This is a genomic window from Streptomyces mesophilus (assembly GCF_040300965.1).
GTDB classification, from domain to species: Bacteria; Actinomycetota; Actinomycetes; order Streptomycetales; family Streptomycetaceae; genus Streptomyces; species Streptomyces mesophilus_A.
The window spans coordinates 1-87,792 of the sequence record NZ_JBEPEW010000018.1; the positions used below are offsets into that span (position 1 = coordinate 1).

An 87,792-nucleotide genomic window follows, 5' to 3' on the forward strand; every position below is an offset into this window, starting at 1 on the left:
AGCGCCGCCACCGCCGCGGCGACCCAGCGCGGCCGGCCGGCAGGGCGGCGGCCCTGCACCTGGACGAGCAGCCGGTCGAGCAGCTGCGCGGGAGGCGCCTGCAGACAGGCGACGGAATCCCGCGAGGACAGCGGTTCCAGAAGCGCCACCACCCGGGAGAATTCCACGAGTTCCAGCGCACAGTGCAGGCAGTCGCCCAGATGTTCCTCGACATACAGACTGTCCGCAGGTTCCAGTACGCCCAGCGCATAGGCGGCGACGTCCTGGTGCTGCGCGCTCATGGGCATTCCTCTTCGTACGGGATTACGGGGTATCGCACCGTGGGGGATACGGCGAGAAGTGTGTCCCCCTGCAATACGGGGCATTCGGTGTTCCTGCTCAACACCCTTGGGAATTCGGTGAACTGTCCCGCACCGGCTGCCGGCCTCCCCGTGTCCACCGGGCACGCCGACGCATACACTCCGCCGCATGCTGCGTGTACTGGCCGTCGACGACGAGAAGCCCGCACTCGAAGAGCTGCTCTTCCTGCTGCGCGCCGACCCGCGGGTGCGCAGCGCCGAGGGCGCCACCGATGCCACCGAGGCGCTGCGGCGGATCAACCGCGCCCTGGACGCGGGCCCGGACGGCGACGACGCCATCGACGTCGTCTTCCTCGACATCCACATGGCGGGGCTCACCGGTCTTGACGTGGCCCGGCTCCTCGCCGGCTTCGCCAAGCCGCCGCTGATCGTGTTCGTCACGGCCCATGAAGGCTTCGCCGTGCAGGCCTTCGACCTCGAGGCGGTCGACTACGTCCTCAAGCCCGTACGCCGCGAGCGCCTCGCCGAAGCGGTACGCCGCGTCAGCGATCTGACGGCCCAGTCCACGGCCCCGGTGCCGGTGCCGGCCGCTCCGGTCGCCGTCGACTCGGCCCCCGACCAGATCCCGGTCGAACTGGGCGGAGTCACCCGCTTCATCCCGATCGACGCCATCGCGTACGTCGAAGCGCACGGCGACTACGCGCGTCTGTACACCGACGAGGGCAGCCACTTGGTGCGCATCCCCCTGTCCACGCTGGAGGAGCGCTGGGCGGCGCGCGGGTTCGTACGGATACACCGGCGCCATCTCGTCGCGCTCGGCCGCATCGACGAACTGCGCCTGGACGCCGGCGCGACCACCGTGCGCGTCGGCGGCGCGGAACTCGCGGTGAGCCGCCGGCACGCCCGTGAGCTGCGCGATCTGCTGATGCGGCATGCGCGGCGCTGAACCGGAGGCGCGGCCGCCGACCGTCCACCGAGGCAGCGGACCGCTCACCGCGCCCAAGGCGCCGTCCGCCGACGCACGGCTGGTTCCGACAAGTGCGCCGCGCCTAGCCTGACCTCCGTCAACGGGGAGGGAAGTCCGCAATGCCCGGTCCATCCGAAGTCGAGGCACTGCTCGCGGAGTTGCGGGCGCTGCCCGCGCCGCCCACGAGTCCCACCGAGGCGACGCGCTATCTCGCCGGCCTCAAGAGCGCCGCGGCCCGCTGGTCCGAGATCCTCGACGAGGCCCATGAGGCCGCCGCCCCGTTCACCGGTCCGCGCGCCGAGGCCGCACTGCGGCTGGCCTTCCGGCGGGCCGAGGAGTCCTACGTCGAGCTCGAAGTCGCCCTCCAGGACTGCGCGACCGGAGTCCACCCCAGGCCCTGACGGAGCTCCGCTCCAGGCCCTGACAGTGTTCCGGCGGAGCTTCGCCTCCGGCCCTTGACCGAGCCCTACCCCAGGTCATCAGCCCTGCGTAGACTCCCGTTCACCCACCCAGGGGCCTGTCGTCAAATTCCCGCCTGCCTGGCGGGCGACGACGGGAATTTGACGACAGGCCCCAGGACGAGAGAGCGCACCGCCCATGCCAGCAGCCCCCGATGGCCCCCGCCGGGAGACCGTGACCGGTGTGCCGCGTCAGGCGCGGCGCCCGCTGGGGCACACCGCCGCACGCTCCGAGATCGACGAGCAGACGACCATCGGCACGACCTATGTACGGTCCCTGATGCGCAGCCAGTTGAGGGCCGGTCTCACCGCGCTCGGCGTCCTCATCCTGTTCGTGGGCACCCTGCCGCTGCTCTTCATGCTCCCCGAGTCCGTGACGGGCTCCGAGGTGTCACCGACCCTGTGGGTCTGGCTGTCCCTCGGCGTCGGCGTCTATCCGGTCATGCTGCTCATAGCCCGCTGGTACGTACGCAGGGCCGAGCGCAACGAGCGGGACTTCACGGGACTCGTCGAAGGACGCTGAGCCCTTGAACGAGATCTGCGCGGTGCGCTCTTGAACCAGACCTACGCGGTGACCGCGGTGACGGTCGTGGTGCTCGCCACGGTCCTCATCGGCGCCCTCGGCCTCAGGATCTCCCGTACGACCTCGGACTTCTACGTCGCGTCCCGCACCGTCCAGCCCGGCCTCAACGCCGCTGCCATCAGCGGCGAATACCTCTCCGCCGCCTCCTTCCTCGGCGTCGCGGGCCTGGTGCTCCTCCAGGGCCCGGACATGCTCTGGTACCCGGTCGGCTACACGGCCGGCTACCTCGTCCTGCTGATCCTGGTCGCGGCCCCGTTGCGCCGCTCCGGCGCGTACACCCTCTCCGACTTCGCCGAGGCCCGTCTCGAATCCCACACCGTGCGCCGCTTCGCCAGCCTCTTCGTCGTGGGCATCGGCTGGCTGTACCTGCTGCCCCAACTCCAGGGCGCCGGGCTCACCCTGGAGATCCTCACCGGCTCGCCCGACTGGGTCGGCAGCCTCGTCGTCGCGCTGGTCGTCACGGGCGCGGTCGCGGCGGGCGGTATGCGCTCGATCACCTTCGTGCAGGCCTTCCAGTACTGGCTCAAGCTCACCGCGCTGCTGGTCCCCGCGCTGTTCCTGATCGTCGCCTGGTTCGGCGACGACACCCCGCGCGCCACCTTCGACGCTCCGGCCGTGTTCCGCGAGCACACCTCGGTACGCATCGACGACACCGTCCGCATCGAACTCGACGCCCCCATCACGCTCACCGTCGACGGAAAGGTCGACGGCACCTCGTACGAGAAGCAGCGCGTCGCACTCGGCGAAGGCACGCACCGCGTCGAGGACGGCACCCAGCTCGGCTTCCCGGCGGGCACCCGCGTCCCGGAGACCCAGGAGCACACCGGCACGGGCACCTCCAACTGGTCACGGCCGCTCGCCGGCGACCGGGACGAGTACCGGCTCTACGCCACGTACGGACTGATCCTCGCGACCTTCCTCGGCACGATGGGCCTGCCGCACGTCGCGGTCCGCTTCTACACCAGCCCCAACGGACGCGCGGCCCGCCGCACCACCCTGGTCGTGCTCGGTCTGGTCGGCGCGTTCTATCTGCTGCCACCGGTCTACGGCGCGCTCGGCCGGATCTACGCCCCCGAACTCGCCCTCACCGGCGACGCCGACGCGGCCGTGCTCGTGCTGCCGGAGCGGCTCATCGGGGGAGTGGGCGGCGATCTGCTCGGGGCGCTGCTCGCGGGCGGCGCGTTCGCCGCGTTCCTTTCGACCGCGTCGGGACTGACGCTCGCGGTGGCCGGAGTGCTGCACCAGGACGTGCTGCCGGCCCGCGGCGTGGGGCACTTCAGGATCGCGGCGGTCATGGCAGTGGCCGCCCCCTTCGGGGTGTCCCTGATCGCCACCAACGTGCCGGTCGCGGACGCGGTCGGGCTCGCCTTCGCCGTATCGGCCTCGTCGTTCTGTCCGCTGCTCGTGCTCGGCATCTGGTGGCGCCGGCTCACCCCGCCCGGCGCCGTGGCGGGCCTGGTCACCGGGGGAGGGGCGGCGCTCACCGCCGTCCTCGCGACCCGCACCGGACTGCCATCGGCGGGCTGGGCGCACACGTTGCTCGCCTGGCCGGCGGTGTGGTCGGTGCCGCTCGGATTCCTCACGATGATCGTCGTCTCGCTCCTGACCCCGTCCCGTATCCCCCCGGGCACCGCGGCCACCCTGGCCCGGCTGCACCTGCCGGAGGACCTCTTCGAGCGGCGGCGCGGGGACGGGCCGCTGCGTGAACTGAGGGCTGCCGACAAGCGTGCAGTGCAGTACGGCGAGCGGCGGGTGGTCCCGCAGGGCGAACAGGACGCGCGGGGCGGGAAGCGGCGCGCGCGTGCGGACGCCGAGCAGCAGGAAGCAGGGGAGCGATGACCGGGATCGGGATTGCGGCGCTGGTCGTGGCGGGCGTCGTCGTCCTCGCGGCCGGGATCCTGCTCGGCCGCTTCACGGCCCGCCGCGGCGAGGTGGACCTGGACCTCGGCACCCCGGTCGAACGGGCCACCTTCCATACGCTGCACACCGCCTCGCTCGCCGCGCCCCCGCTGCGGGCCGGCCTCACCGAGGACACCGCGCGCAAGGCCGCCAAACGCCTGCGCTCCCTGCTGGGCACCGAGGCCCTGTGCCTGACCGACCGCGAGCGCGTGCTCGCCTGGGACGGGCCGGGACACGGTCACCACAACGAACCCGTCATGCGCCGCGTCGGCGAACTTCTCGACTCCGGCCGGAGTCTGAGCGTGCACACCGAGTGCGAACTGCCCGAATGCCCGCTGCGCTGGGCCGTCGTCGCACCCCTCACCGGGGAGGACGGCATACTCGGCGCACTCGTCGCCTACGGCTCACGCGAGTCCGCCGTCCTGGTGCGCGCCGCGACCGAAGTGGCCCGCTGGGTCTCCGTACAGCTGGAGCTCGCCGAACTGGACCGCTCCCGCACCCGCCTCATAGAGGCCGAGATCCGGGCACTGCGCGCCCAGATCTCCCCGCACTTCATCTTCAACTCGCTCGCCGCGATCGCCTCGTTCGTCCGCACCGATCCCGAGCGGGCCCGCGAACTCCTCCTGGAGTTCGCCGACTTCACCCGCTACTCGTTCCGCCGGCACGGCGACTTCACCAACCTCGCCGACGAACTGCGCTCCATAGAGCAGTACCTGGCGCTCGCCGGAGCCCGTTTCGGCGACCGGCTCCAGGTGACGCTGCAGGTCGCGCCCGAGGTGCTGCCGGTCGCGATGCCGTTCCTGTGTCTTCAGCCGCTGGTTGAGAACGCCGTCAAGCACGGCCTCGAGGACTCCCGCGACAAGTGCCGTATCTCCATCTCCGCGCAGGACGAGGGCGCCGAGGCGCTCGTCGTCATCGAGGACGACGGAGTCGGCATGGACCCCGCCCTGCTCCGCCGGATCCTCGCGGGCGAGCAACCGCCGCCGGGCGCCGGGTCGAACGGGGTCGGACTGTCCAATGTCGACGAGCGGCTGCGCCAGGTGTACGGGGACGACTACGGCCTCGTCATCGAGACCGGACTCGGCGCAGGGATGAAGATCACGGTACGGGTGCCCAAGTACCGGGCCGGGGTGCACTCCGGCCGCTGAGGACGGGGCACACACCCGGCGGGCGTCAGAACAGGTGGATCGCCAAGTGCCCGAGCGGCAGCCCCAGTTCCCAGGCCGGCGTCCACACCTGGTCGCCCTCGTCGACCTCGATCCCGGCGCGGTGCCACTGCAGCGACGAGTCCAGGTCGGCCGCGAGCAGCTCGGTGCGCTGCAGCCACTCCCAGGTCTCCGTCGCCAACGCCAGATCGGGCCCGCCGCCTTCGGACACGCGGCGCTCCATCCGCTCGCGCACCCACTCCTGCCAGGGATGGCCGTACGCCGTCAAGGAGAGCCACTCGTCGAGCTGGGAGACCACCCGGATACCGGAGAGCTCGTCCGCCTGGTCGGACAGATAGATCGTGAGCGCGAGGGTCTGCCGGCCGGCCCGGTACTCGAGGGTGCTCGACGGGACGAGGTCCCCGGTGCGCAGCAGTTCGTCGGCGATGTACTCCGCGTACAGCCATGCCATCGGCACGGCCAGCTCGCCGGTACCCCTGCCGTTTCTCCTGTCGGGCAGCAACCGATCCACCTACTCCCTTTCTCTGCCCCCTGTGGGACCCCTTCGAGCCCCGAAGGGCAGCCTTCACCGTCGGGCACGCACGTGGGTCCGGCTTTACTCAACTGGACACAGTGGTTTCGAAATCGACCCCTCCGTCGGCAGACGGAAGGGACGTCACGAGCCCTGTGGTGCGGGCGGTGCACAAGGGGCCTGGCGCACCTGGTCCTCGCCTCACACTAAGGGCGGTGAGGGAGCGGACTCCGCCATGATCTGGAGGTTCAGGGGGTGAGGCTGCTCACGCCCGGGGTGTCAGTGCAGCGGCCCCGTGCCGTATCCGGGCAGGACGTTCTTGAGCCGCCGAAGCGCGTAGTGCGAACGGGACTTGACGGTTCCCGCCGGGATGCCGAGCGCCTGAGCGGCCTCCGTCACCGAGTGCCCTCGGTAGTAGAGCTGCACGAGGACGTCACGGTGTTCGCGGCGCAGTGTCGTGAGCGCCTCGCGGACGTCGAGCGCCGTCACCGACCGCTCCTCGTGCCCGTCGCCTATGACGCCCACGGGCGGTGCGAGCTCGATGCTCTCCGCGCCCACCTCGGTGGGCCGGGCCTTGCGGGCCCTGCGCGCGTCGATCGCCAGGCGCCGGCCGACGGTGAACAGCCACGGCCGCATCGAGTCGTGATCGCTGCGCAGCGCCTCGGGGTGCTGCCACGCGCGCACCAGGGTCTCCTGGACCAGATCCTCCGCGCGCTGCCGGTCGCCGTAGGTCAGGCCGAGCAGAAACCCGAACAGGGCGCGTCCATGGGCTTCCTGCAGTTCGGCCAGTTCCTGTTCGGGGGTGCGGGTGGGGTGCTCCATGGCGGTGGTCACCGTTGACTCCTCCGGTAGGTCGCCGCGTCGCCGTGAACGTAACCGCGACGCGCGAGCGTGCGGAGCGCCCGTGCGGCGGCAGTCGAACGGACGGCCGAGCGGTGCGCCGAACGGTTCCCGTGCAGGTCGAGCGGTGCGACGAGCGGTGCGACGAGCGGTGCGACGAACGGCGCGGCGAACGGTCGCCCTGCGGAGGCCGGGCAGCCGGGTGGAATCCAGTGTTCCGGAATCGGGTGATTAGCTTCCGTTTCCGCCAAGTAGTTCCATATTCGTAATAGGCGCGGCAAAGCTCCTTGACTTCCCGTTACGCCCCGGATGGATTCATGTACGGAGATTGCGCTCGCTCTCCGCCGGCTCGTCCACCACTCAAGGGAAGCCACGGTCGATGACTGAACGCACTGGTTCATTCCGTGCACACACCGCACGCGCGGCGCTGGCCGCGCTGCTGACGGCCGCCGTCGCGGGCTGCGGCACCGAGCAGCCCGCCTCCGCGCCAGGGCCCGAGTCCTCGAGGAAACCGCCCGCCCCGTCCGCCGCCGGCGGTTCCGCTTCCGCCAGGGGATTCACCCTGGCGGCCTCGGGCGACGTCCTGCCGCACGCGTCGATCATCCGCCAGGCGAACGCCGACGCCGGCGGCGACGGGTACGACTTCCGCCCGATGCTGCTCGGCGTGAAGCCGGTGATCTCCAAGGCGGATCTGGCGATCTGCCACATGGAGACCGTGTACGGGGCGGACGGCGACTACACCGGCTACCCGGCGTTCAAGTCCCCGCCCCAGGTCGCCGCAGCGCTCGGCGCGACCGGCTACGACTCCTGCTCGACCGCCTCCAACCACACCCTCGACGCGGGCGCCGCGGGCATCCGCCGCACGCTCGACGCCCTCGACAAGGCGGGGGTCCGGCACGCGGGTTCGGCCCGCAGCGCCGCCGAGGCCAAGCGCCCCACGATCCTGCGGGCCGGCGGCGCGAAGGTCGCCCATCTCGCGTACAGCTACGGCACCAACGGCTATCCGCTCCCCAAGGGGCAGCCCTGGGCGCTCAATCTGATCGACGAGAAGAAGATCATCGCGGACGCCCGCGCCGCACGCAGGGCCGGCGCCGATGTGGTCGTGGTGAGCCCGCACTGGGGCACCGAATGGCAGGACGAGCCCGACGGCCGCCAACTCCGCCTCGCCAAGCGCCTGACCGCCTCGAAGAGCGGCGGCCGCCCGGACATCGACCTGATCATCGGTACGCACGCGCATGTCCCGCAGCCGTACGAGAAGGTCAACGGCACCTGGGTGGTCTACGGCATGGGCGACCAGATCGCCGGCGACATGATCAACTACTCCGGCTCCGCCGACCCGCGCGGCAACCAGGGCACGATCGGCCGCTTCACCTTCGTACCGCCGAAGCAGCCCGGCGGCCGGTGGGAGGTGTCCAGGGCGGAGTTCATCCCGCAGTGGTTCGACACGGGTGACGGCCGGGTGGTGAACCTGAACGCCGCGATCAAGCGCGGCGCCGACTACACGGACCTACGGGACCGCATCCGCCGCGTCACGCTCAGCCGGGGCGCCGCCAAGCAGGGCTTGACGATGGGCAGTTGAGCAACGCACCGCCGAAAGGCCGAGGGCCGTATCCGTCGCGACGGATACGGCCCTCGGCGCTTCACGCGGTACCTGCAAACTGCCACGGCGTCACTTGTCGAGTTGCCCGGAGGACTTGGCCAGCTCCGAGCGGCGGTACGAGTACCCGAAGTAGATGAGCAGTCCGATCACCAGCCAGACCCCGAACCGCACCCACGTCTGCCACTGCAGATACGTGATCAGCCAGATCGAGAAGCCCACACCGAGCAGCGGCACGACCGGCATCCCGGGGCAGCGGAAGGTGCGCGGGAGTTCGGGCTGCCGGTAGCGCAGCACGATCACCGCGACGCACACCACCACGAACGCCAACAGGATCCCGATATTGGTGAGTTCGGCCGCCTCGCCGATCGGCAGGAACCCCGCGATGACCGCGGACGCGACCCCGACGATCCAGGTCACGCGCACCGGCACATGCCGGGTCGCGTGCGTCTTGGCGAACCACTTGGGCAGGAGCCCGTCACGGGACATGCTGAACCAGACCCGGGTGACTCCCAACATGAACGTGAACATGACCGTCAGGATCCCGATGATCGCCCCGATCGCGATCACATCCGCGAGCCCGCCCAGGCCCACCGACTTGAAGGCCGTGGAGAACCCGCTCTCCGGGTCGACCTCCTTGTAGTTCTGCATGCCGGTCAGGACAAGGCAGGCCAGCACGTACAGGACCATCGAGATTGCCAGCGAGTACATGATCGCCTTCGGCATGTGGCGCTGCGCGTCCTTCGACTCCTCGGCAGCGGTCGACATCGCGTCGTAGCCGAACACGGCGAAGAACACGGTCGCCGCGCCCGTGAACGCGCCGCCCACCCCGAAGGGGAAGAACGGGTTGTAATTCCCGGTGTCGATGTGGAAGACCCCGACCCCGATCACAAGCAGGACGACAAGGACCTTCAGACCCACGACCACGGTCTCGAAACGGGCCGCGTTCTTGATGCCGAGGGTCAGCAGATATGCGACGAACAGGCACAGGATCGCGGCGAAGAGATCCACCTTGTGCCCGTCACCGGTCCCCGGTGCTCCCAGCATCCAGGCCGGCAGCTCGGCGCCCATCTCCTCGACGAGAAAGCCGAAGTAGCCGGAGATCCCGATCGCGACCACGGCGACGATCGCCGTGTATTCGAGCAGCAGATCCCAGCCGATGAACCACCCGGCGAGTTCACCGAGCACCGCGTAGCCGTAGGTGTATGCGGAGCCCGCCTTGGGGATCAGGCCCGCGAACTCCGCGTACGAGAAGGCCGCCGCGGCACTGGCGACCCCTGCGATCAGGAAGGAGATCAGAACGGCGGGACCGGCCGTGCCACTGGCCACGGCACCCGCGAGGCTGAAGATTCCGGCACCGATGATGCCGCCGACACCGATCGCGGTGAGCTGCCACAGACCCAGCGATCTGCTGAGCCGGCCCTCCCCGCTCTCGGTCTCTTCGATCTGTTCGATCGGCTTACGGCGCAGTACGCCGTGTCCGCTCCGGAGTGGGGCCATGAGCGTCACCTCGTCGTGGGGGATTCCCTGACGGCCGATGATGATGGCGCACGAGACCAGGGCACGGAAGACGGCGTGCCCGGCGAGTTGCAGGGTTACGGCAGTCCGGTGACGGTGACGCCGCCGGGGAGACTTACGGGACCACGGTGACGGGCCAGCGCCCCGCCTTGACCAGCCGTACCGCCACCGACCCGACGATCCGGTGCCCGGCCTGCTCGGATGCGCCCACGATCACGGCGTCCGCCTTGAGCTCATCGGCGGCGTTGACCAGGCCGTTGTAGGGGTCCCCACGGAACGTGTGGAACTCCCACCGCACCGAGAAGATGTCCTTCACCCGCTCGGTGGCGTCCTTGATCTCTGCGATCAGCCCTTCGGCGATCTCGTCCGTGACCTCTCCGACGGGCGCGCCGAGCGCGGCCCCGGCCGCCATCACGGGCTGTACGTACACCACGGCGAGCAGCGCGTTCTGCCGCCGTGCGAGGCCGCCCGCATAGGCGGCGGCGCGCAGTGAGGTATCGGAGCCGTCGACCCCGACCATGATCACCTTGGGGCCGTCCGTACCGCGTTCGAACTGGGTCGCCTGCTCTTCGCTCACAGCCGTGAGGCTAGCTCAGCCTGCGCGGGGTGTGACCCGCCGGGCCCTTCTCGACGGGCGGGCGCGCGTGGCTCTTCTTAGAGTCGGTCCATGAGCGCCAGCGTGGAAGCCGCGATACCCAAGGGCCAGACGCACGATGCGGACCGGCTCGGACCAGGCACCTCACCGTTCCTGAGCAAGGTCCCGGATATTTTCGCGACCTTCTTCGGCCTGCTCGGCCTCTACTGCGGCGTCCTCGCGATCATCGCCCCGTTGCGCCGTCTGGCCCACCCCGTCACCAAGGCTCTCGATCACGCCACGGTCCCGGTCAGCCCGAACCTCGCGTACGCCCTGTTCCTGACGCTGCTCGCCGCCGCGTGCGCCTCCCGAAAGACCATCGCGTGGCGGCTGGTCGTGGCGTATCTGGGGCTGCTCCTGATCGCGGACGGCATCTGGATCGCGCAGGGGGAGTGGAAGGACGTCCTCCCCTCGGCGATCGTCTGCGGGATCGCGCTGGTGATCCTGGTCCTCGCCCACCGGGAGTTCTACGCCCAGACCCGGCGCGGTCAGTTCCTGCGCGCTCTCGGTGTGCTGGCCGGCGGACTCGCGGTGGCGATCCTGGTGGGCTGGGGACTGGTCGAGCTGTTCCCCGGCACGCTGGAGCGCGGCCACCGGCTGCCGTGGGCGGCCAACCGGGTGCTCGGCGGTCTGGTCTCCGGCCAGCAGTTCAACGGCATGCCCCCGCGGCAGCTCAGCTTCTTCCTCGGTCTGTTCGGCGCATTGGCGCTCCTGAACGCCGCCTTCACCCTGTTCCGTTCCCAGCGGCTCGAAGCGGCGCTGCACGGGGACGAGGAGGCTCGGATCAGGGCGCTGCTCGGCGCGTACGGCGAGAACGACTCGCTCGGCTACTTCGCCACCCGCCGCGACAAGGCCGTCGTCTTCGCCCCGAGCGGCAAGGCGGCCGTCACCTACCGCGTCGAGGCCGGTGTCTGCCTGGCCAGCGGTGATCCCGTCGGCGACCCGGGCGCCTGGGACCAGGCGATCGAGGCCTGGCTGGAGATCGCCAGGCGCTACGCCTGGGCGCCCGCCGTCATGGGCGCGTCCGAGGAGGGTGCGAAGGCCTTCGCCCGGCACGGGATGGGCGCGCTGCAGCTCGGTGACGAGGCGATCCTGTACGTGCAGAAGTTCGACCTCGACGGCCGCGACATGCGCGTCACGCGGCAGGCCGTCAACCGCGTCCGGCGCACCGGCGCCACCTGCCGTATCCGCCGCCACTCCATGCTCACCGACGCGGAGATGAAGCAGATCATCAACCGCGCCGACGCCTGGCGCGACACCGAGACCGAACGCGGCTTCTCCATGGCACTCGACCGGCTCGGCGATCCGCAGGACGGCGACTGCCTCCTGGTGCAGTGCATGGACGCCGACGGCAAACTCCTCGCGCTGCTGTCCTTCGTGCCCTGGGGCAAGGACGGCATCTCGCTCGACCTGATGCGCCGCGACCGCAGCGCTCCCAACGGCGTCATGGAGTTCATGGTCGCCGAACTCTGCGCCACCGTCGGCAAGCTGGGCGTGCGCCGTATCTCCCTGAACTTCGCGGTCTTCCGCTCCGTGTTCGAGGAAGGCGCCCGGATCGGCGCGGGCCCCGTCCTGCGGCTCTGGCGCAAGCTGCTGCTGTTCTTCTCCAAGTGGTTCCAGCTCGAGGCGCTCTACCGTTCCAACGCCAAGTACGACCCCGACTGGTACCCACGCTTCATCTGTTACGGGGACGCCGGATCGCTGGCCCGGGTCTCCCTGGCCTCGGGTATCGCCGAGGGCTTCGTCGCCGTACCGAGTCTGGGCACCTTGTGGGGCAAGGGCCGCACCCCCGCCAAGTTCGACCGTCCCGCGACCACCGCGGGCCTGCCCGCCATCGACGAACTCGGCCTGGGCGCCGGCGCGTCGGGGACCGCCGATCCGCTGGCGGGCATGCCCGAACAGGTCCGGATCCGCCACCGCAAACTCGAGCGGCTGCAGGACGAGGGCATCGACCCGTACCCCGTCGGTATCGCCCCGCGCACCCACACCCTGGCCGAGATCCGCACCGCCCACAGCGCACTGGCGCCGGGCGTGCGCACCGGGGAGCGGACCACCGTCGCGGGTCGCGTCATGCTGATCCGCGACTTCGGCGGTGTCGCCTTCGTGGATCTGCGGGACTGGTCAGGTGACCTCCAGCTGGTGTTCACCCGTGAACACCAGGAGGCCCTGGACTCCTTCACGCGCGCCACCGACATCGGCGACCACATCACCGCCTCGGGCGAGATCGGCGTCACGGACAAGGGCGAGCTGTCCGTGTTCGTCACCGGCTGGCAGCTCACCGGCAAGTGCCTGCGCCCGCTGCCGGACAAGCGCCGCGGTCTGTCCGACCCCGAGGCGAAGGTCCGCCGCCGCTATGTCGACCTGGTCGCCAACCCGGAGGCCCGCGACGTCGTACGGGCCCGCTCCACCGCCGTACAGGCCCTGCGCCAGGGTCTTCTGGAGCGCGGCTACCTCGAGGTCGAGACCCCGATGCTGCAGCAGATCCACGGCGGCGCCAACGCCCGCCCGTTCACCACGCACATCAACGCCTACGACCTCGACCTCTACCTCCGCATCGCCCCCGAGCTGTACCTCAAGCGGCTGTGCGTGGGCGGTCTGGAGAAGGTCTTCGAGATGGGCCGCACGTTCCGCAACGAGGGCGTCTCGTACAAGCACAACCCCGAGTTCACGATGCTGGAGGCCTACCAGGCCTTCGCCGACTACGACGTGATGCTCAACCTCACGCGCGAGCTGATCCAGGGTGCCGCGACGGCCGCGTTCGGCTCTCCCGTCGCCCGCAAGGCCGACGGGAGCGGAAAGCTCGTCGAGCACGACATCTCCGGGCTCTGGCCGGTCAAGACGGTGTACGGGGCGATCTCCGAGGCGCTCGGCGAAGAGGTCACCGCCGACACCGAACCGCCCGAGCTGCACCGGCTCTGCGACAAGAGCGGTGTCCCGTACACCGCGGAGATGGGGCGCGGGGACGTGGTCCTGGAGATGTACGAGCGCCTGGTCGAGGAGAGGACCAAGCTGCCCACCTTCTACAAGGACTTCCCGACCGACGTCTCCCCGCTCACCCGCCAGCACCGCACCGACCCCCGGCTCGCGGAACGCTGGGACCTGGTCGCCTTCGGCACCGAACTGGGTACCGCCTACTCGGAGTTGACCGACCCGGTCGAGCAGCGCCGACGGCTCACCGCCCAGTCGCTGCTCGCGGCCGGCGGCGACCCGGAGGCGATGGAGCTCGACGAGGACTTCCTCGACGCCCTCGAATACGCGATGCCGCCGACCGGCGGTCTCGGTATCGGCGTGGACCGGCTCGTCATGTTCCTCACGGGCCTGACCATCCGCGAGACGCTGCCGTTCCCCCTTGTACGCCGCCGCTGAGGTCTCCGCCACTTCTGACAGTCCCAACAGGTGCTTCTCCACGGGCCCCCGTGTTGATGAGGTCCGGGCGCCTTCGGCCGTGCGACGCATTAGTCATGAAAAAGGAAGAACTGCTTCCGGGGCGCCGTGCGCTGCTGCGCGGCGCCGCCCTCGCCACCCTCGCCACGACCGCCGGCTGCTTCAGCAGACCATGGTCCGCGCAGCCCGCACCGTCCGCTCCCGCACCGGCCGGCGGCGCCCCTGCCCTCCGTCGTCCGCAGAAGCCCGCCGCGTACCGGCTCAGGCCCATCGCGGGCTACGGTCCCGCGCGTTCGCTGCCGGCCGCCGCGCCCGTGCGGTCCAAGCCGATCCTCCGCCTGGCCAGCCGCAACCGCACCATGGTGCTCACCTTCGACGACGGTCCCGACCCCCGTTTCACCCCGCACATCCTGCGCACCCTGAGACAGCACCACGTCCGCGCGATGTTCTTCGTCTGCGGCGAGATGGCCGCCGCATCGCCCGATCTGCTGCGCGAGATGGTCGACGACGGACATCTCATCGGCAACCACACCTGGACGCACCCGCAGTTGCTGCGCCTGCGGCGCTCCGGGGTGCTGCGCGAGATCGAGTCCACCAGTGAGGTCGTCCAGCGGACGGTGGGCGAGGCCCCGCTGTGGTTCCGCGCGCCGTACGGGGCGTGGAACCGGGACGCGTTCGAGATCGGCGCGGGGCTCGGCATGGAGCCGCTCGCGTGGACCACCGACTCGCTGGACTGGACCGAGCCCGGTACCCGCAAGGTCGTCGACAATGTGCTGCGCGGCGCCGGTTCCGGGGTGGTCATCCTCAACCACGATGCGGGCGGCAACCGTTGGCAGAGCGTGGAGGCGCTGCGGATCTATCTGCCGCGCCTGCTTGCGGACGGATATCGCTTCGGGCTTCCGCAGCGCAGAATCACGTAATTCCCGAAAGGGCCCGCCTCATCGGGCGGTTCTCTTTCCGGGCTTGCGCCCGCCTGATCGGCGCCGCTGTTGTCAGCGCGTCTCGACCAGGCGGGCGAAAACCACGACATTCCCGTCGTAGCCGTCCTTCTTGGTGAATCCGCCACCGCAGGTGATGACCCTCAGCTCCGGTGAGCCCGTGGCGTTGTACACCTTTCCGCCGGGGAAATTGGCCTTCGAGAAGACCTCGACGCCGTACACCTCGAAAACGGCCGTCTTTCCGTCCCTGCGGCTCACTTCCACGTGGTTTCCCTTTTTCAGGGAACCGAGCCCGTAGAACACCGCGGGCCCCTGATTGTTGTCGACATGGCCGACGAGCACGGACGTGCCGTTCTCGCCGGGCGAGACCGCACCCGTGAACCAGCCCGCCAGGTTGGGGTCCTCGGGCGGCGGGGCGTCCACCCAGCCGTCCGCGTCCAGACCCACCGGCTGGATCGGTGCGTTCACCTGGATCTGGTCGATCCTGATCCGCTCCGCGATCGAGAACGGCAGGGCCTGCACACCGGCGGCCCGCGGTTCCCCCGCCGTCACCCGCTCCGCGGCCGACGCCGGTTGCGGAGGGCCCACGGCGAATTCGCCCGAGCCGTTCCGGATCAGTGCGAGACCGGTGAGCAGAACAAGCGCTATGACACCCCACGGAGCCCGCTTCTTCTGCGGCTCCTCCTCCTGTGCACCATGTGCCGAATCCATTCACAGTCCCCTCTCGACGCGGCAGTTGTCCCACGCCGTTCGCGCATGCAAGAACGCTAAGTGGATTGCGTACGGGCGGCGATCGGTCGGCACCGAACGGGTGGTGATACGGCCGGGCCTGCGCCATCCGAGTCGACTTGCCCAAACCATTTCTGACGGTCTGTGACCTGCGGTGATATCCGGTGTACGGAATTACGCTCGGCGTGTCGCTCACCGGTACGGACCAGCCCCGAAATGCGGGCCTGCGCAGGGCGTTCGAGGGTCTGATCTGAAAGGCGCTCTCGCCGATTGACCGGGGAAGGTTCCCCGGGGCGTCTTTCGCGGAGGTCCACATGCGTACAACTCGTGCCCTGGCGGCCCTGGGCGTCGCCGGTGCGTTTCTCGGGCTCGCAGCACCGACGGCAAGCGCCTGGGACGGGAGTGTCATCAGCGTCAGCCCCACTCACCCGGCCCGTGGTTCCCAGGTAGCGGTGACGGTCAACGCCCATGAATGCGGCAGCGGCGGCACCATCACCTCGACCGCGTTTCCCCAGACGCACCTGAACGGAACGGGTGGCGGCGGTCACGCCAACCCGACGATCTACTCGCACGCCAGCTTCGGCCACCACTCCGTCACCGCCACCTGCGGCGGCCAGTCGGTGACCAAGGACCTGGCACTGACCGTGGTCGGACCCGCCCACGGTGGCACCGGCGGCTCCGTCACCAGCGGCGCCACCTCCACCGACATCGCCATCGGCACCGGCCTGGTGGCGGCCGCGGTGGCCGGCGGCGGGATGTTCTGGCTGCGGCGCCGGGGCGAGTCCAAGGCCTGACGCCCGTACACACGCACTTCGCCCCCGGGATCTCGACGATCCCGGGGGCGAAGTGCTGGGCCGGGCTCAGGAGTTGTGGCGACGCCCGCGCCCGGCGATTGTGGTGCCGGCCTCGCTCAGGTGTGGTCACCCTCGGCCGGGCGGCGGCGGGCGAAGTGCAGGGCGGAGCCGAGCGCGCCCGCGATGAGCAGTCCGCCGAAGGCGATCTCGCCGAAGTCGAGGTCGGCGAGGCTGCCACCGATGCCGGCCTTCACGCCGTGGTGGATCGGCGGGTTGGTGGGCTGATGGGTCCAGCCGCCGCTGCCGGACGCGATGGTGAGCTGCGTCGTGCCCTTCTCGCCGCGGCAGTCGAAGGTCACCGTGTACATCGCACCGGGCTTGGCGTCCCAGTCGACGGTGGCGTTGGCGCTCTGGCCGGAGTTGACGGTGACGGTGTCGAAGACGCCGGACGATGCGGTGGCCTGTCCGTCGCAGCCGTCGACCTTCAAGGTGACCTGGCCGCCGGCGGCGATCGTCGAGGGCGTGACGCTGAAGCCGAACGAGGTGATGTTGTTGTCGCCCTTCACCGCGGCCGGCTTCTCCGCGGCCGGTGAGGCCTGTGCCGGGGGCATGCCGATCGTGAGGGCGCAGATGGTGGCGGGAGCGAGCAGAGCGAGCGCTGGGAAGCTGCGTATCGCGCGCATGGTGAGTCCTCCGGGTCCCCGAGGAGCAGCCGCGGACCTTACCGCTGTTGCCGGAAATGCACCTCGATGACCGAAACGCTAAGGAGGCGCCCGTACGGCCGCGATCGCTGTCGTACGAATGGGGCATGCGCCTGGGCCGTTGGTGGGACATGGGCCGTGGCGCCGCGCGATCGGCGGGGCGTGGTGTGCGAAAGGAGGCCGAGCGGTGTACCGGACGAAGGGAGCTGACGCCGGATCAGGGGATCAGCCGGGTCTGCCGGGCCAGCCACGGGATGTTCTTCTCCAGGCCCGGCCGCCAGACCTGCCAGGTGTGACCGCCCGGGAGCTCCATCAGCTGGACGTGCATCCCGGCCTTGCGGGCCGCGTCGTACACCACCTTGGCCTGTGGCCCGAAAGTGGCGTCGTCCGTGCCCGCGACGAAGACGCCCGCGGTGTCCGGGAACTTCTGCCGGGCCATCACATCCATCGGATTGACCTTGCGGAAGGCCGCCTCGTCACCGCCGAACACGCTCTGCACCGTCTGCTGGTGGCTGCCGATGGAGGGTTCGTCCTCGCCGGAGATGTCGATGAAGGCGCCGTAGCGCTGTGGGGCGTTCACGGCGATCTGCAGCGAGCAGGTGCCACCGTTGGACAGGCCCGAGATGGCCCACTGGGTGCGGTCCTTGGCGGCCTGCAGGTGGGCGGCGACCCAGTTCGGGACGTCCTCGGAGAGATACGTCTGCACCTTGCCGAGCTTGCCGTCCACGCACAGCGGGTTGTTGAACGGGGAGCCCAGGGGGTCCGCCACGACGACGATCGGTGCGAGGCCGCCGTGCTGCGCCGCGAACGCGTCCATCATCATCGGCAGCTGCCCGGAGGTCACCCAGTTCTCGGGGGCGCCGGGCTGCCCCGGCATCAGCACCAGGACGGGAAGCAGAGGGCGCGGCGAGGCGTGGTAGGCGGGCGGCAGATAGACGTACGCGGTCTGCGCCTTGAAGCCGGATTTCGACCCCGGAATCGGGGTCTGCGACAGGGTGCCCTTGGCGGGCAGGTCCTTCGGCGGCTTCCAGACCTCCGCGATCGTCTTGCCCTCGGGCACCTCGAGCACCGGCTCCGTGGTGCCGGTCGCGTCCTTGAGGCTGACCGTGTCCTGCGGGCCGAGAAGGGTCCGTACGGTCGGGTAGTTGTCGAAGTAGATGTTCACCTGGTTCATCGCGTACAAGCTCACGAACAGCGCGGCGAACAGTGCGCCCAGCCGGCCCCGCCAGCGCAGGAAGCGCAGCTTGAAGGCGGCGAGCAGCAGGCCGAGCAGCAGGATGCCGATCCAGAAGAGGACCTCGAAGGGCAGCTCGTCGGGGAACGGCTGCCACCAGTCGTTGACGATGACCTTGACCAGATACGTGAGGAGCGCGGCGAGCACCAGGGCCACCGGCAGCCAGCGGGTCCACCAGCGCCGGTCACGGGTCACGAGCAGAAAGGCCAGCGAGAGCAGGCCGAGCACCCGCAGGGCGAGCGGGAGCGGGCCGTCGACGAGCGACCAGTCGAGCGGCCCCGCGATCACCATGCGTGCGCCCCTGGTCCGCGCCACTCGACCAGATGGGGGTCGTCGAGCGACATGTCGGCATCGCTGAGTCCCGCGCGGCGCAGGAACTCCACGAGGTCCGCGTCGTCGTACGCGGTCCCCAGGGCGACGCCGCGCACCTCGACACGGCGTCCCGGGTGCCCCGCGCGGGGCGGGTGGACCACGATCGGCGCTTGCCAGGGCATGCCCTCAGAGTGCGTCAGGCGATGCAATTCGGCCATTTAGCATCCCCCGGGTTTCCCGGGGCGGGTGGTTCCACCGAAACGCAAGGAAAAAGTGCACTTCACCGGCGTGAGGGAGGTGCGTGGGAAAAGAAATCTTGAAGTGAGTTGAACGCAGCCGCCGTCCGCTTGCGTACCTAGGGCCATGTGCGGCGCATCCAAGCGCCGCACCACAAGCGGACCATGGGAGTTCACGATGAAGACCTGGCGGAGCGCCTCGATCGCGGCAGCAGCAGCGGCCCTGTTGGCGCTGACGACGGCGTGCGGTCAGGAGAAGGGTTCCGACGAGCCGAACGGGCAGTCCGTGGGCAACGCGGCACCGGCCGAGGACGGTTACGGGGACGGATACGGCGGGGCCGGCGACGCCGGGGCGGAGGCTGCCGCGGCGAAGCCCGCAGGCCAGCTCGCCGTCTGGGACAGCAAGGAGCTCGGCAAGGTCGTCACCGACAGCGCGGGATTCACGCTCTACCGCTTCGACGAGGACACGGCGAAACCGCCGAAATCCAATTGTGAGGGGGACTGTGCCAAGGCCTGGCCCGTGGTCTCGGCCGAGGACGCCAAGGCCGCACCGGGCGTCGACGCGGCCCTGATGGGCTCCGTGAAACGGGCCGACGGCACCGAGCAGCTGACCATCGCGGGCTGGCCGATGTACCGCTACGCCCAGGACAAGAAGCCCGGCGACGCCAAGGGCCAGGGCGTGGGCGGCACCTGGTTCGCCTCGGCGCCCGACGGCAAGAAGGCGTCCCCCGCCGCCGAGGAGGGCGGCGGGGAGCAGGCCGATCTCGCGGGTCTGTCCACCCGCAAGGACCCGAAGCTCGGCGAGATCGTGATCGACAAGAACGGGATGACCGTCTACCGCTTCAAGAAGGACTCCGCCTGGCCGATGAAGTCGGCCTGCACCGGCGACTGCCTGGAGAACTGGCCGGTCGTCGAGCCCGTCGAGAAGAACGACACCGAGGGCATCCTCAAGAAGGGCTTCGTCACCTTCGACCGACCCGACGGCATCCAGCAGCAGACCATCGACTGCTGGCCGCTGTACACCTACGCCGGTGACCAGGCGCCTGGCGACACCAACGGGCAGGGCGTGGGCGGCACTTGGTACGCGGTCTCGCCCCAGGGCAAGCTCGTCGGCGCGCCCAAGTAGACGGCGCCCGCTGCGGTACGCCGGCCGGGCCGGTTCCTCCACACCCCTCTGCGGTGGAGGAACCGGCCCGTATTGTTTGCCGGAAGTCCGGGGCAGGGAGTTCAAAATTCCAAAAGGACTTGCGTCACACCGGAGAAGTCCGTTCTGGAAGAGGGGAGTCGAGTTCCATCGCACCGAACTACCCCAAAGGTGACGAGAATTCGGCTGCACGTGCAGCTGCAGATGCACTTGCCGGAGGCAGTGACCGAGAACGGACGAGCAATTTCCGGTTCGACTCGACCCGCCACCTGCCGATCAGTAGCCTCGCCTCGAACACCGGCTCGGTCACAGACCCGAGATGTCGAACAGGGAGAATCTGATGGAGCGACCCGCCTGGGCCCCGCGGGGCATCGATATCTCGGTGCCGAGCGTTTCGCGTATCTATGACTACTACCTGGGTGGTTCGCACAACTTCGAGTCGGATCGTGAAGCGGCCCGCAAGGCCATGGAGTTCATGCCGGGTCTGCCCAAGATCATGCAGGCGAATCGTGCCTTCATGAGACGCGCGGTCGGTTACGCGGTCGAGCGGGGCATCACCCAGTTTCTCGATATCGGCTCCGGCATCCCCACGTTCGGCAACGTCCACGAGGTGGCCCAGGAGCTGCACCCGGGTGCCCGGGTCGCGTACGTCGACCATGACCCGGTGGCCGTCGCGCACAGCGAGGCCGTGCTCGACGGCAACCCCGACGCCGTGGTGCTCGCCGCCGATCTGAGAAAGCCGCAGGAGATCCTGGGCAGCCCTCAGCTGTCCGGGCTGCTCGACCTGGACCGCCCCGTGGCGCTGCTGCTGGTGGCGGTTCTGCATTTCGTCGAGGACTCCGACGACCCGTACGCGGCGGTCGCCGCCCTGCGCGACGCTCTCGCGCCCGGCAGCCTGCTGATCCTCACGCACGCCTCGTTCGACGGGATTCCGCTCACGCAGGAGCGGGCCGGCGGCACGGTCGGGGTCTACAAGGACATCCGCAACCCGCTGATCATGCGCTCGCGTGACGAGATCGGCCGCTTCTTCGAGGGGTACGAGATGGTCGAACCCGGCCTCGTCTCCATGCCGCTGTGGCGTCCCGAGGCACCGCCGGAGCAGGAGGACCCGTTTGCCTTCTCGGGATACGCGGGTGTGGGGCTGCTGACGTGAACGCGGCCGAGGATCGTGACGAGGCGGCCGGGGCGGACGGCCCCGACTCGCGGCTGCGCCGGTTCGTCACGATATGGAGCCGGGCCGTCTTCCCGGTGACGGCGACGTCGCGTACGCGGGTCGAGTTCGAGGGGCAACTGCTCCCGCTGGCCCGGCAGTTGCGGGACGCGCTGACCGCCCGCGCCTTCGACGCGGCGGCCGGGCGGCAGGTGGGTGCCGCGCTGATCGAGGCGCACTGCACCGACCCCGAGGCGCTCACCCGGACCCTGGACGTCGTCGACGCCTATCTGGTCCTGTACTGCGGCACCTCGGACGAGACGGAGCGCGAGGCGCAGCGGGCCCGCTCGGCGCGCCTTCAGCATGCGATGGCCGGCGGTTTCGCCGGAGCCCTGCGCGAGCGCACCCTCGGCGAGCAGGAGGCGATCTCCCGTGCCGCGCTGACGGCACGCCAGGCGGTGGCGGAGGCGCTGCACAGCAGTGAGGCCCGCTTCCGTGCCGTGTTCGAAGGCGCGGCGGTGGGGATCGGGATCGCGGATCTGGACGGCACCATCCTCCAGGTCAACGACACCCTGAAGACGATGTTCGGCGCCGGCGGCATGGATGTGTCGCTGCGCGGCCGCAAGGTCTCCGACTGGACCCATCCCGATGACGCCCCTCAAGTCTGGCGTCTGTACGAGGAGTTGGTGCAGGGCCGGCGTGAGCACTACCGCGTGGAGAAGCCGTACTACCGCGCGGACGGCACGGTCCTGTGGACCAACCTCACTGTCTCCCTGCTGAGGGACGCGGAGGGCCGTCCGCAGTACCAACTGGCCCTCATGGAGGACACCACCGAGCGCCGGCTGCTCAATCTGCGGCTGCGCTACGAGGCGACACACGACGCCCTGACCGGTCTGCCCAACCGCACGCTGTTCTTCGAGCGCCTGGAGAAGGCACTCGCCGCGGGCGAGGGCCGCCGCTTCGGGCTCTGCTACCTCGACCTTGACGGCTTCAAGGCCATCAACGACAGCATGGGGCACGCGGCCGGCGACCGGCTCCTCGTCGAGATCGCGGACCGGCTGCAGTCCTGTGCGACCCGGCCGGGGGAGATGGTGGCCCGGCTCGGCGGCGACGAGTTCGTGGCCCTGACCACGGGGCCCGACACCGAGCGCGAGGTCGACGAGCTGGCCTCGCGGATCCTCAGCATGCTGGCGATCCCGGTCCGTATCGAAGGGCGCGAGCTCACCGTGCGCGGCTCGATCGGCATCGTCGAGGGACCGGCGGGGGAGCGCAGCCCGGCGGAGGTGCTGCGCAGCGCCGACATCACGATGTACCGGGCGAAGTCGGCCGGCGGCAACCGCTACGAACTCGCCGACCCGGAGGCCGACGCGCGCACCATCACGCGCTACGGCCTGACCACCGCCCTGCCCGCGGCCCTCGCCCGCGAGGAGTTCTTCATCGAGTACCAGCCGCTGGTGAACCTGGCGGACGGGAGCGTACGCGGAGCCGAGGCGCTGGTGCGCTGGCTGCACCCGCAGCACGGGGTGCTGAGCCCGGACCGTTTCATCCCGCTCGCCGAGCACACGGGGCTGATCGTGCCGCTCGGGCGCTGGGTGCTTGACCAGGCGGTGCGCCAGGCGCGCGAGTGGCAGGAACGGCACGCGGACGCCGGGCCGCTGCGGATCAACGTCAATCTCTCCCCGCACCAACTCCACTATCCGGGCCTGGTGGCCGACACCGTGGAGATCCTGGAGCGGTCCGGGCTCGCCCCCGGCTCGCTCTGCCTCGAGGTCACGGAGTCGGCGCTGATCGGCGCGGACGACGATCTGCTCAAACCGCTGCGCCGCCTCGCCGAGATGGGCGTGGACATCGCCCTGGACGACTTCGGTACGGGCTACTCGAACCTGGCCAATCTGCGGCGTCTGCCGGTGAGCATCCTGAAGCTGGACCGCTCGTTCACGCAGGGCATGCAGCGTTTCCCGGTCGATCCGGTGGATCTGCGGATCGTCGAGGGCATCGTGGGCCTCGCCCACAGCCTGGACCTGTCGGTGACCGTGGAGGGCGTGGAGACGGGGGCGCAGGCGGAGCAACTGCGGATGCTGGGCTGCGATACGGCTCAGGGCTGGTACTACGCGCGGCCCGGACCGCCCGACCAGCTGCATGAGCTGGCTCTGGTGGACGCGGTGGGGTGAACGGGACGGGTCGCGTGGTCGAGGCGGGTCGCGCGCCGGGGACCTAGCATCGGCGGCATGATCGCCACGCCTCGTACGCCGTCACCGCAAGCCGTGCTGATCACGGGAACCGTCGGCGCCGGCAAGACCTCGGTCGCCGATGCGGTCGGGGACCTGCTGGCCGGGGCCGGGGTCGCGCACGGTGTCGTCGACCTCGACCGGCTGTGCCAGGTGTGGCCCGCGCCGGCCGGTGACCCCTTCAACTCCCGGGTGCTGCTGCGGAATGTGCGGGCGGTGGCCGGCACCTATCTGGAGGCCGGGGCGCAGCGCCTCGTGCTGGCCGGAGTCGCCGAGAGCCGGGATGAGGTGCACGGCCTTGCCGCAGCGGTCGGCGTACCGCTCACGGTCTGCCGGCTCGAAGTCCGACTCGCCGTCGTACGCGAACGGTTGCGCGCCCGGCACGCCGACGACCCCGACGGCCTGCGATGGCACCTCGACCGCTCCGGCGAGCTGGCCGGGATCCTGGACGCGGCCCATGTGGCCGACTGCTCCGTCGACGCCACACGGCGGCCGGTGACCGAGGTGGCGGAGGCGGTGCTGCGGGCGGTGGGGTGGGACGGGCCGGTGGCGCCGTCGGCGTGATGTCCGCCGGGTGCTCCGTGGTGATGCGCGTGGGACACCTCGGTGCGACGCGCGTCCGACGCCCTCGGCGTACTGCCGTCGGGCACCGCCATCGGGACGCCCGTGACAGCGCGAAGTGACGCCCGTCCGGCCACCTCGGTGTGACGCCGGTCGATGTCACAGCTCGGGGGACTGCCTCGTCGCAAGGGAAAGACACCCCCTGCGCACCCCGAGGAGCCCGCCATGAACGTGGCCTACGCCGTCTTCGCCATCGTCACGATCGCGTACAACCTCTTCTCCGCCGGCGCCGACTTCGCGCGCTGGGAACGGATCGCCGAGGGGATGGACCGGGTGGGCGTTCCGCGCCGGATCCTGCCCTGGCTCGGTCTGCCCAAGGCCGCGGCCGTCGTCGGCCTGATCGTGGGGTTCTGGGTCCCGGCCATCGGGATCGCCGCCGCGGTGGGACTCGTCCTCTTCTACGCGCTTGCGATCGCCACCCACGTACGGGCCAAGGACTACTCGTTCGGGCTGCAGTACCCGTTCCTCGTGCTCGCGGCGACGACGCTGGCCCTGGGCGTGGCGGTCGCCTGACGGTGCGGGTGGCGGCCCGGGACCGGCCGCCACCGTCCCGTACCGCTCAGCTCAGATGTCCCGTCAGCATCCGCTGCAACTCCCGTGCCGCCCGCGGCGGAGCCACATCGCTGCGGTGGGCCAGAGCCACCGTCCGGTGCAGACCCGGTCGGGTCAGCGGGGTGACCCGCAGTCCCAGGCCCGCCCGCATGGCGACCATCCGCGGCACCACGGCCACCCCGAGGCCCGCCCGTACAAACCCGAGCACCGCGTCCATCTCGCCGCCCTCCACCGCGAAGTCCGGCTCGAACCCCGCCGCACGGCAGGCCGCGACGGTGAGCTCCCGCAGGTCGTAGCCGTGCCGGAACATCACGAGCGGCTCGTCCTGCAGATCCGCGATCCGCACCGAGCGCCCCGCACGCCCGGGAGCGGGCGCGTCGGGGGCGGAGACCACCACCAGGTCCTCGCGCAGCAGCTCCACGGTCGTCAGGGCGGGGGAGGGCGACGGGAGGGGCAGGACGACCAGGGCCAAGTCGAGCGCTCCACGGGCGAGTTCACGGACGAGGTCGTGCGAGCCGCCCTCCTCGACCAGCAGCTGGACCCCCGGATACTCGTCGCGGAAGGCGCGCAGAATGTCCGGCAGCAGACCCGTGCAGAGGCTGGGCGTCGCACCGAGCCGGACCCGCCCGCGCCGCAGCTGCGCCAGCTCCTGGACCTCCAGGCGGGCGGTGTCCGCGTCGGCGAGGATCCGGCGCGCGAGCGGCAGCAGTGCCTCGCCCGCGTCGGTGAGCGCGATATTGCCGCGTGCCCGGCTGAACAGCTCGGCGCCCAGCTCCCGCTCCAGCGCCTTGATCTGCTGGGAGAGCGAGGGCTGGGCGACATGCAGACTCTCCGCCGCCCGCGTGAAGTGATGTGTCTCCGCGACCGCGACGAAGTACTGGAGCTGTTGGAACTGCATACCCGCCAGCGTACGCGCTCGATAGGCGTCAGCTATCGAAATGAGCTGGATCATGTCTTGGACCGATGAGGTCCTTGGCCCCTACCGTCATCTCCATGGCTCTGGCAACGCGGCCCGTCAAAGGCACCGCCCCGGGTAAACGACCGTCCCCGGCACGCTCCCTGTGGGACTCGACGATCGGCAAGAAGACCGTGATGGCCGTGAGCGGCCTGATCATGCTCGGCTATCTCGTCGCGCACATGATCGGCAATCTCAAGGTCTTCTTCGGTCCCGACGAGATGAACGCCTACGCACGGTTCCTGCGCACCATGGGTGAGCCGGTGCTGCACCACGAGTGGGCGCTGTGGCTCGTCCGTATCGTGCTGGTCGCCGCGGTCGTCGCGCACGCCGTGTCCGCGTACCAGCTGAGCCGGCGCGACATCAAGGCGCGCCCGCAGAAGTACGTGCACAAGAGGAAGCGCGCGAGTTACGCGACCCGCACCATGCGCTGGGGCGGGATCATCCTCGCCCTGTTCATCGTGTGGCACATTCTCGACCTGACCACGGGCACCGTGCACCCGGGCGAGTTCGAGCACCTGCACCCGTACCAGAACCTCATCGACACCTTCTCGACCTGGTACGGCAACGTCATCTACATCGTCGCCGTGAGCGCGGTCGGCCTGCACGTACGGCACGGCTTCTGGAGCGCCGCGCAGACCCTCGGCGTGGGCAACGCCCGCCGTGAACGCCTGCTCAAGCTGATCGCCAACACCCTTGCCCTCGTGCTGACGCTGGGCTTCGTCTCGGTCCCCGTCGCCGTCATGACCGGAGTGGTGAGCTGACATGAACAACTTTGCCGAGTACGTGACCGGCGATCCGGTCGTCGACACCAAGGCGCCCGAGGGACCGGTGGCCGAGCGCTGGGACAAGCGCCGCTTCGAGGCCAAGCTGGTCAACCCGGCCAACCGCCGCAAGCACACCGTGATCGTCGTCGGCACCGGCCTCGCCGGCGGCTCGGCGGGCGCGACGCTCGCCGAACAGGGCTACCACGTCGTCCAGTTCTGCTTCCAGGACTCCCCGCGCCGCGCCCACTCGATCGCCGCCCAGGGCGGTATCAACGCGGCGAAGAACTACCGCAACGACGGCGACTCGATCCACCGGCTCTTCTACGACACCGTCAAGGGCGGTGACTTCCGCGCCCGCGAGTCCAACGTGCACCGTCTCGCGCAGATCTCCGTCGAGATCATCGACCAGTGCGTGGCGCAGGGCGTGCCCTTCGCCCGCGAGTACGGCGGCCTGCTCGACACCCGCTCCTTCGGCGGCGTCCAGGTCTCCCGCACCTTCTACGCCCGCGGCCAGACGGGCCAGCAGCTGCTGCTCGGCGCCTACCAGGCGCTGTCGCGCCAAATCGCCGCGGGGAACGTGGAGTTGCACGCCCGTACGGAGATGCTGGACCTGATCGTCGTGGACGGGCGGGCCCGCGGCATCGTGGCCCGCGACCTGATCACCGGCAGGATCGACACATATTTCGCGGATGCGGTGGTCCTCGCGAGCGGCGGTTACGGCAACGTCTTCTACCTGTCGACGAACGCCATGAACTCCAACGCGACGGCGATCTGGCGGGCCCACCGCCGTGGCGCGTACTTCGCCAACCCCTGTTTCACGCAGATCCACCCGACCTGCATCCCGCGCACCGGCGAGCACCAGTCGAAGCTGACGCTGATGAGCGAGTCGCTGCGCAACGACGGCCGGATCTGGGTGCCCAAGGCACAGGGCGACACCCGCCCCGCCAACGAGATCCCCGAGGACGAGCGCGACTACTACCTGGAGCGCATCTACCCGTCCTTCGGCAACCTGGTGCCGCGCGACATCGCCTCGCGCGCCGCGAAGAACGTATGCGACGAGGGCAGGGGAGTGGGCCCCGGCGGCCAGGGCGTGTACCTGGACTTCGCCGACGCGATCAAGCGGATGGGCCGCGCCAAGGTCGAGGAGAAGTACGGCAACCTCTTCGACATGTACGAGCGGATCACCGCGGAGAACCCGTACGAGGTGCCGATGCGGATCTATCCCGCCGTGCACTACACGATGGGCGGCCTGTGGGTGGACTACGACCTGGCGACCACGGTCCCGGGCCTGTTCGCGATCGGCGAGGCCAACTTCTCCGACCACGGCGCGAACCGCCTCGGCGCCTCCGCGCTGATGCAGGGCCTGGCCGACGGCTACTTCGTGCTGCCGTCCACGATCAACGACTACCTGGCGCGCACCTCGTTCAGCGAGCCGGTGGGACCTGAACACCCGGTGGTCCAGGAGGTCATGGCCGAGACCGAGGACCGCCTCAACCTCCTCCTGTCGGTCGACGGCGACCGCACCCCGGACTCCTTCCACCGTGAACTCGGCGAGCTGATGTGGGAGTTCTGCGGCATGGCCCGCACCGAGACGGGGCTGCGCAAGGCCTTGGAGCGCATCCCGCAGATCCGTGAGGAGTTCTGGCGGCGGATCAAGGTCCCGGGCGCGGGCGAGGAGTTCAACCAGTCCCTGGAGAAGGCCAACCGCATCGTCGACTACCTCGAACTCGCCGAGCTGATGTGCCTCGACGCACTGCACCGCGCCGAGTCCTGCGGCGGCCACTTCCGTGAGGAGTCGCAGACATCGGACGGCGAGGCCGAGCGCAAGGACGAGGAGTTCTCGTACGCGGCGGCCTGGGAGTTCACCGACACGGGCGCTTCCCCCGTACTCCACAAGGAAGAACTGCACTTCGAGTACGTCCACCCCACTCAGCGGAGCTACGCATGAAGCTCACCCTGCGCGTCTGGCGGCAGAAGAACGCCGGCGCCGACGGCGCGATGTCCACCTACGAAGTGGACGGAATCTCCCAGGACATGTCGTTCCTGGAGATGCTCGACACGCTCAACGAGGAGCTCATCCTCAAGGGCGAGGACCCCGTCGCCTTCGACCACGACTGCCGCGAGGGGATCTGCGGCGCCTGCTCGCTGGTGATCAACGGCGATGCGCACGGACCCGAGCGCACCACCACCTGCCAGCTGCACATGCGGTCGTTCAGCGACGGCGACACCATCGACATCGAGCCTTGGCGGGCCTCCGCGTTCCCCGTGGTCAAGGACCTGGTCGTGGACCGCTCGGCCTTCGACCGGATCATCCAGGCCGGCGGCTACATCACCGCACCGACCGGCGCCGCGCCCGAGGCGCACGCCACCCCCGTACCGAAGCCGGACGCGGACTTCGCGTTCGAGCACGCCGAGTGCATCGGCTGCGGCGCCTGTGTCGCGGCCTGCCCCAACGGATCGGCGATGCTGTTCACTTCGGCCAAGGTCAACCACCTCAACGTGCTGCCGCAGGGCTCTCCCGAGCGCGAGACCCGGGTGCTCGACATGGTCGGGCAGATGGACGAGGAGGGCTTCGGCGGCTGCACGCTCACCGGGGAGTGCGCTACGGCCTGCCCGAAGGGGATCCCGCTGCCGTCGATCGCCGCCATGAACAAGGAGTGGCTGCGGGCGAACCGCAAGGCCGCCAAGCGCTGAGCCGGTTCAGTCCCCGACAGCCCGCAAGGTCCCCGGCCGGAGCCCGTTGAGCCGGTCGAGGGCCGTGGAGGTGGTCTCGTCGGCGGGCAGGTGGACGATCATGCGCTGGCCGTCGCCCTCGGGGAGTTCCAGTACCTCGTACGAGAGCCGCAGCTCGCCCGCCTCCGGGTGGACCCACGTCGTGGTGCCGCTGCGGCGGGCGACACGGGCCGGTGCGGAGATGCGGTCGGTGAAGGGGGCACCGACGGTGATCGTCAGCTCCCGCGCGAGCTCCGCCGTCTCCGGATCGCCCTTGGAGATGCCGAAGCGCAGCGTCTCCACCTGCTCGTCGGCGGCCCGCTCCCAGTCGGGGAAGCCGGTCCTGGCGCGGGGGTCGGTCAGGACGTAGCGGGGCATGCTGGGTGTTTCGTTGTCGAGGATGCCGAGCGGTCGCGCCAGGCGCGCGTAACCCACGGTGTACGCGGCGATCTCACCGAGCCAGTTGAGCACGACGGCCGGTGTGGGCTCCATCCGGTCGAGCAACGCCCTTACCGTCGGCCGGACTTCGCGCTGCGGCCGTGGCGCGACCGCGCACAGGAAGTGGCCCTCCTCCGCCTTCAGGAGATTGCGCAGATGCAGCCGCTCCTCCAGTGGCATCCGCAGCGCGTCGCAGAGCGCCCCGAGCACCTGCGGTGACGGATGGCGGTCCCGGCCCTGCTCCAGGCGGGCCAGATACTCCACGCTGATGTCCGCGAGCATCGCCAGCTCGGAGCGGCGCAGCCCGGGCGTGCGGCGGCGCGAGCCTTCGGGCAGCCCGACCTCGGCCGGGGTGACGGCCTCGCGGCGGGCACGCAGGAAGGCGCCGAGTGCGTTGTCGGTCATCCGTCGATCGTACGAGGGGTGGGGCTCCGGAGGGTGGCCCTGTCACTACCCGCCTGCGCCGCAGGGTGGCCCTGCCACTACCAGCCTGGGCTCGGCCTCCCTGTGTCCCTTGCGGACCGGCACGGTGGGGCCATGACTTCAGAGACCACTGCCACCACTGCCCTTCCGCTCACGGCCGGCCGCTGGGCCTTCGACCCGTTCCACTCCGCGGTCGGCTTCACCATCCGCCACCTCGGCATCTCCAAGGTGCGCGGCCGCTTCGACAAGCTCGACGCCTCCCTGGTCGTCGGCGAGACCCTCGCCGACTCCTCCGTCACCGCGACGGTGGAGCTCGCCTCCGTCAACACGGGCAACGCGGACCGTGACGCGCACGTCCGCGCCTCGGATCTCCTCGATGTGGCCAGCCGCCCCACCATGAGCTTCCGCTCGACGCGGCTCGCGGGCGCCGGAGAGGACTGGACGATGGAGGGCGAGCTGACCATCGGCGACGTCACCCGGCCCGTCACCTTCGCCGTGGAGTTCGGCGGGGTCGTGGACGTGCCGATGGACGGCAGCAAGCACGCCGGGTTCGAGGCGACGGGAGAGATCCGGCGCAGCGAGTACGGGCTGACCTTCGCGCCGGGGCTGCTCGGCGAGGTCGTGAAGATTCACCTCGACGTGCAGTTCATCGCCCCCAAGTAGAGCCTGGGGAGGGCGGGTCGGGACCGGAGGGGACGCCGGTCCCGGCCCGCCCGCGTCGTTGTCGGTGGCCGTCGCTACGCTGCGCGGCATGATCTTTTATCACAAGGGGCGGGGGCGGCTGCTCGAAGCCGTATCGGACTTCGAGGCCGCCGTGCGCGGGCAGGATGCCGGCGGTGCGGAGCGGGCGTTCGGCGCCCTGCACGAGCACTTCGGGGGAGCCGGGGAACAGGAAGTCCGGGTGGCGGGCGCCCGCCTGGCCGCCCTGCTCATGGACGTTCCGCCAGGGCCGCGCGGCACGGTGGCCGTGATCGTGGGCGCCTGTGTGGAGCGCGGCGCCGATACCGGGCCGTGCGCGCCCGCCGTCTTCGAGGGGCTCCTCGACGCCGTGCGCGGGGCGGGCGAGTTCTGCGAGCGGTGGGCGGCGACCGGGGGCGGCGAGCTGCCCGACCCGGAGAGCTCCGACGTGGACGACGCCTTGCTCGAACGGGTCGGCCCGCAGGCCGCCATGGCCTGGTGGACGCTGCGGCAGTGGGAGATGGCCTCGGTGGCCATGCTCAACCACTCGGGCGTGCGCACCTCGCTCGACCCGGCCCTGCGCGGCGAGGTGCTCACCTTGCTGCGCCCTGTCGAGAAGGCCTCCGGACACGACTTCAAGTGCCTCACGTACGCACTGACGGTCCTCGACGAGGAACCGCTCGTCGCCTTGGACCGTGCGAGCGGCAGGGGCTATGCGCTGCGCATGAGCGGTATCGGCGACAACTTCCAGCTGCACACGCTGCTCGCCCATGTCCTCGCGGGCGGCGGACATGTGGACGCGTACGTCCCCTCGGCGCAGGAGGCGGCCGTGTGCCGGGACGCGCCCGGACAGGTGCCGACCACCGGCTCCTTCAACCTGGTCGCCGCGGACGGCAGTTGGATCTGGAACGAGGGCGCGCCGGTCGACATACCCGTCGTCGACGGCGCGCGTCTGGTGGTGCTCGATCCGCCGCCGTATCAGCGCGGGTGGCCGGCCGGGCGGTTCTTCCCCGGCATGAAGGGCGATCTGGTCCTGGACCGTGTCCTCACCGGCGAGGAGACGGCCCGCTGGTTCGCCCGGTTGGCGCCGGCGAAGTCGCCCGGAGCTGCGGTCTGACGTCCCCTCGCCGCGGAACGGGGAATCAACTTCCCAGCCGGGCCGCCAGATACGGGGCGGTCCGGCTTCCCGCCGTCCTCGCCACCTCGGCCGGCGGCCCGGCCGCCACGATCCGCCCGCCGTCCGCGCCGCCGCCGGGCCCCAGGTCGATCACCCAGTCCGCACCCGCGACCACATCCATGTCGTGCTCGACCACGACCACGGTGTGCCCGGCCTCAACGAGCCCGTGCAACTGCCGCATCAGCACCTCCACATCGGCCGGGTGCAGTCCGGTCGTCGGCTCGTCCAGGAGGTACAGGGTGTGGCCGCGCCGCGTGCGCTGCAGCTCCGTCGCCAGCTTGATCCGCTGGGCCTCACCGCCGGACAGCTCCGTCGCGGGCTGTCCGAGGCGCAGATGCCCGAGACCCACATCGAGCAGAGTCCGCAGCGACCGTTCGGCGGCGGGGATCTCCGCGAGGAACTCGGCTGCCGCCTCCACGGACAGGTCGAGCACCTCGGCGATGGAACGGCCGCGGTAGGTCACCTGCAGCGTCTCGGGGTTGTAGCGGGCGCCCTGGCAGTCCGGGCAGGGTGAGTACGTACTGGGCAGGAACAGCAGCTCCACCGAGACGAAGCCCTCGCCCTGGCAGGTCTCGCACCGTCCGCCCGGCACATTGAAGGAGAAGCGTCCCGCCTTGTAGCCGCGCGCCCGCGCCTCGTCCGAGTCCGCGAAGACCTTCCGTACGACATCGAAGAGCCCGGTGTACGTGGCCAGGTTGGAACGCGGGGTCCGGCCGATGGGCCGCTGGTCGACCTGTACGACACGGTCCACCGCGCCGTCGATCCGCCCGGGGCCCGGCTCGCCCTCGAGGAGCGGTGCGAGGGCGCCGCCGACCAGGGTGGACTTGCCGGAACCGGAGACCCCGGTGACGGCGGTGAACACCCCGAGCGGGAACTCGGCGTCGACACCGCGCAGATTGTGCCGCTCGACGCCGGTGAGCTTCAACCAGCCCTTGGGGGTACGGAGTTCACGTACCGGAGCGCCTTCGCGGGCGAACAGACAGCGCGCCGTCGCCGACTCGGCGACCCTTTCCAGATCCGCGACCGGTCCGCTGTGCAGCACCCGTCCACCGTGCTCGCCCGCGCCGGGGCCCACGTCGACCAGCCAGTCCGCCTCGCGTACGACATCGAGGTGGTGCTCGACGACGAACACCGAGTTCCCCGCGGCCTTCAGGCGGCGCAGCACCGTGAGCAGCGCCTCGGTGTCCGCGGGGTGCAGCCCCGCCGACGGTTCGTCGAGGACGTAGACGACACCGAACAGGCCCGAGCGCAACTGCGTCGCCAGACGCAGGCGTTGGAGTTCACCGGCGGACAGGGTGGGGGTGGACCGGTCCAGGCTGAGATAGCCGAGGCCGAGTTCGGTGACCACTGCGATCCGGGCCAGCAGGTCCGCGGTGAGCACCTCGACGGTCTCGCCGCCGTGGGCCCCGGCCAGCAGGGTGGCCAGCCGGTCGAGAGGGAGCGCCGCAAGGTCGGCGATCGTGCGGCCGGCGAAGGTCACGGCGAGCGCTTCGGGCCGCAGCCGGCTTCCGCCGCAGCTCTCGCAAGGGGTGCTCTCGAGGAAGCGTTCGGCCTTGGTGCGCAGGGTCTGGCTCTTCGACTCGGCGAAGGTCTTCATCACATAGCGCCGGGCGCTCATGTACGTGCCCTGGTAAGGGCGTTGGATGCGCTCGGCCTCCCGCACCGGATGCACCGTGACGACCGGCTGCTCGTCCGTGAACAGGATCCAGTCGCGGTCCTCCTGCTTCAGTTCCCGCCACGGCCGGTCCACGTCATGGCCGAGCGCGTCCAGGATGTCGCGCAGGTTCTTGCCCTGCCACGCACCCGGCCACGCGGCGATCGCGCCCTCGCGGATCGACAGCGCGGGATCGGGGACGAGCAGCGCCTCGGTGGTGCGGTGGACGCGGCCCAGGCCGTGACACGCGGGGCAGGCGCCGGCGGCGGTGTTCGGCGAGAAGGCGTCGGAGTCGAGCCGTTCGGCGCCCGGCGGGTAGGCGCCCGCGCGCGAGAAGAGCATGCGCAGCGAGTTGGACAGGGTGGTGACGGTGCCCACGCTGGAGCGAGAGGTGGGCGTCGTACGGCGCTGCTGGAGGGAGACCGCCGGGGGCAGGCCGGTGATCTCGCCGACCTTCGGGGCGCCGATCTGGTGGATCAGTCGGCGGGCGTACGGGGCGACCGACTCGAAGTAGCGGCGCTGGGCCTCGGCGTACACGGTGCCGAACGCGAGGGAGGACTTTCCCGAACCGGATACGCCGGTGAAGACGACCAGCCGATCGCGGGGGATGTCGACGTCGACGGCTCGGAGGTTGTGTTCACGGGCGCCGCGGATACGGATGTGGGGGGCCTGCATGCGGGGTGCTCCTGGGGTGGGCTGGCCCTATTGTCCCAGGTCGGGAGGGTGTGGGCGTGCGGTCATGTCGGGAGGGTGTGGGCGTGCGGTCATGTCGGGAGGGTGTGGCCTTGCGGTCATATGCGGGCCGGCGGGTGGGGGCCGGAGATACGCCCCAGCCGGACGAACGAGTCCAGGAGCTCGGCCCTGTCGTACGTCGACGTCGTCACCAGCACCTCGTCCGCGCCCGAAGCCGTGATCACATCCGCCAGCGCCGCCGACACCTCGGGCTCCGTGCCGTACAGCTTCCCCTGCAGCCCCGATTCGAACAGCTCGCGCTCCTTGGCGGTCATGTCCCGCGCGAGGGTCTCCTCGACCGGCTCCAGCGCCGGGAAGATGCCACGGGTACGCGAGTACGCCATCGACCACGCCTCCGGGATCAGCAACCGCCGCGCGGCCTCCGTGGTCTCTGCGACCGCCACCTCGCCCGCGATCACCACATACGGCTCGTCCGCCCACACCGACGGCTTGAATCCGTCCCGGTAGCGCCCGATCGCCTCCGCCATCCGCGAGCGCCCCCGCAGGTCCCCGATCACCAGCGGCAGCCCGGCGTCCGCCGCGATCTGTGCGCCCTCGCCCATGGCCAGGACGAACGGCGGGATCCGCCGGCCCTCCGCCGGATACGCGTGGACCTGGGGGTGGGCGGTCTGCGTACCCGTGAGATAGCCGAGCAGCACCTCCAGCTGCCCGGCGAAGTCCTCCGCGTCGTCCTTGTCGTGCCCCAGCGCCTTGCGCACCCCGCCCGTGAAGCCGACGCTGCGGCCGAGACCCATGTCGATCCGGCCGGGGAACAGCGCGTCCAGGACCCCGAACTGCTCGGCCACGACCAGGGGTTGATGATTCGGCAGCATGACGCCGCCCGTGCCCACCCGGATCGCGGAGGTCGCCGCCGCCACCGCCGCGGCGAGCACGGTCGGTGCCGAACCCGCGACACCGGGCACGCTGTGGTGTTCGGACACCCAGAAACGATGGAACGCGCCGAGCGCCTCCACGTCCTGCGCGAACCGCACCGTGTCCCGCAGCGACCGCGCGGGATCCTGGCCCGTGCGCGTACGGGAGCGGTCGAGCACGGAGAAACGGGTCCGTGCGAGAACTGAGGCTGCGTCGGCGGAAGTCACGTCCCGTACAACACCCGGGAGCGCTCAGGATTCCCTGGTTAGGGTGGGTGCCATGGACGCCGTTCGCCGCCCGGTCGCCGTGTTCGACCTGGACAACACCCTCGCCGACACCGCACACCGGCAGCGCTTCCTGGAGCGCAAGCCCCGCGACTGGACCGGATTCTTCGCCGCGGCGCCCCAGGACCCGCCCCTCGCGCGGGGCATCGAGCTGGTCCTGAAGAGCGCCGAGGAGTGCGAGATCCAGTACCTCACAGGCCGCCCGGAGCGCTGCCGCGCGGACACCGAGGAGTGGCTCGCCCGGCACGGACTGCCCGAGGGGCGGATGCACATGCGGCGCGACAGCGACCGCAGGCCGGCCCGCATCACCAAACTGGAGGTGCTGCGCAGGCTGGCCCGCGGCCGTGAGGTGCGGATGCTCGTGGACGACGACGAGCTCGTGTGCGACGCCGCGGAACGCGCCGGTTTCAGGGTCGTACGGGCCCGCTGGGCCGCTTCCTCGCAGGCACTGAAGGAAGCGCAGGAGACCGAGGGCCGCACGTAGGTCCGAGGGAACCCGCTACTCGCCGTCCTCCAGGCGGAAGCCGACCTTCAGACCCACCTGGAAGTGGGCGATCTCGCCGTTCTCGATATGGCCGCGCACCTGGGTCACCTCGAACCAGTCCAGAGCCCTGAGGGTCTGTCCGGCGCGCGCGATCCCGTTGCGGATGGCCTGGTCGACGCCCTCGGTCGAGGTGCCGACGATCTCCGTGACCCGGTACGTGTGGTCCGACATGGCGGTCGCACTCCTTTCGGGTGGTCACTCGGTCACTCCACGGTGCCGTATGCGGCCCGGCCGCGCGATACGGCGGACGCAGGCCGGGCCGCATACGGCACCGGCGCCGTGTCACGTGCTGAGAACGCGCCGTGTCACGTAGTGAGAATTCGAACGTCAGCCCCTTGACCGACGCATTGGTACACACCAAACTCCAGGGCCACACCCGTACAAGCGTCGAAGCCGCTTACCCCCACGTCGGGCCCTCCTCCATGTCCCTGCACTGAAGGTGAGCCGCGTGAAGCACCGCACCCTCGCTCTGCCCTTGTCCGTCCTGACACTGACCGCGCTCACGGGCTGCGGCAGCATGTCGCTCGGAGGGTCGCAGGAGCGCGAAACGGTCACGGTGTGGCTGATGCAGAACAGCGCCACGAAAGGTTTCCTGAAGAAGTTCGAGCAGGAGTACGAGGCCGAACACGGTGACGTGGACCTGGACATACGGATCCAGGAGTGGACGGGCATCGTCGACAAGGTCAACAAGGCCCTGGAGAGCGACGAGGCGAGCGCACCCGATGTGATCGAGGTCGGCAATACGCAGGTGGCGCAGTACGTCGACCAGGGCGGGGTGCTCGATCTGTCCCTGGAGTCGGCGCGTGACCTGGGGAGGGAGAACTGGCTGGAGGGTCTCGCCGAGCCCGGTTCCGTCGACGGGGCCCAGTTCGGCATCCCCTGGTACGCGGCGAACCGCGTCGTCCTCTACAACAAGGACCTGTTCGCCGCCGCGGGCATCAAGAAGCCGCCCCGGGACCGTGAGGAGTGGCTCAGGCAGACGGAGCAGCTCAACTCGGGCTCCCGGCAGGGGATCTACCTCGCCGGCCAGGACTGGTACACGCTCGCCGGGTTCATCTGGGAGGAGGGCGGCGAGCTCGCGGTGGACGAGGACGGCGTGTGGAGGGGAGCCCTGGACAGCCCCGAGGCGCTGGCCGGAATGGATTTCTACGCGCGTCTCCAGGCGCTCGGCCAGGGGCCGAAGGACGCGGACGAGCAGACGCCGCCGCAGACCGACGTATTCGCCAAGGGGCAGGTCGCGCAGATCGTCACCGTGCCGGGCGCGGCGAAGCTGATCGAGGAGGCCAACCCCGAACTCGCCGGGAAGATCGGCTATTTCCCCGTGCCCGGCAAGCAGGCGGGCCGGCCGGGCCGGGTGTTCACCGGCGGTTCCGACCTCGTCATCCCCGAGCGCACCGACCAGGAGTGGGCGGCGCTGAACGTGGTCAAGGCGCTGGCCGGCGAACGCTGGCAGAAGGAACTCGCCACGACGATGGACTATGTCCCCAACAAGACCACGCTCGCCTCGGTGGTGGACGGGAAGCCGGGCGTCGCCGCGATGGCCGCGGGTGCGGTCCGCGGCCGCGCGACCCCCAACTCCCCGCTCTGGGCGGCCGTGGAGGCCAACAATCCGATCAAGCGCTATATGACGGACGTCCTGACCGGCGCGGATCCGGCGCCGGCGGCGCGCAAGGCTTCCCGGCAGATCACGGAGATGCTGGACGCACGAGGGGAGTAGGGCGGGCGGATACGACGGGCGGATTCGACGGGCGGCGGAAGAAATCCGTTGCCCGGGCGACCGCCGCCCCAGCAGGATGCGGGGGAGGCAACACCGCACCACCACGGGGGATTTCCATCATGAGCGCACGCCTGCGCCAGCTCGCCAAGGCGACCGAGGCCATCGTCGAAGCGGGCAAGTACACCGCATCCGGCGGACGCACGGTCGATCTCGCGGCCCGGATCGCGGCCGCCCGCTCCGGTACGCGGCTGCACGGGCCCGGCCCGGTGGCATGCACGGTCGACGCCACCCACGCGACCGTCTTCGAAGTCACCCCGGAAGGCAGCACGCAGGCGGCCCGCCGACTCGTGGGTGAGGTCCGCGAGCCCGTGGCCGTCCTCAACTTCGCCTCCGCCCGCAATCCCGGCGGCGGCTTCCTCAACGGGGCCCAGGCCCAGGAGGAGGCGCTGTGCCGCGCCTCCGCCCTGTACACCTGTCTGCGCGAGGTCCCCGAGTTCTACGAGCACCACCGCGCCCACCGCGACGCCTTCTACACGGACCGGGTCATCCACGCGCCCGCCGTCCCGGTGTTCCGCGACGACAGCGGCCGGCTGCTCGAAGAGCCGTATGACGTCGGCTTTCTGACCTCACCCGCCCCCAACGCGGGAGTGATACGCCGCAGCCGGCCCGACGAGGCGGACCGCATCGGGCCGGTGCTCGCTGCTCGTGCCGAACGCGTCCTGGAGACGGCCGTCGCGCACGGCTACCGGCACCTGGTCCTCGGGGCCTGGGGCTGCGGTGTGTTCCAGAACGATCCGGCCCAAGTGGCCGGTGCCTTCCACGCGTTGCTCACGGGCGAAGGGCGCTTCGCCGGGCACTTCAGTCGTGTGGTGTTCGGCGTGCTCGACCGCCAGGGCGCGACCCGCGCGGCCTTCGAGCACGCCTTCCCGGCTGCGTAGGCGTCAGCTCCACCCGTACCGCTCGCGCAGTTTCAGCGTCACCAGGTTGAACCGCCCCCGGTCAAGCGCACACGCCTCGCGGCGCATGCCGCGTTCGTGGATGCGCAGGACCCGGTCCAGATCCACCCAGGAGTCACGGCCCGAGCTGTCCCAGGGCCCGCTGCCGAGTGCGACCCACTCGCGGTCGTGGTCGTGCCGCTTGCTGGACAGCTGGATGCCGAGCAAGGTGCCGGCCGCCTCCCGGGCCACGATCAGGACCGGACGGTCCTTGCCGCGGCCGTCGTTCTCCTCGTAGGGCACCCAGGTCCACACGATCTCCCCGGGATCGGGGTCGCCGTCGTGCGCGGGCGCGTACTCCATGTGGACGGCACCCACCTCGTGCGGCTCGGCCTCGGCCGTCGCATGCGGTCCGCCGCGGCCCGGTACCAAGGCCTGCCCGGCCGCCTGCTGCTCCGTCATCCCTGCTCCACCCTCCATACGCTCCGGTGGGGTCACGTTAGGGCCTGTCCGGAGCAGCCCGCAGCGCGGGGACCCGGCAGGAACCGCAGGCTCGCCCCATGTCAGTCCGTAGCGTCATCGTCGCCGCAGCCCTCGCCCTCACCGTCGCCGCCGCACCCCACCCGGACGTCGCCGACCCGTCCGGCGCCGACCAGGAGGCGGCGCCGGCGCCGCGCACCGTCTCCGGCTGGCTGCCGTACTGGGACCAGGAGTCCGCGTACCGCACCGCCCTGCGCCACCGGGACCAGCTGCACACCGTCAGCCCGTTCTGGTACGAGGCGAAGGACGACGGCCGGGTCGCACCCCACATGGGCGCGGGCGACAAACGGGTGATCGACGGACTGCACAAGGCCGGGATCAAGGTGGTGCCCACGGTGCACGAACGCCTCGGCCCCGGCCGGCTCGCCGCCCTCGTCACCGACCCGAAGCGCCGCGCCCGTCATATCGAGGCGCTGATGACGACCGTGCGCAGCCGTGCGTACGACGGGCTCGACATCGACTACGAGACCCACGCGCCCAGCCCGGACGACGCCTACACACAAGTGCGCGCCGGATACGCCGAGTTCATCACGGTCCTGTGCCGGCGGCTGCATGCCGAGCGCAAGCAGTGCATCACCACGGTCTCCCCGCAGGCCCGTGGAAACGGCCGGATCTGGGACTACCGGCGGCTCGGTGCCGCGAGCGACCGGCTGCGGATCATGGCGTACAACCTGCACTGGGCCGGCGGGAAACCCGGGCCGCTCTCCTCGCCCGACTGGTACGAGGACATCCTGAAGCACGCCACACGCCTCGTGCCCCGGGCGAAGATCGAGATGGCCCTGCCCGCGTTCGGCTGGGACTGGGCGGCCACCGGCAAGCGGACCCGCGCCCGCGCCGTCACCTGGCAGTCCGCGGAGGAGTTGCGGCGCAGGAAGGGCGCCCGCTATCACCTGGACCCGGAGTCGAAGACTCCGCACTTCTCGTACACGGAAGGCAAGCAGCGCCGCGTCGTCTGGTACCAGGACGCGCGCGGCACCGCGGCGCATCTGCCGGTGCTGCGCAAGTACGGGGTGCGCCATACGGCGCTGTGGGCGCTGAACTTCGAGGACCCCGCACTGTGGCGGACGCTGGCCCGGGGGTGAGCCCGGGCCAGGCTGTGCCGGTCATTGGCCCCGGGGGTGAGCCCGGGCCAACGGCCGTGCGGGCGGGGTCAGTCCGCCTTCTTCGCCTCCTCGTCCAGGGCGACCGGTTCCGCCGCGGGCTGCTGGGCCGGCACGCTCCCGTTGACGAGGCCGCCGGGACGGCCGTCCCCGTTCACCTGCCCGTTCCCGTTCATCGCGGACATCAGCTGCCGGGCGAGGCCGAGCCCGGTGCCGCCCATGGTGAGCGCCTTCGCGAGCAGGTCGCTCATCCCGTCCGCCCCGTTGAGCACCACCATGTTGTCCACCGAGTCGAAGGCACCCGCACCCGCCCGGACGATCTCCGGCCAGTTCTCGGCGAGTTGCTGGGCGATCACCGCCTCCTGGTTCGTGGCGAGCGCGTCCGCACGCGCCTTGATCGCGTCGGCCTCGGCCAGACCCCTGGCCCGTACGGCCGCGGCCGCCGCGAGACCGCGTGCCTCGGCCGCGGCGGCGTCCGCCTGACCGGTCACACGGGTCGCCGAGGCGTCGGCGGCACTGGCGAGTTCGGTCTCCTTGGCCTGTGCCTCGGCGGCCGAGACCCGGGCGTCGCGCTCGGCCTCGGCGATCGTGCGGGTCTCATAGGCCCTGGCGTCCGCGGGTTTGCGGACGTCCGCCTGGAGCTGCTGCTCCCTGCGCCGTGCCTCCAGCTCGGCGACCCGCGTCTCCTGCACCACGACCTCCTGCCGTGAGGCCGCCTCGGCGAGCGGACCCGCCTGCGCCGACTCGGCGCTCGCCCGGTCCCGTTCGGCCTTGTAGCCGGCCTGCAGGATCTCGCTGTCCCGGGTGGCCTCCGCCATCCGCGCCTGCGCCTGCTGCTCGGCCTCGGTGGCCCGCCGGTTGGCCTCCGCCTGCGCGATCCGCGCGTCCCGCTGGACGGCCGCCGCATGCGGCATCGCGAGGTTCTGGATGTAGCCCGTCGGGTCCTCGATCTCATGGATCTGCAGCGAGTCCACGATCAGACCCAGCTTCTCCATCTCCGTCCCGCACGCGGCCCTGGTCTGCCCCGTCAGCTTGTCCCGGTCGCGGATCATGTCCTCCACCGTCAACCCGCCCACGATGGACCGCAGATGGCCCGCGAACACGTTGTGCACGCGTTCCGCCATCAGCCGCTGCTGGTCGAGGAAACGCCGGGCCGCGTTGGCGATCGACACGAAGTCGTCACCCACCTTGAAGATCACCACGCCGCGGACCTTCAGCGGAATGCCCTGGTGGGTGACGCAGTCCACGGACAGTTCGGTCTCGTTCAGATCGAGCGAGAGCCGTCGTACGGCCTGCACGCCCGGCATGACGAGCGTGCCCCGCCCGGTGACGATCCGGAACCCCATGCCTTCGCCGAGACCCTCGGTACGGTGCTTCGAACCGGAGATGACCAGTGCCTCATTGGGTTCGGCGACCCGCCACATGGCCTTGAACAGACCCACGACGACGATCAGACCGCCGATCGCGAGCCCCACGATGATGCCGACAGCCATCGGCAACCCCCCTTGTCCACGGCGCCGTTCGACGCCGTGTGGGGAGTGTCCTGCCGGTCGAGGCAGGGGTGAAGGCACCCAGGTCTTCTTGTTGCGATCCTGACGAGAGGCCACGCCGGCCCGTCAAGTGCCGTATGCCGCCTGGACATAGACGGTCCGCGGTGGCTGGTACTCGACGACCATCACCACCGTCCCGGTGTCAATCCGGTCCTTCGCCGAGGCGGGATACGCGAGGAAGTGCTCGGCGCCGCCACGGATCCGCACGATCACCTCGCCGACGAGTCCGGGCCCGACCGTGCCGGTCACCCGTCCCGTCAGGCCCACCATCGACACATCGTCCACGCGTTCACTGTACGTCTCAACTGGGCCTTTCCGGAGGGGCGTTCACGCGCCCGCCGCTCCGCCGGTGTTCACGGGCCCGCCCCGCGCCCGGTGGTCAGGCGGTGGTCCCTTCGCCGGGCCACTGCTCGTACCACTTCAGCTCGTGCTCCAGTTGCGCCGCCAGTGAGATCAGCAGCGGTTCGCTGTTCGCCGGTCCGAGCAGCTGCGCCCCGAGCGGCAGACCGTCGGAGCCGAAGCCGGCGGGCACGTTCACCCCCGGCCAGCCGAGGACGTTCCAGGTCCATGCGTACGGGCAGGCCGCGATCATCGCCTGGTCGGTGCGGGGCCCGTTCATCCGCGCGATGGTGTCGATCCTCGGCGGTCCGGTGGCGGTCGTCGGCGCCAGGATCACGTCGTACGTCGAGAAGAGCGCGCCCACCCGCCGGTGCAGCCGGGCCTCCGCCTTGCGCGCGGCCCGCAGCGGCGCCCCGCTCAGCAGCCGCCCGAGCCGGGCCGCCTCGAGAGTGCGCGGATCCAGCAGGGACGGATCCGGCACCCGCTCCACCCACTCGGCGATCCCCGCGGTGCCGCGCGGCACGAAGGTGAGACCGATCCGCCCGTACGAGGGATCCGCGGCCTCGACCGTGTGGCCCAGCCCCGCCAGCCGCTCGGCGAGCGCGGTCACGGCCTTCCGTACGTCCGGGTGCAGCCGCTTGGGTGTGCCCGTGAACGGCATCTTCAGGGACAGCGCGATCCGCAGCCGCCCGGGCTCACGCCCGGCCGCAGCGGCGGCCCGTATCGCGGGCGGCTTGTGCAGGTCGCCCTCGTGGCTGCCGCTCGCGCAGTCGAGCAGCAGCGCCGCGTCCGCGACGGTGCGGGCCAGGGTGCCGTTGACGGTGATGCCCTGGAAGGCCTCGGCGTCCGGCCAGGAGGAGATCCGGCCGCGCTGCGGCTTGATCCCGACGAGATGCGTCCACGCGGCCGGAATCCGCACCGATCCCGCACCGTCCGAGCCGAGCGCGGCCGGCACCAGACCCGCGGCGACGGCGGCCGCGGAACCACCCGACGAACCGCCCGGCGTGCGCCCGGTGTCCCACGGATTGCGGGTGTTGCCGAACGCCGGTCCCTCGGTGAACGGCCACTGACCGAGCTCGCAGGTGTTGGCCTTGCCCACGATCACGGCCCCGGCCGCCCGCAACCGCCGTACCGCCTCCGCGTCCCGCTCCTTGGCGGGAAAGTCACCCCGGCACCCGAACGCGGTCGGCTCCCCGGCCACGTCCATGTCGTCCTTCACCGCGACCGGCACCCCGAGCAACGGCAGCCGCTCACCGTCCGCGAGACGCCGGTCGGCGTCGTGCGCCTCGGCGAGTGCGGCCTCGGCCCGTACCCGGCGGAACGCGTTGAGCGAGGACTGGGTGGCCTCGATCCGGGCGAGACTCTCCTCGACGAGCGTGACGGAAGAGGCCTCGCCGTCGGCCAGCGCCCGTGCGGTCTCGGCCAGGCCTGCGCTGCGGGCGGGTGTCATGGGCCACCTCGGGATCGGCTGCGGGTACGGCGGCACGTTACCGGCTGGTAAGGGTGTGCGGTAAGGGGTGCCGCAAAGCCGTCTGGAAGGATGCGGCACGTCATGGTGCAGATTCCGAAGCAGGCGGGACAGCCGCCCATCGAGAGCGGGGAAGCGCAGGGGCCACGGCCGGTACCGACCAGCGCCGATGTGGCCCGGCTCGCCGGTGTGTCACGTGCGACGGTCTCGTACGTCCTGAACAACACCTCCTCCGTACGCATCAGCGAACCCACCCGCCATCGCGTCCGCGCCGCGGCCGAAGAGCTCGGCTATGTGCCGCACGCCGCCGCGCGCAGTCTGCGCGCCGGGCACTCGCGCATGGTCCTGATGCCCGCGTCGCACGTCCCGGTCGGGCCGCTGTTCAGCCACTTCCAGTACGAGCTGCACTGGGCGCTGCGCCGGCTCGACTACACCGTCGTCCAGTACGGCAGCGTCGGCATGGGCGGCGACGAGGCCGCCCGGGCCTGGGCGGAACTGCGGCCGGTGGCCGTGTTCGTGCCGGGCACGCTGGAGCCGGGGCAGGTCGAGGTCCTCAAGCGGGCCGGCGCCAAGGCCGTGGTCACGCTGGGGCCCGAGCGGGTCGAGGGTGCGCATGCGCTGCTCATGGACCATCGCGAGGTCGGGCACTGCGCGGGTGCGCATCTGGTGGAGCGCGGCCGGCGCCGTATCGGCGTCGTGGTGCCCGAGGAGACCGGGCTGCAGGTGTTCTCCGAACCGCGCCTCGCGGGTGTGCGGGCGGCGGCCGAACCGGCCGGCGCGGAGGTCGTACCGCTGCCGCTCGCCTACACGGAGGAGTCGGCGGCCGAACTGGCCGCGCGCTGGCGGGAGTCGGGCCTGGACGCGGTGTTCGCGTACAACGACGAGTACGCGATGCTCCTGATGCGCGCCTTGCAGGACGCGGGCATCGCCGTACCCGAGGAGACCTCCGTGATCGGCGCGGACGATCTGCTGCTCGGCAAGCTCATCCGCCCGCGGCTCAGCACCGTCCGTCTGGAGATGCCCTCCGGTCAGCTGCTCGCCGAACTGGTCGACCGCGTCGTGCGCGCTCCGGGCGCCGAACCCGAGGTACACGATCTGCTGGCCGCTTCGATGGTGGTGCGGGAGTCGAGCTGAGCGCGCCCGCGCCGCGGCGTGCGGCGGGAGTGGGGCCGAGCGCGCACGGGTGCCGCGCGACCGGATGGTTCCGGTGCCTCGATATTCGATCGCCCCGGCCGAGCCGAACCGTTACCCTCGCCGTCGCCGGCAGGGGGACACCCCGCCGGCCCGAATCCACAACAAAGGGGGCGGGCCATGGAGTTCGCGCACGCGAGGACCGACCGCCTGGGAATGCTGCTCGACCAGTTCGACAAGGCACGGGAGATGGCCGAGGTCCGGCTGACCGGGCTCACGGACGACGAGTACCTCTGGGAACCTGCCGCCGACTGCTGGTCGCTGCGCCCCCGCGCAGAGGCGAAGACGCCGCGGGCGTTCGGGCCGGGGGAGTGGGTCCTCGACCTCGGCAACCCCGACATCCCCGGCGGCGAGTACGCGGAGATCGGCCGGCAGATCGCCTCCGGGATGACGGTCGCGGAGATCGCAGAGGACTGGAGCGTGAGCCACGCCCGGGTCGAGGAGGTCCTCGCGCACACCGGTCCCGTACCGCCCGACGAGACACCGGTCACCACCATCGCCTGGCGCCTGTGCCATCTCCACTACGAGTTCGCGGGCGGCTGGGAGTGGACCTTCGGCGAGCGCAAGCAGGACCCCAAGCTCATGGTCGACTTCACCCCCTCCGCCTCCCTCGCCCTCGAGCGCTTCTGGGAGACGGTCGGCCGCTGGCGCGAAGCCGTGGAGGGCGTGAGCGAGGAGCAGCTGGACCAGGTCGGCTACTCGCAGTACCCGTACGGATCCGACCCCGACGACCCGTACGTCACCGTGGTGTGGGGGACGAACTTCGAATTCATCCACCACATGGCCGAGATCGCGCTCCTGCGTGACCTGTGGCGGACTCGCGCCTGACGCCTCAGGGGAGTGCGGCGGCCGAGTTGCGTACCTGACGCCTCAGGGGAGTGTGGCGGCCGAGTTGCGTACCGGACGCCTCAGGGGAGTGTGGCGCCGAGTCGCGTACCGGACGCCTCAGGGGAGTGTGGCGGCCGAATCGCGCACCGGACGCCTCAGGCAGGCGCGGCCGTCGAATCGCGTACCTGCAGCTGAACGGGGACCGCCTCCGGATCCACCGGGGCGGCCCCCTGCATCTGCCGCACCAGCGCCTCTCCCGCCAGCCGGGCGAGCAGCCCCCGGGGCACGCCCACCGTGGTCAGCGCGGGCGAGGAGTAGCGGGCCATCCCGATGTCGTCGAAACCGGTCACGGAGACCTCCTCGGGCACCCGCACCCCGAGGTCCTTGAACCGGGCCAGCGCCCCGAGCGCCACGAAGTCGTTGTACGCGACCACCGCACGCGTGCCGCCCTCGAGTGCCGCGGGCGCCGCCTCGTATCCGGCCTCCATGGTCGCGCCGCACGGGAGGGCGCGGAACGTGAGTCCGAAGTCCTCGGCGGCGCCGAGCGCGCGCAGCCGTTCGGCATTGGCCCAGGAGGCCTCAGGACCGGCGAGATAGACCACCTCGCGGTGGCCGAGCTGGGCGAGGTGGCCGCAGACGGCGAGCATCCCGCGGAAGAAGTCCGCGGTGATGGTGTGCAGTTCGAGCCCGAGCAGGACGCGGTTGGCGACGACCATCGGATGGCCGCGGCGGGCCAGGTCGGCCAGATCGGCGCGCGGCATCCGCGGCGAGCACAGCAGGATGCCGTCCGAGTGCCGGATCAGATCGTCCGCGAGCTCCCGCTCCTCGTACGGATCCTCGCCCGAGTCCATCACCAGGACCCGGCGCCCGCTGCCGCGCGCCACGTCGGAGAGCGCCTTGAGCATGTCGTGGAAGTACGGGTTGGCGAGATCTGGCACCAGGACGCCGATCGTTCCCGAACGCCCCCGCGCCAGTCCCTGCGCCGCCGCGTTCGGCCGGTAACCGAGCTCCACGATCACCTGTCGCACGCGCTCCGCGAGCGCCGCGTCCACCGAGTCCACCCCGTTCACCACGCGCGAGACCGTCGAGATCGAGGCACCCGCGGCGCGCGCCACATCCCCGATGGTCGTCCGGCGCTGCCGATTGGAAGTCGCCACCCCTGTCACCCCCACCGTTCCCGCTGGGTCGGAGCGGGAAAGCCATTGCACTGCGCGCAAATTAGCAGGTGGGTGCAGTGGGATCGGCGGGAGGTGAGTGACGGGCTCCCGCTCGGCGCCGGCGCTTGGAGCGGATCGGTGAAGAGCAACTCCTCGACACCTACTCACAGTTGTGTATCGAACGTGCGTGGCAGGCCGCCCGATTCCCGTTCGACAGGACTACGATGTTGCACGCTCAACCAGATGGGAGTGCGTTCGAGCAACGGCCGCGGCTTGCCCGGCTGCGCCGGATCGCGGACTCCTCTCATGCGGCCGCCGAACCGGCCGCGCTCACACGGGACTTCCTACAGGGAGCTGACGGCGTGTCCGCCGGCTTCTCGCGTCGCACAGTACGTCGACGCTTCGTCGACAGAACGGAGCCATGGCATGCCCCTGCTCGACCCGAAGATCTGGCAGTCCCGGCCGCTGGGCGGCGGTGAGCACGCGGTCACCGAGCCCGCCACCGGCGAAGAGCTCGCCACGGTGATGCTCGCCTCCCCCGAAGACGTGGCGAGCGCGACGGCCGCCGCGCGGGCCGCACAGTCCGCCTGGGCGGCGACCCCGCACTTCGTGCGCGCGGCGGTGCTGCGCAAGGCGGGCGACCTCTTCTCCGAGCACGCCGAAGAGCTCACCGAATGGCTGGTGCGCGAGTCCGGCTCCATACCCGGCAAGGCCGGTTTCGAGCTGCATGTCGCGGCCCAGGAGTGCTACGAGGCGGCCGCGCTCGCCTCCCGCCCCACCGGCGAGGTACTGCCCAGCGAGGCCCCGCGTCTCTCGTACACCCGACGGGTCCCCGTCGGCGTGACGGGTGTGATCGCCCCGTTCAACGCGCCCCTCATCCTGTCGATACGCTCCGTCGCCCCGGCGCTCGCGCTCGGCAACGCGGTGGTGCTCAAGCCCGATCCGCGTACGGCGGTCTGCGGCGGACTCTTCCTGTCCGCCGTGTTCGCGGAGGCCGGGCTGCCCGAGCACCTCCTGCACGTCCTGCCGGGCGGGCCCGAGGTCGGCCGCGCTCTGGTCGCCGACCCGCTGGTCCCCGTCATCTCCTTCACCGGCTCGACCGCCGCGGGCCGCGCCGTCGGCGAGGCCGCGGGCCGCCACCTCAAGCGCGCGCACCTCGAACTCGGCGGCAACTCCGCCCTGATCGTCCTCGAGGACGCCGACCTCGACGCGGTGATCTCCACCGCGGCCTGGGGCTCCTTCTTCCACCAGGGCCAGATCTGCATGACCACCGGCCGCCACCTGGTGCACTCCTCGCTCTACGAGGAGTACGTGGAGCGCCTCGCCGCCAAGGCCGACTCGCTCGCCGTCGGCGACCCGCACCGCGCCCAGGTCCACCTCGGTCCGCTGATCGACTCCGGGCAGCTCACCAAGGTGCACGGCCTGGTGACCGCGAGCACCGGGCGCGGAGCGCGCCTCGCGGCGGGGGGCACCCACGAGGAGCTGTTCTACCGGCCGACGGTGCTCGCCGACGTCGACGAGTCCTCACCCGCGTACGCCGAAGAGGTCTTCGGGCCGGTCGCGCCGGTGCGGTCCTTCGGCACCCTCGACGAGGCGGCGGCGCTCGCCGCGGACAGCGAGTACGGGCTCTCGCTCGGCATCGTCACCCGCGACACCGACCGCGGACTCGCCCTCGCGGACCGCATCCCGACCGGCATCGTGCACATCAACGACCAGACCGTGAACGACGAGGCGGTCGCCCCCTTCGGCGGCGTCGCGGCCTCCGGGACCGGGGCGCGGTTCGGCGGCGCGGCCAACATCGAGGCGTTCACGGACGTGCGGTGGACGACCGTGCGCGGGGACGTCGCGGGGTACCCGTTCTAGGCGTACGCGAAGGATCCGAGCATGCGCGAAGGGGCGCCGTTTCCGTGGGAAACGGCGCCCCTTGCACGTACTTCTCGGTCCGCGTACTGCCGCTGACCTTTCCGGCTACTGCGGCTGGCCGTTCGCCCCGGCCTGGCCCGCCTGCTTGGCCTGCTCCTCGGCGACCTGCTTGCGGACCTCGTCCATGTCCACCTTGCGGGCCTGCCCGATCACGTCCTCGAGCGCCGACTCCGGCAGCGCACCGGGCTGCGCGAAGATCGCGACCTTGTCGCGGATGATCGCGAGCGTCGGGATCGACTGGATCCCGAAGGCGGCGGCCAGCTCCGGCTGCGCCTCGGTGTCGACCTTGCCGAAGACCAGGTCGTCATGGCGCTCCGAGGCACCCTCGTAGACCGGCCCGAACTGCTTGCACGGGCCGCACCAGTCGGCCCAGAAGTCGATCAGGACGAACTCGTTCTCGGTGACGATCTCGTCGAAGTTTTCCTTGGTGAGTTCCAGGGTGCTCACGGTGTTTCCTACCATTTCGCCGACGGCTGGCTGGCTGCCCCGCACAACTGCGGGAGTCTCCGGTCTATTCCGGGACGGATGTCGCTGACGAATCCGTGCCGGGTCGACTGCCCCTGTGGCCACGGACTACACCTGCCACCAGACTGGCATTCATGGCACAGGGACATGTGGAGACGACCGAATACGACGTAGTGGTACTGGGCGCGGGCCCGGTGGGCGAGAACGTGGCCGATCGCGTACGGGCCGCGGGCCTGAGCTGCGCGGTGGTGGAGAGCGAACTGATCGGCGGCGAGTGCTCCTACTGGGCGTGCATGCCCAGCAAGGCGCTCCTACGACCGGTGATCGCCCGCTCCGACGCGCGCAAGGTGCCGGGCCTGAGCGCGGCGGTGCAGGGACCGCTGGACGCCGCCGCGGTGCTCGCGAACCGGGACGCGTTCACCAGCCACTGGAAGGACGACGGCCAGGCGGCCTGGCTGGACAACATCGGCGCCCGCGTCTACCGCGGTCACGGCAGCCTCGACGGCAGCCGCCGCGTCAAGGTCAAGGGTCCCGAGGGCGAGCGTCATGTGCTCACCGCACGGCACGCCGTCGCCGTCTGCACCGGCACCCGCGCCGCGCTGCCCGATCTGCCGGGCCTGGCCGGCGCCCGCGCCTGGACCAGCCGCGAGGCGACCAGCGCACGGTCCGTGCCGGGGCGGCTGATCGTGGTCGGCGGGGGAGTGGTGGCCACCGAGATGGCCACCGCCTGGCAGGCGCTCGGTGCGCAGGTCACTCTGCTCGTACGGGGATCCGGTCTGCTGCCGAAGATGGAGCCGTTCTGCGGGGAGCTGGTGGCCGAGGCGCTGCGCGAGGCCGGCGCCGACGTCCGTACCGGCACCTCGGTCGCATCCGTCTCGCGCTCCGGCGACACCGTCACGGTGACCCTGGACGACGGCTCGACGCTCGAGGCCGACGAACTGCTCATCGCGACCGGCCGCACGCCGCGCACCGACGACATCGGCCTCGACTCGGTGGGCATCACACCCGGCCGGTACCTCGACGTGGACGAGAGCTGCCGGGTGGTCGGCAGCGACTGGCTGTACGCGGTGGGCGACGCGAACGGGCGGGCGCTCCTCACCCACCAGGGCAAGTACCAGGCACGGATCGCGGGCGCCGCGATCGTGGCCCGCGCGCAGGGCGTACCGCTCCTGGAGACGGACCGCTGGGGCGCGCACGCGGCCACGGCGGACCATGACGCGGTGACCCAGGTGGTCTTCACCGACCCCGAGGTCGCCTCCGTCGGTCCGTCCCTGGCCGAGGCGGAACGCTCCGGGCGCAAGGTCCGCGCCGTCGACTACGACATGGGCTCGGTCGCGGGCGCGTCCCTGTACGCCGAGGGGTACCGGGGCAAAGCACGGATGCTGGTCGATTCCGACCGCGAGGTGGTCATCGGCATGACGTTCGCCGGGCCGGGCGCGGGCGAACTGATCCAGGCGGCGGCGATCGCGGTGGCGGGCGAGGTCCCCGTCGACCGGCTGTGGCACGCGGTGCCCGCGTATCCGACGATCAGCGAGGTGTGGCTGCGGCTCCTGGAGACGTATCGGGGCTGAGGTGGCTCGTGTGGCGCTCCGACCGCCGGTCAGAGCGCCTCGCGCTTCTGCAGCCAGGTAGTGGCGACCCAGCCGGGCGCGATCGGCAGCCAGAACGTCAGGAGCCGGAAGAGGATCACCGCCGAGAACGCCGTCGAGCCGCTGATCCCGGTCGCGGCCGCGAGACCGCCGGAAAGCACCGCCTCCACCGCGCCCAGACCACCGGGCGTCGGGACGAGGGATCCGGCGGTCTTGCCGATCAGGAAGACCACGGCGACGGTCGCGAACTGCACCGGCTTGTCGTCCTCGAACGCGAGCACCGAGGCCCACAGCGCGAGACTGCCCGCCAGCGGCAGCAGGAACGCACCGCCCACGCCGAACGCGAGCCGCGCCGGATCCCGGGCCAGTTCCAGCATTCGCGGACCGACATCGCTGAAGTACGGCTTCACACGGTCGAGTGTGAACTTCCTGAGCCGGGGCACGGTCGCGACCACCACGGCGATCAGCGCCACCGCGAGGAGCACCGTCACGATCACCGACGAGGGCGGCAGCTGCGAGCCCGTGGACGAGCCCGACAGCGAGCCGAAGAGCATCACCAGGAGCAGGAACGCGCCGAACATCGCGATCTGCGAGGCCGCCATGCAGGTCACCGCCAGGCCGGAGGCCACGCCTGCCTTCTGCAGAAACCGCGTGTTGACCGCGAGCCCGCCCACCGCCGCCGGCGTCACCAGGGTGACGAAGGAGGCCGCGAGCTGGGCCAGCAGCAGGCGGACGTAGTTGAGCCTCATGGGCACGAACCCGGCGAGGTTCATGGCGGCCGCCAGATACGTCACCGCCGCCCCGGCCAGCGCCAGCAGCGCCCACGGCCACGAGATGCCCTTGAACACCTCGCCGATCGGCTGCGAGGCGAACTGCCCGATCAGGAAGTACACCGCGACACAGCCGCCGAGCGCGGACAGGATCGTGCGCGGCTGCAGCCGCTCGTAGACCACGGCCTTCGCGGCCGGCGCCTCCGGCTGGAACGCCAGGATCTCCTTGCCCACCTGCTCGAGCACACCCTTGTCGCGGCGCAGCCGTGAACGGGTGGTCAGGCTCAGGCCCGCGGGCCGCAGCAGCGGCAGTACGGCGCCGAGGGTGGCGTCGCCGAGTACAGTGCGCGCCGTGCGCACGGCCCGCTCGGGGTCGGTCAACAGGCCCAGCGTGACGAGGAGTTCCGCGTCGTCTAGCCGGTGCTGCAGCGCGGCCGCGGCGACCCCGCCCGCTTCGAGCCGGGTCAGCCACACCTTGCCGTCGTCGCCGACGATAAAGGCGTCGGCGGACATCCGCCGGTGGCTGATCTGGTGCTGGTGCAGATCCTCGGCGACCTGCCAGACCTTGGTCAGCAGATCGTCGGTGAGTTCCTCGGGCGCGAGGCGGTCGAGGGTCCGGCCCGGCACGTCCTCGTACGCGAAAAGCACGGCGTCGGCGTTGAGTTTGCGTACGGCGGCCAGGCGCGGGGTCCGGATGCCGCTGTGCCGGACGGCGAGGGCGAGCAGAGTGCGCTGCTCCACCAGATGCTGCAGGGACATCAGGCCCTGGCTCTGCGCGGGCCGCCGCAGCCGCAGCCGCTGATACAGCCGGTACGCGAGACCTGCCGTGATCCGGTCGCGGTCGAGCACGGTGACCGTGAACCGTTCGTCGGTGTCGGTGAAGGCCTCGTAGCGCCGTGTGCCGTCCCGTGCGTTGGCGATCCGCCGGCTGGTCACCGGCGGCAGGTCCGTCTCGGCGAGGGCGGCCGCGACGTCCGCGTCCGTCGGCGACGGGTCGGTCGTCCCGCGCAGCCAGCGCACCGCGAACGCGACGAGACGGCCGAGCAGGAACGTGAGGAGCATGCCGGGCAGCGTCGCCGTGTTCCCGACGAGCGCGGCGAGCGCGGTGACCACCAGACCGCCCCAGGCGGCGTTGCGCAGCAGATACCGGTCGGCGAAGCCCACGACGGTGATGAACGCGACGACGGTGGCGATGTACAGATGCAGCGGCGCGATGTTCCCGCCGCCTCCGGGCCGCTGTGCCAGAGCGCGCTGCACGACGTCGGGCCCGGGTCCGAGGACATAGAGGTTGAGTCCGAGCGCCACGAGATACGCGATGAGCGCGGCGAGCACGCCGTTGGTGACCAGCCGTGCCTCACCGCGGAACAGCCGCTCGACGGCCACGAACGCGGGCACCGCGGCCATCACCACACCGGCCGCGAAGACGATCGGCGCGAGCAGCAGATCCGGTACCGCCCGCTGAAGCACCGCGAGCCCGATCACGAGCACGAGCCCGGCCAGGGCGAGGATCATCCGGACCCGGTCCACCGGGCGCCGGGTCGGGCCCCGGCGGGCGGAGGCGGCCTTGGGGCGTGCGGAGTCGACCCCGCGGTCCTTCGCGTTGCCGCTCAGCGTCACCAGTGTCAGCCGTCCGCCATGAACTGTGCTTTCCCGAGGTTCTCCGACCCCATGATCCTGGCACGCGGCCCCCTGGCGGGACCTGTGGTCTTAGCCCGCACGGGGCACGGTCCTCACGACCGTGCCCCGCCTCCGGAACGCCCCGGGCCGGGCTCGCCCCGAGGGTCGCGCAGCCCTTCAGGCCAGGCTCGCCCCGAGCGCCTCGGCGAGCCGCAGGTGCCCGGCGGCCTCCTCGTCGCGGCCCTGCCGCTCCAAGGTGCGGCCGAGCATCAGACGGGCGTAGTGCTCCACCGGGTCCCGCTCGAGCACGGCGCGCAACTCGGTCTCGGCGCGGGTGAGTTGAGCGGAGTGGTAGTACGCGCGGGCCAGGAGCAGCCGCGGAGCGACCTGCTCCGGAACTTCCTCGACCAGCGAGCCGAGCACCCGCGCAGCGGCCGCGTAGTCCTTGGCCTCGAAGAACAGACCGGCGCGGTCCCAGCGCTCGGTGGGGCTTCCCTGGGTGTAGTACGTGTGCGTCACGGGTGACCTCCTTCGGGCGGGTCAACCGCAGCCAGTAGTTGAATATTCCATCAGTTGTGCGTGGGGGTATGCCCTTGCCGTCCATGGGGAGGGCGCCGGCGGCCGGCACGTCCCCGCTCGACTAGCCTGAACCGCACGATGAACCGTCTGACCACGTCATGGGGCGCCTGCGACCTCACACGCCACCCCGTCGACCCCCGCGATCAGCTGCGCGCCTGGGACGCCTCCGACGAGTACCTGCTCGAGCATCTGGAAGGCGTCGGTCTCGACGGCCGCCGGATCGTCGTGCTCGGCGACCGCTGGGGAGCGCTCACCACCGCGCTCGCCTCGTACGCACCGGTCCAGATCACCGACTCCTGGCTCACGCGCCAGGCCACCACGGAGAACCTGGCCCGCGCCGGAGCCACCGCGGGGGACCTGCTGACCACGCAGGACACGCCCCCGGACCGTATCGACGTGCTGCTCGTACGCGTACCCAAGAGCCTCGCGCTCCTGGAGGACCAGCTGCACCGCCTCGCCCCCGCGCTGCACGCGCAAAGCGTGGTGATCGGTACGGGCATGGTCAAGGAGATCCACACCTCGACGCTCCAGCTCTTCGAGCGGATCGTCGGCCCGACGAAGACCTCGCTGGCCAAGAAGAAGGCCCGGCTGATCTTCGCGACGCCCGACCCGGACCTGTCGCGAGAGGCCGACCCCTGGCCGTACCGCTATCAACTGCCCACCGGAATCGGCCCGATGAGCGGCCGCCGCGTGACCAACCACGCGGGCGTCTTCTGCGCGGACCGCCTCGACATCGGCACCCGCTTCTTCCTCGGGCACCTCCCGTCCGCCGCGGGTGCGGCGCGCATCGTGGACCTCGGCTGCGGCAACGGTGTCGTCGGTACGTCGGCGGCGCTCGCGAACCCCGAGGCCGAGCTCGTCTTCACCGACGAGTCGTACCAGGCGGTCGCCTCCGCCGAAGCCACGTATCGGGAGAACGCCGAGGGCAAGGCTGAGTTCCTTGTGGGGGACGGTCTTGCGGAGCTGCCCGACGGGAGCGTCGACCTGGTGCTCAACAACCCGCCGTTCCACAGCCATCAGGCCGTCACCGACTCCACGGCGCGCAGGATGTTCGCCGACGCCCGCCGGGCGCTGCGGCCGGGCGGCGAGCTGTGGGTGGTCGGCAACCGCCACCTCGGCCACCATGTCTCCCTGCGGCGGATCTTCGGCAATTGCAGAACGGTGGCCGGAAACCCGAAGTTCGTGGTGCTGCGGGCGACGAAGCGCTGAGGCCGGGGCGGCTCGGGCCGAGCCCGGCCGTGGGGCCGGACGGAGGGCCAACCTTCGCCCCCTGAGCGACTTTCCCGCACCCAGCGACTACCTTGAGCCGCATGAGCAATCTTGACCGTGAGGCAGCGCTGTCCGTGTGCGGCGGACGCGGATTCGTCGTGGCCGAGCCCGTACGCGAGCTCCTCACCCCGCGTACGGTGCGGCTCGGCGAGTCCACCGAAGTGCGGCGGCTGCTGCCCAACTTGGGGCGCCGCATGGTCGGCGCCTGGTGCTTCGTCGACCACTACGGTCCCGACGACATCGCCGACGAGCCCGGGATGCAGGTGCCGCCGCACCCGCACATGGGTCTGCAGACGGTGAGCTGGCTGCACGACGGCGAGGTGCTGCACCGCGACTCCACCGGATCGCTCGCCACGATCCGCCCGCGCGAACTGGGCCTGCAGACCACGGGATCGGCGATCAGCCACTCCGAGGAGACGCCCAAGTCCCACTCGCGTTTCCTGCACGGCGCCCAGCTGTGGACCGCGCTGCCGGACGGCGCCCGGCACGTGGACGCCCACTTCGAACACCACACGGACCTGCCGCAGCTCACGGCCGCCGGCCTGACGGCGACGGTCATCCTCGGCACGCTCGACACGGCGACCTCGCCGGGCGCCACGTACTCACCCATCGTCGGCGCGGACCTGACGCTGGCCCGCGGCACCGAAACCTCGCTGCCCCTGGAGCCGGACTTCGAGTACGCGGTCCTCTCCATGTCCGGCGAGGTCCACGTGGACGACGTCCCCGTCGTCCCGGGCTCGATGCTCTACCTCGGCTGCGGCCGCACCCAACTCCCGCTGCGCGCCGAGTCGGACGCCTCGATCATGCTCCTGGGCGGCGAGCCGTTCGAGGAGGAGATCATCATGTGGTGGAACTTCATCGGGCGTACGCAGGCGGAGATCGAACAGGCCCGCGCGGACTGGATGACCGGCACCCGCTTCGGCGAGGTGAAGGGATACGACGGCGATCCGCTGCCGGCCCCCGAACTTCCCGCGGTGCCGCTGAAGGCGCGGGGGCGGGTGCGCTGACCGGCGCACCCGCTTGCCCGGCTTGAGATTCGAGCGGTGATCGGCGCGGGGTGGCGAAGCAGGGGCCCCCGGCGCACTGAGACGCGGTGGTCGCGAGCAAGCGTGCGGTCAGGTGCGAGGGCGAGCACCGCGTAGGAACTGTGTGACCGCAGTGCTGATGAGTCCGTCGAGCTGATCCGCGCCGACCGCGCCGCTGTTGACCATGGTGGTGATGCCTTGCACGGTGGCGTAGAGGATGAGCCCGAGCTGTTCAGGGTCGCCCTGTTCGAGTTCACCGAGCGCCTGTCCCTCTTCGATCAGATCGGTCATCTGCCCGAACGCGGTCGCGGCAGCCTGCGTGACCGCAGTCGCTCCTGGGTGGTGCTTGCCGGCGTTCATGAGCTCGCATAGCGCGGCGTTCTCGGTCGCGAAATGGGCATAGGCCGATACGGCGTCCTGCACCCGTGCGGAGAAGTCACCCTCACTTTCGCTCCTGGTCAGCGCGGCGTGCAGGGTAGCGCCCAGGCGGACGAATCCGGCCTCCGCGAGGGCATCCAGCACCGCCTGGCGATCCGCGAAGTGCCGACGCGGCGCAGCGTGACTCACGCCGATCTCCCTGGCCAGATCCCGGAGCGACAGTTGGTCGGCTCCGTGCGCTCTCAGGCTTCGTTCGGCTGCGTCGAGGAGCGCAGCCCGGAGATTTCCGTGGTGGTAGGGCTGATGTTCAGCACGTCCAGGCATGGAAGCAGCATATCGACCCAATGTTGTCATTGACAACACTGTTGCCAGTGTCTACATTGGGGTGATGTCCGATTCCTCCCGCCTTCCCGGAAAGAGACCCCTGCCATGACGCAGCCGCAGAACAAAGAGCTCATGGTCGTTTCCGGGGCTGCAACCGGCATCGGGGCCGCGACAGCGCAGCAGCTCGCCTCAAGGGGATTCCACGTCCTCGCCGGCGTACGCACCGACGAAGAAGCCGAGGCCATTCGCGCGGACGGGGTGGAGCCCGTCATGCTGGACATCACCGTTCCCCGGCACATCGAAGCCCTCGCACAGCGCATCGCGGACGACCCTGAACAGCGCGGACTGCGCGCCCTCATCAACAACGCCGGGATCGAGATCAACGCACCCATCGAGGTGCTGCCACTCGAGCTGTGGCGTGAGCAGTTCGAGGTCAACTTGTTCGGACACATCGCCGTGATCCAGAAGCTCCTGCCGTTCCTGCGGCAGAGCCGAGGCAGGATCGTGAACATCAGCTCCGTGGGCGGGGTGGCCGCACTTCCGATCTTCGGTGCATACGCCGGGACGAAGTTCGCCCTCGAAGCGGCCAGCGATGCCCTCCGCCGCGAAGTCAAGGCACAGGGCATCCAGGTGGTCGTGGTCCAGGCGGGCGGCGTCAAGACCGAGATGGCAGCCCACAGCGGCGAGATCTCTCTCGGGTTCGCCGACAAGATGAGCCCCGAGCACGAGCGCCTCTACGGAAACCTGATCAGGTCGACCGTCGCCTCGAACACCGCCTTCCTCAAGCGGGCCGTACCCGCCGAGAAGGCAGCAGCCAAGATCGCCAACGTGGCGACGAAGGCCCGACCGCGCACCCGGTACACGCTCGGGATGGACGCCGCCTTCACCGTCCCCCTGGCCCGCCACCTCCCCGACCGCCTGATGGACAACGTGCTCGCGGCGAGTCATCGTTCTCAGCGGAACACGCATGCTCGTCGGCTTGACGGGGCGTGAAGGGCCCGCCACCTCATGGCGGGCCCTTTCCGGTGGGCGTTGGGGCAGCGGCGGATTTCTCCGTTGCCCCAACGCCCGATGCCGTGCTCAGTCGGTCATGTTGCCCATCTTCCAGACCGTCATCGACTTGACGACCCCGCCGTCTCCGAAGAGCCGCAGGCCGAGCGAGTCCTGGCGGAACGGGTAGGCGCGCGTGGTGAGGGACTTGTGGCCGTTCGCGTATGCCTCGATCGATGAGCGGTCGACGAACACGTCGAGGGTCAGCTCGCCGTTGGTGAGAGCCAGCGGGCCCTTATGGGTGCCCAGGTCGGCCTCGGTGCTGGAGTTGTTTCCGGACCTGGTGCGGTCCACGCCGAACTGGCCCGCGGGTGCGTCGTAGAAGACGCGGGTGCGTTCCTCGTCCCCGGGGCTGCGGAGCACGTCGAGGCCGAAGGTGTCGGCGCTGCCGCGTTCCATGGTCAGCTTGATGTGCAGCATGTCTCCCTTGATGCCGGCCAGTCGCTCGTTGGCGGTGGCGACGGAGGTCGGCGCGGTGAGGTCGAGGAGCGGGTCGCCGGAGTGCAGGCGGGAAACCTCCGCTACGGGGCGGATGCCCAGGTCTCCGTCGGGCCGCATCGACAGCTCGATGGGGAGCCCGGCGTTGTGCGCCCAGCCGGCGTCGTAGTGGGCACGTTCGGTGCGCCGGTCCTGCGCGATGCTGAAGACGAGGGAACGTCCCTTGTCGTCGACCATGCCGCTCGGGCCGGTGAAGTGCTCTCCGTAGTCGAGGAGTTTGGGCTCGGTGGTGTCCGGCGTCCAGCGGCGCGCCCCTGCGTCCCAGGTTCCCACCCAGTAGTACGTGAATTTGCTGCTGTACTCGCCGGGGCCGGCCGGGAACGCCGGATTGACGAGCAGTGCCCGGCGTTCGCGTCCCTGGGCGTCCTTGCCGATGGGCAGGAAGGTGGGCAGCTCCCAGACCTGGCCGGTCTTGGGGTGGGCCGCCACATCACCGACCATCAAGGGGCCTGAATAGGTCCAGTCGGTGAGGTTCTTGGAGGTGTAGAGGAGCGCCGTACCGCCGACGTCGGTGCCCGAGGTGGTCTGGACGCCCGAGCCCATGAGCTGGAACCAGGTGTCTCCCTGCTTCCACACGAAGGGGTCGCGGAAGTCGCCGAAGCGGACCTTGCGCCCCGCGCCGACGTCCAGGTCGGCCTGCTGGCTGGTGACCAGAGTGGGGTGCATCTTCCATTCGACGAGATCGGGGTCGCCGGGGTCGACGGGGCGTGCGAGACCGGTTGCCTGGTTGGGGCGCTGAGCGTCGTTGCCGGCCGTGAACAGCAGGACGGGGACGCCGTTCTCGTCGAGGGTCGAGGCGCCGGACCAGACGCCGTCGGGTGCCACGCTGTCGGCGGTGGGGGCGAGGGCCACCGGCAGGTCGCGCCAGTGCACGAGGTCCTCGCTGACGGCGTGGCCCCAGGCGATGTTGTGCCAGTACGGGCCGTGCGAGTTGTGCTGGTAGAAGAGGTGGTACTTGCCGCCCACCTGGATCGGGGCGTGGGGCTCGTTCATCCAGTGGTTGGGGGCGGTGAAGTGGTAGCCCGGCCGGTAGCGGTCACCGTCGTAGCGTGAGCGGTCCATGGCCATACGGGCCTGGGGGATGGTGCCCCCGGAGAAGGTCTGCATGTCCTTGGCGTGGCCGGCCGTCACGGCGGCCGGGGCCAGCGGGCTGGTGTGGATCTTCACTTCGTCGATCAGGCCGTTGAACATGTTGACCGCGAAGGTGCCGTTGATGATGGCGGGCTGGTTGTGCCGGCCGATGACGAGGGGGACGTCGGCCTCGGCCAGGCGCGCGGTGGTGGGGACGGCGGTCTCGGCGACCTGCTCGCCGTTGAGGTACAGCCTCATGGCGCCCTGGCCCGGCGCGAATACCGCGCTCAGGTGCGCCCACTTGCCGGCGGCCAGCGCCGCCGTCTTGGGTACCCGCGTCTCGTACCAGGCGTCACCGGTGCCCACGCCGAACTGCCACATGCCGTGCCGGCCCACCCCGAGGGAGAAGCCGCGGCGGGCGTTCTTGTCCTGCTGGTTCACGATGGCGGAGGGCTTGCCCTCATCGCCCCATTCGAAGGCGCGCGGTGCCACCCACGCCTCAAGGGTCATGCCGTCCGTGGGGAGTTGTGTTCCTGACGCGGCGCGCGAGACCCAGGTGGAGTAGCCGTCGAAGAGGAGGGCTCCGGAGAGGACGCCGTCCTCGGGGCGCTTCGCGTTCCACAGCGGGTCGCTGTCCGGCTTGTACACGGCGTCGTTGAACACATAGCTGATGGGATCCGCGCCCTGGCTGATCCGTTCCGCTGTCGTGGTGCCCTGGCCTTCGGCGAAGTCCCAGTGCGCGGCAAGGCCGTCCTCGCCCGGGGCGGGCGGCTTGTCGACGCCGACCCGTACGTCGTCGAGGTTGATATGTCCCCAGCCGCCGGTCGCCCGGTCGACCACGGTGATCCGCAGCTGTTCGCCCAGGTGCTCACGCGCGTCCCAGGTGACGCGGCGGTACGCCTCGTCCTCGGTGCCCGTCGCCTTGTTGAGGACGTCTCCGTCCTGCGTGGTCAGGGCGACGTACAGCTGGGTTTCGTCGCGGCCGCCGGAGACCAGGACGCTGACCATTCCCGTGCCGGTCAGGGTGAAGGGCTCGGACGTGAGGGTTCCGGTGGGGGCGTCACCGCCCGAGGCGAATCCCCACAGGTGGTGGGTGCCCTCGTGGTTGAAGCAACAGCCCCAGCCCCAGCCCGGATCGTCGGTGACCGATCCGTTGAAGGCGGTGCCGGTGGGGGTCCAGCCGCTGAGGTCACCGGTCTCGAACCCGGGGTTGGACAGGGTGCTTTGGGCCGCGTCCGCGGGTTGCGCTGTCAGGGGCGTAAGGAATCCGAGGCATATCGCGAGCGCGAGCATCAGGCGCAGCAGTCCGGGCCTGAGGGCCCTCGCCGGTCTTGCCGGCTTCGCCGGCCTTGCTGGTGAGCGTGGTCGCATTCCGGACCTCCGGTGGGGGTCGAGGTGGGCACTGCGTACCGCCAAATCGGTTTAGGCGATGGCTCGGCATGGTTCAAGTCCCGCTCCCGCTAACGCAAGTGCTAACGCATACGGAATCTCCCTTGCGTAACCCGGAGTCACCGCAAAATGCCGCATAACGGCACTGCTTTGAGGGCGAGATGACGGGAGTGTTGACAGGAGTAGGCCGGTCCAGCACTCTCAACCCACTTGCTAATCCGATTTAACAAGCTGGAGTTGAGTCGTTGATGTCCGAACGGCGCATCACCATGGCCGATGTCGCCCGCAAGGCCGGTGTCTCGTCGACGACCGCGTCGTTCGCCCTGGCCGGCCGGACCGACATGCGGATCTCCGATGCGGCCCGCGCCCGAGTCCTGGAAGCCGCCGAGGAGTTGGGCTACCGGCCGAACGTCACCGCGCGCAGTCTGCGGACGAAGTCCACGCAGACCATCGGTCTGGTGTCGGATCGGATCACCACCACACCGTTCGCGGGCGATGTGATCCGCGGCGCCATGGAGGCCGCACGGGAGCAGGACAACCTGCTCTTCATCACCGAAGCGGGCGGGGATCCCGCCGCCGAGTCGTCCTTGGTCCACGCGTTGCTCGACAGGCAGGTCGACGCGTTGATCTACGCATCCATGTTCACCCGCTATGTGACCCCGCCGAAGGAACTCTTCGGGCGCCGCGTGGTGCTCCTCAACTGCCTGGCCCCCGGATTCGCCGCGCCCTCCGTGGTGCCCGACGAGGTCGAAGCCGGCCGGGACGCGGCCCGTGCGCTGCTCGCGGCCGGTCACACCGAGGGCATCTGGGCGATCGGCGGCCACCAGGCTCTGCCGGCCACGCCCGAGGGGATCATCGCCGGCAATGAGCGCATGCGCGGTCTGGAGGAGGTGCTGCGGGAGGGCGGTGCGCGCCTGGAGGGCGTCGTCGAATGCGACTGGGGGACACCGGACGGCCACCGTGAGGTGACCGCGCTGCTTGCGCAGGGGCACCGGCCCCGCGCGCTGGTGTGCCTGAACGACCGGCTGTCCTTCGGCGCGTACCAGGCGCTCGCCGAGGCAGGCCTGTCGGTGCCCGGGGACGTATCGGTGATCTCGTTCGACGACCAGGACATCGCGTCCGTACTCCGCCCGGCGCTCACCACCCTGAGGCTCCCGCACTACCAACTCGGCCGCCTCGCCGTGGAGTTGACCCTGCGCGGCGGGCCGCTCGAAGCCGTCGTGCACCGTGTGCCGATGCCGCTGCAGGAACGTGCCTCGATCGGCGCGCCCGCCACGGGCTGACAGCGGCACGCGTACAGGCGAAGGAAGACAGAAGTCCCGCCGCTCCGATCCACCGGAGTGACGGGACTCCCCACCCAGAAACAGCGACCGACGCAACCGGTCGCCACGGCGGGTCCGGCAAGACCCGCCTCAGTGAGATGGAGGAACCTCGTGGTGTTCAGAACCAGGCGCCTCGCAATGGCGAGTGTAGCCGTCGCGTCGGCGACCGCGTTGGTCGCCGGCTGCGCATCGGGCAGCGGCGGCAGTACGTCGGGAGCCGACGGCAACACGCTGACCCTGTGGACGCACAATGCCGGCAACTCGGCCGAGCTCGATGTCGTCAAGAAGATCATCAAGGATTTCAACGGCTCGCAGGACACGTACGAGGTCAAGCTGCAGGCGTTCCCGCAGAGCGACTACAACAGCTCGGTCGTGGCCGCGGCCTCGGCCCGCAAGCTGCCCTGTCTGCTCGATGTGGACGGCCCGAACGTGGCGAACTGGGCCTGGGGCGGCTATCTCGATCCGATCGACGTGTCCGACAGCGAGGTGCCGCTGACCGATCAGCTCGAGAGCACGGTCGGCCGCTACAAGGACAAGCTCTACGCGTTCGGCTTCTATGACGTCTCGCTCGCGTTCTTCTCCCGTAAGTCGGTCCTGAAGGCGCACGACATCCGTATCCCCACCATGGACAAACCCTGGACGAAGGCCGAGTTCGACGCCGCGCTCGCCAAGCTGAAGAAGAGCGGCAAGTTCGACCATCCCCTGGAGATGGGTACCGGCGGCACCGGTGAGTGGTGGTCGTACGGGTACTCCCCGCAGCTGCAGAGCTTCGGCGGCGACCTGATCGACCGTGGCGACTACAAGAGCGCCTCGGGCACCCTCGACGGCAAGGACTCCGTGGAGTGGGGCAAGTGGTTCAGCTCCCTGGCCGCCAAGGGCTACATCGCGAAGAAGTCCGGGGCCGATCCCAACAAGGACTTCCTGGCCGGCAAGAGCGCCATCCACTGGGACGGCAGCTGGAACGCCGCCAAGAACGCGGAGAAGTTCGGCGACGATCTGGCGATCCTGCCACCGGTCGACTTCGGCGGCGGACCCAAGATCGGCGGCGCCTCCTGGCAGTGGGCGATGAGCTCCTCCTGCTCCAACAAGGAAGGCGCGCAAGCCTGGTTGAAGTTCTCCCGCCAGAACAAGTACTTCGTCGAATACGCCAAGGCCACAGGCACCCTGCCGGCCACGGAAGCGGCCAGTGAACAGACCGAGGGCTACGAACCCGGCGGCAAGTTCAACATCCTTGTGCGTTTCGCCCGCGAGTACGCGCAGGTGCGTCCGGCCACTCCGGCCTACCCGTACATCTCCACGGAGTTCGAGAAGGCGGCCAAGGACCTCCTGGCCGGCGCCGACCCCGAGGACGCGCTCGGCCAGGCCGCGAAGAACATCGACAACAACCTGAAGACGAACGACTACTACTCAGGCTGATCCGGCCCGGTCCGGTTCGGGCCCGACCACGCCCGCGAGGGCGCCCCCGAACCGGACCGGCCCTCTGGAGAAACGTGACCACCATGCTCGCAGCCCTGGAGCGGCTGCGTCCGGTCCGGCGAACCCGAACGAGAAGCGCCCGTCGCCGCGAAAGCCTCACCGCCTTCGGCATGGCCACCCCGGCCGTCGTGCTGCTGCTCGTCTTCCTCGTCGTACCGGTCGCCCTCGCCTTCGCTCTGGCGTTCACCGACGCGAGGCTCATCTCGCCCACCCCGGCCCGCTTCGTCGGCCTGAGGAACTTCACCCGGCTCTTCGAGGACCCGGTCTTCTACAAGTCCCTGCGCAATACGGCGTACTTCGCGGCCGTCGTCGTCCCGTTGCAGGCCGGGCTCGCGCTCGTCCTGGCGCTCCTTGTCAACGCGAAGGTGCGCGGCGTCAACTTCTTCCGCACCGTCTACTTCCTGCCGGTCGTCACATCGATGGTCGTGGTGTCCCTCCTGTGGACCTTCCTCTACCGGCAGGACGGCCTCGTCAACCGCGTCATCTCCACCCTGACCTTCGGCCACGTCGACGGACCGGACTGGCTGGGCGACCCGGCCACCGCGATGCCCGCCGTCATCCTGATGTCGGTGTGGCAGGGCGTCGGGTTCCACATGGTCATCTGGCTGGCCGGGCTGCAGACCATCCCGGCCGAGTTGTACGAGGCCGCCGACCTCGACGGCGCCACCCGCTGGGACCGGTTCCGCCATGTCACGTGGCCCTGCCTGCGGGAGACCCGCACGTTCGTGCTCGTCACCATCACCATCGCCGCGTTCAGCCTCTTCACCCAGATCCGGGTGATGACCCAGGGCGGTCCGCTCGACTCCACCACCACCGTCGTCCACCAAGCGGTGCACACCGGTTACGACCAGCAGCAGACCGCGTACGCGGCGGCCATCTCGCTGATCTTCTTCGTACTCGTTCTCGCGGTGTCACTCGTCCAGCGATTCCTGACCCGGGAGAGGGACTGACATGGCCGCCTTCCTCAAGCGCCTCGGCGGCCACGGGGTCCGCGTCGCCCTGGCCCTGGTCTTCGCGCTGCCCCTCGTGTTCATGGTCGTCTCGTCCTTCAAACCGGACGACCAGATCTTCGGAGACCTGGGCTCCCTGCGCGCCTTCCTGCCCTTCGGAGACGTGTCCCTGGACAACTACACAGGCGTCTTCGAACGGGTCCCGGCCGCGCGGTTCCTGCTGAACTCCGTGCTGATCTCCACCATCACCGTGGTGCTCGGCATCATCGTCAACAGCCTTGCCGCCTTCGCCCTGTCACGGATGCGCTGGCCCGGCCGCAAGCTGGTCCTGACCGCCGTCATCGCCACGCTCATCGTGCCGTTCGAGACGTTCGCGCTGCCCCTGGTGTGGTGGGTCAACCAGCTGCCGCTGCTGCGCGCCAACGGCTTCCGACTCGAGTGGACCACGGGCTGGATGGACACCTACCAGGTGCAGATCCTGCCGTTCGTGGCCAACGCCTTCTCGATCTTCTTCTTCCACCAGTACTTCCGCAGCATCCCCAAGGAGCTGGACGAAGCGGCGATCGTGGACGGCGCCGGCTGGTTCACGATCTACCGCCGGATCGTCATGCCCCTGTCCGGGCCGGCCGTCGCCACGGTCGCGATCCTCACCTTCCTGCCCGCCTGGAACTCCTATCTGTGGCCGCTGATGGTGGTGCAGAGCGAGGAGCTGCGGCCGGTGATGGTCGGCATCTCCTACTTCTTCCAGCTGAACGTGGGCTGGGGCCAGATCATGGCGTACTCCTCCATGATCACCGTGCCGATCCTGGCGCTCTTCGTGGCGTTCCAGCGGGCCTTCGTCAGCAGCATCGCCTCCACCGGGGTCAAGGGCTGACTTCCTTACGGCGCCCGGCCGTTCAGCCGTGAACGGCCCGGCGCCGGCATCCCGCGCCGGCTCCGAGCTGCCGCGCCGCACCCCTTGTGCCGCCCTTCCCCATGATCTCTGTGTGCTTCGCACGCCCTGAGAAAGGTTCCGTGTGCCCACGTCGCCGCACCGCGCCGCCCACCTGCCCGCCGTCCATCTGCGACCGCCCCGCAACTGGGTCAACGACCCCAACGGGCTGGTCTTCCACGACGGTCACTATCACGTGTTCTTCCAGTACAACCCGTACGGACCTCAGCACAAGCACGTGCACTGGGGCCACTTCCGCAGCCCGGACCTGATCAACTGGGAGCCCCTGCCCGTCGCCCTCGCCCCCACCCCCGGCGGATACGACGCCGACGGCTGCTACTCGGGCAACGCCATCTCCGTCGACGGTCGCTTGGTCGCCTTCTACTCCGCCCATCGCGACGACCGCTGGTGGCAACCGGTGACGACGGCCGAGTCGCACGACAACGGCAGCACCTGGACCAAACGTCCCCACCTGCTCATCCCCGAGCCACCCACCGACACCACCATGTACCGGGACCCGTACGTCTGGCGGCAGGACGGCCGCTGGCGCATGCTCGTCGGTTCCGCGCTCGAGGACGGCCGGGGCGCGGCGCAGCTGTACGAGTCCGCAGACCTGGAGCACTGGGCGTATCGCGGCCCGTTCCACAGCAGCGATGCCGCGGTCGACGGCGGGCCGGTCGGCTGGGAGTGCCCGCAGTACGCGCCGTTCGGCGACCGCGGAGTCCTGATCGTCAGTGACTGGACACCGCAGGGCGGCCCCAGTCACACCACCGTCCACATCGGCCGGGAGCACAACGGCACCTTCACGCCGAGCGCACAGCCCCAACCCCTCGACCACGGACCCGACTTCTACGCCCCCGCGCTCCTGAAGGCACCGGGCGATGTGCCGGGGGAGGACAGATGGCTGATGTGGGGCTGGTCCTGGGAGGCGCGCGACGACGCGTGGGCGCACGAGGACGGCTGGGCAGGCGTCCTGACGCTCCCGCGCGAGGTGAGTCTCAACGCCGACGGCACGCTCGCCCAGCGGCCGGCCCGGGAACTCCTCGCCCTGCGCGGGGCGCGAGTACTGCACCGCGCCGGGCACGCCAAGGCGTCCGAGCCGGTCGAACTCGGGCAGGTCGGCACCGCCTTCGACCTGACTGCTGCCCTGATCCCCGACACGACGGGTACCAGTGGGCTGCGGCTGATCACCTCAGCCGACGGCTCCGAGTACCTCGACATCAGCCTTGACCCGGCGGCGGGTCATCTCGTCGTCGACCGCACCCACGCATCGCACGACCCGCGGGCGCGCGGCGGCTCCTTCACCGCGCCCTGCCCGGCCGCGGCGAACCCCGGCGCCGAGGTGGAACTGCGCGTGATCGTGGACCGCTCCATAGCCGAGGTGTACGTGGCCGACGAGCAGGCGCTCACGCTCCGGTTCTATCCGCGCGCCGACGGGCCGTGGCGACTGGAGGCCCGTACGACCGGTGCCGGGCGCAGTGAATTCGCCGTAGAAGCATGGGACTTGTCCCCCGAAGGTGCCCGTCATGAGGCGCTGTCGGCGGGATCGGGGCAGGGGCAGGAGGCTTGAGTCCCAGGCGTACGAGCAGTGAAGGGCGGCCGATGCGCCGCCCTTCACCGACGTCCGGCCTCGGTCACCCGCATGGGCAGTTCACCTGAACCCCGGACGATCAACCGGGTGGGCACGGTGACGGTACGTGCACGGGAACGGTCGCCGTCGAGCCGGGCCAGGGCGGTGGCCGCCGCCGACCTGCCGATCTCCTCGGGGTCCTGGGCGACGACCGTCAGGGCCGGTTCGAGCACCTCGGCGAGCGAGACGTCGTCGAAGGCGACCACCGCCACGTCCTTGCGCTTGCTGCGGGCGAGTTCGGCGACGATGCCGAGGGCCATGATGTTGTTGCCGGCGAACAGAGCCGTGGGCGGATCGGCCAGGTCGAGCAGACCTGACGTGGCGGCCCCGGCCCCTTGCTGGTCATGTGCGCTGACGACCAGCGACCGGTCGTAAGGGATGTCCGCTTCCTGCAGGGCCGAGCGGTAGCCGGCCAGACGCTCGCGCCGGGTGTAGAGCTTGGTGGGCAGGTCGCCGACGAATCCGATACGGCGGTGACCATGGGCGATCAGGTGGGCGACGCCCTCGTGGGAGCCCTCCCGGTTGGAGCTGACCACGCTGTCCGTGGCCAGTCCCGTACCCGGCCGGTCGAGGAAGACGACCGGCAGCCCTCCCGAGCGGTGACCCTTGAGCGGGGAATGGTCCGCGCCGACGGACGGCACGACCATCAGGATGCTGATACGGCGGCCGAGGAACTTGTCGGTCAGCGCGCGCTCCCGGTCGGGATCGTCCGCCGACGACCCCATGAGCAGGGTCAGTCCGCGCTCGCGTACCGCGTCCTCGATACCGCGGGCCACCGCTCCGAAGAACGGGTTGGACAGGTCGGGGACGACGAGGCCGACGGTGGTGTCGGGGCCGCCGACGCGGATGTTGCGTGCCATGAGGTTCGGCTGGAAGCCCAGCTTGGCCACGGCGGCGAGCACCTGCTCCTTGGTCGCGGCCGAGGCGGGCCCGTCCTCGTTGAGGACGCGGGAGACGGTCTTGGCGCTGACGCCCACTTCTCGGGCGACGTCTGCCAGCGTGGGGCGGCGCTTCGCTGCCATGGCGGAAACAGTCTCCTGTTGCTCGTGGGTCCCGGTCCTGGTGGGTCCCGGCTCCCGTGGGTCCCGGCCGAGGCCGCCGGGACCCGTGACGCGTCAGTTGGCGTGGACTCCCGCGGCCTTCGCCGCCTCGGAATCCGCTACGACAGTATCCCCGGCCTCGTCGATGCTGAGAGCCCCGGTCATGATGGCGACGACCTCCGCCATCGAGTAGTCGCCCGGCTTGATCACAGCGGCGCGCCGGCCGAGGCGGTGGACGTGGATCCGGTCGGCGATCTCGAAGACATGCGGCATGTTGTGGCTGATCAGGACGACGGGCAGGCCCTTGTCCCGGACCCTGCGGATCAGGTCGAGTACCTGACCGGACTCCTTGACGCCGAGGGCGGCCGTGGGTTCGTCCATGACGACCACCGAGCGCGCCCAGGCGACCGCGCGGGCGACCGCGACGGCCTGGCGCTGGCCGCCGGAGAGGGTCTCGACCGACTGTGTGAGCGAGCGCAGCCCGATCTTCAAGTCGGCCATGTGCTCGGCGGCTTCCTGGCGCATACGCTTCTTGTCGAGCATGCGCAGGGTGCTGCCGAGGAGACCGGGGCGGCGCAGTTCGCGGCCGAGGAACATGTTCGATGCGATGTCCATGGAGGCGGCCACCGCGAGGTCCTGGTAGACGGTCTCGATGCCGTGGGCGCGTGCGCTCTGCGGGCCGGAGAAGGTGATGGGTTCGCCGTTGAGCCGTATCTCGCCCTCGTCCGGGGCCACCGCGCCGGTGAGGGCCTTGATGAGGCTGGTCTTGCCGGCTCCGTTGTCGCCGATGACCGCGAGAACCTCGCCGGGCAGCAGATCGAAGTCGGCTCCGTCGATGGCGGTCACATGGCCGTAGCGCTTGACCAGACCGCGGGCCTGGAGGACGGGGGTGGGGGAGGAGATCGCGGCCATCGGGCCTTCCATGGAGGTCATCGTGCCTTCTTCCGGGAGATCTGGTCGACGGTCACCGCGAGGATCACGAGGATTCCGGTGATCAGCGTCTGGTAGATGGAGGCGACCCCCATCAGCTGCAGTCCGTTGCGGAAGACTCCGACGATGAGGACACCGATGAAGGTGCCCAGGACCGAGCCGCGTCCGCCGAACAGGCTGGTGCCGCCGAGGACGACCGCGGTGATGCTGTCGAGGTTGTCCGTCTGGCCGGCCTGCGGATCGCCCACCCCCGTACGGGAGATGAGCAGCAGTGCGGCGATGCCGTACAGCAGACCGGCGGCGGTGTAGACGCCGATGGTCAGGCGGGAGGTGCGGATGCCGTTCAGGCGTGCGGCCTCCGGGCTGTTGCCCAGGGCGTAGACATGGCGACCCCAGCCGGTGCTGCTCAGCGCGTACGCCAGGAGGAGGAAGAGGCCGATGGTGACCAGGGAGCCGTAGGTGATGTCGGTGTTGCCGAGTGGGAAGGTCTCGCCCAACGCCGTGAGGGGCCCGGGCAGGTTGGAGATCGTCTGTTCCTCGGAGTAGATGTGCGTCAGCGCGAACGCCACGTTCAGCATGCCGAGGGTGACGATGAACGGCGGCAGCGGGATCTTCTGCACCAACAGGCCGTTGAGCAGCCCGAATCCACCGCATACGCCGATGCCGAGGGCGATGGCGACGAGCGGCGGCAGAGAGCCCTCGGCCGCCATCTTGGCGATCACGATGCTGCCGAACGCCATGACCGCTCCGCAGGACAGATCGATGCCCGCGGTGAGGATGATCAGCGTCTGGCCGATGGCGAGGGTGCCGACCACCATGACCTGCTGCACGATCAGGGAGAAGTTGCCGCCGGTGAGGAACTGATCGGTCGATACGGAGAAGAAGGCGCAGGCCACCAGGAGGGCGACCAGGGGCCCTGTGGTCGGTGCCGCGAACAGCCTGCGGGCCGTGGACGGCGCTGCGAGCTCGGAGTACGGCGTGGTCGTTGCTGTCATGCCAAGTCCTTGTCGGAATACGGGGGTTGTCGTCCTTGTGGGGCGGCTCAGCCCCAGCAGTTCTCCAGCCCGTAGCCGGTGTCCTCGGACGTGACCCCGTCCTGCGCCTTGTCGGTGACGAGCGTGACCCCGGTGTCGGTGTAGCCGGACGCCTTCTTCTTGTCGTCCTTGGCGTAGTTCACGACAGCCTCGACCCCCTGCGCGGCCATCTTCAGCGGGTACTGCTGCGAAGTGGCGGCGATCTTGCCGTCCTTGACCGCCTGGGTCCCGGTGCAGCCGCCGTCGACCGAGACGATCAGGACGTCCTTCTCCCGGCCCTTGGCCTTGAGCGCGGTGTACGCGCCGAGGGCGGCCGGCTCGTTGATCGTGTAGACGACGTTGATGTCCGGCTCCTTCTGGAGGCAGTTCTCCATCGCCGTCTGCCCCTTGGCCTGGTCGCCGCCGGTGTCCTGGGAGCAGACGACGGAGGGGTCGCCCTCCTTGATGCCGAAGCCCTTCAGGAAGCCGTTGTGCCGCTGGACGCCCACGGAGACACCCGGCGCGAGGTCCAGAGTGGCGATCTTCGCGGACTTTCCGGCCATGGCGGTCTTCGCGTACTGGCCGATCAGCTCACCGGCCTTGAGGTTGTCGGTGGCGAACAGGGCGTCGACCGCGCTCTGCGGCTCCGTCGGGGTGTCCAGGGCGATGACCAGGACACCCTTGGCGCGGGCCTTCTCGATCGCGGGCACGATGGCCTTGGAGTCGCTGGGGGTCAGCAGGATGCCCTTGACGCCCGAGGCGACCATGTTCTCGATCGCCGTGACCTGTCCGGCGTTGTCACCGTCGAACTTGCCCGCCGCAGTGAGCAGTTCGGCTCCATGCTCCTTCGCTGCCTGCTCGGCGCCCTCCTTCATCTTCACGAAGAACGGGTTGGTGTCGGTCTTGGTGATCAGGCCGACCTTGACGCTGTCCGAACTGCCGCCGGCGGGGCCCGATCCGGAGCCGGATCCGCAGGCCGCGAGCGTGAGTGCCGCTGCTGTGGTGAGCGCGGCGGCTGCGAAGGCGGAGCGGGACGTACGAGTCGTGAGGGTGGAGCGGGACGTACGGGTGGTGCGTGACATGGCGACTCCTGTGGGATGGCTGGCGGCGTGGGTCGGGCCGGGTCGGGTCGGGCTCTGAGCACTGCGCGAGTGGCCTCAGGGGTCCGCCCGATGTCATCGTTGACTTATGTCATCGTTGACACTGCCTGGCGAGGATGATGGACTCCGCATCCCGGCAACGTCAATGCCTTCCGCTCGTCACAAATCGGCAACGCACCTTCCGGCCCCGGTGAACCGGCAACGGTCCAGTGCCTCGTGACGCCGTACGGAGTCGAGCGGCGGCGGTGCCGCGCAGGTGCGCCTTTGCCTGCACTTCAGCCTGCACTTCAGCCTGCACTTCAGCCCGCACTTCAGCCCGTACTTCCCGCCCGTACTTCCGAGAGAAGAGCTGCCCATGACTCCACGTCAGATCACCGTCCTCGGTGAGTGCGTCGCCGACGCCTTCACCGAACCGGCAAGCGCCACCGGCGAATTGGCGCTGCGCGTGCTGCCGGGTGGCGGACCTGCGAACACGGCAGTGGCCCTGGCGCGGCTCGGCACCTCGGCCCGCTTCCTGGCCCGCATATCCGGGGATGTGTTCGGCCGTCTGTTCCGCGGCCATCTCGAGGCATCCGGCGTGGATCTGTCATACGCCGTCGAGGCGGCCGAGCCCAGCACGCTGGCTGTGGCCGAGCTGGACGCGCAGGGGCAGGCCACGTTCTCGTTCCATGCGCAGAGCACGTCCGACTGGCAGTGGAGCGCCGAGGAGCTGGCGCGCGTGGACCTGTCCGGGACCGCCTGCGTCCACACCGGATCCCTCGCCCTGGTGCGGCAGCCCGGCGCGCCAGTGGTGGAGGACTTCCTGGCGGCAGCGTCCCCCGGAGCGACGATCAGCATCGACCCCAACGTCCGGCCCCTGCTGGTCCGGCCGGAGGTCTACCGCGACCGGCTGGCGTACTGGTGCACCCTCGCCGACGTGCTGCGGCTGAGCGAGGAGGACTTGGAGATCCTGCTGCCCGGCACCTCGCCCGAGGAGGCGTGCGACATCTGGCATGCGGCGGGTGCGCGGCTCGTCGTGATCACGCGCGGCGCAGGCGGAGTGCTGGCCTCGCTCGACGGTGAACGTCTGCAGATGCCGGCCACCGCGGCGGTCGTCGTCGACACCGTGGGCGCGGGGGACTCCTTCACCGCCGGACTGCTGCACCATCTCGGCACGAGAGGTCTGCTCGGCGGCCGGCTGCCGGACGTGCGCCTCGACGACGTGGCGGGAGCCTGTCGGTTCGCCTCCCGGGTCGCGGCCCTGACCTGCTCGGTTCCCGGCCCCAACCCGCCGTGGCGGAGCGAAGTTGAGCAGCTCGCCACCAGTGGGCGCGGTTGAGGAGCGGTGCGGTGCTCAACTCGCGAGCCGTGCGGCGTTCAGCCTGACGAGCCGTGCGGCGCTCAACGGGGCTTTGTGCGCGAACCGTTGACGCGACGGCCGACTCGACTCCATCATCGGCTCGCCGGTGTCATCGATGACATAAGTCAACGATGACACCGACCCGGCCCTTCACTCCACCTCCCTCCGCACAGGAGAGATCATGAGCTCTGTACGCGAATCCCGGCCCGCCCGCAGACGGCTGATCGCCGCCGTGGCAACCGTCTGCGCCATGTCCGCCGCAACGCTGCCTTCCCAGGCCGCCACGCTGCCGTCCCGAGCCGCGGCGTCCGACACTCCGCCGGACTCCCCGCCGTTCTCGGAGAGGTACCGCCCCCAGTTCCATTTCTCGCCGCAGAAGAACTGGATGAACGACCCCAACGGGCTCGTGTACTACAAGGGCGAGTACCACCTCTTCTACCAGTACAACCCGAACGGCAACTCGTGGGGCGACATGTCCTGGGGGCACGCGGTCAGCAAGGACCTCGTCCGCTGGAAGGAGCTTCCGCTCGCCTTGTCGCACGATGACAAGGAGATGGTGTTCTCCGGCAGTGCGGTCGTCGACTGGGACAACACCACCGGGTTCGGTACGGAGCAGGACCCGGCCATGGTGGCGATCTACACCAGTCTCGACAAGGCCACCGGTGTGCAGGCGCAGGCGCTCGCCTACAGCACCGACCGGGGCCGCAGTTGGACCAAGTACGAGGGCAATCCCGTCCTGGACATCGGGTCCAAGGAATTCCGGGACCCCAAGGTGCAGTGGTACGCGCCGACCAAGAGCTGGCTGATGACGGTCTCGCTCTCCACCGAGCACAAGGTGCGGTTCTACTCGTCGAAGAACCTCAAGGACTGGGAGCTGCTCAGCGAGTTCGGTCCGGCCGGCGCGACCGGTGGGGTCTGGGAATGCCCCGACCTGTTCCCCCTTCCCGTCGACGGCGACAGGAAGAAGACCAAGTGGGTCCTTGTCGTCAACATGAACCCCGGTGGGATCGCGGGAGGTTCGGGGGCCCAGTACTTCGTGGGCGACTTCGACGGCAAGAAGTTCACCGCCGAGGACTCCGGTACGTACACCCCGCCTGCCGGAACCGTCGTGCAGGACTTCGAAGCAGCCGACTTCGGCACCTGGACCGCCACCGGCACCGCGTTCGGCGACGGTCCGGCGGCAGGCGCCTTGGCAGGGCAGTCGGAGGTCACCGGATTCGACGGCGCGCGGCTCGCCAACAGCTTCCACGGCGGCGACGCCACCACCGGCACCCTCACCTCGCCCGAATTCACCGTCGACAGCCGGTACTTGAACTTCAAGGTCGGCGGCGGACGGCACCCGCACAAGCCCGGCACGGTGCCCGGGCCGGCCGATCCGCCCGCGGGCACGGTCCTCGCCGATTTCGAAGGCGGCGACTACGGCGACTGGACGACGACCGGCAACGCCTTCGGTGCGGCACCCGCCGCCGGCACCCTGCCCAACCAGCAGGAAGTCGACGGGTACTTGGGCAAGGGCCTGGTCAACAGCTTCCGGCAGGGCGACTCCACCACGGGCACACTCACCTCGCCGGAGTTCACCGTCGACAAGGACCACATCAACTTCCTCGTCGGCGGCGGCAATCATCCGTCCAGTGCCGAGAACCCCACGGCCGTCGAACTCCTCGTCGACGGCGAAGTCGTCCGCAGCACGACAGGCAAGGACGGTGAGGCACTCAACTGGGCCTCCTGGGACGTCAAGGCGCTGGCCGGCAAGACGGCGCGGATCCGCATCGTCGACGATCACACCGGTGGCTGGGGCCATATCAACGTCGACCACATCATGCTGTCCGACGCCGCGGCCCAGCCCGTCTCCCGCGAGACGGCCGTCAACCTCCTCGTCGACGGCAAGGTGGTCCGCAGCGCCAGCGGTACCCACACCGAGTCCCTCGACTGGGCCTCCTTCGACCTGCGACCGTACGCGGGGAAGAAGGCCCGGATCCAGCTCGTCGACCGGAACACCGGGGGCATGGGGCACATCCTCGCCGACCAGTTCACGACCGCCGACGCGCCGGCCGAATCCACGGTGCAGCGCGCCGCTTGGGCCGATTACGGCAAGGACTACTACGCGGCGGTGTCCTGGGAGAACGCACCGGGCGGCAAGCGCTACATGGTCGGCTGGATGAACAACTGGGAGTACGCGGGCGCCACCCCGACCTCCCCATGGCGCAGCGCCCAGAGCGTGCCCCGGCAGATGGCCCTGCGTACCGTGGACGGCCGGATCCGGCTGACCAGTGAGCCGGTGGGCAGCCTCAAGTCGCTGCGCCAGGAAGACGCGGCGACGGCCACCGGCGTCACGGTCACGAACACCTCGCGGCCGCTGGGCGGACAGTCGGCCACCGGGAAGGCGCTCGACATCGAGGCGACCTTCTCCCTCGAGGACGCCGAGCGCTTCGGCCTGAAGGTGCGCACCGGCGCAGGCGGCGAAGAGACAGTCATCGGCTACGACGCCACCACCCAGGAGTTGTACGTGGACCGCACGCGCTCGGGTGCCGTCGACTTCAGCGACAGCTTCCCCGGCGTCCAACGCGCACCGCTGAAGGCCGAGAACGGCAAGGTCAAGCTGCGGATCCTCGTCGACTGGTCGTCGGTCGAGGTCTTCGGAGGCAAGGGCGAAGCCGTGATCACCGACCAGATCTTCCCCGACCCGGACGCCCGAGGAGTGGAGATCTTCGCCGAGAACGGCTCGGTGAAGCTGGACAAGGCCCGCGTATGGCGCCTCGACTCGTACCGCGACTGATCCGGCCCGACCGCGAAGGACTCGACACAGTGCGCAAGACCAACACCGAGCCCAAGCCCGATGCCAAGCCCAAGCCCGATGCCAAGCCCAAGCCCGATGCCAAGCCCAAGCCCGATGCCAAGCCCAAGACCCTGCTCGCCGAGTTCACCGCACGCGAGGGAGCGGAGGGTGAGGTGTCCCGGCTGATTCGGGAGTACGCCGGCAAGGTGCGTGATGAAGAGGGAAACCTCGCCTTCGAGATCTACACGAAGGCGGCGTTCCCGCGGGCTTTCTGGATCTTCGAGGTGTACGAGGACGAAGCAGCCTTCCAGGCCCACCTGAAAGCTCCGTACGGCGCCCCGTTCAACATGGCACTCGCCCCGCTGATAGAGGAGGACGCCTCGGTGCTGACCTTCCTTGATGCGGTGGAATGACGGTTTGGACGTGGAGCGCCGCGAACTCCGCAGCTCCGTCTGCGGAGTTCGCGGCGCCGACGCGTCGGCAGGGCCGGTTCACTCGCCCGTGGTGCTCTCGGCCTCCCAGCGCAGCAGGTCGCCCGGCTGGCATTCGAGTACCTCGCAGAGGGCGGCGAGCGTCGTGAAGCGCACCGCCTTGGCGCGGCCGTTCTTGAGTACCGCCAGGTTGGCGGGCGTGATCCCCACTCGGTCGGCGAGTTCGCCCACGGACATCTTCCGTCTGGCGAGCATCACGTCGATGTCGACGGTGATCGGCATCAGATCACCTCGTCCAGCTCGGCCTGGAACTGTGCCGCCTCGGCGTCGCGGGCGACGGCCTGGGCGAGCAGCATCCGCAGGACGAGCACGATGAGGGCGACTCCCAGGACGGCTACGCCGATCCCGCCCATGATCACGGTGACGCCCGGGTCGTCCCGCTGGCCGGGCGCGTTGACGGCGGTGACCGTGAACCAAACGAGTGCGGCCGCGACGATCGCGCCGATGATGCCGTCGACGTAGCGGAAGGCGGCGTGGGAGAAGACGGTTCCACGTCGCACCATCGTCACCAGTCGCCATACGCAGACGAGAGCGACCTGGACCGTCCCGATGCCCACGATCGTGATCACGCGCAGCGGTGTCAGCGGGAGCGACCCGTCCTCCGGGTCATTGCCGCTGACCAGAGCCCACAGCATCAATGCCTGTACGAACACGGTGCCGGTGAACACCACCACGAGCACGGCGCGCAGCGCGCGCACGGTGAGCTGTCCCATATGCCATCTCCTCATCGATAAGCGATGGGAATCTATCGAAACTCGATAGGTGGCGCAAGCTCGAGCCGGAACGTCGCCGATCGATGCCCAATGCGCCGGCTCCGGCAGCCGGTCAAAAGGCTGAGCCCGGTCAGGGACCCGTCGGGCCCTTCGGGCCGCGAAGCGAGGACTACCGCCGGACGGAGCGATGCCCCAGGTGCGAGACCCTGGTCGGACGCAAACAGGGGCAAGGCCCCCACCGGGTTCACCGGTGCGTCTTCTGCAAGGGAGCACCATGTCGAGCGCCCGCTCTGTCGTGTCGTCCGCCAAGCGCCTCTGGCGTGGTCTGAACCGTCCCGAAGCCGCGGTGCTGCTGGAATCGGACAGCCTTCTCGTGCAGACGCCCGAGGCCGGTGCGATCTGTCCCAGCGGCAGTGAGCAGAGCGTCACCTGGTGGGTCGTGGGCCAGGCCGGCGACGTGGTGGACATCGAACTCGTCACCTTGGCAGGGACCCAGGTCCGTACCGAAGCCGTCCTCGCCACCGAGATCGGCACGGACGACCGCCGCGCCGTCGTCACCGTGCCCGACCTCGCACCGGGCACCTACCGGGTCTTGGTCACGTCTGCCGCCGGCATGCTCGACGCGTACAGCGGCCCGATCACTGTCACCGCAGCCTGAGTCACGCTGCTCGGCGCATCAGTGCGAGGGGCGTTGCGGATGCCCTGTTCGAGGAGTTCGTCGGCGAGCTGCCGGTCGGTCAGGGCTCGGGAGAGCTGCGCAATGTCCCGGCCAGCATGCCGAGAAGGCCGAGTGCCCGCACACGGGCCGACGGTGGGTCGTCGGGCGCGAGCCGGGCGGCGAAGCCGTCGATGACGGTCAGCAGGCCGTCGGTGTACGCCTGTCTGGTCGCTTCCGTACAGCGCCCGATCCCGTCGAGCAGGGCGGCGTTGGGACACCCGTCGCCGGGGTTGTCCCGGTGAGGGGCTACTTGGGCGGCGACGGCGGGGGCGTCGTCTGCCGGACCTCGTGGTCCAGGGACTCGGAGTAGCCCTCGACGGCGTGCTTCGACGCGACGTAGAGAGCCATGAAGGGCTGGGGTGCGATCCCGAGCACCGACGAGATGTTGATGACGCGTCCGCCGCCCTGGGCGCGCATATGCGGCAGTACGGCCGGCCGGATTCCGTCGGCCGCCGCGGTGTGAGGGGGCCGCTGGTGTCAGGCCGTTGCCGCGAGCGTCCGCTTCGGGTGAGGGCGCAAGGGCATCCATACGCTGACGACCTTGCCGTCCGAGCAGAGCATGACGCTCACGTCGCCGGACAGCCGCTCCACGAGCTTCCATCCGTAGCCGCCCGGCGCCTCCGCATCGGTGGCGTCGGCGCGCGTGGCCGGGAGCCGGAAGGAGTGGTCGGCCACCTCCAGGGCCACGCCGTCCTCTTCGACGTGGATACCGAAGGCGGCGATGCCACCCCCGTGGTTCAGTGCGTTGCTGCACAGTTCGGAGGTCACCAGGAGGATGTCCGCGACGCCGGGATCCCGGGTCAGCTCACGGCCGTTGGCCCCGAACCGCAAGGCGAGCAGGCGCTTGACGCGCGCGCGTGCCTCGGCGGGTGTGCCGGGCGGCGAGTGCCGGTCGGGTGATCCACTGCCGTGGCGGAAGTGCCGGTGCATGGGGAGTGCCTCTCTTCGGGTGGGACGACGGCGATCTGAGTGCACCTCGTCGTGGCGTGTGCCCGACCTCACACCGCTCATGCCCGTCTGCCCGTATCCGTGCAGCCGGTTACCACCTTCGGCCGTACCCGGGCGCGAGCCGTTCGCTGTTCCGGCGCGCGCTGTGCGGGACGTACCGCCGAATGCCCCTCAGTCCGCGCCGGGTTCAGAGGGTGAGGGCCGATCGGGCCGCGTCCAGGGCCTGTTCGGCGTAACCGCGGCCGAACAGGACCGTGTGCACCAGAAGCGGAAAGAGCTGGTGCAGTGCGATGCGGGTGCGCCAGCCTTCGGACAGCGGGGCGATCTCCTCGTAACCCTCGACGACCGAGGGCAGTTGGGGGCAGCCGAAGAGATGGAGCATGGCCAGGTCCGTCTCCCGGTGGCCGCCGTGTGCCGCCGGATCGATCAGATACGGATGGCCGTCAGCGCCCCACAGGACGTTGCCGTTCCACAGATCCCCGTGCAGCCTGGCCGGTGGTTCGGCCGGACCGGCAAGGCCGGGCAGCCGGTCGCAGAGCTCCTCGACGGTCTCGGCCTCCCGCGGCCGGATCGTGCCGTGATCCACGGCGGTGCGCAGATACGGCAGGACACGATGGTCCGCGTACCAACTCGGCCAGCTGTCCTGGGCGTTGTTGACCATCGGCGCCTCTCCGATGTACGCCTCGACGGGGCCGCCCGGCGGCGGGGCGCCGAACGCGGGGGCGCCGGCGCGGTGCATCCGTGCCAAGGAGCGCCCCAGTTGCACGGCCGCGGAGCGACCGGGTGGTCCGGTCACCACCCGCTCGGTGACCAGCCACCGTTCGTCCCACCCGTGGAGCAACGGCACCCGCACGGTTCCTGACGCGGCCAGCCACTCCAGGCCCGTGGCCTCGGCCCGCGTCGCCCCCGGCGCACGGTTCTGCTTCACCATCACCGAGCGCCCGTCGAGCAGTTCCACCTCGGACAGGGCCCCGGAGCGGTCCCGCACCCCGGACACAGTGCCACCGGTGTGGAGTGCGGCTGCTGTCGCGGGATCCGTGGGGGACATCCGGCCAGGGTAGGCCCGCGCCGTCAGACCAGCGGCGGGACCCGCTCGCCGGCCGGCGGGGGCCCCGGCGCGGTGCCGTCGCCGAACGGCCGGCCGCCCAGCTCGTCCCGCCCGTGCTGCGTCAGCCAGCCGCTCGGATCGGGTCCCAGTGGGACGATCCCGGTCGGATTGACCGTGCGATGCACCCCGTAGTAGTGGGTCTTGATCTGCTCGAAGTCGATGGTGTCGCCGAAACCGGGCGTCTGGAAGAGGTCCCGCGCGTACGCCCACAGGGCGGGCAGCTCGCTCAGCTTGTGCCGATTGCACTTGAAGTGACCGTGGTAGACGGCGTCGAAGCGGACCAGCGTGGGGAAGAGCCGCACATCCGCCTCGGTGATCGCGTCGCCGACCAGGTAGCGGCGCGTCGTCAGGCGCTCCTCCAACCAGTCGAGCCTGTCCCACAGTTGGCGGTACGCCTTGTCGTACGCCTCCTGCGAGGTGGCGAAACCGCACTTGTAGACACCGTTGTTGAGGTCCGTGAAGACCTTGGCGGCCACGTCGTCGATCTCGTCGCGCAGTTTCTCCGGATAGAGGTCCGGCGCCCCGTCCCGGTGATGTGCCGCCCACTCGCTCCCGAAGTCGAGCGTGATCTGTGCGAAGTCGTTGGTCACCACCTGCCCCGTCGGAATGTCGACGAGGGCGGGCACGGTGATACCGCGCGGATAGTCGGGATCCCGCTTGAAGAACGCCTCCTGCAGGCGTTCGATGCCGAGCACGGGGTCCCTGCCGCCGGGGTCCAGATCGAACGACCAGCTGCGCTCGTCGTGCAGCGGTCCGGCGATGCCCATCGAAAGCACGTCCTCGAGCCCCAGCAGACGCCGTACGATCGCCGCCCGGTTCGCCCAGGGACAGGCGCGGGCGATGATCAGGCGATAGCGCCCGGGCTCCACGGGGAAGCCGTCGCGGCCGTCGGCCGTGATCCGCGTCGTGATGTAGTTCTGATCCCTTTTGAACTCTCCACCACCAGCCATACACCGAGCCTAGACGCCGATGAGTTCCGGTGGCGCGCGGAGTCATCTCCGATGACCGGAAATGCGGCGCCGTACGACGCCGCCCGCACCAGACACCGCGGAGAACCCATGACGACCGAACTGCCCGGCCGCCCGCCCGTCGCCGACCTCCCCACCTGGCAGGCCGCACGCGACGAGCTGCTGGTACGCGAGAAGGCGCACACACGTGAGGGAGACGCGATCGCGGCGGCGCGGCGGCGGCTGCCGATGGTGGAGTTCGACGGAGGCGTCGAGGTGGTCGGCGCCGACGGGGCCGTGCCGTTCCTCGACCTGTTCCAGGGGCGCGAGGAGCTCGTGGTCTACAAGCACATGTGGTACGACGGCGCGCCCCACCAGGGACAGTGCGAGGGCTGCACCACCACGGCCTGGCACCTCGACGACTCCGTCTATCTCAACGCCCGCAACGTCTCGTTCGCCGTCGTCACCACGGGCGCCTGGGACGAAGTCGCCGCCTACGTCGAGTTCATGGGCTACACCCAGCCCTGGTACTCGGTGCGCGGCGTCGACGAGCCGGCCGGCGGCGAGATGGGCTACCTCACGAGCTATCTGCGCGACGGTGACCGTACGTTCCTCACGTACTCCACGACGGGCCGCGGCAACGAGCGCGCGAACCCGGCCCTCGGTCTGCTCGACATGACACCGTACGGCCGCGGCGAGCAGTGGGAGGACAACCCCGAGGGCTGGCCCAAGGGACTCGACGCGTGCTGGTCCTGGCGCTTCGACGCGGAGGGCAACCCCACCTGGGGCCCGACCGGCCGCCCCACACCGCAGTGGACCCGCCCGGGCGCGACTGCGGTGGAGACACTGGGCCGGATGACCCACTGCCACTGACGCTCAGGCGCGGCACAGACAGAACGGGTGGCCTGCCGGGTCCGCGTAGACGCGGAAGCCGCGGCGGCCGTTGTCGTCGTCGAGGTCCAAGGGCATGGCGCCGAGCGCCAGGGCCTGGGCCTCGGCGTCGGCCATGTCCGTGACCGTCAGATCGAGGTGCAGTTGCTGGGAGTTGGTGTCGGCGCGCGGCCACTGCGGCGGCTGGTGGCCCGGAGCCCGCTGGAACGCCATGCGGTGGCCGCCCGGTGCGTACAGGTCGTACCAGTCCTCGTTGTCCTGTTTGATCTCGCCGCCGAGCAGAGCGGCGTAGAAGCCGGCGAGGGCCGCGGGGTCGGGGCAGTCGACGGCGACCAGGCAGTACGTGGCGACCGGCATGGGGATCAACCTCCTGTGTTCCGGTGTCTTTGCTCGGGTGACTTCGTTCCGGGGACTTCGCTCCGGCGGCTTCTCCCGCGTCACTTCTCGCCGGCGAGTGCCCTGCCAAGACCGTCTGATGCGGCCCGGACGTCGGGCCGAGGCTCCGAATTCGTTCCCTGGCTCACCCATCTCCTGCGGTACGCGGGGTACCCGCGAGGCTCCGGTGCCGTGAAGGGATGGACATGGAGTGGATGAAACGGGCCGAATGCGTGCGGGAGGACCCGGAGTTGTTCTTCCCCGTCGGCACGACAGGCCCTGCGCTGCGGGACCTCCAGGACGCGAAGGCGGTGTGCGGTCGGTGTCCGGTGGCGCGACAGTGCCTGGACCTGGCGCTGCGCAGCGGACAGACGTCCGGCGTCTGGGGCGGTACCTCGGAGGCCGAACGGGTGCCGATGCTGCGGGCCCGGCGCCGCAGGGAGCGGTACGGCACCCGTTTCCGCTGAACCGATGGGAACCCCGTATCCGCCGAGGACGCAGGGGCCTCACTGCTGCGCGAACGGCACCGGTTCACGTCCCTTCGGCTGAGCGGGTGTGCGCGGCGGCGTCAGGTCGGGCAGCGCACGGGTCTCGGTGCGCTCAGGGGCGAGACGCACCTCCTCGCCGTGATGGCGTATGACCAGGGGCTCGCCGCTGAGCAGCGTGTACTCCGCCGCGTCGCGCGTGATGCGCACGGAGATCCGGCGGCCGAACGCGGTGATGCGGAACGCGAGGCGGAAGAGGTGGCCGGGCAGCCGCGGTGAGAAGGAGAGGTCCCCGCCCTGCCGGCGCAGCCCGCCGAAACCCGCGACCAGGGCGATCCAGCTGCCCGCGAGCGAGGCGAGATGCAGGCCGTCGCGGGTGTTCTGCTCCAGGTCGAGCAGATCGATGAGCGAGGTCTCGCCGAGATAGTCGTACGCCAGGTCCAGATGCCCCGTACGCGCGGCGACGACCGCCTGGAAGGCGGCCGACAGGGACGAGTCCCGCACCGTCAGCTCCTCGTAGTACGCGAATGCCCGCGCCTTCTCCTCGTCGGTGAACGCGTCCCCGCGCAGGAAGAGCGCGAGCACCAGATCCGCCTGTTTGATCACCTGGCTGCGGTAGAGGGCGAAGTAGTGGAAGTGGTGCATCAACGGGTACTGGTCGGGGTGCGTGGCGGCGAAGTCCCAGCGGGCGCGGCGAGTGAACCCGGCCGACTGCTCGTGGACCTGGAGTTCTTCGCTGTACGGGACGGCCATGGCGTCGGCGGCCCGGCGCCAGCAGCGCACCTGCCCTTCGTCGACCCCCAGGCGCCGTGCGGCCTCCGGGTGCCGCTCCACCGCTTCGGCGGCGTCGCGGAGATTCTGCTGGGCCATGAGATTCGTGTAGAGGTTGTCGTTGGTCAGGGCGCTGTACTCGTCGGGACCCGTCACCCCGTCGATATGGAACGTGCCCGCATCGTCGTGATGCCCGAGCGAATGCCACAGCCGTGCGCTGTGCACCAGGATGTCCACGCCGATGTGCCGTTCGAACTCCTCGTCGCCCGTGCACTCCACATAGCGCACCGCCGCCGCGGCGATGGCCGCGTTGACGTGGAAGGCGGCGGCACCGGCCGGCCAGTAGCCCGAGCACTCCCGGCCCGCGATGGTGCGCCAAGGGAACGCCGCACCCGCGAGGCCGAGTTGGCTCGCGCGCTCCTGCGCCAGGGGCAGGGTGCTGTGCCGCCACCGCAGGGCCTGGGCCACGGCGTCGGGGTCGGTGTAGGTGAGGATCGGCAGGATGTACGCCTCGGTGTCCCAGAAGCAGTGCCCCTCGTAGCCGGGACCGGTCAGACCCTTGGCGGGGATGGGCTGTTCCTCGGCCCGGTCGCCCGCCTGCAGCACATGGAACAGGGCGAACCGCACGGCCTGCTGGAGCCGCTGGTCGCCGCGCACCTCCACATCCGCACAGTCCCAGAAGGCGTCCAGGCGCCCGCGCTGTTCGTCGGCGAGCCCCTGCCACCCCGTATGCCGGGCGGCGGCCAGTGCGGCGTCCACCTGATCCCGCAGGGCCGGCAGCGAGCGGGTACGCGACCAGCCGTACGCCACCGTCTTGTCCACCCGCAGCCGCTCGCCGGGGGAGAGCCGGCCGACCACGGTGAAGCGCGCGAGATCGGGCTCGGCCTCGGAGGTGCCCTGCCAGCCGTCCGGCCCGTCCACCCGGTGTTCGGCGGCCACGGCGACGCGCAGCCGGCTCTTGTCGGTGGTGTGGATCAGGCCCAGATGCACGTCGGAGGCGTGATGTTCCTCCGAGCGCAGAGGCGACTGCAGCACGGTCGAGCCGCGCGGGTCCCCGTTGTGCGGCGGCAGTTGCTCATTGGCCACGAGCTCGGACTGCACGACGACCCGCGTCTCGTGCGAGACCGGCTCCACCTCGTAGCGGATCGCGGCCACGGCGCGCTGGGTCAGCGAGACGAGCCGGGTCGAGCGCACCCGGACGCGGCGTCCCGCGGGCGAGGTCCAGTCGACGGCGCGGTGCAGTTGTCCCGTACGGAAGTCGAGGGTGCGTTCGTGGTGGTGCAGGGTGCCGTAGCGCAGGTCGAAGGGTTCGTCGTCGACGAGCAGTCGCATCACCTTGCCGTTGGTGACATTGATGACGGATTCGCCGAAGTCCGGATAGCCGTAGCCCGCCTCGGCATACGGCATGGGGTGCAGCTCGTGGACACCGTTGAGGTAGCTGCCGGGCAGCCCGTGCGGCTCGCCCTCGTCGAGGTTGCCGCGCCAGCCGATATGGCCGTTGGAGAGCGCGAACAGCGACTCCGTCTGCGGCAGCACATCCAACTGCAGGGATTCCTCCCGGACTTGCCAGGGCTCGGTGGTGAAACCGGAGTGCGTGATCACGGGCGGCCCTCCGCTCGTCGGACGCCGGCCACGGTGTCGATACGGGTCATCGAGGACGGGTACCGCGCACGCGACGGATCAAGCCCGGGGCCCCTCAGCGGCCGACGGGGGTCTCGTCCGCCATGTGCGAGAGCTTCTCCGGGTTGCGGACGTGGTAGAGGCCGGTGATCAGGCCCTCGTCGATCCGCACGGTCAGCACCCCGTCCAGGTCCCCGCCGATCCGGATGATCAGCGCCGGATGCCCGTTGACCTGGGCCGGTTCGACCGAGCCGGTCTCCTTGAGCCGGGGCAGGGCGAGCCCGAGGAAGGAACCCACCTCCGCGGCACCGGCGAGGGGATGCAGCAGTGCCTGCTTGACCCCGCCGCCGTCCGTCAGCATCACGACATCCGGTGCCAGCTTGTCGAGCAGACCCTGCAGATCACCGGTCTCGACGGCGTGCCGGAACGCGTCGAGCGCGCCCTGCGCCGCGTGCGAGGTGACGGTCTCGCGGGGCCTGCGCGCCGCGACATGGCTGCGGGCGCGGTGCGCGATCTGGCGTACGGCCGCGGGGGACTTGTCGACCGCGGCGGCGATCTCGTCGTATCCGAGGGCGAAGACCTCCCGCAGCACGAACACCGCGCGTTCGGTGGGCGAGAGCGTCTCGAGGACGAGGAGCATCGCCGTCGAGACGCTCTCCGCGAGCTCTACGTTCTCGGCCACGTCCGGGGCGGTGAGCAGGGGTTCGGGCAGCCACGGCCCGACGTAGTCCTCCTTGCGGCGCTTGAGCGAGCGCAGCCGCATCAGCGCCTGCCGGGTGGTGATCCGCACCAGGTACGCCCGCGGCTCACGGACCTCGTCGAGCTCCACACCGGTCCACTTGAGCCACGTCTCCTGCAGCACGTCCTCGGCGTCCGCCGCGGAGCCGAGCATCTCGTACGCGACGGTGAACAGCAGATTGCGGTGCTCGACGAAGGCGGCGGTGGCGGGGTCCGTGGACTGGCTCATCTGCGGCTCCTCGGTGCGGTCGGAAGGCGGTCACCCATGGGATGCCGGACCGTGCGGATCTGTGACAACGCCCCCGAAGGTCGTCTCCTTCCGGACCCCGGGCAGGCCTGTGCCCCACGTCACCCGAGCCCCGTATCCACAGGGGTGAATGGCCGCCGGACGGTGGGGCACCCGGTCGATCAGCACTCTTCCCTTTCCGCCCAGGAGGCCTGTCAGATGACTGCCGTGAACAGCCCGGTCCCCGAGGCCGACATCAAAGCCACCGGGGAAGTCCTGCAGGGCGCGCTCGTCGATCTGCTCGATCTGTCGCTGATCGCCAAGCAGGCGCACTGGAACATTCTCGGGCCGCGGTTCCGCTCGATCCATCTGCAGCTCGACGAGGTCGTCGCGACCGCACGTACCTACGCGGACACCATCGCCGAGCGCTCGTCGACCATCGGGGTCCCGCCCGACGGACGGGCCGCGACCCTTGCCCGGCACTCGGATGTCGCCCAGCCGCCGGACGGCTGGCTGCAGGAGCACGCCGTCGTCGAACTGCTCATCGACGCACTCGCCGGGACGATCCGGCGGATGCACGAACGCATCCGGATCACCGGGGACACCGACCTTGTGAGCCAGGACGTCCTGCTCGGGCTGACCGCTCAGCTGGAGAAGCACCACTGGATGTTCCAGGCCGAACACCCCAAGCCCCAGTAGGGCGCCGTCCGGGCGGCGCCCCACCGGGCCGCCGTCAGGGGCGCTCGCGCTCCGCGTCCACGATGCCGCGCTCCAGGACCGCCGACGCGCCCAGGAACGCTCCCGCGTCGCCGCGGAAGGTGTCCTTCGTCAAAGTGTCGCGCTGCCCCAGGTAGGACAGCGTCTTCCTGTCGAAGACCCAGGTGGTGCGTACGGACGAGAACGGGTCCACACGGGCGATGCCGATTCCGTGCCGGCCCTTCGCGTCCACGGCGTCGGCCACCTCGGTGACGCCGGGCAGCTTGGCGGCGGCCTTGTAGAGAGCCGCGGCGTTCGCCGGCGGGAGCACCGTTTCCGCGATGAGGTTGCCGATCGCCTCGAAGACCGCCTGGTGAGCGTCCGTCACGTCGCTCGGCTCGGTCTGCGCGTACAGGAGATCGAGCAGCGCGTCCGGGTCGGTGGGCAGTCCGGCCAGCCAGGTGTACGTGGGCCGGTGGATGCTCTCCGGAGTGCCCTTGGAGGTCTCGCCGTCCGGTACGCCCTCCTCGATGGGGAAGTAGTCGCCGTCCTGGTGGATCAGCCCGTACCGCAGCGCCGGGCCCGGCCGCTGCGACATCCAGACCTCGCGCGGTGCGGCGGGGGTGACCTCGACCCTGCCGTTGAAGTCGCCCTGGTTGCCAGTCTGCAGGGAACGCACATAGACGAACTGGTCGGCCCGTACCTTCGCCGGTCGGGTCTCCTCGGCGGCCGCGGCGATCCGGTCGAGCAGGACGATCGCGCCCTGCTGGTTCTGTGCCTCGATCCGGTTCCCCTTCGCCGGGCCGGCGCCGGGCTGCCCGTCGGATCCGGTGCCGAGCACGACGACCAGCGCCCCGGCGACCGCGAGCGCGGCCGGTACGAGCAGTGCCGGGCGCACCCGCGGGCGGCGCCGAGGTGCGGATGCGGCCGCCTGGTCGTTGTCGATCAACTGCATGAGCTTGTCCTTGTGATGGCGGTGAACGCCCGCGGGGAGCGCCCTCTCGGGCGGCACCGGAAGCAGTGCGGCGACCTCATCGCGTGCGGCCCGGTCGGGGCCGGATGCCGAATTCATCGGGGCGGTCATCGAGTTGCCTCCTGTACGGGCAGAGCCGCGAACGCGGCGCCACTGTTCTTCTCTCCGCCGTCCCCGGACGGTTCCCGCCGGACCAGGACCTCCTCGTCGGCGATCCGGCGCAGTCGTGCGCGGGCGCGCGACAGCCGCGAACGAACCGTCCCCACCGGGATATCCAGCGCCTGCGCGGCCTGCTCGTAGTCCAGACCGGCCCACACGCACAGGGCCAGAACCTCGCGCTCCGGGCGCTTCAGCCTGCCCAACGCCGCCTGCACGGCGGCGAGTTGGCGTGCGTCGTCGATACGGCCCGCGGTCTCGTCCGCGAAGTCCGCGACCGGAGGCGGCGCCGGGCGCCGGGCCAGGAAGGCGAGGCGCCGGATCCTGCCCCGGTTCGCGTTGTGCGCCTTGTTGGTGGCGATGCCGAGCAGCCAGGGCTTGAGGGAGCCGCCCTCCGGTTCCACCCGCTCCCGGGTCCGCCAGGCGTCCAGGAACGTGTCGGACATGATCTCCTCGGCCGCCGACCAGTCGCCGGTCAGCCGCAGGGCATGGTGGTAGACCGCCCGGGCGTGCTCCTCGTAGAGCTCCGCGAAGGCCTCGCGGTCGCCCGCCCTGATCCGTTCCCGCATCCGTACTCCATGCCGTTGTCGCCGTTCCACCTCACATCACGTCCTCTCCGCGGCTTGCGGCGGGTTCCCGTGTTACGGGTCACAGGGGGTGTGGGGCCGTGCGGAGTGGGACAGCGGGCGTGCCGGAGGACGTGGGAGCTGTGCGAGGGGGTGTGCCTGAGCGGCGGCCGGGCGGGTACTCGCGACGGATGAACGCCATGAACGCCATGAACACCGGGATGAACGTCATGAGTACCGGCTGGACCGAGCAGGCCGCCGCACGGGGCGCCGCGGTCGGTGTCGTGCTGGCCCTGGTGGGGCTCGCCATCGTGGGCATGCTCATCGGGGCGTTCGTGTGGGGCCGCCGCAGGCAGGAC

At 70.3% G+C, this 87,792-nt stretch carries 81 protein-coding genes and 2 pseudogenes; 43 read left to right on the forward strand and 40 right to left on the reverse strand.

Going from position 1 to position 87,792, the window contains the following annotated elements; translation table 11 throughout:
* On the reverse strand, positions 1-281 hold a 281-nt coding region (locus ABT367_RS09430), incomplete at its 3' end, for an anti-sigma factor family protein (protein WP_434975434.1).
* Between the two features lie 187 nt (positions 282-468).
* Between ABT367_RS09430 and ABT367_RS09435 the strand changes: the two genes are divergently transcribed.
* From ABT367_RS09435 to ABT367_RS09455, 5 genes are all read left to right on the forward strand, one after another.
* A complete protein-coding gene (locus ABT367_RS09435; protein ID WP_352251252.1) occupies positions 469-1,245 on the forward strand; it encodes a LytR/AlgR family response regulator transcription factor in 777 nt (258 codons plus the stop codon).
* A 140-nt stretch (positions 1,246-1,385) separates the two neighbouring features.
* Complete coding sequence (locus tag ABT367_RS09440) at positions 1,386-1,667, forward strand: hypothetical protein (RefSeq protein WP_352251254.1); 282 nt, start codon at positions 1,386-1,388, stop codon at positions 1,665-1,667.
* Positions 1,668-1,863: 196 nt separating this feature from the next.
* A complete protein-coding gene (locus ABT367_RS09445; protein WP_352251256.1) occupies positions 1,864-2,247 on the forward strand; it encodes a hypothetical protein in 384 nt (127 codons plus the stop codon).
* 30 nt (positions 2,248-2,277) lie between these two features.
* Complete coding sequence (locus ABT367_RS09450; RefSeq protein WP_352251258.1) at positions 2,278-4,146, forward strand: cation acetate symporter; 1,869 nt, start codon at positions 2,278-2,280, stop codon at positions 4,144-4,146.
* Positions 4,143-5,354 carry a histidine kinase gene (locus ABT367_RS09455; RefSeq protein WP_352251260.1) on the forward strand — a complete coding sequence of 404 codons (1,212 nt, stop codon included), beginning with the start codon at positions 4,143-4,145 and terminating at the stop codon, positions 5,352-5,354. Before ABT367_RS09450 ends, ABT367_RS09455 begins: the two co-directional genes overlap by 4 nt.
* A 25-nt stretch (positions 5,355-5,379) precedes the next feature.
* Here the strand turns inward: ABT367_RS09455 and ABT367_RS09460 are convergent, their stop codons facing one another.
* Complete coding sequence (locus ABT367_RS09460; protein ID WP_352251396.1) at positions 5,380-5,823, reverse strand: hypothetical protein; 444 nt, start codon at positions 5,821-5,823, stop codon at positions 5,380-5,382.
* 339 nt (positions 5,824-6,162) lie between these two features.
* A complete protein-coding gene (locus tag ABT367_RS09465) occupies positions 6,163-6,705 on the reverse strand; it encodes a sigma-70 family RNA polymerase sigma factor (RefSeq protein WP_352251398.1) in 543 nt (180 codons plus the stop codon).
* A 397-nt stretch (positions 6,706-7,102) separates the two neighbouring features.
* On the opposite strand from ABT367_RS09465, the gene ABT367_RS09470 reads away from it, so the two are divergent.
* Positions 7,103-8,302, forward strand: a complete 1,200-nt coding sequence (locus tag ABT367_RS09470; protein ID WP_352251262.1) for a CapA family protein — start codon at positions 7,103-7,105, stop codon at positions 8,300-8,302.
* A 90-nt stretch (positions 8,303-8,392) separates the two neighbouring features.
* Here ABT367_RS09470 and ABT367_RS09475 read toward each other — a convergent pair whose 3' ends face one another.
* A complete protein-coding gene (locus ABT367_RS09475) occupies positions 8,393-9,820 on the reverse strand; it encodes an amino acid permease (protein WP_352251264.1) in 1,428 nt (475 codons plus the stop codon).
* Positions 9,821-9,953: 133 nt separating this feature from the next.
* Positions 9,954-10,358, reverse strand: a complete 405-nt coding sequence (locus ABT367_RS09480; RefSeq protein WP_434975436.1) for a universal stress protein — start codon at positions 10,356-10,358, stop codon at positions 9,954-9,956.
* 147 nt (positions 10,359-10,505) lie between these two features.
* Between ABT367_RS09480 and lysX the strand changes: the two genes are divergently transcribed.
* Together lysX and ABT367_RS09490 are read left to right on the forward strand one after the other, a co-directional pair.
* Complete coding sequence (gene lysX, locus ABT367_RS09485; RefSeq protein ID WP_352251268.1) at positions 10,506-13,838, forward strand: bifunctional lysylphosphatidylglycerol synthetase/lysine--tRNA ligase LysX; 3,333 nt, start codon at positions 10,506-10,508, stop codon at positions 13,836-13,838.
* 95 nt (positions 13,839-13,933) lie between these two features.
* Positions 13,934-14,776 (forward strand): polysaccharide deacetylase family protein, encoded by an 843-nt coding sequence (locus ABT367_RS09490; RefSeq protein ID WP_352251270.1) that lies wholly within the window; start codon positions 13,934-13,936, stop codon positions 14,774-14,776.
* Positions 14,777-14,848: 72 nt separating this feature from the next.
* On the opposite strand, the gene ABT367_RS09495 is transcribed toward ABT367_RS09490, so the two are convergent.
* Positions 14,849-15,505, reverse strand: a complete 657-nt coding sequence (locus ABT367_RS09495; RefSeq protein WP_352251272.1) for a class F sortase — start codon at positions 15,503-15,505, stop codon at positions 14,849-14,851.
* Positions 15,506-15,837: 332 nt separating this feature from the next.
* On the opposite strand from ABT367_RS09495, the gene ABT367_RS09500 reads away from it, so the two are divergent.
* Positions 15,838-16,317, forward strand: a complete 480-nt coding sequence (locus ABT367_RS09500; protein WP_165329802.1) for a hypothetical protein — start codon at positions 15,838-15,840, stop codon at positions 16,315-16,317.
* Between the two features lie 116 nt (positions 16,318-16,433).
* On the opposite strand, the gene ABT367_RS09505 is transcribed toward ABT367_RS09500, so the two are convergent.
* The 3 genes from ABT367_RS09505 to ABT367_RS09515 all read right to left on the reverse strand — a co-directional run bounded on the left by ABT367_RS09505 (position 16,434) and on the right by ABT367_RS09515 (position 18,746).
* Complete coding sequence (locus ABT367_RS09505; RefSeq protein ID WP_352251274.1) at positions 16,434-17,000, reverse strand: hypothetical protein; 567 nt, start codon at positions 16,998-17,000, stop codon at positions 16,434-16,436.
* Between the two features lie 235 nt (positions 17,001-17,235).
* Complete coding sequence (locus ABT367_RS09510; protein WP_352251276.1) at positions 17,236-18,543, reverse strand: alpha/beta hydrolase; 1,308 nt, start codon at positions 18,541-18,543, stop codon at positions 17,236-17,238.
* A complete protein-coding gene (locus ABT367_RS09515; protein ID WP_165329804.1) occupies positions 18,537-18,746 on the reverse strand; it encodes a hypothetical protein in 210 nt (69 codons plus the stop codon). The genes ABT367_RS09510 and ABT367_RS09515 overlap by 7 nt, the downstream gene beginning before the upstream one ends.
* Positions 18,747-18,978: 232 nt before the next feature.
* Here ABT367_RS09515 and ABT367_RS09520 point away from each other — a divergent pair, with 232 nt between their 5' ends.
* The 5 genes from ABT367_RS09520 to ABT367_RS09540 all read left to right on the forward strand — a co-directional run bounded on the left by ABT367_RS09520 (position 18,979) and on the right by ABT367_RS09540 (position 24,456).
* Positions 18,979-19,926, forward strand: a complete 948-nt coding sequence (locus ABT367_RS09520) for an SCO0930 family lipoprotein (RefSeq protein WP_352251278.1) — start codon at positions 18,979-18,981, stop codon at positions 19,924-19,926.
* A 358-nt stretch (positions 19,927-20,284) separates the two neighbouring features.
* Positions 20,285-21,097 (forward strand): SAM-dependent methyltransferase, encoded by an 813-nt coding sequence (locus tag ABT367_RS09525; protein ID WP_352251280.1) that lies wholly within the window; start codon positions 20,285-20,287, stop codon positions 21,095-21,097.
* Positions 21,094-23,265, forward strand: coding sequence for a putative bifunctional diguanylate cyclase/phosphodiesterase (locus tag ABT367_RS09530; protein WP_352251282.1), 2,172 nt, complete (start codon positions 21,094-21,096; stop codon positions 23,263-23,265). Before ABT367_RS09525 ends, ABT367_RS09530 begins: the two co-directional genes overlap by 4 nt.
* Positions 23,266-23,322: 57 nt before the next feature.
* Positions 23,323-23,886 carry a hypothetical protein gene (locus ABT367_RS09535; RefSeq protein ID WP_352251284.1) on the forward strand — a complete coding sequence of 188 codons (564 nt, stop codon included), beginning with the start codon at positions 23,323-23,325 and terminating at the stop codon, positions 23,884-23,886.
* A 222-nt stretch (positions 23,887-24,108) separates the two neighbouring features.
* A complete protein-coding gene (locus ABT367_RS09540; RefSeq protein ID WP_352251286.1) occupies positions 24,109-24,456 on the forward strand; it encodes a DoxX family protein in 348 nt (115 codons plus the stop codon).
* Positions 24,457-24,502: 46 nt separating this feature from the next.
* On the opposite strand, the gene ABT367_RS09545 is transcribed toward ABT367_RS09540, so the two are convergent.
* On the reverse strand, positions 24,503-25,393 hold the full coding sequence (locus ABT367_RS09545; RefSeq protein ID WP_352251288.1) for a LysR family transcriptional regulator: 891 nt from the start codon (positions 25,391-25,393) through the stop codon (positions 24,503-24,505).
* A gap of 95 nt (positions 25,394-25,488) precedes the next feature.
* On the opposite strand from ABT367_RS09545, the gene ABT367_RS09550 reads away from it, so the two are divergent.
* From ABT367_RS09550 to ABT367_RS09560, 3 genes are read left to right on the forward strand one after another with little or no spacing between them, the layout of a single operon-like run.
* The gene (locus ABT367_RS09550) at positions 25,489-26,214 is read left to right on the forward strand and encodes a succinate dehydrogenase (RefSeq protein WP_352251290.1); all 726 of its coding nucleotides are present in this window, start codon (positions 25,489-25,491) and stop codon (positions 26,212-26,214) included.
* A gap of 1 nt (position 26,215) precedes the next feature.
* The gene (locus ABT367_RS09555; RefSeq protein WP_352251292.1) at positions 26,216-28,165 is read left to right on the forward strand and encodes a fumarate reductase/succinate dehydrogenase flavoprotein subunit; all 1,950 of its coding nucleotides are present in this window, start codon (positions 26,216-26,218) and stop codon (positions 28,163-28,165) included.
* Entirely contained in the window at positions 28,162-28,911 is a 750-nt protein-coding gene (locus tag ABT367_RS09560) for a succinate dehydrogenase/fumarate reductase iron-sulfur subunit (protein ID WP_352251294.1), read from the forward strand. Before ABT367_RS09555 ends, ABT367_RS09560 begins: the two co-directional genes overlap by 4 nt.
* Positions 28,912-28,917: 6 nt before the next feature.
* On the opposite strand, the gene ABT367_RS09565 is transcribed toward ABT367_RS09560, so the two are convergent.
* Positions 28,918-29,772, reverse strand: a complete 855-nt coding sequence (locus ABT367_RS09565; protein ID WP_352251296.1) for a helix-turn-helix transcriptional regulator — start codon at positions 29,770-29,772, stop codon at positions 28,918-28,920.
* Between the two features lie 132 nt (positions 29,773-29,904).
* Here ABT367_RS09565 and ABT367_RS09570 point away from each other — a divergent pair, with 132 nt between their 5' ends.
* Positions 29,905-30,453, forward strand: coding sequence for a YceI family protein (locus ABT367_RS09570; RefSeq protein ID WP_352251298.1), 549 nt, complete (start codon positions 29,905-29,907; stop codon positions 30,451-30,453).
* A gap of 88 nt (positions 30,454-30,541) precedes the next feature.
* On the forward strand, positions 30,542-31,585 hold the full coding sequence (locus tag ABT367_RS09575) for a hypothetical protein (RefSeq protein ID WP_352251300.1): 1,044 nt from the start codon (positions 30,542-30,544) through the stop codon (positions 31,583-31,585).
* 25 nt (positions 31,586-31,610) lie between these two features.
* Here the strand turns inward: ABT367_RS09575 and uvrA are convergent, their stop codons facing one another.
* A complete protein-coding gene (gene uvrA / locus ABT367_RS09580; RefSeq protein ID WP_352251302.1) occupies positions 31,611-33,974 on the reverse strand; it encodes an excinuclease ABC subunit UvrA in 2,364 nt (787 codons plus the stop codon).
* A 116-nt stretch (positions 33,975-34,090) separates the two neighbouring features.
* Positions 34,091-35,131, reverse strand: coding sequence for an MsnO8 family LLM class oxidoreductase (locus tag ABT367_RS09585; protein WP_352251304.1), 1,041 nt, complete (start codon positions 35,129-35,131; stop codon positions 34,091-34,093).
* A gap of 52 nt (positions 35,132-35,183) precedes the next feature.
* Here ABT367_RS09585 and ABT367_RS09590 point away from each other — a divergent pair, with 52 nt between their 5' ends.
* On the forward strand, positions 35,184-35,672 hold the full coding sequence (locus tag ABT367_RS09590; RefSeq protein ID WP_352251306.1) for an LNS2 domain-containing protein: 489 nt from the start codon (positions 35,184-35,186) through the stop codon (positions 35,670-35,672).
* 15 nt (positions 35,673-35,687) lie between these two features.
* Here ABT367_RS09590 and ABT367_RS09595 read toward each other — a convergent pair whose 3' ends face one another.
* Positions 35,688-35,903: a dodecin gene (locus ABT367_RS09595; RefSeq protein ID WP_352251308.1), complete on the reverse strand. Its 216-nt coding sequence runs from the start codon at positions 35,901-35,903 to the stop codon at positions 35,688-35,690.
* Between the two features lie 277 nt (positions 35,904-36,180).
* On the opposite strand from ABT367_RS09595, the gene ABT367_RS09600 reads away from it, so the two are divergent.
* Together ABT367_RS09600 and ABT367_RS09605 are read left to right on the forward strand one after the other, a co-directional pair.
* Positions 36,181-37,449, forward strand: a complete 1,269-nt coding sequence (locus ABT367_RS09600; RefSeq protein ID WP_352251310.1) for an extracellular solute-binding protein — start codon at positions 36,181-36,183, stop codon at positions 37,447-37,449.
* Between the two features lie 119 nt (positions 37,450-37,568).
* A complete protein-coding gene (locus ABT367_RS09605) occupies positions 37,569-38,387 on the forward strand; it encodes a TIGR02452 family protein (protein WP_352251312.1) in 819 nt (272 codons plus the stop codon).
* Between the two features lie 3 nt (positions 38,388-38,390).
* Here the strand turns inward: ABT367_RS09605 and ABT367_RS09610 are convergent, their stop codons facing one another.
* A complete protein-coding gene (locus ABT367_RS09610; RefSeq protein ID WP_352251314.1) occupies positions 38,391-38,846 on the reverse strand; it encodes a type II toxin-antitoxin system PemK/MazF family toxin in 456 nt (151 codons plus the stop codon).
* A 98-nt stretch (positions 38,847-38,944) separates the two neighbouring features.
* Here ABT367_RS09610 and ABT367_RS09615 point away from each other — a divergent pair, with 98 nt between their 5' ends.
* Positions 38,945-40,006, forward strand: a complete 1,062-nt coding sequence (locus ABT367_RS09615) for a glycosyl hydrolase family 18 protein (protein WP_352251316.1) — start codon at positions 38,945-38,947, stop codon at positions 40,004-40,006.
* Between the two features lie 68 nt (positions 40,007-40,074).
* Here the strand turns inward: ABT367_RS09615 and ABT367_RS09620 are convergent, their stop codons facing one another.
* The 3 genes from ABT367_RS09620 to ABT367_RS09630 form a co-directional block, all read right to left on the reverse strand.
* Positions 40,075-41,517: a flotillin family protein gene (locus ABT367_RS09620; RefSeq protein WP_352251318.1), complete on the reverse strand. Its 1,443-nt coding sequence runs from the start codon at positions 41,515-41,517 to the stop codon at positions 40,075-40,077.
* Positions 41,518-41,640: 123 nt separating this feature from the next.
* Positions 41,641-41,844 carry a hypothetical protein gene (locus ABT367_RS09625; protein WP_199551131.1) on the reverse strand — a complete coding sequence of 68 codons (204 nt, stop codon included), beginning with the start codon at positions 41,842-41,844 and terminating at the stop codon, positions 41,641-41,643.
* Between the two features lie 109 nt (positions 41,845-41,953).
* Positions 41,954-43,363, reverse strand: a complete 1,410-nt coding sequence (locus ABT367_RS09630; protein WP_352251320.1) for an amidase — start codon at positions 43,361-43,363, stop codon at positions 41,954-41,956.
* Positions 43,364-43,465: 102 nt separating this feature from the next.
* Between ABT367_RS09630 and ABT367_RS09635 the strand changes: the two genes are divergently transcribed.
* Both ABT367_RS09635 and ABT367_RS09640 read left to right on the forward strand, forming a co-directional pair.
* Entirely contained in the window at positions 43,466-44,515 is a 1,050-nt protein-coding gene (locus ABT367_RS09635; protein WP_352251322.1) for a LacI family DNA-binding transcriptional regulator, read from the forward strand.
* 177 nt (positions 44,516-44,692) lie between these two features.
* On the forward strand, positions 44,693-45,400 hold the full coding sequence (locus tag ABT367_RS09640) for a DinB family protein (protein ID WP_352251324.1): 708 nt from the start codon (positions 44,693-44,695) through the stop codon (positions 45,398-45,400).
* 155 nt (positions 45,401-45,555) lie between these two features.
* Here ABT367_RS09640 and ABT367_RS09645 read toward each other — a convergent pair whose 3' ends face one another.
* A complete protein-coding gene (locus ABT367_RS09645) occupies positions 45,556-46,557 on the reverse strand; it encodes a LacI family DNA-binding transcriptional regulator (RefSeq protein ID WP_352251326.1) in 1,002 nt (333 codons plus the stop codon).
* Between the two features lie 426 nt (positions 46,558-46,983).
* On the opposite strand from ABT367_RS09645, the gene ABT367_RS09650 reads away from it, so the two are divergent.
* Positions 46,984-48,420 (forward strand): benzaldehyde dehydrogenase, encoded by a 1,437-nt coding sequence (locus ABT367_RS09650; RefSeq protein ID WP_352251328.1) that lies wholly within the window; start codon positions 46,984-46,986, stop codon positions 48,418-48,420.
* 105 nt (positions 48,421-48,525) lie between these two features.
* Here ABT367_RS09650 and ABT367_RS09655 read toward each other — a convergent pair whose 3' ends face one another.
* A complete protein-coding gene (locus ABT367_RS09655) occupies positions 48,526-48,927 on the reverse strand; it encodes a thioredoxin family protein (RefSeq protein WP_434975435.1) in 402 nt (133 codons plus the stop codon).
* A gap of 152 nt (positions 48,928-49,079) precedes the next feature.
* Between ABT367_RS09655 and ABT367_RS09660 the strand changes: the two genes are divergently transcribed.
* Positions 49,080-50,516 (forward strand): dihydrolipoyl dehydrogenase family protein, encoded by a 1,437-nt coding sequence (locus ABT367_RS09660; protein WP_352251331.1) that lies wholly within the window; start codon positions 49,080-49,082, stop codon positions 50,514-50,516.
* 29 nt (positions 50,517-50,545) lie between these two features.
* Here ABT367_RS09660 and ABT367_RS09665 read toward each other — a convergent pair whose 3' ends face one another.
* Complete coding sequence (locus ABT367_RS09665; protein WP_352251333.1) at positions 50,546-52,921, reverse strand: lysylphosphatidylglycerol synthase transmembrane domain-containing protein; 2,376 nt, start codon at positions 52,919-52,921, stop codon at positions 50,546-50,548.
* Between the two features lie 177 nt (positions 52,922-53,098).
* Positions 53,099-53,440 (reverse strand): tetratricopeptide repeat protein, encoded by a 342-nt coding sequence (locus tag ABT367_RS09670; protein WP_352251335.1) that lies wholly within the window; start codon positions 53,438-53,440, stop codon positions 53,099-53,101.
* A gap of 138 nt (positions 53,441-53,578) precedes the next feature.
* On the opposite strand from ABT367_RS09670, the gene ABT367_RS09675 reads away from it, so the two are divergent.
* Both ABT367_RS09675 and ABT367_RS09680 read left to right on the forward strand, forming a co-directional pair.
* A complete protein-coding gene (locus ABT367_RS09675; RefSeq protein ID WP_352251337.1) occupies positions 53,579-54,709 on the forward strand; it encodes a methyltransferase in 1,131 nt (376 codons plus the stop codon).
* Between the two features lie 101 nt (positions 54,710-54,810).
* Positions 54,811-55,776 (forward strand): pirin family protein, encoded by a 966-nt coding sequence (locus ABT367_RS09680; RefSeq protein ID WP_352251339.1) that lies wholly within the window; start codon positions 54,811-54,813, stop codon positions 55,774-55,776.
* A gap of 108 nt (positions 55,777-55,884) precedes the next feature.
* On the opposite strand, the gene ABT367_RS09685 is transcribed toward ABT367_RS09680, so the two are convergent.
* Positions 55,885-56,496 (reverse strand): TetR/AcrR family transcriptional regulator, encoded by a 612-nt coding sequence (locus ABT367_RS09685; protein ID WP_352251341.1) that lies wholly within the window; start codon positions 56,494-56,496, stop codon positions 55,885-55,887.
* 105 nt (positions 56,497-56,601) lie between these two features.
* Here ABT367_RS09685 and ABT367_RS09690 point away from each other — a divergent pair, with 105 nt between their 5' ends.
* A complete protein-coding gene (locus ABT367_RS09690; protein WP_352251343.1) occupies positions 56,602-57,489 on the forward strand; it encodes an SDR family NAD(P)-dependent oxidoreductase in 888 nt (295 codons plus the stop codon).
* 87 nt (positions 57,490-57,576) lie between these two features.
* On the opposite strand, the gene ABT367_RS09695 is transcribed toward ABT367_RS09690, so the two are convergent.
* The gene (locus ABT367_RS09695; protein ID WP_352251345.1) at positions 57,577-60,408 is read right to left on the reverse strand and encodes a GH32 C-terminal domain-containing protein; all 2,832 of its coding nucleotides are present in this window, start codon (positions 60,406-60,408) and stop codon (positions 57,577-57,579) included.
* 344 nt (positions 60,409-60,752) lie between these two features.
* Between ABT367_RS09695 and ABT367_RS09700 the strand changes: the two genes are divergently transcribed.
* From ABT367_RS09700 to ABT367_RS09720, 5 genes are all read left to right on the forward strand, one after another.
* Positions 60,753-61,787, forward strand: a complete 1,035-nt coding sequence (locus tag ABT367_RS09700; RefSeq protein ID WP_352251347.1) for a LacI family DNA-binding transcriptional regulator — start codon at positions 60,753-60,755, stop codon at positions 61,785-61,787.
* Between the two features lie 177 nt (positions 61,788-61,964).
* Complete coding sequence (locus ABT367_RS09705; protein WP_352251349.1) at positions 61,965-63,242, forward strand: extracellular solute-binding protein; 1,278 nt, start codon at positions 61,965-61,967, stop codon at positions 63,240-63,242.
* A 170-nt stretch (positions 63,243-63,412) separates the two neighbouring features.
* Positions 63,413-64,252, forward strand: a complete 840-nt coding sequence (locus ABT367_RS09710; RefSeq protein WP_352251351.1) for a carbohydrate ABC transporter permease — start codon at positions 63,413-63,415, stop codon at positions 64,250-64,252.
* A 1-nt stretch (position 64,253) separates the two neighbouring features.
* Positions 64,254-65,126: a carbohydrate ABC transporter permease gene (locus ABT367_RS09715; RefSeq protein WP_352251353.1), complete on the forward strand. Its 873-nt coding sequence runs from the start codon at positions 64,254-64,256 to the stop codon at positions 65,124-65,126.
* Positions 65,127-65,268: 142 nt separating this feature from the next.
* Positions 65,269-66,753, forward strand: a complete 1,485-nt coding sequence (locus ABT367_RS09720) for a glycoside hydrolase family 32 protein (protein ID WP_352251355.1) — start codon at positions 65,269-65,271, stop codon at positions 66,751-66,753.
* A 44-nt stretch (positions 66,754-66,797) separates the two neighbouring features.
* Here the strand turns inward: ABT367_RS09720 and ABT367_RS09725 are convergent, their stop codons facing one another.
* The 4 genes from ABT367_RS09725 to ABT367_RS09740 all read right to left on the reverse strand — a co-directional run bounded on the left by ABT367_RS09725 (position 66,798) and on the right by ABT367_RS09740 (position 70,878).
* Positions 66,798-67,835, reverse strand: coding sequence for a LacI family DNA-binding transcriptional regulator (locus ABT367_RS09725; RefSeq protein WP_352251357.1), 1,038 nt, complete (start codon positions 67,833-67,835; stop codon positions 66,798-66,800).
* A gap of 93 nt (positions 67,836-67,928) precedes the next feature.
* Positions 67,929-68,765 carry an ATP-binding cassette domain-containing protein gene (locus ABT367_RS09730; RefSeq protein ID WP_352251400.1) on the reverse strand — a complete coding sequence of 279 codons (837 nt, stop codon included), beginning with the start codon at positions 68,763-68,765 and terminating at the stop codon, positions 67,929-67,931.
* Positions 68,766-68,782: 17 nt separating this feature from the next.
* Positions 68,783-69,778 (reverse strand): ABC transporter permease, encoded by a 996-nt coding sequence (locus tag ABT367_RS09735; RefSeq protein WP_352251359.1) that lies wholly within the window; start codon positions 69,776-69,778, stop codon positions 68,783-68,785.
* Positions 69,779-69,825: 47 nt separating this feature from the next.
* Positions 69,826-70,878 (reverse strand): sugar ABC transporter substrate-binding protein, encoded by a 1,053-nt coding sequence (locus tag ABT367_RS09740; RefSeq protein WP_352251361.1) that lies wholly within the window; start codon positions 70,876-70,878, stop codon positions 69,826-69,828.
* Between the two features lie 373 nt (positions 70,879-71,251).
* Between ABT367_RS09740 and ABT367_RS09745 the strand changes: the two genes are divergently transcribed.
* The 3 genes from ABT367_RS09745 (at position 71,252) to ABT367_RS09755 (ending at position 75,424) form a co-directional block, all read left to right on the forward strand.
* Complete coding sequence (locus tag ABT367_RS09745) at positions 71,252-72,214, forward strand: carbohydrate kinase family protein (protein ID WP_352251363.1); 963 nt, start codon at positions 71,252-71,254, stop codon at positions 72,212-72,214.
* A 202-nt stretch (positions 72,215-72,416) separates the two neighbouring features.
* Positions 72,417-75,011, forward strand: a complete 2,595-nt coding sequence (locus ABT367_RS09750) for a GH32 C-terminal domain-containing protein (protein ID WP_352251365.1) — start codon at positions 72,417-72,419, stop codon at positions 75,009-75,011.
* Positions 75,012-75,142: 131 nt separating this feature from the next.
* On the forward strand, positions 75,143-75,424 hold the full coding sequence (locus ABT367_RS09755; RefSeq protein WP_352251402.1) for a putative quinol monooxygenase: 282 nt from the start codon (positions 75,143-75,145) through the stop codon (positions 75,422-75,424).
* A 78-nt stretch (positions 75,425-75,502) separates the two neighbouring features.
* Here the strand turns inward: ABT367_RS09755 and ABT367_RS09760 are convergent, their stop codons facing one another.
* Positions 75,503-75,724: a helix-turn-helix domain-containing protein gene (locus ABT367_RS09760; protein ID WP_352251367.1), complete on the reverse strand. Its 222-nt coding sequence runs from the start codon at positions 75,722-75,724 to the stop codon at positions 75,503-75,505.
* Positions 75,724-76,215 (reverse strand): DUF2975 domain-containing protein, encoded by a 492-nt coding sequence (locus ABT367_RS09765; protein ID WP_352251369.1) that lies wholly within the window; start codon positions 76,213-76,215, stop codon positions 75,724-75,726. Before ABT367_RS09765 ends, ABT367_RS09760 begins: the two co-directional genes overlap by 1 nt.
* A gap of 274 nt (positions 76,216-76,489) precedes the next feature.
* Between ABT367_RS09765 and ABT367_RS09770 the strand changes: the two genes are divergently transcribed.
* On the forward strand, positions 76,490-76,873 hold the full coding sequence (locus ABT367_RS09770; protein WP_352251371.1) for a Ser-Thr-rich GPI-anchored membrane family protein: 384 nt from the start codon (positions 76,490-76,492) through the stop codon (positions 76,871-76,873).
* Here the strand turns inward: ABT367_RS09770 and ABT367_RS09775 are convergent.
* From ABT367_RS09775 to ABT367_RS09795, 5 genes and pseudogenes are all read right to left on the reverse strand, one after another.
* A pseudogene (locus ABT367_RS09775) lies at positions 76,798-77,174 on the reverse strand (hypothetical protein); the annotation flags it as partial. The gene ABT367_RS09770 and the pseudogene ABT367_RS09775 sit on opposite strands and share 76 nt — an antisense overlap.
* Before the next feature lie 35 nt (positions 77,175-77,209).
* Positions 77,210-77,365: pseudogene (locus tag ABT367_RS09780) on the reverse strand (SDR family NAD(P)-dependent oxidoreductase); the annotation flags it as partial.
* A gap of 45 nt (positions 77,366-77,410) precedes the next feature.
* Entirely contained in the window at positions 77,411-77,863 is a 453-nt protein-coding gene (locus ABT367_RS09785; RefSeq protein WP_352251373.1) for an ATP-binding protein, read from the reverse strand.
* A gap of 205 nt (positions 77,864-78,068) precedes the next feature.
* Positions 78,069-78,929: a fructosamine kinase family protein gene (locus ABT367_RS09790; protein WP_352251376.1), complete on the reverse strand. Its 861-nt coding sequence runs from the start codon at positions 78,927-78,929 to the stop codon at positions 78,069-78,071.
* Positions 78,930-78,952: 23 nt separating this feature from the next.
* Complete coding sequence (locus ABT367_RS09795) at positions 78,953-79,939, reverse strand: glutathione S-transferase family protein (protein ID WP_352251378.1); 987 nt, start codon at positions 79,937-79,939, stop codon at positions 78,953-78,955.
* Between the two features lie 108 nt (positions 79,940-80,047).
* Here ABT367_RS09795 and ABT367_RS09800 point away from each other — a divergent pair, with 108 nt between their 5' ends.
* Positions 80,048-80,809: a DUF899 family protein gene (locus ABT367_RS09800; RefSeq protein ID WP_352251380.1), complete on the forward strand. Its 762-nt coding sequence runs from the start codon at positions 80,048-80,050 to the stop codon at positions 80,807-80,809.
* A 3-nt stretch (positions 80,810-80,812) separates the two neighbouring features.
* Here ABT367_RS09800 and ABT367_RS09805 read toward each other — a convergent pair whose 3' ends face one another.
* On the reverse strand, positions 80,813-81,184 hold the full coding sequence (locus ABT367_RS09805) for a VOC family protein (protein WP_352251382.1): 372 nt from the start codon (positions 81,182-81,184) through the stop codon (positions 80,813-80,815).
* A 224-nt stretch (positions 81,185-81,408) separates the two neighbouring features.
* On the opposite strand from ABT367_RS09805, the gene ABT367_RS09810 reads away from it, so the two are divergent.
* Positions 81,409-81,669 (forward strand): WhiB family transcriptional regulator, encoded by a 261-nt coding sequence (locus ABT367_RS09810; protein ID WP_352251384.1) that lies wholly within the window; start codon positions 81,409-81,411, stop codon positions 81,667-81,669.
* A gap of 39 nt (positions 81,670-81,708) precedes the next feature.
* Here ABT367_RS09810 and ABT367_RS09815 read toward each other — a convergent pair whose 3' ends face one another.
* A complete protein-coding gene (locus ABT367_RS09815; protein ID WP_352251386.1) occupies positions 81,709-84,060 on the reverse strand; it encodes a glycoside hydrolase family 65 protein in 2,352 nt (783 codons plus the stop codon).
* A gap of 94 nt (positions 84,061-84,154) precedes the next feature.
* Positions 84,155-85,045 carry an RNA polymerase sigma-70 factor gene (locus ABT367_RS09820; RefSeq protein ID WP_352251388.1) on the reverse strand — a complete coding sequence of 297 codons (891 nt, stop codon included), beginning with the start codon at positions 85,043-85,045 and terminating at the stop codon, positions 84,155-84,157.
* Between the two features lie 216 nt (positions 85,046-85,261).
* On the opposite strand from ABT367_RS09820, the gene ABT367_RS09825 reads away from it, so the two are divergent.
* Positions 85,262-85,741 (forward strand): Dps family protein, encoded by a 480-nt coding sequence (locus ABT367_RS09825; protein WP_352251390.1) that lies wholly within the window; start codon positions 85,262-85,264, stop codon positions 85,739-85,741.
* Between the two features lie 34 nt (positions 85,742-85,775).
* Here the strand turns inward: ABT367_RS09825 and ABT367_RS09830 are convergent, their stop codons facing one another.
* Both ABT367_RS09830 and ABT367_RS09835 read right to left on the reverse strand, forming a co-directional pair.
* Complete coding sequence (locus tag ABT367_RS09830; RefSeq protein ID WP_352251392.1) at positions 85,776-86,822, reverse strand: CU044_5270 family protein; 1,047 nt, start codon at positions 86,820-86,822, stop codon at positions 85,776-85,778.
* Positions 86,819-87,436 (reverse strand): RNA polymerase sigma factor, encoded by a 618-nt coding sequence (locus tag ABT367_RS09835; protein ID WP_352251394.1) that lies wholly within the window; start codon positions 87,434-87,436, stop codon positions 86,819-86,821. The genes ABT367_RS09830 and ABT367_RS09835 overlap by 4 nt, the downstream gene beginning before the upstream one ends.
* Before the next feature lie 227 nt (positions 87,437-87,663).
* Between ABT367_RS09835 and ABT367_RS09840 the strand changes: the two genes are divergently transcribed.
* The coding region (locus ABT367_RS09840; protein ID WP_352251404.1) for a DUF6479 family protein at positions 87,664-87,792 on the forward strand (129 nt) is incomplete at its 3' end.

Excerpts from the sequence above, each read along its gene's own strand:
- ABT367_RS09435 (WP_352251252.1), top strand. The coding sequence starts at position 469 with ATGCTGCGTGTACTGGCCGTCGACGACGAGAAGCCCGCACTCGAAGAG.
- ABT367_RS09440 (WP_352251254.1), top strand. The coding sequence starts at position 1,386 with ATGCCCGGTCCATCCGAAGTCGAGGCACTGCTCGCGGAGTTGCGGGCG.
- ABT367_RS09445 (WP_352251256.1), top strand. The coding sequence starts at position 1,864 with ATGCCAGCAGCCCCCGATGGCCCCCGCCGGGAGACCGTGACCGGTGTG.
- ABT367_RS09455 (WP_352251260.1), top strand. The coding sequence starts at position 4,143 with ATGACCGGGATCGGGATTGCGGCGCTGGTCGTGGCGGGCGTCGTCGTC.
- ABT367_RS09460 (WP_352251396.1), bottom strand. The coding sequence starts at position 5,823 with ATGGCATGGCTGTACGCGGAGTACATCGCCGACGAACTGCTGCGCACC.
- ABT367_RS09465 (WP_352251398.1), bottom strand. The coding sequence starts at position 6,705 with ATGGAGCACCCCACCCGCACCCCCGAACAGGAACTGGCCGAACTGCAG.
- ABT367_RS09470 (WP_352251262.1), top strand. The coding sequence starts at position 7,103 with ATGACTGAACGCACTGGTTCATTCCGTGCACACACCGCACGCGCGGCG.
- ABT367_RS09475 (WP_352251264.1), bottom strand. The coding sequence starts at position 9,820 with ATGGCCCCACTCCGGAGCGGACACGGCGTACTGCGCCGTAAGCCGATC.
- ABT367_RS09480 (WP_434975436.1), bottom strand. The coding sequence starts at position 10,358 with ATGGTCGGGGTCGACGGCTCCGATACCTCACTGCGCGCCGCCGCCTAT.
- lysX (WP_352251268.1), top strand. The coding sequence starts at position 10,506 with ATGAGCGCCAGCGTGGAAGCCGCGATACCCAAGGGCCAGACGCACGAT.
- ABT367_RS09490 (WP_352251270.1), top strand. The coding sequence starts at position 13,934 with ATGAAAAAGGAAGAACTGCTTCCGGGGCGCCGTGCGCTGCTGCGCGGC.
- ABT367_RS09495 (WP_352251272.1), bottom strand. The coding sequence starts at position 15,505 with ATGGATTCGGCACATGGTGCACAGGAGGAGGAGCCGCAGAAGAAGCGG.
- ABT367_RS09500 (WP_165329802.1), top strand. The coding sequence starts at position 15,838 with ATGCGTACAACTCGTGCCCTGGCGGCCCTGGGCGTCGCCGGTGCGTTT.
- ABT367_RS09505 (WP_352251274.1), bottom strand. The coding sequence starts at position 17,000 with ATGCGCGCGATACGCAGCTTCCCAGCGCTCGCTCTGCTCGCTCCCGCC.
- ABT367_RS09510 (WP_352251276.1), bottom strand. The coding sequence starts at position 18,543 with ATGGTGATCGCGGGGCCGCTCGACTGGTCGCTCGTCGACGGCCCGCTC.
- ABT367_RS09515 (WP_165329804.1), bottom strand. The coding sequence starts at position 18,746 with ATGCCCTGGCAAGCGCCGATCGTGGTCCACCCGCCCCGCGCGGGGCAC.
- ABT367_RS09520 (WP_352251278.1), top strand. The coding sequence starts at position 18,979 with ATGAAGACCTGGCGGAGCGCCTCGATCGCGGCAGCAGCAGCGGCCCTG.
- ABT367_RS09525 (WP_352251280.1), top strand. The coding sequence starts at position 20,285 with ATGGAGCGACCCGCCTGGGCCCCGCGGGGCATCGATATCTCGGTGCCG.
- ABT367_RS09535 (WP_352251284.1), top strand. The coding sequence starts at position 23,323 with ATGATCGCCACGCCTCGTACGCCGTCACCGCAAGCCGTGCTGATCACG.
- ABT367_RS09540 (WP_352251286.1), top strand. The coding sequence starts at position 24,109 with ATGAACGTGGCCTACGCCGTCTTCGCCATCGTCACGATCGCGTACAAC.
- ABT367_RS09545 (WP_352251288.1), bottom strand. The coding sequence starts at position 25,393 with ATGCAGTTCCAACAGCTCCAGTACTTCGTCGCGGTCGCGGAGACACAT.
- ABT367_RS09550 (WP_352251290.1), top strand. The coding sequence starts at position 25,489 with ATGGCTCTGGCAACGCGGCCCGTCAAAGGCACCGCCCCGGGTAAACGA.
- ABT367_RS09555 (WP_352251292.1), top strand. The coding sequence starts at position 26,216 with ATGAACAACTTTGCCGAGTACGTGACCGGCGATCCGGTCGTCGACACC.
- ABT367_RS09560 (WP_352251294.1), top strand. The coding sequence starts at position 28,162 with ATGAAGCTCACCCTGCGCGTCTGGCGGCAGAAGAACGCCGGCGCCGAC.
- ABT367_RS09565 (WP_352251296.1), bottom strand. The coding sequence starts at position 29,772 with ATGACCGACAACGCACTCGGCGCCTTCCTGCGTGCCCGCCGCGAGGCC.
- ABT367_RS09570 (WP_352251298.1), top strand. The coding sequence starts at position 29,905 with ATGACTTCAGAGACCACTGCCACCACTGCCCTTCCGCTCACGGCCGGC.
- ABT367_RS09575 (WP_352251300.1), top strand. The coding sequence starts at position 30,542 with ATGATCTTTTATCACAAGGGGCGGGGGCGGCTGCTCGAAGCCGTATCG.
- uvrA (WP_352251302.1), bottom strand. The coding sequence starts at position 33,974 with ATGCAGGCCCCCCACATCCGTATCCGCGGCGCCCGTGAACACAACCTC.
- ABT367_RS09590 (WP_352251306.1), top strand. The coding sequence starts at position 35,184 with ATGGACGCCGTTCGCCGCCCGGTCGCCGTGTTCGACCTGGACAACACC.
- ABT367_RS09595 (WP_352251308.1), bottom strand. The coding sequence starts at position 35,903 with ATGTCGGACCACACGTACCGGGTCACGGAGATCGTCGGCACCTCGACC.
- ABT367_RS09605 (WP_352251312.1), top strand. The coding sequence starts at position 37,569 with ATGAGCGCACGCCTGCGCCAGCTCGCCAAGGCGACCGAGGCCATCGTC.
- ABT367_RS09610 (WP_352251314.1), bottom strand. The coding sequence starts at position 38,846 with ATGACGGAGCAGCAGGCGGCCGGGCAGGCCTTGGTACCGGGCCGCGGC.
- ABT367_RS09615 (WP_352251316.1), top strand. The coding sequence starts at position 38,945 with ATGTCAGTCCGTAGCGTCATCGTCGCCGCAGCCCTCGCCCTCACCGTC.
- ABT367_RS09620 (WP_352251318.1), bottom strand. The coding sequence starts at position 41,517 with ATGGCTGTCGGCATCATCGTGGGGCTCGCGATCGGCGGTCTGATCGTC.
- ABT367_RS09625 (WP_199551131.1), bottom strand. The coding sequence starts at position 41,844 with ATGGTGGGCCTGACGGGACGGGTGACCGGCACGGTCGGGCCCGGACTC.
- ABT367_RS09630 (WP_352251320.1), bottom strand. The coding sequence starts at position 43,363 with ATGACACCCGCCCGCAGCGCAGGCCTGGCCGAGACCGCACGGGCGCTG.
- ABT367_RS09635 (WP_352251322.1), top strand. The coding sequence starts at position 43,466 with ATGGTGCAGATTCCGAAGCAGGCGGGACAGCCGCCCATCGAGAGCGGG.
- ABT367_RS09640 (WP_352251324.1), top strand. The coding sequence starts at position 44,693 with ATGGAGTTCGCGCACGCGAGGACCGACCGCCTGGGAATGCTGCTCGAC.
- ABT367_RS09650 (WP_352251328.1), top strand. The coding sequence starts at position 46,984 with ATGCCCCTGCTCGACCCGAAGATCTGGCAGTCCCGGCCGCTGGGCGGC.
- ABT367_RS09660 (WP_352251331.1), top strand. The coding sequence starts at position 49,080 with ATGGCACAGGGACATGTGGAGACGACCGAATACGACGTAGTGGTACTG.
- ABT367_RS09675 (WP_352251337.1), top strand. The coding sequence starts at position 53,579 with ATGAACCGTCTGACCACGTCATGGGGCGCCTGCGACCTCACACGCCAC.
- ABT367_RS09680 (WP_352251339.1), top strand. The coding sequence starts at position 54,811 with ATGAGCAATCTTGACCGTGAGGCAGCGCTGTCCGTGTGCGGCGGACGC.
- ABT367_RS09685 (WP_352251341.1), bottom strand. The coding sequence starts at position 56,496 with ATGCCTGGACGTGCTGAACATCAGCCCTACCACCACGGAAATCTCCGG.
- ABT367_RS09690 (WP_352251343.1), top strand. The coding sequence starts at position 56,602 with ATGACGCAGCCGCAGAACAAAGAGCTCATGGTCGTTTCCGGGGCTGCA.
- ABT367_RS09695 (WP_352251345.1), bottom strand. The coding sequence starts at position 60,408 with ATGCTCGCGCTCGCGATATGCCTCGGATTCCTTACGCCCCTGACAGCG.
- ABT367_RS09700 (WP_352251347.1), top strand. The coding sequence starts at position 60,753 with ATGTCCGAACGGCGCATCACCATGGCCGATGTCGCCCGCAAGGCCGGT.
- ABT367_RS09705 (WP_352251349.1), top strand. The coding sequence starts at position 61,965 with ATGGCGAGTGTAGCCGTCGCGTCGGCGACCGCGTTGGTCGCCGGCTGC.
- ABT367_RS09710 (WP_352251351.1), top strand. The coding sequence starts at position 63,413 with ATGGCCACCCCGGCCGTCGTGCTGCTGCTCGTCTTCCTCGTCGTACCG.
- ABT367_RS09715 (WP_352251353.1), top strand. The coding sequence starts at position 64,254 with ATGGCCGCCTTCCTCAAGCGCCTCGGCGGCCACGGGGTCCGCGTCGCC.
- ABT367_RS09725 (WP_352251357.1), bottom strand. The coding sequence starts at position 67,835 with ATGGCAGCGAAGCGCCGCCCCACGCTGGCAGACGTCGCCCGAGAAGTG.
- ABT367_RS09730 (WP_352251400.1), bottom strand. The coding sequence starts at position 68,765 with ATGGCCGCGATCTCCTCCCCCACCCCCGTCCTCCAGGCCCGCGGTCTG.
- ABT367_RS09735 (WP_352251359.1), bottom strand. The coding sequence starts at position 69,778 with ATGACAGCAACGACCACGCCGTACTCCGAGCTCGCAGCGCCGTCCACG.
- ABT367_RS09740 (WP_352251361.1), bottom strand. The coding sequence starts at position 70,878 with ATGTCACGCACCACCCGTACGTCCCGCTCCACCCTCACGACTCGTACG.
- ABT367_RS09745 (WP_352251363.1), top strand. The coding sequence starts at position 71,252 with ATGACTCCACGTCAGATCACCGTCCTCGGTGAGTGCGTCGCCGACGCC.
- ABT367_RS09750 (WP_352251365.1), top strand. The coding sequence starts at position 72,417 with ATGAGCTCTGTACGCGAATCCCGGCCCGCCCGCAGACGGCTGATCGCC.
- ABT367_RS09760 (WP_352251367.1), bottom strand. The coding sequence starts at position 75,724 with ATGCCGATCACCGTCGACATCGACGTGATGCTCGCCAGACGGAAGATG.
- ABT367_RS09765 (WP_352251369.1), bottom strand. The coding sequence starts at position 76,215 with ATGGGACAGCTCACCGTGCGCGCGCTGCGCGCCGTGCTCGTGGTGGTG.
- ABT367_RS09770 (WP_352251371.1), top strand. The coding sequence starts at position 76,490 with ATGTCGAGCGCCCGCTCTGTCGTGTCGTCCGCCAAGCGCCTCTGGCGT.
- ABT367_RS09785 (WP_352251373.1), bottom strand. The coding sequence starts at position 77,863 with ATGCACCGGCACTTCCGCCACGGCAGTGGATCACCCGACCGGCACTCG.
- ABT367_RS09790 (WP_352251376.1), bottom strand. The coding sequence starts at position 78,929 with ATGTCCCCCACGGATCCCGCGACAGCAGCCGCACTCCACACCGGTGGC.
- ABT367_RS09795 (WP_352251378.1), bottom strand. The coding sequence starts at position 79,939 with ATGGCTGGTGGTGGAGAGTTCAAAAGGGATCAGAACTACATCACGACG.
- ABT367_RS09800 (WP_352251380.1), top strand. The coding sequence starts at position 80,048 with ATGACGACCGAACTGCCCGGCCGCCCGCCCGTCGCCGACCTCCCCACC.
- ABT367_RS09805 (WP_352251382.1), bottom strand. The coding sequence starts at position 81,184 with ATGCCGGTCGCCACGTACTGCCTGGTCGCCGTCGACTGCCCCGACCCC.
- ABT367_RS09810 (WP_352251384.1), top strand. The coding sequence starts at position 81,409 with ATGGAGTGGATGAAACGGGCCGAATGCGTGCGGGAGGACCCGGAGTTG.
- ABT367_RS09820 (WP_352251388.1), bottom strand. The coding sequence starts at position 85,045 with ATGAGCCAGTCCACGGACCCCGCCACCGCCGCCTTCGTCGAGCACCGC.
- ABT367_RS09825 (WP_352251390.1), top strand. The coding sequence starts at position 85,262 with ATGACTGCCGTGAACAGCCCGGTCCCCGAGGCCGACATCAAAGCCACC.
- ABT367_RS09830 (WP_352251392.1), bottom strand. The coding sequence starts at position 86,822 with ATGACCGCCCCGATGAATTCGGCATCCGGCCCCGACCGGGCCGCACGC.
- ABT367_RS09835 (WP_352251394.1), bottom strand. The coding sequence starts at position 87,436 with ATGCGGGAACGGATCAGGGCGGGCGACCGCGAGGCCTTCGCGGAGCTC.